At 64.9% G+C, this 114766-nt stretch carries 98 protein-coding genes and 3 pseudogenes (1 of these 101 cut by a window edge); 48 read left to right on the plus strand and 53 right to left on the minus strand.

Annotation, left to right across the window (positions count from 1 at the left end):
- The 3 genes from ABIG06_RS24400 to ABIG06_RS24410 all read right to left on the minus strand — a co-directional run.
- Positions 1–746, minus strand: the 5' portion of a protein-coding gene (locus tag ABIG06_RS24400; RefSeq protein ID WP_370138890.1) for a metallophosphoesterase family protein. It extends 199 nt beyond the left edge of the window; 746 of the gene's 945 nt are visible here — the first part of the coding sequence; its start codon is at positions 744–746; its stop codon lies beyond the left edge, outside the window.
- 167 nt (positions 747–913) lie between these two features.
- Positions 914–1798 (minus strand): alpha/beta fold hydrolase, encoded by an 885-nt coding sequence (locus ABIG06_RS24405; protein ID WP_124160779.1) that lies wholly within the window; start codon positions 1796–1798, stop codon positions 914–916.
- Between the two features lie 29 nt (positions 1799–1827).
- Positions 1828–3447, minus strand: coding sequence for a GMC family oxidoreductase (locus ABIG06_RS24410; RefSeq protein WP_124160780.1), 1620 nt, complete (start codon positions 3445–3447; stop codon positions 1828–1830).
- Between the two features lie 171 nt (positions 3448–3618).
- Here ABIG06_RS24410 and ABIG06_RS24415 point away from each other — a divergent pair, with 171 nt between their 5' ends.
- On the plus strand, positions 3619–4788 hold the full coding sequence (locus ABIG06_RS24415) for a M20 aminoacylase family protein (protein WP_124160781.1): 1170 nt from the start codon (positions 3619–3621) through the stop codon (positions 4786–4788).
- Between the two features lie 103 nt (positions 4789–4891).
- On the opposite strand, the gene ABIG06_RS24420 is transcribed toward ABIG06_RS24415, so the two are convergent.
- Both ABIG06_RS24420 and ABIG06_RS24425 read right to left on the minus strand, forming a co-directional pair.
- A complete protein-coding gene (locus tag ABIG06_RS24420) occupies positions 4892–6334 on the minus strand; it encodes a UdgX family uracil-DNA binding protein (RefSeq protein ID WP_370138891.1) in 1443 nt (480 codons plus the stop codon).
- Positions 6334–7566, minus strand: coding sequence for a putative DNA modification/repair radical SAM protein (locus ABIG06_RS24425; RefSeq protein ID WP_370138892.1), 1233 nt, complete (start codon positions 7564–7566; stop codon positions 6334–6336). Before ABIG06_RS24425 ends, ABIG06_RS24420 begins: the two co-directional genes overlap by 1 nt.
- 162 nt (positions 7567–7728) lie before the next feature.
- On the opposite strand from ABIG06_RS24425, the gene ABIG06_RS24430 reads away from it, so the two are divergent.
- The 3 genes from ABIG06_RS24430 to ABIG06_RS24440 are packed head-to-tail and all read left to right on the plus strand — an operon-like array spanning position 7729 to position 13560.
- Entirely contained in the window at positions 7729–8517 is a 789-nt protein-coding gene (locus tag ABIG06_RS24430; RefSeq protein ID WP_370138893.1) for an ImuA family protein, read from the plus strand.
- Entirely contained in the window at positions 8414–10009 is a 1596-nt protein-coding gene (locus tag ABIG06_RS24435) for a Y-family DNA polymerase (protein ID WP_370138894.1), read from the plus strand. The genes ABIG06_RS24430 and ABIG06_RS24435 overlap by 104 nt, the downstream gene beginning before the upstream one ends.
- Positions 10006–13560: an error-prone DNA polymerase gene (locus ABIG06_RS24440; RefSeq protein WP_370138895.1), complete on the plus strand. Its 3555-nt coding sequence runs from the start codon at positions 10006–10008 to the stop codon at positions 13558–13560. Before ABIG06_RS24435 ends, ABIG06_RS24440 begins: the two co-directional genes overlap by 4 nt.
- A gap of 174 nt (positions 13561–13734) precedes the next feature.
- Here the strand turns inward: ABIG06_RS24440 and ABIG06_RS24445 are convergent, their stop codons facing one another.
- On the minus strand, positions 13735–14505 hold the full coding sequence (locus ABIG06_RS24445; protein WP_370138896.1) for an SDR family NAD(P)-dependent oxidoreductase: 771 nt from the start codon (positions 14503–14505) through the stop codon (positions 13735–13737).
- 183 nt (positions 14506–14688) lie between these two features.
- Entirely contained in the window at positions 14689–14976 is a 288-nt protein-coding gene (locus tag ABIG06_RS24450) for a hypothetical protein (protein ID WP_124160822.1), read from the minus strand.
- Positions 14977–15032: 56 nt separating this feature from the next.
- Between ABIG06_RS24450 and ABIG06_RS24455 the strand changes: the two genes are divergently transcribed.
- The 3 genes from ABIG06_RS24455 to ABIG06_RS24465 all read left to right on the plus strand — a co-directional run bounded on the left by ABIG06_RS24455 (position 15033) and on the right by ABIG06_RS24465 (position 20968).
- Positions 15033–16433, plus strand: coding sequence for a CoA transferase (locus ABIG06_RS24455; RefSeq protein WP_424578397.1), 1401 nt, complete (start codon positions 15033–15035; stop codon positions 16431–16433).
- A gap of 144 nt (positions 16434–16577) precedes the next feature.
- Complete coding sequence (locus tag ABIG06_RS24460) at positions 16578–17822, plus strand: efflux RND transporter periplasmic adaptor subunit (protein ID WP_124160788.1); 1245 nt, start codon at positions 16578–16580, stop codon at positions 17820–17822.
- A 29-nt stretch (positions 17823–17851) separates the two neighbouring features.
- A complete protein-coding gene (locus ABIG06_RS24465; protein WP_370138897.1) occupies positions 17852–20968 on the plus strand; it encodes an efflux RND transporter permease subunit in 3117 nt (1038 codons plus the stop codon).
- A 3-nt stretch (positions 20969–20971) separates the two neighbouring features.
- Here ABIG06_RS24465 and ABIG06_RS24470 read toward each other — a convergent pair.
- The 4 genes and pseudogenes from ABIG06_RS24470 to ABIG06_RS24485 form a co-directional block, all read right to left on the minus strand.
- Positions 20972–21933 (minus strand): annotated as a pseudogene (locus ABIG06_RS24470) (amidohydrolase family protein).
- 191 nt (positions 21934–22124) lie between these two features.
- Positions 22125–23555 carry a TolC family outer membrane protein gene (locus ABIG06_RS24475; RefSeq protein ID WP_370138898.1) on the minus strand — a complete coding sequence of 477 codons (1431 nt, stop codon included), beginning with the start codon at positions 23553–23555 and terminating at the stop codon, positions 22125–22127.
- Positions 23556–23741: 186 nt separating this feature from the next.
- The gene (locus ABIG06_RS24480) at positions 23742–24521 is read right to left on the minus strand and encodes an enoyl-CoA hydratase (RefSeq protein ID WP_124160792.1); all 780 of its coding nucleotides are present in this window, start codon (positions 24519–24521) and stop codon (positions 23742–23744) included.
- Positions 24522–24666: 145 nt separating this feature from the next.
- Positions 24667–25341 carry a hypothetical protein gene (locus ABIG06_RS24485; RefSeq protein ID WP_124160793.1) on the minus strand — a complete coding sequence of 225 codons (675 nt, stop codon included), beginning with the start codon at positions 25339–25341 and terminating at the stop codon, positions 24667–24669.
- A 290-nt stretch (positions 25342–25631) separates the two neighbouring features.
- Here ABIG06_RS24485 and ABIG06_RS24490 point away from each other — a divergent pair, with 290 nt between their 5' ends.
- Positions 25632–26177: a sigma-70 family RNA polymerase sigma factor gene (locus tag ABIG06_RS24490; protein WP_199751542.1), complete on the plus strand. Its 546-nt coding sequence runs from the start codon at positions 25632–25634 to the stop codon at positions 26175–26177.
- A gap of 2 nt (positions 26178–26179) precedes the next feature.
- A complete protein-coding gene (locus tag ABIG06_RS24495) occupies positions 26180–26818 on the plus strand; it encodes an NrsF family protein (RefSeq protein ID WP_124160794.1) in 639 nt (212 codons plus the stop codon).
- Between the two features lie 111 nt (positions 26819–26929).
- On the opposite strand, the gene ABIG06_RS24500 is transcribed toward ABIG06_RS24495, so the two are convergent.
- Positions 26930–28033: a DUF2336 domain-containing protein gene (locus ABIG06_RS24500; RefSeq protein ID WP_370138899.1), complete on the minus strand. Its 1104-nt coding sequence runs from the start codon at positions 28031–28033 to the stop codon at positions 26930–26932.
- Between the two features lie 63 nt (positions 28034–28096).
- The gene (locus ABIG06_RS24505; protein WP_124160796.1) at positions 28097–29254 is read right to left on the minus strand and encodes a GGDEF domain-containing protein; all 1158 of its coding nucleotides are present in this window, start codon (positions 29252–29254) and stop codon (positions 28097–28099) included.
- A gap of 425 nt (positions 29255–29679) precedes the next feature.
- Between ABIG06_RS24505 and ABIG06_RS24510 the strand changes: the two genes are divergently transcribed.
- From ABIG06_RS24510 to ABIG06_RS24525, 4 genes are all read left to right on the plus strand, one after another.
- Positions 29680–30249 carry a sigma-70 family RNA polymerase sigma factor gene (locus tag ABIG06_RS24510; RefSeq protein ID WP_370138900.1) on the plus strand — a complete coding sequence of 190 codons (570 nt, stop codon included), beginning with the start codon at positions 29680–29682 and terminating at the stop codon, positions 30247–30249.
- Complete coding sequence (locus ABIG06_RS24515) at positions 30246–30941, plus strand: hypothetical protein (RefSeq protein ID WP_370138901.1); 696 nt, start codon at positions 30246–30248, stop codon at positions 30939–30941. The genes ABIG06_RS24510 and ABIG06_RS24515 overlap by 4 nt, the downstream gene beginning before the upstream one ends.
- Before the next feature lie 16 nt (positions 30942–30957).
- Positions 30958–32670, plus strand: coding sequence for a S8 family serine peptidase (locus ABIG06_RS24520; protein WP_370138902.1), 1713 nt, complete (start codon positions 30958–30960; stop codon positions 32668–32670).
- A gap of 514 nt (positions 32671–33184) precedes the next feature.
- On the plus strand, positions 33185–33946 hold the full coding sequence (locus ABIG06_RS24525; RefSeq protein WP_370140898.1) for a TIGR03809 family protein: 762 nt from the start codon (positions 33185–33187) through the stop codon (positions 33944–33946).
- Here the strand turns inward: ABIG06_RS24525 and ABIG06_RS24530 are convergent.
- The 6 genes from ABIG06_RS24530 to ABIG06_RS24555 all read right to left on the minus strand — a co-directional run bounded on the left by ABIG06_RS24530 (position 33943) and on the right by ABIG06_RS24555 (position 40185).
- Complete coding sequence (locus ABIG06_RS24530; protein ID WP_370138903.1) at positions 33943–35313, minus strand: TIGR03808 family TAT-translocated repetitive protein; 1371 nt, start codon at positions 35311–35313, stop codon at positions 33943–33945. The two genes, ABIG06_RS24525 and ABIG06_RS24530, sit on opposite strands and share 4 nt — an antisense overlap.
- A 93-nt stretch (positions 35314–35406) precedes the next feature.
- Entirely contained in the window at positions 35407–36069 is a 663-nt protein-coding gene (locus ABIG06_RS24535; protein ID WP_370138904.1) for a pyroglutamyl-peptidase I, read from the minus strand.
- The gene (meaB, locus tag ABIG06_RS24540; protein WP_370138905.1) at positions 36066–37052 is read right to left on the minus strand and encodes a methylmalonyl Co-A mutase-associated GTPase MeaB; all 987 of its coding nucleotides are present in this window, start codon (positions 37050–37052) and stop codon (positions 36066–36068) included. Before meaB ends, ABIG06_RS24535 begins: the two co-directional genes overlap by 4 nt.
- Before the next feature lie 64 nt (positions 37053–37116).
- Complete coding sequence (locus tag ABIG06_RS24545; RefSeq protein ID WP_370138906.1) at positions 37117–38625, minus strand: tripartite tricarboxylate transporter permease; 1509 nt, start codon at positions 38623–38625, stop codon at positions 37117–37119.
- A 7-nt stretch (positions 38626–38632) separates the two neighbouring features.
- On the minus strand, positions 38633–39106 hold the full coding sequence (locus ABIG06_RS24550) for a tripartite tricarboxylate transporter TctB family protein (RefSeq protein ID WP_370138907.1): 474 nt from the start codon (positions 39104–39106) through the stop codon (positions 38633–38635).
- A gap of 83 nt (positions 39107–39189) precedes the next feature.
- Positions 39190–40185, minus strand: a complete 996-nt coding sequence (locus ABIG06_RS24555; protein WP_370138908.1) for a tripartite tricarboxylate transporter substrate binding protein — start codon at positions 40183–40185, stop codon at positions 39190–39192.
- A 219-nt stretch (positions 40186–40404) separates the two neighbouring features.
- Between ABIG06_RS24555 and ABIG06_RS24560 the strand changes: the two genes are divergently transcribed.
- Positions 40405–40629 (plus strand): SRPBCC family protein, encoded by a 225-nt coding sequence (locus tag ABIG06_RS24560; RefSeq protein WP_370138909.1) that lies wholly within the window; start codon positions 40405–40407, stop codon positions 40627–40629.
- 261 nt (positions 40630–40890) lie between these two features.
- Here ABIG06_RS24560 and ABIG06_RS24565 read toward each other — a convergent pair whose 3' ends face one another.
- The 10 genes from ABIG06_RS24565 to ABIG06_RS24610 form a co-directional block, all read right to left on the minus strand.
- A complete protein-coding gene (locus ABIG06_RS24565; RefSeq protein ID WP_370138910.1) occupies positions 40891–41670 on the minus strand; it encodes an RsiV family protein in 780 nt (259 codons plus the stop codon).
- 22 nt (positions 41671–41692) lie between these two features.
- On the minus strand, positions 41693–41983 hold the full coding sequence (locus tag ABIG06_RS24570) for a nucleotidyltransferase family protein (protein ID WP_370138911.1): 291 nt from the start codon (positions 41981–41983) through the stop codon (positions 41693–41695).
- 34 nt (positions 41984–42017) lie between these two features.
- Positions 42018–44174 (minus strand): methylmalonyl-CoA mutase, encoded by a 2157-nt coding sequence (gene scpA / locus ABIG06_RS24575; protein ID WP_124160808.1) that lies wholly within the window; start codon positions 44172–44174, stop codon positions 42018–42020.
- A gap of 23 nt (positions 44175–44197) precedes the next feature.
- Positions 44198–44662 carry a GFA family protein gene (locus tag ABIG06_RS24580; RefSeq protein WP_124160809.1) on the minus strand — a complete coding sequence of 155 codons (465 nt, stop codon included), beginning with the start codon at positions 44660–44662 and terminating at the stop codon, positions 44198–44200.
- Complete coding sequence (locus ABIG06_RS24585; RefSeq protein ID WP_370138912.1) at positions 44659–46530, minus strand: methylmalonyl-CoA mutase family protein; 1872 nt, start codon at positions 46528–46530, stop codon at positions 44659–44661. The genes ABIG06_RS24580 and ABIG06_RS24585 overlap by 4 nt, the downstream gene beginning before the upstream one ends.
- A gap of 81 nt (positions 46531–46611) precedes the next feature.
- Positions 46612–47103, minus strand: coding sequence for a 2-amino-4-hydroxy-6-hydroxymethyldihydropteridine diphosphokinase (gene folK, locus ABIG06_RS24590; RefSeq protein WP_370138913.1), 492 nt, complete (start codon positions 47101–47103; stop codon positions 46612–46614).
- Position 47104: 1 nt separating this feature from the next.
- Entirely contained in the window at positions 47105–47473 is a 369-nt protein-coding gene (gene folB, locus ABIG06_RS24595; protein ID WP_370138914.1) for a dihydroneopterin aldolase, read from the minus strand.
- Entirely contained in the window at positions 47470–48330 is an 861-nt protein-coding gene (folP, locus tag ABIG06_RS24600) for a dihydropteroate synthase (RefSeq protein WP_370138915.1), read from the minus strand. Before folP ends, folB begins: the two co-directional genes overlap by 4 nt.
- Before the next feature lie 264 nt (positions 48331–48594).
- On the minus strand, positions 48595–49002 hold the full coding sequence (locus tag ABIG06_RS24605) for a DUF4332 domain-containing protein (RefSeq protein ID WP_124160814.1): 408 nt from the start codon (positions 49000–49002) through the stop codon (positions 48595–48597).
- A gap of 25 nt (positions 49003–49027) precedes the next feature.
- A complete protein-coding gene (locus ABIG06_RS24610; RefSeq protein ID WP_370138916.1) occupies positions 49028–49393 on the minus strand; it encodes a DUF2267 domain-containing protein in 366 nt (121 codons plus the stop codon).
- A gap of 346 nt (positions 49394–49739) precedes the next feature.
- On the opposite strand from ABIG06_RS24610, the pseudogene ABIG06_RS24615 reads away from it, so the two are divergent.
- The 3 genes and pseudogenes from ABIG06_RS24615 to ABIG06_RS24625 all read left to right on the plus strand — a co-directional run bounded on the left by ABIG06_RS24615 (position 49740) and on the right by ABIG06_RS24625 (position 54266).
- Positions 49740–51363: pseudogene (locus tag ABIG06_RS24615) on the plus strand (helicase HerA-like domain-containing protein).
- Positions 51364–51517: 154 nt separating this feature from the next.
- Complete coding sequence (locus ABIG06_RS24620) at positions 51518–52846, plus strand: glycosyltransferase family 87 protein (protein WP_370138917.1); 1329 nt, start codon at positions 51518–51520, stop codon at positions 52844–52846.
- A gap of 25 nt (positions 52847–52871) precedes the next feature.
- Positions 52872–54266, plus strand: coding sequence for a M20/M25/M40 family metallo-hydrolase (locus ABIG06_RS24625; RefSeq protein ID WP_370138918.1), 1395 nt, complete (start codon positions 52872–52874; stop codon positions 54264–54266).
- 209 nt (positions 54267–54475) lie between these two features.
- On the opposite strand, the gene ABIG06_RS24630 is transcribed toward ABIG06_RS24625, so the two are convergent.
- Together ABIG06_RS24630 and ABIG06_RS24635 are read right to left on the minus strand one after the other, a co-directional pair.
- Positions 54476–55255: a class II aldolase/adducin family protein gene (locus ABIG06_RS24630; protein WP_035671190.1), complete on the minus strand. Its 780-nt coding sequence runs from the start codon at positions 55253–55255 to the stop codon at positions 54476–54478.
- Positions 55256–55441: 186 nt separating this feature from the next.
- Positions 55442–57091: a glycosyltransferase family 39 protein gene (locus ABIG06_RS24635; protein ID WP_370138919.1), complete on the minus strand. Its 1650-nt coding sequence runs from the start codon at positions 57089–57091 to the stop codon at positions 55442–55444.
- Between the two features lie 313 nt (positions 57092–57404).
- Between ABIG06_RS24635 and ABIG06_RS24640 the strand changes: the two genes are divergently transcribed.
- Positions 57405–58229 (plus strand): DUF308 domain-containing protein, encoded by an 825-nt coding sequence (locus ABIG06_RS24640; RefSeq protein ID WP_199751740.1) that lies wholly within the window; start codon positions 57405–57407, stop codon positions 58227–58229.
- A gap of 145 nt (positions 58230–58374) precedes the next feature.
- A complete protein-coding gene (locus ABIG06_RS24645) occupies positions 58375–58791 on the plus strand; it encodes a MucR family transcriptional regulator (RefSeq protein ID WP_036005917.1) in 417 nt (138 codons plus the stop codon).
- A 4-nt stretch (positions 58792–58795) separates the two neighbouring features.
- Here the strand turns inward: ABIG06_RS24645 and ABIG06_RS24650 are convergent, their stop codons facing one another.
- Together ABIG06_RS24650 and ABIG06_RS24655 are read right to left on the minus strand one after the other, a co-directional pair.
- Positions 58796–59224 (minus strand): SufE family protein, encoded by a 429-nt coding sequence (locus ABIG06_RS24650; RefSeq protein ID WP_370138920.1) that lies wholly within the window; start codon positions 59222–59224, stop codon positions 58796–58798.
- Positions 59225–59291: 67 nt separating this feature from the next.
- Positions 59292–59735: a DUF5330 domain-containing protein gene (locus ABIG06_RS24655; protein WP_370138921.1), complete on the minus strand. Its 444-nt coding sequence runs from the start codon at positions 59733–59735 to the stop codon at positions 59292–59294.
- Between the two features lie 409 nt (positions 59736–60144).
- Between ABIG06_RS24655 and ABIG06_RS24660 the strand changes: the two genes are divergently transcribed.
- The 4 genes from ABIG06_RS24660 to ABIG06_RS24675 all read left to right on the plus strand — a co-directional run bounded on the left by ABIG06_RS24660 (position 60145) and on the right by ABIG06_RS24675 (position 63473).
- Positions 60145–62013, plus strand: a complete 1869-nt coding sequence (locus ABIG06_RS24660; RefSeq protein WP_370138922.1) for a PAS domain-containing sensor histidine kinase — start codon at positions 60145–60147, stop codon at positions 62011–62013.
- The gene (locus ABIG06_RS24665; protein WP_370138923.1) at positions 62006–62707 is read left to right on the plus strand and encodes a peptidoglycan-binding domain-containing protein; all 702 of its coding nucleotides are present in this window, start codon (positions 62006–62008) and stop codon (positions 62705–62707) included. Before ABIG06_RS24660 ends, ABIG06_RS24665 begins: the two co-directional genes overlap by 8 nt.
- Before the next feature lie 155 nt (positions 62708–62862).
- Positions 62863–63075, plus strand: coding sequence for a hypothetical protein (locus ABIG06_RS24670; protein WP_370138924.1), 213 nt, complete (start codon positions 62863–62865; stop codon positions 63073–63075).
- A gap of 53 nt (positions 63076–63128) precedes the next feature.
- Entirely contained in the window at positions 63129–63473 is a 345-nt protein-coding gene (locus tag ABIG06_RS24675) for a DUF1491 family protein (protein WP_124161554.1), read from the plus strand.
- A 183-nt stretch (positions 63474–63656) separates the two neighbouring features.
- Here ABIG06_RS24675 and ABIG06_RS24680 read toward each other — a convergent pair whose 3' ends face one another.
- The gene (locus ABIG06_RS24680) at positions 63657–64634 is read right to left on the minus strand and encodes a DUF2336 domain-containing protein (RefSeq protein ID WP_370138925.1); all 978 of its coding nucleotides are present in this window, start codon (positions 64632–64634) and stop codon (positions 63657–63659) included.
- Positions 64635–64888: 254 nt separating this feature from the next.
- On the opposite strand from ABIG06_RS24680, the gene ABIG06_RS24685 reads away from it, so the two are divergent.
- The 8 genes from ABIG06_RS24685 to ABIG06_RS24720 all read left to right on the plus strand — a co-directional run bounded on the left by ABIG06_RS24685 (position 64889) and on the right by ABIG06_RS24720 (position 73031).
- Positions 64889–65077, plus strand: coding sequence for a hypothetical protein (locus tag ABIG06_RS24685; RefSeq protein WP_035699736.1), 189 nt, complete (start codon positions 64889–64891; stop codon positions 65075–65077).
- Positions 65078–65093: 16 nt separating this feature from the next.
- A complete protein-coding gene (locus tag ABIG06_RS24690; RefSeq protein ID WP_370138926.1) occupies positions 65094–65855 on the plus strand; it encodes a hypothetical protein in 762 nt (253 codons plus the stop codon).
- A gap of 223 nt (positions 65856–66078) precedes the next feature.
- Positions 66079–69495 carry a CHAT domain-containing protein gene (locus ABIG06_RS24695; protein WP_424578398.1) on the plus strand — a complete coding sequence of 1139 codons (3417 nt, stop codon included), beginning with the start codon at positions 66079–66081 and terminating at the stop codon, positions 69493–69495.
- 25 nt (positions 69496–69520) lie between these two features.
- Positions 69521–69964: a hypothetical protein gene (locus ABIG06_RS24700; protein ID WP_124161550.1), complete on the plus strand. Its 444-nt coding sequence runs from the start codon at positions 69521–69523 to the stop codon at positions 69962–69964.
- Between the two features lie 38 nt (positions 69965–70002).
- On the plus strand, positions 70003–70158 hold the full coding sequence (locus tag ABIG06_RS24705; RefSeq protein WP_370138928.1) for a hypothetical protein: 156 nt from the start codon (positions 70003–70005) through the stop codon (positions 70156–70158).
- Positions 70159–70160: 2 nt separating this feature from the next.
- Positions 70161–70928 carry a hypothetical protein gene (locus tag ABIG06_RS24710; protein ID WP_370138929.1) on the plus strand — a complete coding sequence of 256 codons (768 nt, stop codon included), beginning with the start codon at positions 70161–70163 and terminating at the stop codon, positions 70926–70928.
- A gap of 947 nt (positions 70929–71875) precedes the next feature.
- The gene (locus tag ABIG06_RS24715) at positions 71876–72109 is read left to right on the plus strand and encodes a hypothetical protein (protein WP_370138930.1); all 234 of its coding nucleotides are present in this window, start codon (positions 71876–71878) and stop codon (positions 72107–72109) included.
- Between the two features lie 37 nt (positions 72110–72146).
- Positions 72147–73031, plus strand: a complete 885-nt coding sequence (locus ABIG06_RS24720; RefSeq protein WP_424578399.1) for a DUF1259 domain-containing protein — start codon at positions 72147–72149, stop codon at positions 73029–73031.
- Between the two features lie 68 nt (positions 73032–73099).
- Here ABIG06_RS24720 and arsC read toward each other — a convergent pair whose 3' ends face one another.
- The 4 genes and pseudogenes from arsC to ABIG06_RS24740 form a co-directional block, all read right to left on the minus strand.
- Positions 73100–73501 (minus strand): arsenate reductase (glutaredoxin), encoded by a 402-nt coding sequence (gene arsC / locus ABIG06_RS24725; RefSeq protein WP_370138932.1) that lies wholly within the window; start codon positions 73499–73501, stop codon positions 73100–73102.
- 67 nt (positions 73502–73568) lie between these two features.
- On the minus strand, positions 73569–74624 hold the full coding sequence (gene arsB, locus ABIG06_RS24730; RefSeq protein ID WP_370140899.1) for an ACR3 family arsenite efflux transporter: 1056 nt from the start codon (positions 74622–74624) through the stop codon (positions 73569–73571).
- Positions 74625–74626: 2 nt separating this feature from the next.
- Positions 74627–75156 (minus strand): annotated as a pseudogene (locus ABIG06_RS24735) (arsenate reductase ArsC).
- A complete protein-coding gene (locus tag ABIG06_RS24740) occupies positions 75149–75511 on the minus strand; it encodes an ArsR/SmtB family transcription factor (RefSeq protein ID WP_370138933.1) in 363 nt (120 codons plus the stop codon). Before ABIG06_RS24740 ends, ABIG06_RS24735 begins: the two are co-directional and overlap by 8 nt.
- A 124-nt stretch (positions 75512–75635) precedes the next feature.
- Here ABIG06_RS24740 and ABIG06_RS24745 point away from each other — a divergent pair, with 124 nt between their 5' ends.
- The 11 genes from ABIG06_RS24745 to ABIG06_RS24795 all read left to right on the plus strand — a co-directional run bounded on the left by ABIG06_RS24745 (position 75636) and on the right by ABIG06_RS24795 (position 87473).
- Positions 75636–75953, plus strand: a complete 318-nt coding sequence (locus ABIG06_RS24745; RefSeq protein ID WP_370138934.1) for an ArsR/SmtB family transcription factor — start codon at positions 75636–75638, stop codon at positions 75951–75953.
- A gap of 48 nt (positions 75954–76001) precedes the next feature.
- On the plus strand, positions 76002–77366 hold the full coding sequence (locus ABIG06_RS24750) for an NAD(P)-binding domain-containing protein (RefSeq protein ID WP_370138935.1): 1365 nt from the start codon (positions 76002–76004) through the stop codon (positions 77364–77366).
- Positions 77363–78571 (plus strand): MFS transporter, encoded by a 1209-nt coding sequence (locus ABIG06_RS24755; protein WP_370138936.1) that lies wholly within the window; start codon positions 77363–77365, stop codon positions 78569–78571. The genes ABIG06_RS24750 and ABIG06_RS24755 overlap by 4 nt, the downstream gene beginning before the upstream one ends.
- Positions 78572–78599: 28 nt before the next feature.
- Positions 78600–79787, plus strand: coding sequence for an MFS transporter (locus tag ABIG06_RS24760; RefSeq protein WP_370140900.1), 1188 nt, complete (start codon positions 78600–78602; stop codon positions 79785–79787).
- A 147-nt stretch (positions 79788–79934) separates the two neighbouring features.
- Positions 79935–80300 carry a hypothetical protein gene (locus tag ABIG06_RS24765; RefSeq protein ID WP_370138937.1) on the plus strand — a complete coding sequence of 122 codons (366 nt, stop codon included), beginning with the start codon at positions 79935–79937 and terminating at the stop codon, positions 80298–80300.
- Positions 80301–80402: 102 nt separating this feature from the next.
- Complete coding sequence (locus ABIG06_RS24770) at positions 80403–80795, plus strand: FixH family protein (RefSeq protein ID WP_124161539.1); 393 nt, start codon at positions 80403–80405, stop codon at positions 80793–80795.
- A gap of 79 nt (positions 80796–80874) precedes the next feature.
- Positions 80875–82293, plus strand: coding sequence for an efflux RND transporter periplasmic adaptor subunit (locus tag ABIG06_RS24775; protein WP_370138938.1), 1419 nt, complete (start codon positions 80875–80877; stop codon positions 82291–82293).
- Positions 82290–85481, plus strand: a complete 3192-nt coding sequence (locus tag ABIG06_RS24780; RefSeq protein WP_370138939.1) for an efflux RND transporter permease subunit — start codon at positions 82290–82292, stop codon at positions 85479–85481. Before ABIG06_RS24775 ends, ABIG06_RS24780 begins: the two co-directional genes overlap by 4 nt.
- Positions 85482–85593: 112 nt before the next feature.
- A complete protein-coding gene (locus tag ABIG06_RS24785; RefSeq protein WP_370138940.1) occupies positions 85594–86205 on the plus strand; it encodes a class I SAM-dependent methyltransferase in 612 nt (203 codons plus the stop codon).
- 54 nt (positions 86206–86259) lie between these two features.
- Positions 86260–86751: a DUF411 domain-containing protein gene (locus ABIG06_RS24790; protein WP_370138941.1), complete on the plus strand. Its 492-nt coding sequence runs from the start codon at positions 86260–86262 to the stop codon at positions 86749–86751.
- A gap of 122 nt (positions 86752–86873) precedes the next feature.
- Positions 86874–87473 (plus strand): Spy/CpxP family protein refolding chaperone, encoded by a 600-nt coding sequence (locus ABIG06_RS24795; protein ID WP_370138942.1) that lies wholly within the window; start codon positions 86874–86876, stop codon positions 87471–87473.
- 67 nt (positions 87474–87540) lie between these two features.
- Here the strand turns inward: ABIG06_RS24795 and ABIG06_RS24800 are convergent, their stop codons facing one another.
- The 7 genes from ABIG06_RS24800 to ABIG06_RS24830 form a co-directional block, all read right to left on the minus strand.
- A complete protein-coding gene (locus ABIG06_RS24800) occupies positions 87541–87948 on the minus strand; it encodes a GFA family protein (RefSeq protein ID WP_124161533.1) in 408 nt (135 codons plus the stop codon).
- Between the two features lie 374 nt (positions 87949–88322).
- Positions 88323–89111: a DUF4198 domain-containing protein gene (locus ABIG06_RS24805; protein ID WP_370138943.1), complete on the minus strand. Its 789-nt coding sequence runs from the start codon at positions 89109–89111 to the stop codon at positions 88323–88325.
- The gene (locus ABIG06_RS24810) at positions 89108–91093 is read right to left on the minus strand and encodes a TonB-dependent receptor (protein WP_370138944.1); all 1986 of its coding nucleotides are present in this window, start codon (positions 91091–91093) and stop codon (positions 89108–89110) included. Before ABIG06_RS24810 ends, ABIG06_RS24805 begins: the two co-directional genes overlap by 4 nt.
- A 460-nt stretch (positions 91094–91553) precedes the next feature.
- Positions 91554–91934: a hypothetical protein gene (locus tag ABIG06_RS24815; protein WP_370138945.1), complete on the minus strand. Its 381-nt coding sequence runs from the start codon at positions 91932–91934 to the stop codon at positions 91554–91556.
- 560 nt (positions 91935–92494) lie between these two features.
- Positions 92495–93079 (minus strand): DUF1254 domain-containing protein, encoded by a 585-nt coding sequence (locus ABIG06_RS24820; RefSeq protein ID WP_370138946.1) that lies wholly within the window; start codon positions 93077–93079, stop codon positions 92495–92497.
- A complete protein-coding gene (locus tag ABIG06_RS24825) occupies positions 93076–93654 on the minus strand; it encodes a DUF1214 domain-containing protein (RefSeq protein WP_370138947.1) in 579 nt (192 codons plus the stop codon). Before ABIG06_RS24825 ends, ABIG06_RS24820 begins: the two co-directional genes overlap by 4 nt.
- A gap of 10 nt (positions 93655–93664) precedes the next feature.
- Positions 93665–95953, minus strand: coding sequence for a transglycosylase domain-containing protein (locus tag ABIG06_RS24830; protein WP_124161527.1), 2289 nt, complete (start codon positions 95951–95953; stop codon positions 93665–93667).
- Positions 95954–96245: 292 nt separating this feature from the next.
- Between ABIG06_RS24830 and ABIG06_RS24835 the strand changes: the two genes are divergently transcribed.
- Together ABIG06_RS24835 and ABIG06_RS24840 are read left to right on the plus strand one after the other, a co-directional pair.
- Positions 96246–96761, plus strand: coding sequence for a YcgN family cysteine cluster protein (locus ABIG06_RS24835; protein ID WP_370138948.1), 516 nt, complete (start codon positions 96246–96248; stop codon positions 96759–96761).
- A gap of 156 nt (positions 96762–96917) precedes the next feature.
- A complete protein-coding gene (locus tag ABIG06_RS24840; RefSeq protein ID WP_124161525.1) occupies positions 96918–98498 on the plus strand; it encodes an MDR family MFS transporter in 1581 nt (526 codons plus the stop codon).
- A gap of 7 nt (positions 98499–98505) precedes the next feature.
- Here the strand turns inward: ABIG06_RS24840 and ABIG06_RS24845 are convergent, their stop codons facing one another.
- The 7 genes from ABIG06_RS24845 to ABIG06_RS24875 form a co-directional block, all read right to left on the minus strand.
- On the minus strand, positions 98506–101004 hold the full coding sequence (locus ABIG06_RS24845) for a GAF domain-containing sensor histidine kinase (RefSeq protein WP_370138949.1): 2499 nt from the start codon (positions 101002–101004) through the stop codon (positions 98506–98508).
- Positions 101005–101103: 99 nt separating this feature from the next.
- Complete coding sequence (locus ABIG06_RS24850) at positions 101104–102738, minus strand: thiamine pyrophosphate-requiring protein (protein WP_370138950.1); 1635 nt, start codon at positions 102736–102738, stop codon at positions 101104–101106.
- 110 nt (positions 102739–102848) lie between these two features.
- On the minus strand, positions 102849–105686 hold the full coding sequence (locus tag ABIG06_RS24855; RefSeq protein ID WP_370138951.1) for an ATP-binding protein: 2838 nt from the start codon (positions 105684–105686) through the stop codon (positions 102849–102851).
- Between the two features lie 275 nt (positions 105687–105961).
- A complete protein-coding gene (locus ABIG06_RS24860) occupies positions 105962–106333 on the minus strand; it encodes a putative quinol monooxygenase (RefSeq protein ID WP_370140901.1) in 372 nt (123 codons plus the stop codon).
- Between the two features lie 132 nt (positions 106334–106465).
- Positions 106466–107311: a VOC family protein gene (locus ABIG06_RS24865; protein ID WP_370138952.1), complete on the minus strand. Its 846-nt coding sequence runs from the start codon at positions 107309–107311 to the stop codon at positions 106466–106468.
- Positions 107312–107349: 38 nt separating this feature from the next.
- Positions 107350–108363, minus strand: coding sequence for an aldo/keto reductase (locus ABIG06_RS24870; RefSeq protein ID WP_370138953.1), 1014 nt, complete (start codon positions 108361–108363; stop codon positions 107350–107352).
- Positions 108364–108415: 52 nt separating this feature from the next.
- Positions 108416–109141 carry an alpha/beta fold hydrolase gene (locus ABIG06_RS24875; RefSeq protein ID WP_124161567.1) on the minus strand — a complete coding sequence of 242 codons (726 nt, stop codon included), beginning with the start codon at positions 109139–109141 and terminating at the stop codon, positions 108416–108418.
- 366 nt (positions 109142–109507) lie between these two features.
- Here ABIG06_RS24875 and ABIG06_RS24880 point away from each other — a divergent pair, with 366 nt between their 5' ends.
- From ABIG06_RS24880 to ABIG06_RS24895, 4 genes are all read left to right on the plus strand, one after another.
- The gene (locus ABIG06_RS24880; RefSeq protein WP_124161519.1) at positions 109508–110443 is read left to right on the plus strand and encodes a helix-turn-helix domain-containing protein; all 936 of its coding nucleotides are present in this window, start codon (positions 109508–109510) and stop codon (positions 110441–110443) included.
- A gap of 82 nt (positions 110444–110525) precedes the next feature.
- On the plus strand, positions 110526–110990 hold the full coding sequence (locus ABIG06_RS24885; RefSeq protein ID WP_370138954.1) for a (2Fe-2S)-binding protein: 465 nt from the start codon (positions 110526–110528) through the stop codon (positions 110988–110990).
- Position 110991: 1 nt separating this feature from the next.
- The gene (locus ABIG06_RS24890; RefSeq protein WP_370138955.1) at positions 110992–113244 is read left to right on the plus strand and encodes a xanthine dehydrogenase family protein molybdopterin-binding subunit; all 2253 of its coding nucleotides are present in this window, start codon (positions 110992–110994) and stop codon (positions 113242–113244) included.
- Between the two features lie 8 nt (positions 113245–113252).
- Positions 113253–113885, plus strand: coding sequence for a hypothetical protein (locus ABIG06_RS24895; RefSeq protein ID WP_124161516.1), 633 nt, complete (start codon positions 113253–113255; stop codon positions 113883–113885).
- Positions 113886–113919: 34 nt separating this feature from the next.
- On the opposite strand, the gene ABIG06_RS24900 is transcribed toward ABIG06_RS24895, so the two are convergent.
- Positions 113920–114159, minus strand: a complete 240-nt coding sequence (locus tag ABIG06_RS24900) for a hypothetical protein (RefSeq protein WP_349629075.1) — start codon at positions 114157–114159, stop codon at positions 113920–113922.
- Positions 114160–114766: the final 607 nt, after the last annotated feature.

Consider the following 114766-nt stretch of genomic DNA (forward strand, 5'->3'; position numbering starts at 1 on the left):
ATCACCTGGTGGATGTGGCCGTTCAGCACGGTGACCGAGCCAAAACCCTTGACGTATTCGAGCGCGCGGCCGCCGTCCTCGGTGCCCCAGCCCCATTCCGGATAGACGGTCCAGAGCGGGATATGAGCGAACAGCACGATCGGCGTCGATTTCGACTTGCCGCGCAGATCGTCCTCGAGCCAGGCGAGCTGCTCGGCGCCGAGATTGCCGAGGCCGCCGGCCTTGAGATCGACGACGTTGACGAGGCCGACGAAGTGCACGCCGCCGGCATCGAACGAATACCAGCCCTGGCCCCTGGTGCCGCGGCCGTAGCGCTCGCGATAAAGTTTCACGTCCTCGTCGAGGAAATCGTGCTCGCCCGGTACGTAGTGCACGTCGAGCTTGCTATGCGAGATGATGCGATCGGCATTATCGAACTCGGCGGCTTTCGATAGATGGGTGATGTCGCCGGTGTGAATCATGAAGGAAGGCTTGGTCGGCATCGCGTTGATCTTGCTGACGGCCTCCTCCAGCGTGCCGAGCGCGTTGGGATTGGCCGGCTTGTCGAAGCCGACATGGCTGTCGCTGATCTGGAGGAAGCTCATGCCGGGCGCCACCGCGTTCGCGGCTTGCGCGGAATCGATGATGCCGAGCGAGCGCGGCACGCCGCCCGTGACAGTCCAGAGCACCCCGGTGCCAGCCCAGGTCATGCATTCCAGCACCTTGCGGCGGCTGACGCCGTCATCCCCGTGATCTTGTCCGCTCATCGCGCATCTCCACGTCGCCCGGAATTGGGCTGCGGGGAGGTGATCGAGGCACGGGCGGGTTTATTCCATGGTGGGATGACGATTTCGTGAGGTGGGAGGATCTGTAGCCCGCATGGAGGGAAGCGAGGTACGGGAGGCGCCTGCCCCGGATTGCGCTCGCTCCAGGGCTACGAACCGGAGTTCGCCAGGATTGCCTCGACCACGCGCTCCGGCACTTCCTGCGCCACGCAGTGCCCGACTTCCTCGAAGGCCAGGGTGCTGACCCGCGGAATCAGTGTCGCGGCGCGTCGCGCCATCTCCTTGTAGATCGGCCCCGACTTCGCGGCGGTCGTGATGCGCACCGGGCAATTGATCTCGGTGAGCGCGGAAAACGGGTTGCCGCGGGCATCGCCAACATAGACCTGCTCCATGGCCTCATAGATCGGAAGCAGGATAGCGGATTCGATTTCGGGCATGCAGCAGAGCCGGACGCGGCCGTCGTCGAGCCGCGTGAAGCCGTGGTGTACATAGGCCCATAGCGACGTCTCGGTCCAATCCGCGAACGCCGGCGCTTCGCGGTAGCGCGCGAATACGGCATCTGCGCTGTCGAATTCAGCCCGCCGGCGCAGCGTGCCCTGCACGCGGGCGAGGGATTCCTCGCTCAAATCCCCGGAGCGCGCCGTGCGCGGATCCATGACCGTCGGCTCCATCACGAACAGGCGTGTGAAGCATCCCGGCCGCATTTTTGCTGCCAGCAGCAGGTCGGTCGCGCCCGCGCTGTGGCCAATGCCGTAGATGTCGCGGAGATCGAGCGCATCGATCACCCGGCAGACGTCGTCGGCGTAATCCAGGAAGTGATAAGCGCCGGGCTTGTGGCTGGCGCCGTGGCCGCGGCGGTCGAGCGCGTAGACGGTGTAGGTCAATGCAAGCTCTCGCGCGACCTCGTCCCAGACATCGGCCACGAAGCCGGTGCCATGCAGGAGCAACGCGGGCGGCCTGCCGCTCTCGCCCCATTGCAATATGGCGATCTGCGCGTTGGCCGGGCCGATGGAAAAACGGTGCGGATTGATCATGGGTGAAGTAGTGATGCGCTACGGGTTGACTACTTCGCGTCCTCCAGGATCATCGTGGCCCCTTTCTCCGCAATCATCGCCGTCGGCGTGTTGGTATTGCCCGAGGTGATGGTCGGCATGATCGAGGCATCGACGATGCGCAAGCTTCCGAGGCCGTAGAAGCGCAGGCGCTCGTCGACCACCGCCAAGGGATCGTTCGCCGCGCCCATCTTCGCCGTGCCGACGGGGTGAAAAATGGTGGTACCGATATCGCCGGCGGCCTTCGCCAACGAGGCGTCGTCATCGCCGACCGTCGGCCCCGGCAGATATTCGCTGGGCCGATATTTTGCCAGCGCCTTCTGCTGCATCAAGCGGCGCGTGGTGCGAATGGCGTCGGCGGCGACCTGGCGGTCGTCGTCGGTCGACAGGTAATTTGGCGCGATGATCGGCTTCTCATCAGGCGTTGTTGCGCGCAACCGCACGGTGCCGCGCGAGGTCGGCTGCAGATTGCAGGCGCTGACGGTGATGGCGGGAAAGCGGTGCAGGGGATCGCCGAACTTGTCGAGCGAGAGCGGCTGCACGTGAAACTGAATGTTGGCGCGGGCGCGCGTCGCATCCGAGCGTGTGAAGATGCCGAGCTGCGAAGGTGCCATGGTCAGAGGACCGCGGCGGCGGAAGGCGTAGTCGAGACCCATCAGGCCGCGGCGGAACAGGTTGTAATAGGTCTCGTTCAACGTACGGACGCCCTCGACCCTGTAGATCGCGCGCTGCTGGAGGTGATCCTGCAGATTGCGCCCCACACCCGGCTTGTCCATGACGATGTCGATGCCGAGCGGCGACAGCCAGTCGGCCGGTCCGATGCCGGAGCGATGCAGCACCTGCACCGAGCCGATCGCGCCGGCCGAGAGCACCACCTCGCGTTTCGCGCGCGCCTCGACGATCTCGCCGTTCTGGATGAAGCGGACGCCGACGGCGCGGCCCTGCTCGACGACGAGGCGGTCGACCAGCACATGCTTCTCGAGCCGCAGATTGGGGCGGTTCAGTGCGGGCTTGAGGAAGCCGCGCGCCGAAGACCAGCGCCGGCCGCGCTTCTGGTTGACGTGGAAATAGCTCGTGCCTTCGTTGTCGCCGGTGTTGAAATCCGGGATGCGCTTGATACCCATCTCCTCGGCGGCATCGCCGACGGCGTCGAGAATGGCCCAGGACAGCCGCGGCGCCTCGATGCGCCAGCCGCCGCCGGCGCCGTGATGCTCGCTGGCTCCGAGGAAGTGGTCTTCCAGACGCTTGAACAACGGCAGCACGTCGTCATAGCCCCAGCCGGTCAGCCCAAGCTGGCGCCAATGATCGTAATCGGCGGCCTGTCCGCGCATCGAGATCATGGCATTGATCGCCGAGCAGCCGCCGATCACCTTGCCGCGGGGATAGGCGAGCGCGCGGCCGTTCAGGCCGGGCTCCGCCTCGGTCTTGAACATCCAGTCGGAGCGGGGATTGCCGATCGCGAAGAGATAGCCGACCGGGATGTGGAACCAGATCCAATTGTCGTCGCCGCCGGCTTCCAGGATGAGCACGCGGTTGTTGCGATCGGCCGAGAGCCGGTTGGCGACGATGCAGCCGGCCGTGCCGGCCCCCACGACGATGTAGTCAAACTCACCTTCGAGCCGCCTTGGCATTCTGCTTCCACCCGGATGGTCACTGTGCGTTCCGTCTAATAGGCAGACGCAGCGGATCGGGACAAGCCCGGCCATGACGAGAGAACAGAGCTACCCCGGACCCTCCGCCGGTTGGGTGGACCGGCGCTTGCATGGTAGAGAGTCGTATTCCAACAAAGCTCGAGACCCTGCATGCCTATCGTGAACCGCGTCGCCGACCTTCAGCCCGACATCCAGGCCTGGCGGCGGGACATCCATGAGCACCCCGAGCTGCTGTACGACGTCCACCGCACCGCAGCATTCGTCGCGGATCGCCTGCGGGAGTTCGGCTGCGACGAGGTCGTGACCGGTCTCGGCCAGACCGGCGTGGTCGGAGTGATCAAGGGCAACAAGCCGGCTGGCGAGGGGCTCAAGGTGATCGGCATGCGTGCCGACATGGACGCGCTGCCGGTCGAGGAGCAGACCAATCTACCTTACGCCTCCAAGAGCCCCGGCAAGATGCACGCCTGCGGCCATGACGGCCATACTGCGATGCTGCTAGGGGCCGCCCGCTATCTCGCCGAAACCCGCAACTTCGCCGGCGATGCGGTGGTGATCTTCCAGCCCGCCGAGGAGGGCGGCGCCGGCGGTGCGGCCATGGTCAAGGACGGCCTGATGGAACGCTTCGGCATCGACCAGGTCTACGGCATGCACAACGGGCCGGGCATCCCGATCGGCTCGTTCGCGATCCGCCCGGGTCCGATCATGGCAGCGACCGACGAGGTCGACATCATGATCGAGGGCGTCGGCGGCCACGCCGCGCGTCCGCACAAATGCGTCGATTCCGTGCTGGTCGGTGCGCAGGTGATCACGGCACTGCAGTCGATCGTCGCGCGCAGCGTCGATCCGCTTGAATCGGCCGTGATCTCGATCTGCGAATTCCACGCCGGCAACGCCCGTAACGTCATTCCGCAGACCGCGACGCTGCGAGGCACGATCCGCACGCTGACGCCGGAGGTGCGCAAGCTGGTCGAGAAGCGCGTGCACGAAGTCGTGGCAGGCGTTGCGCAGATCACGGGCGCCAAGATCGACCTGCGCTACAAGCGCAATTATCCGGTCGTGAACAATCATGCGGCGGAGACCGAAGTGGCGCGGCGCGTCGCCGAGCAGGTCGCGGGCGAGGCCAATGTGCACGACATGGCGCCGCTGATGGGCGGCGAGGATTTCGCCTACATGCTCGAAGCGCGGCCCGGCGCCTTCATCTTCTGCGGCAACGGCGACAGCGCCGGCTTGCATCACCCCGCCTACAATTTCAATGACGAGGCGATCGTCTACGGCACGTCCTACTGGGTCAAGCTGATCGAGGAATCGCTCGCGGCCTGACCACCGACGTCATCCCGGGCGCCAGAGGCGAAGCCGGAATATCGAGATTCCGGGGTCGGCCCTGCGGCCGCCCCGGAATGACGACCTGAAAAGGGCCGGGACATCAGGCAGCCCGGGCGGCCTTCTTCTGCAAGGCAGCGGCGATCTTCAGATCCTCGACAAAGCGCCGATATTCCAGCGCCTTGGCTTCAGGATCGGGCAGCCGCAGCAGATAGGACGGATGCACCGTCACGAGTGCTTTGCGTCCGTCGGGAAGGTCTATCAGCCGGCCGCGGTTCTTGCCGATCGGGGTGATCTTGCCGAACACGCTTTGCGCGGCGGTTGCTCCCATCGCCACGATGAGATCGGGCTGGATCGCCGCAACTTCCCGTTCGTACCATTGCCGGCAGGCCCGGATCTCAGGTGTGTTCGGCTTCTGGTGCAGGCGAATTTTTCCACGTGGCACGAATTTGAAGTGCTTGACCGCGTTGGTGACGTAGACCTTCTTGCGGTCGACGCCGGCTTCCTCCAGCGCGCGGTCGAGCATCTGGCCGGCCGGGCCGACGAAGGGATGGCCGGCGAGGTCTTCCTTGTCGCCGGGCTGCTCGCCGACCAGCATGATGTTGGCATTCCTCGGCCCTTCGCCGAACACGGTCTGGGTTGCGTCCTTATAGAGATGGCAGGCGCGACAATGCGCGGCCTCCTCGCGGAGCGCTTCGAGATCGTCGACAGCTGGCTTGCGTTTCATCGGAGCCTCCGGCCGCTTCTGAGGCTTGCGCGGATCGGTTGCGGCATTGGCGATCATAGCACCGGTCATGCGTTCGGCGTCCTCGATCAAGGGCTTAATGATCGAAGCCTCGGGCAGGTTCCTCCAATATTTTTTTGGCATTTCGGCCTGCATCGCCTTCACCTTGAGACGGGCTGGATTGAAGATGCTGGCGTAATAGCGCCGCCAGGTTTCTTCCAGCCGGTCTTCGCGCGGTGCTTCGCTCCTGCTGACGCCGGATGTGAACGAAAGTGCGTGGCCATCCCAATGCGCGCAGAGGTCCGGTGTCAGGATCGACCACGGCATGTCGGAAAAGCGCTTGGCGAAGAACGGCGCGGCGAGCTCGACGATGTGATGCTCCGGCTCGAACCAAGCGACGTAGTGTGCCTGGCGTTCCCGGCCGATCTCGCGGAAACGGACGAAGGCGTGCATCTTGTGCTCGTCGCGATGGACCGCCTTTGCCATGGCCGTGACCTGCGCGACATCAGGATCGGTCGCAACCTCGATGAGGTCGTGATTGTCCTTCAATCGCCAGAGCAGGCGATAGAGGATCGCAAAACGCTTGATATCACGGTGCAGGATTGCGGCCTTGGCCAGCTCGATGAATTTTGCTGATACGTTGAAGGTGCCGTCATTCGCTTCGAGGATCGGAGACGGCGAGGGTGGCGCGAACAACTCCGCTTCGCCACCTCGCACGGTCCAGGTGACATCGCGCGGCTCCACATGATGTAGAACGAGCGTGCGGGCGGCTTTGCGCCAGCCGTCGAAATCGGTTTCGGTGTCGAGTGTGATGTACTGCATCAGAAGCCAAATCCGAGTTGCATTGCTTTCGGCTTGAACCGTTCGATCAGCCGCGCCTCTTCGAGCCGATGTGGCGAGGGGCGGTGATCGCTGAGGACGATGAACGGCAGCGCCTTGTTGCGGGGCACGTGCAGCCGCGCGAGATCGGCAAGGCGGATCGTGGTGGTGCGCCGCGTCGCGATGATGCGTTCGACCGCCTTGGTGCCGAAGCCCGGCACCCGCAGCAGCTCCTCGCGGCTGGCGCGGTTGACGTCGAGCGGGAAGCGGTCGCGATGGCGCAGTGCCCAGGCGAGCTTGGGATCGATGTCGAGCGGCAGCATCGCGCTGTCGTCGACGATCTCGCCGACATCGAAGCCGTAGAACCGCATCAGCCAGTCGGCCTGGTAGAGCCGGTGCTCGCGCAGCAAGGGCGGCGCCCGCAGGGGCAGGGCGCGGCTGGCATCGGGGATCGGGCTGAAGGCGGAGTAATAGACGCGCCGCAGGCGGTAGGCGCCGTAGAGATTGGCGCTGGTGTGGAGAATGGTGTGATCGGAGGCCGCGTCGGCGCCGACGATCATCTGCGTGCTCTGGCCGGCCGGCGCGAAGCGCTGCGGCTTGGCCTTCTTCGTGCTGCGGCTGTCCTCGGCCTCGTCCAGCTTCAGCCGCAGCCGGCCCATGGTGCGGCGGATCGCGCGGACGTCCTTCTCCGGCGCGAATTGCTGCAGGCTGGTCTCCTGCGGCATCTCGATATTGATGGAGAGGCGGTCGGCATATTTGCCGGCCTCCGCGATCAGCGCGTCGTCGGCTTCGGGAATGGTCTTCAGGTGAATGTAGCCGCGGAAGTGATGCTCCTCGCGCAGTTTGCGCGCGACGCTCACCACCTGCTCCATGGTGTAATCGGGACTGCGGATGATGCCGGAGGAGAGGAAGAGGCCCTCGATGTAGTTGCGCCGGTAGAAGTCGAGCGTCAGCTTGACGACCTCGTCGATGGTGAAGCGGGCGCGCGCTACGTTCGAGGAGGCGCGGTTGACGCAATAGAGACAATCGTAATTGCAGGCATTGGTCAGCAGCACCTTGAGCAGGGAGATGCAGCGTCCGTCCGGCGCATAGGAGTGGCAGATGCCCATGCCGGGCGCGGTCGAGCCCATGCCCTTGCCGTCGCTGGAATCCCGCTTCTCGGTGCCGCTGGAGGCACAGGATGCGTCGTATTTGGCGGCGTCCGCCAGAATCTCCAGCTTGCGTTGTACGTCCATCCTGGAATCCCTTTGATTCAGCTCATGAATCCGATTGAGCGCCAATTCGATTGACTCTTCTGGTCTCGTTAGCTTTATATTAGAACATATCATGAACAAATGAGCCAGCCGTTGGTTCTTCTTTTGAGGACCACGGCATCAATCTCTGAAGGAGCGGCGAGCATGAGCGGCGCACGTGGAAGCGCGCTTGCGATCTTGCGCGGCCAGATCGAGCGCATCGAGACCGCGGAGGTCGTGCATCCGCGCGATCGCGTCGCGCTTGGCCACAACGCGGCCGACAGCGCGCTGAAGGGCGGGCTCGCGCGTGCGGCGATCCACGAGGTGTTTTGCGAAGGGCGTCAGGGCGCTGCCGCGACCGGCTTCGTCATGGGGCTTGCGGGACGCGTGAGCGCGCGTCGGCCGCTGCTGTGGGTGCGGCAGGATTTTTCGGAGATCGAGACGGGTGCGCTGTCGATGAGCGGGCTATCCGAGCTCGGCTTCGATCCGCGCCGGGTGGTGATGGTGCGCGCCGCCGATGTCGAGAGCGCGCTACGCACCTCGGCCGATGCGCTCGCCTGCGATGCGCTGGGCGCCGTCGTGCTCGAGCTCTGGGGCGAGATCAGACAGTTCGATCTCGTGGCGAGCCGCAAGCTGACGCTCGCCGCGCAATCTTCCGGCGTCGCCGGGTTGCTCCTGCGCATGGCCGCACAACCTTTACCCTCGACTGCGGAGACGCGATGGATGCTGCGCGCGGCACATTCACCGCCGGGGCAGGCATGGAGCACATGGGGCGCGCCGCGCTTCGATGCCGAGCTCTTGCGCAATCGTCATGGCCCGTGCGGCCGGTGGATCATGGAATGGAATTGTGATGAGTGCCAGTTCAGTGAACCGTCGACGTATCCTCAGCCTGTGGCTGCCGCGCCTGCCCATCGACCGGCTCCAGCGGTTTTTCGGCAGCGCCGGGCTGGGTAAAGCCAATCATGAGCCCAGCATCGTCGTCATCAAGGACAACAATGCGCTGGTGATCCATGCGCTGGACGAGGCCGCCGAGCGCCTCGGCCTGTACATCGGCCAACCCCTGGCCAATGCGCGGGCGATGTGTCCTGACCTGAAGGTGTTCGATGCCGATGTCGTGGCCGATGCGAAGACGCTCGGCGATATCGCCGACTGGTGCGACCGCTTCACGCCGCTGGTGGCGCTCGATCCGCCGCACGGGCTGTTCCTCGATATCACCGGCTGCGCGCATCTGTTCGGCGGCGAGGCCGCGCTGCTCACGACGCTGGTCCGCGCGCTGGCCCGCCAGGGCTTTGCCGTCAGCGCCGCGATCGCCGGGACCTCGGTCTGTGCGCGCACGCTGACGCGGCAGGCCTCAGGCACCATCGTCGCGGATGGCGAAGAGGCGGCGGCGATCAGCGCATTTCCGGTGTCCGCGCTTGGTGCGGGCGAGGTCATCACCACCGGCCTGCGCCGCGCCGGCCTGAAGACCATCGGCGATGTCGCCGCGCGCGCGCCGGGCGAGATCACCGCGCGGTTCGGCGCGCGCTTCTCCACGCTGCTCGCGCATGCGCTGGGACAGGGCGATGCGCCGATCAACCCGCGCAAGCCGCTGCCCGATTACATCGTGGAGAAGCGCTTCGCCGAGCCGATCGCGACCGACACCATGATTGCGATGACGCTGTCGCGGCTCGCCGACACGTTGATCGCCTCCATGGAGAAACAGGGCAAGGGCGCGCGCCGTCTCGAAGCGGCGTTCTTCCGCACCGACGGCGTGGTGCGCGCGATCATGGTCGAGACCGGACGTCCGGTAACGCGAAGCGACGTGATCGACCGGCTGTTCCGCGAACGGCTCGATGCGCTCGCCGATCCGCTCGATCCCGGCTTCGGCTTCGACATGGTGCGGCTGTCGGCGAGCCGCACCGAGATCGTGGTGCAGGAGCAGCGCGATCTCGATGCGCATGTCCATGACAATGACGAGATTGCTGCGCTGATCGACCGCATCGCCGCGCGCATCGGCGGAAAGCGCGTCGTCGTGCACCTGCCGCAGGACACCCATATCCCTGAAAGCGCGGTGCTGGCCGCGCCGGCGCAGCATCATCTCACGGCTGCCATGCAAGCCGAATGGCCGGCGCGTGCCGAGAGCGAGCCGCCGCTGCGCCCCTTGCGGCTGTTCGACAAGCCGGAGCCGATCAAGGTGCCGTTCGCGACCGTGCCTGATGGTCCGCCGCATCAATTCACCTGGCGCCGCGCGCTGCATGCGGTGGTGCGGGTGGAAGGGCCCGAGCGTGTCGCGATGGAATGGTGGCGGCAGAACGGCAAGCAGCTGACGCGGGACTATTTCCGCATCGAGGACTCCGACGGCCTGCGCTTCTGGATCTTTCGCGACGGACTTTATGAGGGAGAGTGCTTCGATGCCGACGGCAAGCCCGTTCCTCCCGGCTGGTATGTGCACGGTCTCTTCGCATGAATACGCTTAGCTATGCCGAGATCGGCATCACCACCAATTTCTCCTTCCTGCGCGGCGGCTCGGATCCGCGCGCCTATGTGCATCAGGCCAGCATCCTCGGCATCCCCGCGATCGGTATCGCTGATCACAATACGCTCGCCGGCGTGGTGCGGGCCTACAAGGAGCTCGACAATGACAAGGTGCTGCACAAGCCGAAGCTTTTGATCGGCGCCCGCATCGTCTTCGTCGACGGCACTCCCGACATCCTGGTCTATCCGCGCGATCGCGCGGCCTATGGCCGGCTGTGCCAGCTTCTCACCCGGGGCAAGCGCGGCGACGACATCACGCGGATCGAGAAGGGCGAGTGCCGTCTCACTTTTGCCGATCTCCTGGAATTTTCGGAAGGCCAATTGCTCATCCTGACGCTGCCGCATCGCTTTGACCCGGCGCAGGCGCTGGATGTTCTTGCGCGGCTGAAGGCGGGGGACGCCGAAGGCGTGTGGCTGGCCGCGAGCCTAATCTATCGCGGCGACGACCGGCGCCGCCTGGCGCGGCTCGATGATCTCGCCGCCAAGGCAAAGGTGCCGCTGCTCGCGACCAACGAGGTGCTGTATCACGATCCCGGCCGCCGTCCGCTGCAGGACGTGCTGACCTGCATCCGGGAAAAGACCACGATCGCCGCGATCGGGAGGAAGCTGGAAGCCAATGCCGAACGTTTTCTGAAGACTCCACGCGAAATGGCGCGGCTGTTCCGCGATTTTCCTGAAGCGATCGCGGAGACCATGCGCTTTGCGGACAGGATCGACTTCTCGCTCGACCAGCTCAAATACCAATATCCGGACGAGCCGGTGCCGCCGGGCAAGACCGCGCAGGGGCATCTGGAGGACCTGACCTGGGCGGGGGTCGACAAATATTTCGGCGGCGAGATCGACGACAAGCTGCGCGCGACGCTGAAGAAGGAACTCGCGCTGATCGCCGAGCTGAAATACGCGCATTACTTTCTCACCGTGCACGACATCGTCCACTACGCGCGCAGCCAGAACATTTTGTGCCAGGGCCGCGGCTCGGCGGCGAACTCGGCCGTGTGCTATGTGCTCGGCATCACCTCGGTCGATCCGACCAAGGTCGATCTGTTGTTCGAGCGCTTCATCTCCAAGGAGCGGCTGGAGCCGCCCGACATCGACGTCGATTTCGAGCATTCGCGGCGCGAGGAGGTGATGCAGTATGTCTATCGGCGCTACGGCCGCCACCGTGCCGCGATCATCGCCACCGTCATCCATTATCGCCCGCGCAGCGCCATCCGCGACGTCGGCAAGGCGCTGGGCCTGACCGAGGACGTCACCGCCGCGCTCGCCGACACCGTCTGGGGCAGCTGGGGCAAGGGCCTCAACGACATGCAGGTCAGGCAGGCCGGGCTCGATCCCAACAATCCCATGATCAACCTCGCGGTCGAGCTTGCGACCGAGCTGATCGAATTCCCGCGCCATCTCTCCCAGCATGTCGGCGGCTATGTACTGACGCAGGACCGGCTCGACACCTATGTGCCGATCGGCAATGCCGCGATGGACGATCGCACCTTCATCGAATGGGACAAGGACGACGTCGACGCGCTCAGCATGATGAAAGTCGACGTGCTGGCGCTGGGCATGCTGACCTGCATCCGGAAATGTTTCGATCTGATCGACCAGCACAAGGGCGAGCGTTTTGTGCTGGCGAGCATCCCGCAGGACGATCCCAGGGTTTACGACATGCTGTGTGCCGGGGAATCGCTCGGCGTGTTCCAGGTCGAGAGCCGCGCGCAGATGAACATGCTGCCGCGCCTCAAGCCGCGGACCTTCTACGATCTCGTCATCGAAGTCGCGATCGTGCGCCCCGGGCCGATCCAGGGCGACATGGTACATCCGTATTTGCGGCGGCGGAACGGACTTGAGAAGGTGAGCTATCCCTCGCCGTCGCCGGAGCATGGTGACAAGGACGAGCTCTACAAGGTGCTGCACAAGACGCTCGGCGTCCCGCTGTTCCAGGAGCAGGCGATGCGCATTGCGATCGAGGCTGCACATTTTACGTCCGAGGAAGCCAACGGCCTGCGCCGCTCGATGGCGACCTTCCGCAATGTCGGCACCATCGGCCAGTACGAGGAGAAGCTGATCGGCAACATGGTGGCGCGCGGCTATGACCCCAATTTCGCCAGAAGCTGCTTCGACCAGATCAAGGGATTTGGCTCCTACGGTTTTCCTGAGAGCCATGCCGCGAGCTTTGCGCAACTGGTCTACATTTCGTCGTGGCTGAAGCACTACCATCCCGACGCATTCTGCTGCGGCTTGTTGAACTCGCAACCGATGGGGTTTTATGCGCCTGCGCAGATCGTCGGCGATGCCCGCAAGAACGGCGTCGAGGTTCGCGACATCGACGTGTCCTACAGCTTTGCGCAGAACACGCTGGAGGAGGGGAGCGGCAAATTCTGCGCCGTGCGCCTGGGCTTTCGCCAGATCGACGGATTCCACTGGCTGGACGAGGATGAGGAGCGCTTGAAGCGGGCCAAGGCGCTGCGCAAGCGAAGCGTTGATGAACACGAGTCAGGGACGCACGAACGGTTGGGCTCTCTCCCCCCTTGCGGGGGAGAGTTGGAGAGAGGGGTAAGCCACGACCAGCGTCCGCGCGGCTCACCCCTCTCCCTAACCCTCCCCCGCAAGGGGGGAGGGAACCTATCCATCTCCCGTGCGGCCCTGGACCAGATGCGCGTTGAAAAAGCTGAACTCGACTGGGCCGACCGCATTGTCGCCGCCCGCAACCGCCGTCCCTTCACCTCGCTCGAAGACTTCGCCCGCGACACCGGCCTGCCCAAGCGCGCGCTGATCCTGCTCGCGGATGCCGACGCGTTCCGATCGCTCGGGCTCGATCGCCGCGAGGCGCTGTGGCAGGTGCGGCGGTTGCCCGACGACGTGCCGCTGCCGCTGTTCGAGGCGGCGACCGCGCGCGAACAGCCGGATGAGCACGCCAAGCCGCTGCCGGTGATGCCGCGCGCCGAGCAGGTGGTCGCGGACTACCAGACTATCCGCCTGTCGCTGAAGGGCCACCCGATGGAATCTTTGCGCGAGATGTTTACGCGCGAGCGCATCGTCGCCTGCAAGGACATCAGCCACGAGAACGAGCGACGCCGCGTCCGCTGTGCCGGCGTGGTCTTGGTCCGGCAGCGGCCGGGCAGCGCCAGCGGCGTCGTGTTCATGACGCTTGAGGACGAAACCGGTATCGCCAATGTCGTGGTGTGGCCCAAGATCATGGAACAGTACCGCAAGGAGGTGATGGGTGCGCGCCTCATCCTGGTCGAAGGTTATATCCAGAGCAGCCCTGAAAAGGTGACGCATCTCATCGCCCAGCGCATGGTCGACCGCTCTCATGATCTGGTCGGATTGGCCAACGATGCCTTAAGCCGCAAGCATCCGGTACCGGCAGGCGCCACCGTGGTCGAACCGCTCAACGACGACCCTCGCGCTCATCCCGACGCCCCGGCGCAAAAAATCCGCCACCCTCGCAACGTCCGCATCCTGCCGCCGTCGCGGGATTTCCATTGAGGCTGCGGCGCGGGATGCCGCCCACGAGATCGTTGAAGCGATCGCACGCGACGCCCACAGCCTATCACGCCCTGGCTTGAGCCCGGCATCCACGCCTCTCGGTGTGTGCGGTGCGGCGTCGATGGTCGGGACAAGCCCGGCCACGACGGCGGAGGGAGCGCCGGAACGAACGTTCTAGAAATTCACGCGGTTCGAGATCGCGCCGTCCACGACGAGATTGGATCCCGTCGTGAATCCCGACACCGGGCTTGCCAGAAACACCGCCGCGCTCGCGATCTCCTGGGGCGTTGCCATGCGTCCCGTCGGGTTGCGGCTCATCGCATCCTTGTAGCGCTCGGGCATGTTCTGCTCGATCATCTCCCAGACGCCGCCCTTGAAATAGACCGTGCCGGGCGAGACCACGTTGACCCGGATGTTCTTTTTTGCATATTGCCGGGCCAGTCCCTTGGCCATGTGGATCAGCGCGGCCTTGATCGGGCCGTAGGAGCTGGCTGCGTCCGCCTGCGCCGCGGCGATCGACGAGATGATCACGAAGGCCGCGTCGCCGCGGCTCGCGCCGCTGGCTTCGAGGAACGGCCGCGCGGCATCGAACGCATGCACGGCGCCGAGCACGTCGAGCCGGAAATTCTGCTCCCAGGACGCGGGATCGCCGCCTTGCGCCATCGCGCCGGCGTTGGAGAACAGCAAGTCGACGCCGCCGAGCTCCTTTGCAGCATTCTCGATCCAGGATTTCAGTGCTGCGCCGTCGGTGACGTCGACCGGGCTGCCGGTGGCCTTGATACCGCTCGCCTTCAACTCGCCCACGGTGGCCGCAACCTGATCGGCGTTGCGCGCGCACACCGCGACATTGGCGCCTTCACCGGCCAGCGTCGCCGCAATCGCCCGCCCGATGCCGCGCGTGCCGCCGAGGACGATGGCGTTCTTGCCTTTGAGACCGAGATCCATTGTTTGGCTCCTTCTTGTTGATGAGAGAGTGTAGCTGTTTCGAGGGACGCCCAGAAGCCTCCACCAACGGGTCCGCGCAAAGCCAGGCCCAATGACGGCTCCGCGAAGCAATCCAGACTGCATCCGCAGCAACAGTCTGGATTGCTTCGTCGCAAGGGCCTCTCGCAATGACGCGGAGAGACCTCACTCCGGCGCGGCCCCCACCGGCGGTCCGCCGGGCGGGCGGTGCAGGAAGGTCAGCGACGCATAGGCGCCGGCCCAGGAGCCGATCGCCGCGAACGCGACATAGAACGCGTTATCGGTGTAGCTGATCACGGCGTAGGAGGAGAGCAGGTACCAGACCGCGCTCCAGTTCGCCGCCGGCACGCGCTTGCGCGCGATCACCGCCGAGGTGAACATCACATAGACCGCGTCGGTGGCCGCCGTCGCGACGAACACGGCGCCTGCGGTGAGAGGATCGATGGCGGCCATTGCAGTCCTTTCCATGCTAATGGGATGGTTGCGAAGCTAAAGCGAGAGAAGCGGTCATGCAAAGCCCCGCCGACATTCTGAAGGGTATCTGGACCTCCGCCGGCGGTGATGCGGCCGCGCTCGATCGCGTGCGGCTGACCGGCACCGAGCCACAAATCCCATCCTCGTTTCGTGTCGCCGTCGCCGGCCAGACGACGATAGCTGCCGCGGGGCTCGCCGCCGCCGAAATCCGGCGACTGCGCGGCGGCGAGACGCAGGACGTCTCCGTCGACATGCGCCACGCCGTCGCCGAATGTCGTTCCGAGCGCTATCTGCGCGTCGACGACAAGCCGCCGCCGCCGGCCTGGGACGCGATTGCCGGCGTTTACAGGACCGGCGATGGCCGTTTCGTTCGCTGCCACACCAATTTCCCGCATCACCGCGACGCCGTCTGCGAGGTGCTCGGCTGCGAGGCGGAGCGCGAGAAGGTGCAGGCGGCATTGATGCAATGGAGGGGGGAGGATTTCGAAACCGCGGCTTACGCAGCAGGCGGCGTTGTCGCGCTGATGCGGTCCTACGACGAATGGTCCGCCTTGCCGCAGGCGCGTGCGCTCGCGCAATTGCCGCTGGTCTCGATCGAGAGAATCGGCGAGGCGCCGCCGAAGCCGTGGCCAACAGGCGATCGCCCGCTCTCAGGTCTTCGTGTGCTCGATCTCTCCCGCGTCATCGCGGGCCCCGTCGCCGGCCGCACGCTCGCCGCGCACGGCGCGGACGTGCTGCTGGTGTCAGGGCCGGAGCTGCCCGCGATTCCCTGGCTCAACATCGATACCGGCCGCGGCAAGCTTACCACCTTCATCGAGCTGAAGAGCGAAGCCGGGCGGAAGCAGCTGCGCGAGCTGTTGAAGGACGCCGACATCTTCTCGCAAGGCTATCGTCCGCGTGCGCTCGCCGCCCTCGGCTTCGCACCGGAGGACGCCGCGCAAATCAATCCCGGCATCGTCTATGTCACGTTGTCGGCGTATGGCCACGCCGGCCCCTGGGCCGAGCGTCGCGGCTTCGACTCGCTGGTGCAGACCACGACCGGCTTCAATCACGCCGAGGGGCAGGCTTCCGGCATCGACACTCCCAAGGAATTGCCGGCGCAGATCCTCGACCACGCCACCGGCTATCTGATGGCGTTCGGCGCGATGATGGCCAGGGCACGCCAGGCCCGCGAAGGCGGCAGCTGGCACGTGCGCGTCTCGCTGGCGCAGACCGGGCGATGGTTGTGGAATCTCGGCCGGCTGGACGGTGGGCTGAACACCCCGGATCTTACGGGCGAGGCCGTACATGCTGCGTTCATCGAAAGCATGCCATCTGCGTTCGGGACGTTGAAGGCGGTGCGTCATTCAGCAGTGCTGTCGAAGACGCCGGCACAATGGAGCCGTCCTGCGATGCCACTCGGCAGTCATCCTGCGCAATGGCCTGCGCGAAGCTGACATGAAGCTGACATGTCGCAAAACTTTAACGCAAACCGCAAGAGACCCAGCGTTTTTAAGGTTGTTTGAAATCCCAATTCGGCACTATTAGCGCGACCGATGAGGCAGCATTTGCCGAGATCGTCGCAGACACGACCGGGACCCATGGTAGTTGAGAATACCAAGCGATTGCACGTGATTACAAAACAACGGGTGATCACATCCGTAGTTTTACTAGCTCTTGCAGGCGCCGGTGCCTACGGCTTCCATTCTTCGGGGCCAAAGCAAAAAAAGCACTCCGAGATTTCCAGCCAGTCGCGCAGAAATGCGCAGACCTTCACGCCCACGCCGTCCGAATGGGCGACGCTGACGATCGAGCCGGTCAAGGCCAAGAGCTTCCGAGCCGAGTATGTCACCGAGGGCAAGGTCGCGGTCGACGAGGACCGCTCGACGCCGGTATTCTCGCCCTATGCCGGCCGGGTCACCAAGCTGCTGGCCAAGCCGGGCGAGATGCTGAAACAAGGTCAACCGCTGTTTACGATCGAGGCCGCCGACACCGTGCAGGCCCAGAACGATTTCATCGCGGCGATGACCTCGCAGAACAAGGCGAAGTCTGCGCTCGAGCTTTCCGACATCCAGTTCAAGCGCGCCAAGGACCTCTATGAGGGCCATGCCATTCCGCTGAAGGACTATCAGCAGGCGGAAGCAACCCAGGTCCAGGCGCAGAACGACATGCGCTCCTCGGTGACGGCGCTGGAAGCTGCGCGCAACAAGCTTCGCATCCTCGGCTTCACGGACGAGACCATCAAGGCGTTCCAGGACAAGGGCACGATCAATCGGGAGGTCACGATCTATTCGCCGATCTCCGGCACGGTCGTGCAGCGCAAGATCGGGCCCGGGCAGTACGTCAATTCCGGCGCCAGCGATCCGGTCTTCGTGATCGGCGATCTCTCCACGGTCTGGCTCACCGCCTTCGTGCGCGAGAGCGACGCAGCCGCGGTGTGCATCGGCCAGGACATCGCCGTCAACGTGATGGCGCTCCCAGGCCATCCGTTCACCGCCAGGATCAACTACGTCGCCGCTGCGATCGACCCCGGCACCCGCCGCCTTCTGGTTCGCGCGACCATCGACAACAAGGACGGCCTGCTGAAGCCGGAGATGTTCGCCAACGTCACGATCTATTCGGCCGGCGACCGCGCCGCGCCGGCAGTGCCGAAGCAGGCGTTGATCTATGAAGCCGACAACGTCCGTATCTGGGTCGCGCGCGAGGACAAGTCGGTCGAGCTGCGTCAGATCAAGATCGGTCTCATCAACGGCAACCTCGTCGAGGTCACCAGCAATCTCAAGCCCGGCGAGCAGATTATCACCAAGGGCAGCCTGTTCATCGACCGTGCGGCCTCCGGCAGCTGATCGACGACCCCAAGAAGTTGAAGACCTGAATGGATCGTCTCGTTGCCCTTGCCGTCGACCGGCGCTTCCTGATGGTCGGAATGTTTGCGGCCGTTCTGATCGGCGGCCTGATCGCGTTCAACCAGCTCAACATCGAGGCTTATCCCGATCCGACGCCGCCGATGGTCGACATCGTGACGCAGAGCCCGGGGCTGTCGGCGGAGGAGATCGAGCGCTACATCACGATCCCGATCGAGACCCAGGTCGCGGGCCTGAAGAACATCACGACCATCCGCACCATCTCGCTCTACGGTCTGTCCGACGTCAAAATCCAGTTCTCCTTCGCCTACACCTATGACGAGGCGTTGCAGCAGGTCTTGAACCGCCTGGCTCAGCTCGCTCCGCTGCCCGGCAACGTGCAGCCGCAGATCTCGCCGCTTAGTCCGATCGGAGAAATCTTCCGCTATCGCCTGGTCGGCCCACCCAATTACAGCGTGCTCGACCTCAAGACCATCCAGGACTGGATTCTCCAGCGCCGTTTCCGCGCTGTGCCCGGCGTCATCGACGTCACCGGCTGGGGCGGCAAGAGCAAGACCTACGAGATTCAGGTCGATTTCAACAAGCTGGTCGCCAACGGGCTGACGCTGCCGCAACTGCTCCAGGCGGTCGGCAATTCCAATGTCAATGTCGGCGGCAACACCGTCGATATCGGCCAGCAATCGGCCGTGGTGCGCGGCGTCGGCCTGATCCGCTCGATCGACGACCTCGCCAATACCATGGTGGCGCAGACCGGCGGCAACCCGGTGCTGGTCAAGGACGTCGCATCCGTCACCGTCGGTCAGAAGCCGCGTCTCGGTATCGCCGGCCTCGACGACGACGACGATATCGTGCAAGGCATCGTCCTGATGCGCCGCGGCGAGCAGAGCACGCCGACCATCAAACGGGTCGAGCAGCTCGTTCAGCAAATCAACAACTCCACCATTCTGCCGCCGGGAGTGCGCATCGAGCGCATCTACGACCGCAAGGACCTGATCGATCTCACCACCCACACCGTGCTGCACAATATGGTGGTCGGCATCCTGCTGATCGTGCTGTTGCAGTGGATCTTCCTCGGCGATCTTCGCAGCGCGCTGATCGTCGGCGCGACCATTCCGTTCGCGTTGTTCTTCGCCGTCATCATCCTGGTGCTGCGTGGGGAATCGGCAAACCTGTTGTCGGTCGGCGCGATCGATTTCGGCCTGATCGTCGACGCCACCGTCATCATGGTGGAGGCGATCTTCCGCCGCTTGACGCAGACGACGCCGATCTCGGAATCCGAGCACATATCGCCCGAGACGCTGTTCGGCATGAAGAGCCATGCCATCCTCAGCGCGGCTGCCGACGTCTCGCGTTCGATCTTCTTCGCCGCGGCGATCATCATCGCGGCCTTCCTGCCGCTGTTCACCCTGTCCGGGGTCGAGGGCAACATCTTCGGGCCGATGGCCCGCACCTATGCCTATGCGCTCGCCGGCGGCTTGCTCGCCACCTTCACGGTGACGCCCGCACTGTCCGCGATCATCCTGCCCGCGCATGTCGAGGAAACCGAGACGAAGGTGATGCTGATCCTGCACCGGTTGTACTCGCCGTTGCTGTATTGGGCGGTCGCCAATCGCAACATCGTCCTCGGCGGTGCGGTCGGCCTCGTGCTGATGACGGTGGCGCTCAGCCGGCTGCTCGGCCTCGAATTCCTGCCGAAGCTGGAGGAGGGCAATCTCTGGATTCGTGCCACGCTGCCGCCGACCATTTCGCTCCAGGAAGGCAACAGCTACGTCAACGAGATGCGCAAGGTGATTCGTGCCCGGCCCGAGGTCGAGTCCGTCGTATCGCAGCACGGCCGTCCCGATGACGGCACCGACGCTGCCGGCTTCTTCAATGCCGAGTTCTTCGCGCCGCTCAAGCCCGTGAGCCAGTGGCCCGGCACGCGCGACAAGGAAGAGCTGACCGCGCAACTGCTCAAGCAGCTCGACGACCGCTTTCCCGGCGTCGAGTTCAACTTCTCGCAATATCTCCAGGACAACGTCTCCGAAGCCGTTTCCGGCGTGAAGGGCGAGAACTCGATCAAGCTGTTCGGCAGCGACCTCCAGGCGCTGACCGACACCGCCAACAAGATCAAGTCGGTGCTGGCCACCGTACAGGGCGTCACCGACCTTGCCGTGTTCACCTCGCTCGGGCAGCCGACCATCCAGATCGACATCGATCGCGCCAAGGCCGCGCGCTACGGCCTCGCGCCCGGCGACATCAACGCCACCATCAAGGTCGCGATTGGCGGCGACACGGCGGGGGATCTCTACGAGCCGGGCAGCGATCGTCACTTCCCGATCATCGTCCGTCTTGCGCCGGAATATCGCAGGAGCGCGGAGGCGATCCAGAATTTGCGGATCGGCGCGCCCGGTCCGAACGGCACCGTCACGCAAATCCCTCTGAGCGAGGTCGCCAACATCAGCCTCGTCTCCGGCGCCGCCTACATCTATCGCGAGCAGCAGGAGCGCTATCTACCGATCAAGTTCTCGGTGCGCGAGCGCGATCTCGGCAGCGCCATCCGCGAGGCGCAGGACAAGATCGCCGAGCAGGTGCAGCTGCCTCCGGGCTCGCACATGGAATGGGTCGGCGAGTTCGGCAATCTCCAGGACGCGATCCGGCGGCTGTCGATCGTGGTGCCGATCTCTCTGGCGCTGATCGGCGTGCTGCTCTGGTTCAATTTCGGCTCGATGACCGACACGCTGCTCGCGATGAGCGTGATTCCGATGGCGATCTTCGGCGGCGTGCTCGGCCTGCTGATAACAGGCACGGCGTTCAGCGTTTCCGCGGCGATCGGCTTCATCGCGCTGTTCGGCATCGCCGTGATGGACGGCATCATCATCCTGTCGCAGTTCAACCAGCTTATCGAAGAGGGTATGGACCGCATGAGCGCGGTGGTGCGCACCGGCGAGCTTCAGCTCCGCCCCGTGCTGATGACCTGCGTCGTCGCAGGCGTCGGCCTGTTGCCGGCGGCACTATCGGAAGGCATCGGCTCGCAGGTGCAGAAGCCGCTCGCGGTCGTCGTCGTCACCGGCATGATGCTGGCGCCGGTCGTGATCCTGGTGACCTTGCCGGTCTTGATCTCGTTCTTCTCCCGAAGCGGGCGCTGACCGTCAGAACCCGTAGAGCCGCGCCGGATTGTCGACCAGGATCTTCTTGCGCACATCCGCCTCCGGCGCCCACACCGGAAGCTGGTTGAGCAGGCGGCCATCGTCGATCTGATAGAGAGGCGCGATGTCGGTGGGCTTGCGTCCCTCGACGCGGCTGGAATCCGGATGCGGCCAGTCGGTGCCCCAGACGATGCGGTCCGCATTGGCCGCGATCAGCGCGCGGGCATAGGGCACCATATCCTGATAGTCGGGTGCGAGCTTCGACGAGCGATAGGCGCCGGAGATCTTCACATAGGCCTTGCCGGACTTGACGAGGGCCATCAGGTCGGAAAATCCCGGTTGCTCCAGCCCAAGTGGGGCCTCGAGCCCGCCGAAATGGTCGAACACGGCGGGCACGGGCGATGCCAGCACGAGATCCTTGATCGCAGAGATCATCACCGGCGTGGTGTAGAGCTGCACATGCCAGCCGCGCGCCTTCACGCGCTCGACGGCTGTGGTGAAGCGGGCGCGGCCGATATTGGTGTCGTTGATGCCCCCAGTCGCCAGATTGATGCGGATGCCGCGGAAGCCTTCCGCCTGCATCGCATCGAGCTGCGCCTCGGTGGTCCTGTCGTCGATCACGGCGACCCCGCGCGCGGTCGCACCACGCGCCTTCATGCCGAACAAGGTGGAGGAATTGTCGGTGCCGTAGACGCTCGGCGTCACGATCACCACGCGCTCGATATGCAGCGCCTTGTGCAGCGCCGCCATTTCTTCGGGGCTCGCCGGCTCCGGCGTATAGACGCGCCCCGCGAAGAACGGAAACCTCTGGGGATCGCCGTGAATGTGGGTGTGGCAGTCGCAGGCATGCGCCGGGACGTCGAAATTGATCGGCGTTGCGGGCTGCGCCGCACGGGCGCGGGCTTTGCTGGTCATGCTACTCCGGCGGCAAGGGAGGCGAGCAGGATGCTGCGTCGGCTGTGCATGGCTTCTCTCCCTGTTTCGTTCTTTGGAAATGCGGCTGGGACGGTATCAGATCAGCCGGGTCAGGTGCTGCGCTTGGCTGCATAGCTGCTCAACAAGGTTCGCAAGCGGACGCGAGTCGTCAACGTGCACGACCGGGCACCGTCAAAGACGGCGAGGGAGGCAGAGCGCTGGAGATGCCGCGCGCCGGCTGCTAATGTCCCGACGGCGTGCGCAGGCCGTGCCAGGCGTCGCGGACCTGGTGGTAATGAACCTCGGGCAGGTAGTCCGGCGTGTTCAGGTTCAGCGTCTTGACGTCGAGATGGCCGATGGCGCTGAGCAGCGTGTAGGAGGCGATCACGCGGTCGCGTTGCGCGCCGATGAGGCGGGCCTTGGCCTGGATCAGATCGGCTTGCGAGTTCAAGACGTCCACGGTCGTGCGCTGTCCGCCGGCCGCCTCGCGCTGCACGCCCTGCAGCGCGACGGTCGCCGCCTTCACCTCGGACTCCGAGGCCGAGACCGTGACCTTGGCACCTTCATTGGCAACCCATGCGCTGACCGCCGCCGTGCGCGCCTGGTTGCGAACCTGATCGAGCACGAGCCGGCTCTGTGCCGTGATCTCCTTGGCCTGCCGGGTCTGCGCCGCGGCCTGACCGCCGTCGTAGATCGGCGCGGTGACGTTGGCGACAATCGAGGCCTGGTCTTCGGCGAAGGTGCCTAGCGTCGGGTCGTTGTTGCGGCTCTTGCTTGCGCTGCCCTGGATGGTGGCGCTCGGCAGCAGCGTGCCCTCGGCGATGCGGATATTGGTGGAGGCGACATCGACGTCGAAACTTGCGGCCATCACCGCCGGATGCTGGCGGATCGCCATCGACATGGCGTCCTCGCGGCTCTTCGGCAGATAGCGGTCGACGGCCTCGGCCGGCCGAAGCTGCGACGGCGCATTGCCGACCACCTGCGCATAAATCGCCTGGCTGACGGCGAGCGCGATCTCGGCCGCGTTGAGATCGGCAAGGCCGCGGTTGAGGCGGGCCTCGGCCTGCGCGGTGTCGGTCGGCGTGACGTCGCCGGCGTTGAGGCGGCGCTGGGTGACCGACAATGTTTCGCGCAGGAAGGCGACGTTGGAGCGCTGTGCTTCCACCAACGACTGGTTGGCGAGCACGTTGGTGTAGGCGGTGACCGCATCGAGCAGGACGCCCTGGCCGACATTGCGCAGCGCCTCGCGACCCGACTGCACCTGAAGTTCCGCGGCCCGCACGCTGTTGGCGGTGCGGAAACCGTTGAACAGGGTCTGCGTCACGGTGACGCCGATGATCCAGGGTTTCAGGTTGGCGGTCTGGATGGTGTTGTCGGGCAACAGATTGCGCACCGATTGAAGGCCGGCGCTGAGGCTGGCCAGGATCTGCGGCCGATAGCCGGCAAGCGCCTGCGGCACGTTCTCGTCGGTCGCGCGCTGGCGCGCGCGCTCGGCATTGAGCTGCGGGTTGGTCTGGTAGGCCTTGGACAGGGCTTCCGGCAGGGCTTCGGCCCAGGCGGCGGAGGGCAGGGCGCACGAGAGCGCCAGCGTGGCCCATGTTGCAAACGCGGGACCCACGCCCGATCGATGCCGCGTCACCCCGCGACCAGCTCTGGCGATACGCCCAATCATATGTTCCCGCGAAATTCCCGGCTGTCCGCCCCCGCCGACGGCGGTCGTCTTAACTGTTAAACCAGCCCAGGTCCCGCAGGCAAACTGCCGCGGGAAAAACCCCCATGAAATCCGTGCTTGTTGCAGCTCCGTCACAGGGGGCCGCGGGAACGCGGCAGGGCCTTACACCTGCCTGACCGGTTTGCCTTACCGGTTTTTGTTCACCGGCTTGCGCTTCTCGATGAACGCAGCCATGCCCTCAGAGCGATCCTCGAGCGCAAAGGTCGAGTGGAACAGGTTACGCTCGACGCTCATGCCCTCGGCCAGCGTGGTCTCGAAGGCGCGGTTCACCGCTTCCTTGGCCATCGCGGCCGCAGGGCGCGACATCGCGGCGATCTTCTCGGCTGCCGCCATCACTTCGTCCATCAGCTTGTCAGCGGGTACGATGCGGCTGACGAGGCCCGAGCGTTCGGCTTCCTCCGCATCCATCATCCGGCCGGTGAGGCAGAGATCCATTGCCTTGGACTTGCCGATCGCGCGCGTCAGGCGCTGGGTGCCGCCGATGCCGGGAATGGTGCCCAGCGTGATCTCGGGCTGGCCGAACTTTGCGGTGTCGGCGGCGATGATGAAATCGCACATCATGGCGAGCTCGCAGCCGCCGCCGAGCGCGTAGCCGGCGACCGCGGCGATGGTCGGCTTGCGACAGCGCGCGATGCGGTCGCCGCCGATCGCGGCGAAATCCTCGGAGAACATGTCAATGAAGCCCTTGGGCTGCATCTCCTTGATGTCGGCGCCGGCGGCAAAGGCCTTCTCGTTACCGGTCACGACGATGCAGCCGACGGCGTCATCGGCCTCGAGATCGTCGACCGCCGCGGCAATCTCGCGGAAGACGCCGAAAGAGAGCGCGTTGAGCATCTTCGGCCGGTTCAGCTTGACGATGCCGACCGCGCCTTTGCTCTCGACGATGATGTGTTCGAACGTGCTCATGCTCCACCCACGCTTTTGATTGGGCAGGCAATGTGCCCGCTGGCGCGGTGGGCTTCAAGAGGCTACCGGCCGCCGGAACGCGACGAGAGGCGCGTTCCGGACGGGGTCCATCAGCCGGTTACCCAGGCCGGAAATCGGCCGGCAATCACGCCATGAACATCCGGGCGGCGGACGCCAGCGTCAGCAGCGTGCCGACGCCGATGAAGATCTTGCCGATCAGCGAGCTCTGGTCCCAGGCCGAGCTCTGCTGGCTGCTTGCCATCACCGGCGCGGGCCGCGGCTGCGCCTCGGTTGCGGCAATCACCGCCTTCTGCGCCGGCGGGCTCTCCTGTTGCACGGCGCGATCGATATCGTTGAGCTGATCGGGCGCGACGACCTGGCTTTCGGGGGGCGCGACGTTGGTATTGTCGGCTGCAGCGTGAACATTATCGTTGGCGCGGTTCGTCATCGCGGAGGCGGCAGCCGCAGTTGGCGTATCGGTGGCGAGCTGCGCGTTGGCATTGGCGACCTCCGGCGGCATCTGGCTCGACGTCGGAACCTCACTGCCTGTCTTGTTGTCGTTCCTGTTCTCGTTCCTGGCCTCGTCCGTCCTTGTCGCGGCGCCCTTCCCGGCGGACTTGTCGTCGGATTTCTGCGCCGTCTTGCTGCTGCCGGTGCGGCGCGAGTCATGGCGCCGGTGCTTGGCCGTGTCGGCCTGCTTCTCCGCGCTGTCCGATTTATTGCCTGCGGCCGAACTCGGCTCCGCCTGTGCAAAGCCCCCGAACAGCAGGAAAAGCCCGGCCGAGACAATCAGGGCCGCGCGTGCGCTGGCTTTCATCATGTTGACGATCTCCCCAATTCCGCCCGTCCCGGCAACGAACAGAGACCCTGGGGCGTGACGACAGCGGGGCAGAAAATGGGAATCTTCGGGTTAGACCCGGCAAAAACGGGGCAAACCGCCCCTCGCGGCCGGGCGCACGATGCGGAACGCGCCGATCGGTGTTATGAGCCGCCCCAGAGATGTTAATGGCCGCATCGGTCGCGAGGCCCCGGCTAGATCACGAATTCGTGATCTATTCGACGCCCCGTAACAAATTGAAAGAGCGGCCGAATTGCTTGGTGAGGGCGCGCGTGCGCGGACGTGAGGACGAATGGACCGGCCTGATGCGGTCGGCCATGGCTGGCGATGACGCAGCGTATCATCGCTTGTTGAAGGCAATCACGCCGGTGCTGCGCGCTGCCGCGAGGCGCGGGTTGGCGCGGGCAGGTCAGCCTCCCGACCAGGCCGAGGATATCGTGCAGGAGATTCTGTTGGCGGTGCATCTGAAGCGGCACACCTGGGACAGCGAAGCCCCCTTCGCGCCCTGGCTGTTTGCGATCGGCCGCAACAAGCTGATCGACACGCTCCGCCGGCGCGGCAAGCGCGTGTTCGTCAACATCGACGACTTCGCCGAGGCGCTGCCGGGCGAGGTGCCGCAGGAGACCGCGTCAGCCGGCGAGGTCGCCGCCCAACTGGGCACGCTGCCGCAGCGTCAGCGCGACGTGCTGCAATCGATCGCGGTCGAGGCGGCCTCGATCAAGGATACGGCGGCAAAGTTATCGATGAGCGAGGGTGCGGTGCGGGTCGCGCTGCATCGCGGACTTGCCGCGCTGACGGCCAAACTGCGGGACCATTAGTCATGGACACCGATCAACTCATTCGCTCGCTCGCAGCCGACAACGCGAACCGCGCTCCACGCGTCGGCGCCGTGCTGACCATGGCGCTGCTGGTGGCCGCGCCGTTTTCGATCCTGTTTTTTGCGACATTCCTCGGCGTGCGCGCCGACGTGATGAGCGCGATGCACAACCCGTTCTTCGACATGAAGTTCGCGGTGACGCTGTCGCTCGCAATTCCCGCGATCATCATCAGCCTGCATTTGTCGCGTCCCGAAGCCCTGCTGCGCGGCTGGGCCTGGCTGCTGCTGCTGCCGGTCGGGCTGCTGGCGGTTGCGATCGGCAGCGAGGCGATGATGGCCCCGGCCATGCCGATGACGATGCGCTTGATGGGCAGGAACTCCAGGGTGTGCCTGGTCGCGATCCCTGCGATGTCGCTGCCGCTGCTTGCGGGGGCGCTGTTCGGCCTGCGCCACGGCGCGCCGTCAAGCCCCGCGCTCGCCGGCGCGCTCGCCGGGCTGGTGTCGGCGGGCCTCGCCGCGACCCTCTATGCCTCGCACTGCACCGACGACTCGCCCCTGTTCGTCGCGACCTGGTACACGCTCGCGACCGCGCTGGTGACTGCGATCGGCGCGCTGGTGGGATCGAAGGTCCTGCGCTATTAGAGAATGATCCGGAAAAGTGTGCAGCGGTTTTCCGAAAAGATCATGCTCAAACGACAACCTGAAGCGCGATGACGATTCATCCTGGTCTCATCGCATTTTAGCGTGCCGGCTTCACGCCGCCGGCGTCGCGCCCAGCTGCATGCGGTGGAAGCGCAGCACCTGCTGCGCAGTCGATGGACGCAGCGCCTCATAGGTGTCGCGCAGCGTCAGAATGTCGGTCTGCGACCCGCCGGATAGCTTCTCGCGCATGGCGATGATGGCCCGCACGCTCGACCATTGCATGCCGGCGACCTTGGCGAGGATCATCACGCCCTCGGTGCGGCTCTCGATCATCATGGTTTCGGCGGTCTCGACCGCGACGCTCGCGAGTGCAGCCAGCCCCGCATTGGTTTCGTCGAACTTGCCCTGCTCGGCGAAGGTGGTGACCTGGAGCTCGTTGAGGCGGCCGTCGTCGTGCAGCGATTTCACCAGCGCGCGGGCCATCTCGGTCTGCTTCGTCATGGCGGCAGCGCGAGCCCGTTGGGCCGCTTGCTGGACTACGCTCGACACTTCGTCCGCAAGCTCGGGATGCGCGGCCGCAAGCTTCCTGCGCACGCTCAAGGATGCCTTGGCGACCAGCCTCAAATAGTGATGGCGCGGCAGGTCGGACCGCAGGCCGATGCAGCTGGCGAGGTCGTCGTCGCGTTCGGCGCGGATGACGAGCTCGGTAAGACTTCCCTCGGAAAGCCGCGCGCCCGGATTGCTGACGGTCGATTGCACCACGTCCTCATTGCCCCGCATCACCAGCACGTCGGTCAGCGCTTCCGACAGTATCCGCCGTAGCGAGATCGCCTTGAGATGCGCCTGGCCCCTGGTGTGCGCGATCTCGATCAGCGTCGCCTCGTCCAGCCGTTCCGATTTCGACAGCACCGGGCCGGAGACCTCGATGGCCTCGTCGAGTGCGAGCGTGCGGATGATTTTCGGCGGCGCAGCCGCGATCGGTGCGAGGCGTTCGGCGAGCAGCGCCCTGGCTGACGTCTCGATCTGCCCGATCAGGCACTGGAACACGTCGTCGAACACGCGGATGTGGTCGTCGGAATAGTCCATTGCGTTGCCCGCGAAGAGATCGGTGACACGGCGCAGCGTCTCGACCCGGCGCGCAACGGTGCCGTGCGAGAGGGCGGCCTGCAATTCCTCGAGCAGGTTTTCGGATGGTCTTGCGGATTTGGATCTCATTGCCCTGTCCTGGAGCGTTCGGCCCGGCTACGGCTTCTGTCGCAGCGGGAGAAAATGGATTGGTCAGCTCGTTACAATAGAATTGCGCCCTTGCGCCTTGGCGGAATAAAGCGCGCGATCGGCACGCGCGAGAAAGGTGTCTGCAGTATCAATGTCGCGCAGCGTCGCGACGCCCGCGGAAATGGTCACCCGCATGCCCGGAGAGAATGCACTCCAGTCGAGATCGGCAACGATGCCGCGCAAGCGCTCGAGCATACGGTGCGCGACGTCGCCCGACGTGTCCGGCAGCAGCAGCAGGAATTCCTCACCGCCGTAGCGGCCGAAACTGTCGGCCGGGCGGAGGTTGGCGAAAATAGTGATCGCGAAGGTCCGCAGCACCTCGTCGCCGATGGGATGGCCGTGGGCGTCGTTGATGCGCTTGAACCAGTCGATATCGATCAGCGCGATCGCGCAAGGCGTGGATGCCTGACGCGACTTCTCGATCTCGGCATCTAGAAGCCGCATGATGCAGCCGCGGTTATAGGCGCCGGTGAGTTCGTCGAGCTCGGCCAGTTCCTCGATACGCCGATACGCGGCCTTCAGTTCGATGCTGCGCCGGTACAGGATCTTGCGCAAGGTGGCGCCGAACAGGCCGAGGAAGGCGCACTGGCCGATCACCAGCACGAAGCAGAGCATCGAGGCGGCTCGCTGCAGCCGGGTCGTGACCGGCAGTCCGATCGGCAGATCCGAGCCCAGGAAAACCGTGGCGAGCCCGCAGGTGGCAAGGCCCCAGGTGAGCATCGCCTGGCTCGACGTCATACGCAGCGTGCCGAAGGCGAAGATCAGGAACAACACTGCGAGAAACGCGACCCCGACCGTGGGCACCGCGAGCAGGAACACCAGCTGCAGCGCCATGTGGGCCGAGATCTGATAGACGGTGAGGTAATGATCCTCGAACCGGTCGCCGAAACCGGCTTCGGACAGCACCGTGAACGTCCCGATGATCAGGAGGCCGCCGACCCAGAACAGCGACGGAACTCCCATGGAGATCGTGCCGTCATAAGCGTAGAGCAGCAGGACCGAGGCTCCCAGCGAGTAGCTCGCGACCTGGCCGACATACATCTGGCGGCGCTGCCGGGTTCGGCGTGCCCTGACTTCTGAAGCGGCCGTCTCGGGCGCGAGGACGAGCTCCGCGACCTCTGCGGCATTCCTCTCGGGAAAGGACGTCGCGGCCGTGCTCATGGTCCCGCCAATGGTGGATGTCAGCGCAAAAATCTACGTGGCAAGCCTTTAGGTTTGGTATCCTTGGAGCCGAATCCGAACCGTGCAGCACGGAACAAGATGATCAGCGATCGTGCGATTCTTGCCGGCGATCATGCATCGTGTGCGACGCGATCGAGCCAAAACAGGGCTTGGTGCGACAAACCTGGACAGGGCTGCTATGGAACCGAACCAGGCCGGCGCCTGTGCCTTCCGCAGGGAAAGTGTCTCAGTATTATGTTACCGATTTGGATTGACGCCGCTGATCGCCGCGGATGGGACCATAAAAATGGGCCTGTGTGGGGTAGCTCACACTGGCCCCCGCATGATTGCGGTAATCTGAACAATTTTGCACCCCCCGTCGAACCGCCCGCCGCATCGACCCGACCAACTTTGCGAGACGGCCATTGAGCGCGACACAGGCGGCTTCCGACGAGGTTCTGATCGCCAGGATCGCCCAAGGTGACCGGCTCGCCATGCAGGTGCTGTACGGGCGGCACCATGTCAGGGTCTACAGGTTCGGACTGCGGCTCGTGCGCGACGAGCAGGCGGCGGAAGACCTCATCAGCGAGGTGTTTCTCGACGTCTGGCGTCAAGCCGGCAAGTTCGAAGGCCGATCCGCCGTTTCCACCTGGCTGCTGGCAATCACCCGATTCAAGGCCCTGTCTGCGCTTCGGCGCAGGAAGGATTTTGAGTTGGACGAAGAAGCCGCCAACGCGATCGAGGACACGTCCGATGATCCGGAAACGGTGGCGCAGAAGAATGATACCAGTGAGGCATTGCGGGAGTGTCTGACGGGCCTCTCGCCGGAACACCGGGAAATCGTCGATCTCGTCTACTACCACGAGAAGTCCGTGGAAGAGGTGGCCGAAATCGTCGGAATTCCGGAGAACACTGTGAAGACGCGCTTGTTCTATGCGCGCAAGAAACTGGCCGAACTGCTGAAGGCAGCCGGCGTTGAGCGAGGCTGGCCATGATGGCATTGAGCAAGAAGATGCTGGAGCAAGAGCCCAGTGAAATTGAACTGCTGCTGCCCTGGCACGCCGCCGGCACGCTGAGCGCGCGCGATGCGCGCCGCGTCGAGGAAGCCCTGGCGCGCGATCCCGAGCTTGCCAGGCAATATGCCGCGGTCCGCGGCGAGTACGCAGAGACCATCCATCTGAACGAGAGCCTGGGTGCTCCGTCGGCGCGCGCGATGCAGAAGCTGTTCGCCGCGATCGACGCTGAGCCGGCGCGGGCGAGCGGCTCGCTGCCGCTGTCGGCGCGCATCTCGACCTTCTTCGCGAACCTGTCGCCGCGCACGCTGGCATGGTCGGCGAGCCTCGGCGCCATCGCACTCGTGCTGCAAGCCGGAATCATCGGTGCCGTGCTGATGAAGAACCAGCCGGCGACCTTCCAGACGGCTTCGCTCTCGACCAGCGCGCCGATCACGCGCGAGCTCGGCAGCACGGCTGCGCCGGCGCGCGCGCTGGTGCGATTCACGCCCGAGGCACGCGTCGCCGACATCACCGCGCTGCTCGACAGCTACCAGGCTTCGATCATCGGCGACGCCAAGGGCGGCATGTTCCGCCTCCAGTTCGACAAGGCGATGAGCCAGGACGAGCTCGCCTCGCTGCTCGGCAGAATGCAGCGCGAGAAGTTCGTCAACCTCGCCGTCGCGGTGCCCTAGGCGCGCCGCTGAGCCGATGACGGGCAAGTCCGAGAGCTGGGTGCGTGCCGGGGCCTACGCTTCATCGGTCGGGGCCGCCCTTCTGGTCGCCTCCTGTCTCGGCGTCGAGGTTGCGCAGGCGCAGGCGATCATGCGAACGCCGACGATCAGCGTTCCCTCGCGCACGCCGACCATCTCTCCGAGCATTGCCCCGCGGGTCAGCCCGACCCTATCCGCCAGGGCGGTGTCGGTCGATCGCGCTCCGCGTCCGATCACGACCGCCCGGATTCCTTCGGCGCGGGTGGGACCGATGCCGGTGCTGCCTTATGCGCGCTACTCCCCCAACCTCTACCCGGCCTGCTCGGCGCCCTACCGGGCTGCCGACGGCGAATGCCTGGCACAGCCGAACGCGGGCGGCGAGGGCAGTGGAAAATCGGGCAACAAGAAGAGCGCCCGCAAGGGGCGCGGCAACAACACGCCGGTCGCGGTGAACCAGCGCAGCTTCGCAGGCGAATTCGTCGCCGAGATCGACGGCGCTCTGTCGGTGACGGAGGCCGACGAGCTTGCGCGTCGCCACGGCCTCGCGCGCGTCGCCTCCGAGAATTTTCCGCTGATCGGGGCGACGTTCGGCCTGTTCCGCATCACCGACGGCCGACCTGCCGAGACGGTGCGGCGTGAGTTCGCGGCCGACGGCAGCGTGCGCTCGGTCCAGCCGAACTTCCGCTACGTGCTCCAGGACCAGAAATCGTCCGTGCCGGTCGAGGGCGATCCCGCGCAATATGCGCTGGCAAAACTCCGCCTGCCGCAGGCGCATGCGCTGGCGCACGGAGCCAATGTCACGGTTGCCGTGATCGACTCCGGCATCGATGCCAAGCATCCCGAACTCGCCAATTCCGTCGCCGACAATTTCGACGCGCTCGGCAGTCCCGAGGGGCCGCACGTCCACGGCACCGGCATCGCCGGCGCCATCGTGGCGCATGCCCGGCTGATGGGCAGCGCGCCCGAGGCGCGCATCATCGCCATCCGGGCCTTCGGTGGCGCCAATGGCGGTGCCGAGAGCTCCTCCTACATCATCCTGCGCTCACTGAACTACGCCGCCGAGCACGGCGCGCAGATCGTCAATATGAGCTTTGCCGGCCCGAAGGACGCGATCATCGAGCGCGCGATCGCGGCGACGGCCGCACGCGGCCTCGTGCTGATCGCGGCCGCCGGCAATGCCGGCGCGAAATCGCCGCCGCTCTATCCGGCTGCCAATCCCAATGTGATCGCGGTCAGCGCGACGGATCAGCAGGACAGGCTGTTCTCCGCCTCGAACCGCGGCAACTACATCGCGGTCGCAGCCCCCGGCGTCGACATCTTCCTGCCGGCACCCGCCGGTAAATACCAGATGACCTCGGGAACCTCGTTCTCGGCCGCTTATGTCTCCGGCGTGGCGGCGCTGCTCCTAGAGCGCAATCACGCCTTGAAGCCGGAGGCGCTACGCATGACGCTGGCAAGGACCGCGCGCGACCTCGGCTCACCCGGACGTGACGACCTTTTCGGAGACGGGCAGACCGACGCCTTTGCCGCCGTCATGGCCGTTTCCGCCGACAGCGCCTCGCCGGTTGCGGCTGCGTCCGGTACAACAAAACGTGAAGATGCGGAGAAGCGTCAGGGCGAGCCCGGCAGCCGTGCGATCGAGCAACCATCGCTGTCCAGCGGAGACGATAAATCCGCGGTTTCTCAGGCAGATAGACCGGCTGCGCGATAGCCGCCGCGACAAAGATGCGCGCGGGCCGAAGGTCAAAAAAGCGAACCCTCGCATTGAACGTTCAGCCAGCTGCCACGACCAACTGATGTGGGAGCGGTCATCCCTCCCCATCAGTCATATCAGGCGCGAGCGCCCATCCACCCCAAGCGCCCATATGGCTTGACCCGTCCGGTTGTCCCCCCGGACGGGTCTTTTCTTTTGGGGGCCGATTCTTTGAAGCGTCGTGTGCGTTCAGCTTTCGGTTGAAAGGCCGCGTCCGCAGCGATCGCCACGGCTCGGGCAACACGCCGCAAGCCCGCTATGCTTGTGCGAAGCTTGACTCGAAAACACGACAAATCTCCGCACGACTACGGTATTTGACGAAGAGCGTTGTGTCGTTGCTGGACAAGTCGAAACTTTTCCACAAAATATTCATGTCGCGTCTAAATTGATTCGTGTGCGTTGCGTCCCCCCGCGTCCGTGTTTTCTCCTGACGGGCTGGTTCATGACACATCGCCAACAGTCAATTCATGCCGTGGCCGTCGGCCGCGACATCGCAGCGCGCTGGTGCGCCCTTGCCGAGCAGCGACTGCAACATCTCTCCGAGATGTTCGAGACCGGCCGCTGGCGCCGTTATCACTCCGAGATCGCATTCCTCGAAAACATCCAGGAAGCCAAGCTCGCAGTCCAGACCTGGCGCGCGCTCGCGACCGGCGGGGACGTCGCCGAGGCGGCCGCGAGCGTGACGCCCGCGTTCGGCTGGTCGCCGGCGACGATGCCGCGCGTGTTTCCGCGCGAGCAGCAGGCGCAGACCGTACAGCCCAAGGCCGTGCATATCGCCCCCGAGACCGCCGTGCCGGTCAGGCTCGATCCGAAGAGGGATGTGCTCGCGGAGATCACCGAAGCCGCGATTGCGCCGCCCTCCGTGCCGTCGGCGCTGGCGCCGCTCACGGCGCCCGATGTGTCGGCGCCGCCCAAGATGCCATCTTTTACTGCGCCTGCCGAGATGCCGCCGCTGAGAGCTCCAGCTGCGAGGGCTCCGCTCACCGCACCCATCGTGCGGTCACCGCTTGCACCTGCCGCCATGGCACCGTTCTCGGCGCCCGAAGTGAGATCGCCGCTCGCGACGCCCGCCGCGAAGCCGCCGAAGACCGCGCCTGCAGCGATGGCGGCGCTTCTGCCGCAGTTCGCCCCGCCGGCCGAGGAGATCGTCGCAGCGCCCGAGCGCGTCGTCGAATTCACCTTCAGCCTCGACGGTCTGGAAGCAAAGTACCCGCTGCTGCGGAACGCGTTCTAACGTCGCACTGCGTTGCCGCCGACCATTACCTGCGCGAAGCGTTGCGCCCCGTCGGCCGACAGATCCGAGGTCACGGCGCGGGCGTGGTCGAGGCCGACCACGGCGCCGCGCGGGGTCTCGGAGATCATGTTGTTGTTGACGAGCGCGGTGCCGGCGCCCGGCACGACCGAGACGCCGACGCCGGCAAGCGCTTTTCGGATCACGTTGCCCGTGATCGCGACGTCGCGCAGATATTTGCCCCAGCCGGCGACGATGCCGTAGGACGGCGCATTCTCGATCACGTTGCCGGTGACCGATGTGTCAGCCTCGATGTAGATGCCGACGCCGGCATCGTCGTCCGGCGCGGTGCCGATCGGCCGTTTCGGGATCAGGTTGCGGATGATGTTGCCCTGGACCACGGCGATACGGCCGCCTTCGTTGAAATTGCAGACGGAGACGCCGACGGCGGCGCCGTCGACGGTGTTGTTGGCGATCACGGCCGCCTCGAACGCGAACTCTGAGTAGAGCGCGACCTCGCGCACGTCGCTGACGCTGTTGCCGGTGATGTGAATGTTCGAGGCCGAGTTGCCGCGCACCGCCGAGTAGTCGCAGTTCCTGATGCGGTTGCCGCGCACGATCACGTTGCCGGCGCGAAACGCGTTGATGGCATTGCCGTACTGGCCCGAGCCGCCGGGTCCGGCCTTGATGTCCTCGATGCGGTTGTCGGCGACCAGCGTGCCGTCGTCGCCGATCGCGGTGCGCAGGATCTCGATGCCATTGTCGTTGGTGCCGATGATGGTGTTGCGGGAAACGCTGAGGCCCCTGGCGTCGAACGAGACCACCGCAGTCGACGCGATGTTGGTGAAGATGTTGGCGGAGACGTCGCCCGCGACCTGCTCGAGCCAGATGCCGCTGCCCCCGGATCCGGTAACCGCAGAATCGGCGACTCGAATGTCCCGACCGCCGAGCACATGAATCAGCCCCCGCCGGGTCGGCAGCGGAATGTTGCCGCCGTCGAAGGTGATGCCGGTGAGGCCGATCGCATCGGAGCCGTCGCTCTGGATCATCGAGGCTCCGCCCGTGAAAACCAGCCTGGTCGCACCGCGCACGCCGATCAGCTGCGCGCCATTCGGCAGCCGCAACAGTCCGGTCCGGTAGACGCCCGGCGGCAGCGCCAGCGGCATTTGCGCCCGCGCGGCTTCGTCGATCGCGCGCTGCAGCGCGCGCGCCTGATCCTCGCTGCTTCCGGGTCGCACGCCATATTGTGTGGCATCGCGCCCGAGCAGGGACGTCAGCGGTGCCGCGCGCGCAGCGTCAGCCGGCATGGCGAGCGCGCCGGCAATGCCCGCGGTCGAGGCTCCGATGAGATAGCGGCGATTGAGGTCCATGGCGCGTCCTCGGGCGGACGCGGGGGTCCGCGCGGGATTACGTAGCGCAGGGCGGAGGGACCGGTGAGGATTGTTCGCGGTAGGGTTAAATGTTTATCCCCGCGGAGGTCCTGCCAAGGGCCGCTTGCGCGCCAATTGCACCATTTCCATCAGCATGGCTTCCCCCGCATCCACCAGTTCCTCCAATGTGATCCGGGCTGCGCCCTTGGGCCGCGCAGCGCCGTTGCGTGCCAGCAGGGGGATGTGGATGAACGCCGCAAGCCGCGGACCGCCGGCCTTCACGTTCTCGATCGCGCGCCAGCTCAGGTAATTGCAGAGATAAGCGCCGGCATCGCGCGAGGGACGCGCATCGATGCCGGTGAGGCGCGCGGCGCGCAGCAGCCTTGCGGTGTGCGGGCCGAACGTCATCGCATCGGCATGGCCGGCGATGCCGCGCTTGCTCGAGCGGGTGTTGGCGGCATCCGGCCACAGCATGGTGACGGCGTTGCGGGCGCGGGTCTCGACGCGCAAATAGGGCGTGCGCGCCGCGAGGCCGAACATCAAGAGCGCATCGGGCTTCTGCGCGGCGAGCACCTCAGGCAATTGCCGGTCGACCGCGGCGTAGGTGACCGGAAAGATGTGGCTCGCGATTGCGACATTGTCGAGCGCCGGGCGGCGCAGTCGCGTCAGCCGCGCGACCAGCGGCTGAGTCGGATTATGGGGCGCGCCCGGAAACGGCCCGAAGCCGGTGAGGAGGATGCGGAGCTTGTCGCTCATTGCAGCAACTCCAGGATCTGCTCGGCGGCGAGCGCAGGGGTGAGATGGCCGTCGGCGACTTCCGCCTCGATCTTCCGGACCTTGGTCCGCACCGAAGCCTCGCTGCGCAATCTTGCCAGCATGCGCTGCTCCAGCATCGACCACATCCATTTCACCTGCTGCTCGCGCCGCCGTGCGGCGAAGTCACCGGACGCATTCATCGCCTTGCGGTGGTCCAAAACCTTCTGCCAGAGCTCGGCGATGCCGGTGCCGGCCAGCGCCGAATAGGTGATAACGGGCGGATGCCAATGCTCGGACCGGGGGCTGAGAATATGCAGCGCACCGCGATAGTCGGCGGCGGTCACGTTGGCGCGCTTGAGATTGTCGCCGTCGGCCTTGTTGATGGCGATCATGTCGGCGAGCTCGACCAGGCCCTTCTTGATGCCTTGCAGTTCGTCGCCGCCGCCCGGCAGCATCAGCGCCAGGAAGAAATCCGTCATGTCGCAGACCGCGGTTTCGGACTGGCCGATGCCGACGGTCTCGACCAGCACGACGTCGAATCCGGCCGCCTCGCACAGCAGCATCGCCTCGCGCGTCTTCGCCGCGACGCCGCCGAGCGTGCCCGAGGACGGCGAGGGGCGGATGAAGGCCTCGCTCGAGGCCGACAGCCGCGCCATCCGCGTCTTGTCGCCGAGGATCGAGCCCCCGCTGCGTGCCGAGGACGGATCCACCGCGAGCACCGCGACCTTGTGGCTCTGCTCGATCAGGTACGTCCCAAGCACATCGATGGTGGTGGATTTGCCGACGCCGGGCGAGCCGGTGATGCCGACGCGAAACGCCTTGCCGGTGTCGGGCAGGAGCATCTGCACCAGCTCGCGCGCCAGCGCCTGATGGTCGCCGCGCCGGCTCTCGACCAGCGTGATGGCGCGGGCAAGCGCCGCGCGACTGCCCGCGCGGAGCTCCTTGGCGAGCGTCTTTATATCGAGATTGGCCTTCTGAATCATGCCTTGATGTACAACGGCCGGTCGACGCAGGCGAGAGGTTCGCGCCCGCGCTCCGCTTGCCCCATCAGGGTGCCGGGGCGACCTCGGTCAGAGTTGCAGGCTTTCCCTTGATCCCGCGCCACAGCATGGTGGCCCAGATCAGCAGCGTCACGACCCCTAGCGTTGCGGCGATCGGCCGCTCGAAGAACATAACGAACGCCCCGTCTGCCTTGATCATGGAGGTCATGAAGTTCTGTTCCAGCATCTCCCCGAGCACAAGCCCCAGGATTGCCGGCGCGATCGGGAAGCCGTGCTCTTCCATCAGCCAGCCGATCAGGCCCATCACTACCATCATGATGACGCCATAGACCGAGTTGGTCATGGCGTAGGAGCCGACCAAGCAGAACATCAGGATCACCGGCAGAAGCACGTTGCGCGGCACCCGCAAGAGCTGCTTGCCGCCCTTGATCGCGATCCAACCCAGCGGCAGCATCAGGATGTTGGCTAAAATGAAGATGATGAACACGGCGTAGATGAACTGCGGGTTTTGCAGGAATACGGTCGGTCCGGGATTCATCCCTTTCATGTAGAGGACGCCGATCACGATCGCCGTGATGGAATCGCCGGGAATGCCGAAAACCAGCGCCGGGATCCAGGCCCCGCCGAGCGCAGAATTATTGGCCGACGTCGCATCGACGATACCTTCGATATGGCCGGTACCGAACTTTTCCGGCTCCTTCGAAAATCGCTTCGAGACTGCGAAGGAAATCCAGGCCGCGATGTCGGCGCCGGCCCCGGGCAGTGCGCCGATCAAGACGCCGATGGTCGACCCGCGCAGGAAGTTGAACCAGTAGCGCTTGAAGACGCCGAACACGCCGCTGAAGATATTGCCAATCCTTTGCGCGATCACGGCTCCCGTCGCATCGGCGTGGACCATGCCGCGAAGCAGTTCGGACAGTGCGAACATGCCGATCATCGCGGGAATGAAGCTGATACCTTGCAGAAGTTCGACGCTGCCGAAGGTGAAGCGGGGATAGCCTGCTGCGGGATCGATGCCGATGCAATTGACGGCGAGCCCGAACAACAGGGAGGTTATTCCTTTCAGCGGCGCGTCGCTGGTCATGAAGACGGCGCAGGTCAGGCCGAGCAGGGCCAGCCAGAAATATTCGAACGAGGAGAAATTGATCGCGACCTCGGCCAGCGCCGGGGCGCAGACGATCAGGATGGCGACGCCGACGAAACCGCCCAGAACGGAGAAGACCAGATTGACCCCGAGATTGAGATCGAGCTGTCCGTTCCGGGACATCGCATAGCTTTCGTCCGTGTAGGCGGCCGACGCCGGCGTACCTGGAATGCGGAGCAGCGCCGCCGGAATGTCGCCGGCGAAGATGGCCATGGCGGTTGCCGTGACGATCGCGCCGAGCGCCGGCACCGGGTCCATGAAGAACGTCACCGGTACGAGCAGCGCCGTCGCCATCGTGGCGGTGAGACCCGGCATCGCGCCGACGAACATGCCGAACGCCGCTGATGCGGCGATGACCCAGAGCACGTAGGGATCGAAGATCAGGCGGCTCGCGTCGAGCAGGGTGTGCATGTCAGCCTCAGAGAATCGAATTCAGCCAGCCGCGCGGCAGCGGCACGCGAAGCAGCGTGGCGAAGAACCAATAGATCGTGAAGGTGCCGACCAGCGCAGTAACCACGGCGATCCACGGCCGCACGCCGAGCCAGAGGAACAGGGTCCCGAGAAACAGCAGGGCAAGCGGAATGAAGCCAACGGTTTCGGCCGCGAAGATGTAGAGTAGCAACAGAATGAGAACGAGAAGGAATGTGGCGAGACGACGTGGCTCCCTGACCCATGGCGCAAACTCGACCCAGGGAGCGCCCCTGCGCCGCGCCGTCAATCCATTCCATATCAGGATCCCGCCGCACACGATCAATCCGGCGCCTAGCATGCGCGGAAACAACGATGGGCCGTACTTCTGTCCGGGAAAGTCGGGGAAGCTCGCGGTCAGCGCAATCATCACGATGGAGAGAACGATCAGCACAAGCCCGGCGATGGCATCATTGGCGCGCAATGGCGGCTCCCTGGGATCGAAGCGAGACGCGCCGCGGACGGCGCTGCCTCCAGGTCTGGGCGGTAGCGTGTTTCAGCCGCGCTTCAGGTCTTTGCGATACCGGCTGCCTTCATGGCTTCGCCCATCTGCGCGTCCGCCTTGTCCATGAAAGCGGCGTAGCCGGCGGCATCGTTCCATACGACGCCGAAGCCGCGCGACGACATGAAGTCGTTGTATTCCTTGGACTCGAATATCTTCTTCAGCGAAGCCGTCAGCTTGGTTGCGATCGGCTGAGGAAGGCCCTTCGGGCCGGCGAAGCCACGCCAGGCCCCGGTCGTATAGTCGACGCCCATCGCTTCCTTGAGGGTGGGCACGTCGGGGAACGTCGCTGCGCGCTTCGGCGCCATGATGGCAAGGCTGCGTGCCTTGCCGGCGTCGATCATCGCGCGCGCCTCCGGAATGGAGCAGGTGGTGAAGTCGATGCCGCCTGCCGCAAGATCTTGCATCGCCGGCGCGGCGCCATTTGAGGGCACCCATGCTACCTGGTTCGGCGGCAGTCCCATGGCCTGCAGCCAGCCCACCAGAGCGAGATGCCAGATGCCGCCTTGACCGGTGCCGGAGGCCTTGAACTTGCCGGGCGTGGAGGCCTTGATCGCGTCGGCCAGATCCTTCACCGTCTTGTACTGTGAATCCGCCTTGACCTGGATCCCCGGAGGATCCTCATTCATCAGAGCCAACGGCGTGAAATCTTTGGGCGTGAGCTGGGTCAGGCCGGCCCAGTGCATCATCGCAATTTCCACGGTGATGATGCCGAGTGTGTAGCCGTCTGGTGCGGCGGTCGAGATCGCGGAATGGCCGACCACGCCGGAGCCGCCGGTGCGGTTGACCACGTTCACCGGCTGACCGAATTCCTTTTCAAGGAGCACGCCGACAATGCGTGCAGTGGCATCGGTTCCTCCGCCGGCACCCCACGGGCAGATCAGCTGGATTGGCCGGGTGGGATAGGCGTCATCGGCAGACGCGGGCTTCAAGCCGAAAGCGGCGGATGCAGCGACTGCGGCGGTCGAGGCCGCAAAGGTGCGGCGCGAAATCTTGGACATTGAATGCCTCCCAGCGGCGCCCGTGATGCCAGGCGCTCTTGTCAATGGCGGCATTCTAGTCGGCTTTGCAGAGCCGCCGCAAGATAGCGCTACCAACGAGATTGCCGGGTTGTGCGTGAAGGTTGGATGGCCATCGGATGGGCAGTCGGAAACCGGGTGGGTTTTGCCCGCGCGAGCAGCCAACCTCAGCGCGTAGCGAAAACCAAGGGGAAGCCACCGATGACCCAAGCCAATTACAGCGCCGTGCTGGACCACCCGCTGGACGAAGTCTGGTCGCTGATCCGCGATTTCAACAACTATCCCGCCTATATCGACGGGGTGAGCGAGAGCGTGATCGAAGACGACAAGCGCGGCGATGAAGTCGGCGCCATCAGACGCTTCTGCTATCTCGGAAACTGGATCCGTCAGCGCCTGGTGATCACTCGGACCGGCAGCACACCCTGAGTTACGCCGGCCTCGAACCGCTGCCCTATCCGCAAGACGACGGCGGCCGGAGCCCGACGCCGGCGCGCTACCAAGGCACCATGCATCTGCGCCCGATCATCGCGGACGATCGCACCCTCATTGAATGGTCGGTGGACCTCGAGACGGAGCCTGCTGACGCCGATCGCTGGCAGGCTTTGTTCGCGTGCTGGATTCCTGATTGGACGGATTCGCTGGCGCGGACACTGGCGCGAGCCCATCCGCGATCCAGCTAGCGATCGTTCACTGCTCCTCCGCGTCGCCCTTCGGCCGCGCGCCGCCGAAGATTCGTGTGCCTTCTGCGCTGAGATACGGCTTCAGCGCCTCCCACGGCACGAATGCAACATACTCGCCCTCGGCGTAGGGACCGACGGCGTAGGGCGGGTAGTGAAAGGTGAGGCCGGAGCTCTTGCCTGCTTCAGTTGACGGCGCAAGCGTCACCGCGCCGATCTTGAGCAGGCTTGGCTCCACGCTCTTGAACCATTCGTCGGTCGCGGTCTCGCCGGCATCGCGCTTCTTCTTCTCGGCCTTGAGCGAGGTGATGATGGCCTTCACCATCGCCTTCATGGCCGGACCCTTGTCGGCGGTCTCGGCAAAGAACGGGCGGATCGAGATGCGCTTGTTCGCCGCCTTGTCCCACAGGATCGTGTTCACATCCGAATTGGGATGGGCACCGCGTGTGTTCATGTAGTCGTTGCGCAGGACACTGACATAGCGGTCGGCAACCACGGAGCGGATTTCATATTTGCGCTCGAACTCCCAGCCGCCCTCCTTGAAGAACTGCGGGTCCGCTTTGCGAGCGGCGGCAGCTTCCGCGGCATTCTTATCGAGCCATTTCCTGCCTTCGGCGAGGCAATCCGCCGCCAGCGCCGCATCCGCCTTGATCCTGTCGTCGAGGAAAACGCGCGCCTCGATGCTCTCGGTCTTGATGACGGCGTCGGGCTTGGGGTCGGCGGCGAGGGCAGAAAACGCGCACGTTGCGCTCAGCGCCAGGGCGACGCTCAAACCCGCGATGAATTTCAAGGCTAGTGCTCCTGCGTGAGCGTCAGAATATTTCGACAATGTCGTCTGCGCTGTGCGGCGCAAAGCGGGGAGACGTCGAGCGGCGAACGGTTGCCTGCGTCTGCAACCCGGTCGCATCTTCGATGATATTTTCGACATCGATCAGCTTGAGCAGTGAAAAAGACGTATCCGGTTCGATCTCGAGCAGAATGTCGATGTCGCTGCCGTAATCTTCGCCGGCCCGCGAGCCGACAATGGCAAGCTTCGAGACGCCCTTGCCTTTGATGGCGTCCGCATTTTCGCGTATCGCAGCGATGATCTCGTCACGCGTCATGGACACAGCTGGCCGGTTGCGGCCAGTCTATCATCTACTCGGCCGCCTCGCTATGGCCGAGCCGCGCATTCAGCTTGCGGATCAGCTCCTCGGCCGCCTCCGCAATCACGGTGCCCGGCGGGAAGATGGCCTCGGCGCCGGCGGCATAGAGCGCGTCGTAATCCTGCGGCGGCACCACGCCGCCGACGATGATCATGATGTCGTCACGGCCCTGCTTCTTCAGCGCGGCCTTCAGCTCCGGCACGGCGGTGAGGTGGGCGGCAGCGAGCGAGGAGACGCCGAGGATGTGGACGTCGTTCTCGACCGCCTGCCGCGCGGCTTCATCCGCCGTGGCGAACAGCGGCCCGATGTCGACGTCGAAGCCGATATCGGCAAAGGCAGACGCAATCACCTTCTGGCCGCGGTCGTGGCCGTCCTGGCCGATCTTGGCGACAAGAATGCGCGGGCGGCGGCCTTCCGCCTCCTCGAACGCGTCGATCAGCGCCTGAACCTTCTCGACCTGGTTGCCCATGCTGGACGCCTCCCGCTTGTAGACGCCGGTGATGGACTTGATCTCGGCGCGGTGCCGGCCGAACACCTTTTCCATCGCGTCCGAGATTTCGCCGACGGTCGCCTTCGCCCGCGCCGCGTCGATGGCGAGCGCGAGCAGATTGCCGTTGCCTTCGCCGGCCGAGCGCGTCAGCGCGGCAAGCGCGGCATCGACGTCCTTCTGGTTGCGCTCGGCTTTCAGCCGCTTGAGCTTGTCGATCTGCAAGCGCCGGACGTTGGTATTGTCGACCTTCAGGATCTCGATCCTGTCCTCGTCGGTCGGCTTGTACTTGTTGACGCCGATCACCGCCTGCTTGCCGGCGTCGATGCGCGCCTGGGTCTTGGCCGAGGCTTCCTCGATGCGCAGCTTGGGCACGCCGGCCTCGATCGCCTTCGCCATGCCGCCGAGCTCCTCGACCTCCTGAATGTGGCTCCACGCCTTCGCCGCGAGGTCGCGCGTCAGCCGCTCGACGTAGTACGAGCCGCCCCAGGGATCGATGATGCGGGTGGTGCCGCTCTCCTGCTGCAGGAAGAGCTGGGTGTTGCGGGCGATGCGCGCCGAGAAATCCGTCGGCAGCGCCAGCGCTTCGTCGAGCGCATTGGTGTGCAGCGATTGCGTGTGGCCCTGCGTCGCCGCCATCGCCTCCACGGTCGTGCGCATCACGTTGTTGAAGACGTCCTGCGCGGTCAGCGACCAGCCCGAGGTCTGGCTGTGCGTGCGCAGCGACAGCGAGCGCGGGTCCTTCGGGTTGAAGGGCTTGAGCAGCTTCGCCCAGAGCAGGCGCGCGGCGCGCAGCTTGGCGACTTCCATGAAGAAGTTCATGCCGATCGCCCAGAAGAACGACAGGCGGGGCGCGAAACGATCGACGTCGAGCCCGGCCGCAAGGCCGGCGCGCAGATATTCGACGCCGTCGGCGAGCGTGTAGGCGAGCTCGAGGTCCTGCGTCGCGCCGGCCTCCTGCATGTGATAGCCGGAGATCGAGATCGAATTGTACTTCGGCATTTTTTGCGAGGTGTACGCAAAGATGTCGGAGATGATCCGCATCGAGGGCGCCGGCGGATAGATATAGGTGTTGCGCACCATGAACTCTTTCAGAATGTCGTTCTGAATCGTTCCTGAGAGCTTCTCCGGCGGCACGCCCTGTTCCTCGGCGGCGGCGACGTAGAGCGCGAGGATCGGCAGCACCGCGCCGTTCATGGTCATGGACACGCTCATCTGGTCGAGCGGGATGCCTGCAAACAGCGTGCGCATGTCGTAGATGGAATCGATGGCCACGCCGGCCATGCCGACGTCGCCGCCGACGCGCGGATGATCGCTGTCATAGCCGCGGTGGGTGGCGAGATCGAACGCGACCGAGAGGCCCTTCTGTCCGGCCGCGAGGTTGCGGCGGTAGAACGCGTTGGAATCCTCCGCCGTGGAGAAGCCGGCATATTGCCTGACCGTCCAGGGCTGGTTGACATACATGGTCGGATAGGGACCGCGCAGATAGGGCGCGATGCCGGGATAGGTCTCGAGGAAATCGAGCCCGGCGAGATCAGCCTCGCCATAGGCGGGCTTCACCAGGATGCCCTCGGGCGTGAGCCACGGCTCGGCGCTGCCGGCGGGGGCGGCTGTGGCGGCTCGCTCGAAAGCGACATCGGCGAAATTGGGAATGCGGCTCATGGTGTCAACCATATCATAGACGCTCAATCGTGATCCGGATGCTGATGGCTGACGATGGTCGCCATCTTCTCCGGTCCGTAATTCTGCTGCGTGGTCTGGCTCGGCAAGTTGGCGATGCCGACCACCCAGCCGAGGCGGGATTCGGTGCCGAACTGGCGCGTCGGGATCACCCAGTCGGGGTGGTCGAAGGTGCCGGTCATGATCTCGATCCGGTCGCCGTCAATGCGGCCGAAGCTCAGCGGCGTGCCACAGGCGGAGCAAAAGCCGCGCTCAGCGATGGTGGAGGAGCGGAAGAACGAGGGCTGACCCTTGGTCCAGGCGAAGTCCGTCTTGTTGATATCGGCAAAGGAGGCGAATGGCGCACCGGCTGCCTTCTGGCACATACGGCAGTGGCAGATCGAGACCCTGGTCGGCGCCGTCATGACGGCGAAGCGCACGGCACCGCATTGGCAGCCGCCGGTGAGAACGGGTTTGCTGGTGCCGGTCATGGCTGCTCCATCCGTCGATAGGCGTCTTGCAGTGTCGCAAGCGCATCGCCTCCGGCGAAGACAAAAGCCGTGACGCCGGCGGCGCGCAGCGCCGCCTCGGCATCAGTCGGGCGGCCTGCCAGATAGATAAGTCTGCTGCCTGCCGATTGCAGGGCCCGGGCGGCGGGTTCCGCCTGACCGGCATAGACCTTGTCGCTGGAACAGAGGCACGCAAGCTCCGCACCTGAAGCGTCGAACGCGGCTGCCAATTTGGCCGGATCGGCAAAGCCCTCGCTGTCCAGGGCCTCGATGCCGCCGGCTTCGAAGAAGCTCTTCGCGAAGGTGGCGCGCGCCGTGAAATCGGCGGGCGTGCCGAGATTGGCCAGGAACACCTTCGGCCGGGCGCCACGTGCCTTCAACGCCGCGTCGGATTTGTCGCGCAGCGCCTCGAACGGTTCCGCCAGCCGGATCGGCGGAAGCGCATCGAACTGGTATTTCTGTTCGCCGTAGGGAGCGAGTGCGACCGGTGTCGCCTTCAGTACGGTGGCTTCGCTCTCATGCAGGTTCGGAAACTCGCTGGCGCCGGTCAGCACGTCGCGGCGCTTTGCGATGCTAGCCTCGCGCGCCTTTCGCGCGGCCGTCACCTTGCTCTGGAACACGCCCTGCTGAAGCGCGGCAAAGGCGCCGCCGGCTTTCTCGCTTTCCTGGAACAGCATCCAGGCGGCGTCGCAAAGCTGCGCCGTCAGCGTCTCGATGCCGCCTGCGCCTGCGGCGGGATCGCTGACCTTGGCGAGGTTGCTTTCTTCCAGCAGCAAAAGCTGCGTGTTGCGCGCCACGCGCCGCGCGAACGGATCGGGCAGGCCGAGCGCCAGCGTATGCGGCAGCACGGTGATCGCGTCGGCGCCGGCAAGGCCCGCCGCGAATGTCGCGATGGTCGCGCGCAGCATGTTCACGTAAGGGTCGCGCTGCGTCAGCATGCGCCAGGCCGTATCGGCGGCGATGAACAGCGGCTTCGGCGTCAGCCCGCAGGTCGTTTCAATGCGCGCCCACAGCAGCCGCAGCGCGCGGAACTTGGCCATGGTCAGGAACTGGTCGGCATCAGCGGCAAGCCGCGCATAGACCATGCCCTGCGCCTTCTCGAGGGGAATGCCGGCGCCTTCGATCGCACGCAGATAAGCGACGCCGCAGGCGAGCACGAAGGCAAGCTCCTGCACCTCCGAGCCACCGGCATCATGGATCACGCGCCCGTCGGCGGACGCAAACGGTCCCTTGAAGCCGAGCGCGGCAAGGCCCTTGATGGCATCGGCAATGGCAGGAACGATCTCGTCCCATGTGTAGGGGCTGTGGCCCCACATTGCGGCGGCCGCGAGCGGATCGAGGCCGAAGCGGATGTTGCAGGCTGCGGGATCGAATCCCTTGCTCTTGACATATTCCGCGACATGGATCGCGGCCATCCGCGATTGCGGGCCGATCTGGAGTTCGAGGCCGATGCCTGCGTCGAGATGAATATCCTTCAAGACCTTTGCGACCGCATCCGCCGAAGGTTCCAGGCCGAAACCATGGGCCCCGCTGCCGCCGGCGAACACCAGCGCGAGCCCCGTCGCGCCGTTCTCGAGGTCGGTCAGCGCCTGCGCATTTGCGAGCGCCGCGTCGGGATGGTCGATCCGCTGCACGATCTGCCATGGCGCAGCCAGCGGCCGTCCCACCACGGGTGCAACGCCCTTGGCGCGCGGATAGAGCGGATCGATCTTGATGCCGTCATAGGTCTTGCCGACCAGCTTCTCGAACGGCGCGCCCTTCAGCACGCCGTCGACCAGCTTGCGCCAGTCCTCGACGGTGGCCTTGGGAAAATCCGCCGCCAGCGGCAGGTCGTCAGTCACGGAGGTCATGCGGCGAAGGGCTCCCGAACACCTTGTTATTCGCAGGCGAAATTGCCACGGCAGACCGTCCCTGCAAACGGTTGTTTTTGGTTAACCGGTATCCGGAAGCCGCTCAATGCCTTGCGTGGAGACGCTGGCGAGCCCGTCACGCACACGAATACCCGAGATCACGCGCTCGGGCGCGATTTCGGCCAGCGGCACCAGCACGAAAGCGCGCTCGAACAGGCGGGGATGCGGCAGCGTCAGGTCGGGCTTCTGCAAGGAGACATCGTCGTAGGCAATCATGTCGAGATCGAGAGTGCGCGGGCCCCAGCGCCGCTCCTTGGTTCGCGTGCGGCCGAACTTCTGCTCGACTTTCTGCAGCACGAACAATAGCGCGTGTGGATCGAGACCGGTCTCGATCTCGATGCAGGCATTGATGAAGGAATCCTGGTCCTCGTCGCCCCAGGGCGGGGTGGCATAATCCGAGGAGCGCGCGATCAGCGCGGCCTGCGCCATGCCGCAGACATGGGCGATTGCCTTTTTGAACGTCGCGCGGACATCGCCGACATTGCCGCCCAGTGCGATCAGCACGCTCGCCACGCTACGGATGCCGCGAGCGTGTCAGCATGATGCCGACATCGTCGAAGATCGCGGCGATCGGCGCATGCGGCTTGTGCACCGTGATCTTGACGGAGCGGACGCGCGGGAAGTTCGACAGGATGGCGTCGGCCACCGCGCCGGCCGCGCGCTCCAGCAGCTTGTAACTGGTGTTCTTGAACGCCGCCGTCGTCGTCGCCACGACGTCGGCGTAGGACACCGTGTCCGCGAGCCGGTCGCTGCGCGAGGGCTCAGAGAGATCGGTGTAGAGTTCGAGATCGATGACGAAACGCTGGCCGACTTCGGTTTCGTGATCCATCACGCCGTGGCGGGCATGGATCGACAGGCCGGTGACGAAGATCGTATCGGTCATTGCTTGCTCTCGATTGCATGCGCCACCCGCAGGGCCTGCAGGGTTTCGCCGACATCATGGGTCCGGATGATCTTCGCGCCGCGCTGCGCGGCGATCAGATGGGCCGCGATCGAGCCGGCGAGCCGCGCCGATGGTTCCGACGGCGACACCGCGGCGATGAAGCGCTTGCGCGAGGCGCCGACCAGGATCGGCAGGCCGAACACGTCCAGTTCGCGCAGCCTCGCCAGCGCGGTCATGCTCTGCTCTGCCGTCTTGCCGAAGCCGATGCCGGGATCGAGCACGATCTTGTCGCGCACGATGCCGGCTTGTGCGGCGATATCGAGCGAGTGCCGAAAGAACGTCTTCATGTCCGCAATGATATCGATCGCGGGATCGACGCTGTCGCGGTTGTGCATGACGATGACGGGGACACCTCTTGCGGCGATCAGCGGCGCCATGTCGCCATCGCGTTGCAGGCCCCAGACGTCGTTGGCGATCGCCGCGCCATGGTCGAGCGCGAAGGCCACCACCTGCGCCTTCATGCTGTCGATCGAGACGGGCACGCCGAGCGCCACCACGTCGGCCAGCACCGGCTTTAGTCGCGCCAATTCGTCTTCCGCGGCGATCGGGCGGGCGCCCTTGTAGGGCCGGGTGGATTCGGCGCCGATATCGATGATGTCGACGCCATCGGCGATCATCGCCCGCGCCCGCTCCAGCGCCTGCGCGGGCGCGATGAACGCGCCGCCATCGGAAAAGGAATCCGGGGTGACGTTGAGCACGCCCATCACCGCAGGAAGAGGCCGCTCCAGCAGCGTCCGAAGCGCGTCGATCCCGGCCGAGCCGGCCGGCGGGACGGAAGGGGAGAGCGAGGCGTTCATGCGGCCCGCTTTGCGCGGTCGGGCAGGGGGAGTCAAGACGGGAAGGGGGCGCCGATGGCTACGGGCGTCGCTTTCTCGCCGTCACCCTGAGGTGGCCCCTTCTTCAGCGGCCCTCGAAGGGCGACGGCCCGGCTCTTTCCGTGGAGATGCAGCCTGCCCGTGCATCCTTCGAGGCTCTCCATGGGACGTCGTGCGTCCCATGCCTCGCACCACCAGCGACAACCGCTTCGCGGTTGCGCGGGGATGACGGGGACAGAGTCTAAGCTAATACGTGATCTTCGGCGGCAGCTTCTTGGCCTTGGCGATGATGTCGCCGACCGATTTCTCGGATGGCAGGATGCGGACGAGCTTCTTCTTCTCGTTGGCTTCGCGCATGCTCTGGGCGAGCCTCGCCGGATTTCGATAGGCGAGCTCGCGCACGGTGGTGACGCCGGCGGCGCGGATCAGGCCGACCTTGGCCCTGCCCATACCGGGAATGCGCATGTAGTCGGAGACGTTGGCCCATTCCAGCAGCGACTGCTCGCTGATGCCGGTCTTGGCGGACAGAGCCTTGCGGCCCTTCACGGTCGAGGCCGCCTCGAGCAGCGCGTCAGTGGTGCGGATTCCATGCGCCTTCAACTTGTTGGCTGCAAAGGCCGACAGGCCCTCAATCTCGGAGATTGGATATGTCATGATACTCGGTATGAAATGCGTGGCTTCAGGCGAATTGGCTGAGGCCCGGAGTCCCAGCGATGATCTTGCCCATCTGATCCGCTCCGATTTTGTCTCGCCCGTAGCGGAAAAGTTCACGGGCGACCTTTTGAATATCGGACATGCCAAGTCCCAGGCCCATCAGGCGCGTGCCGACCGCCATCAAGCCGCCGCCCATCAGCCGCGACAGGCCGCCGCCGCTCCGGGCCGCCTCAATCGCAGCTTCTGCTCCGGGGATCTGGTCGATCAGGGCCTGCACGCTATCGGAAGGACCCTCGCTGCGGAGGAAGCCCAGGATAATGCCGACGGTCTTTTCAGCGACAGCACCATCTATGCTGGCGTTTGCCGCCAGCCGTCCGATCAGCTCGTCCATAAGGCCCCTCAGCCGGTTTGCGTGCCGGAGTATTGCTTTCGAAAATGATCTTGAGCCGGTGTGATGTGAAATTCAAGCGATGAACGCATGCGCCGTCGCGATTCATCCTCGAAGGCGCGAAAAGTGTTGCAGCCGTGCAAGAGCCGAGATCGAATCGGCAAAAAAATTGCCGCGCTGCGAATAACTCGTTCCTACTTTCGGCTGATCTCGTCCATTCGTGTCCGACAATCTCGCATGGTCGGGGCGCGTTGAACGGTTTTAATCGGTGTGCGACATGCGTTAAACTACGGAACTGGCGCAATCGGGTTTCAATACGCGAAACTCGGCATAGAGATCAGAGAGAATAATGACCGCACAGGACAGCAAGCTCGGCGATACCGACGACAAGATTTTCGTCGGCAAGGGAAACGAGCAGGCATGGCTGACGTTGGCGCTCGCCAATCGCCACGGCCTCGTCACGGGCGCGACCGGAACCGGCAAGACCGTGTCGCTGCAGGTGCTGGCGGAAGGATTTGCGCGCGCCGGTGTTCCCGTATTCGCGGCCGACATCAAAGGTGACCTCTCCGGAATCTCGGAAGTCGGCGAGGCCAAAGACTTCATTCTCAAGCGCGCCGGCGACATGGGTCTCAAGTTTCAGCCGGACCAGTTCTCGACCGTGTTCTGGGACGTGTTCGGCGAGCAGGGACATCCGGTCCGCGCCACCGTCACCGAAATGGGGCCGCTCCTGCTGGCGCGGATGCTCGATCTGAACGAGGTGCAGGAAGGGGTTCTCAACGTCGCCTTCCGCGTCGCGGACGAGAATGGCCTGCCATTGTTGGATATGAAGGATCTGCGATCGCTGTTGGATGCGATCGTTCCCGCCAGTGGCAAGAAGGGACCGGATGCTGAGGAAGATCCGCTAGCCGAGGTCCGCAAGGCCGCGCAGAGCTTCGGCAACGTCAGCAAGGCGACGGTTGGAACGATTCAACGCCAGCTGCTGGTGCTGGAAAACCAGGGCGGAGCGAAATTCTTCGGTGAGCCGGCACTGGAGCTGAAGGACTTCATGAAGACCGATAGCGACGGTCGAGGCATGGTCAACATTCTGGTTGCCGACAAGCTGATGGAGAGCCCCAGGCTCTACGCGACATTCCTGTTGTGGTTGCTGTCGGAGTTGTTTGAGGAATTGCCGGAGGCCGGCGATCTGCCGAAGCCAAAAACTTGTGTTCTTTTTCGACGAGGCGCATCTGCTGTTCAACGATGCGCCGAAGGCGTTGATGGACAAGATCGAGCAGGTGGTTCGTCTGATCCGTTCCAAGGGCGTCGGCGTCTATTTCGTCACCCAGAATCCGATCGACGTGCCGGACAAGGTGTTGGCCCAGTTGGGCGGTCGCGTGCAGCACGCGCTGCGCGCCTTCACTCCGCGCGACCAGAAGGCCGTCGCTGCTGCAGCCCAGACCTTCCGGCCCAATCCGAAGCTCGACACCGTCAAGGTGATCACGGAGCTCGGCAAGGGTGAGGCGCTGGTGTCCTTCCTCGAGGGCAACGGCACGCCGTCGATGGTGGAGCGGGTGATGATCCGGCCACCGTCGGCCCGCATCGGACCAATCACGCCGGACGAGCGCAAGGCAATCATGGCTGCAAGCCCGGTGAAGGGCAAATATGACACCGCCGTCGATTCCGAATCCGCCTACGAGATGCTCCAGAAGCGCATCGCCGACACCGCGGCCACGGCGGACAGTCCAGCGGGTGGAAGCGGCGGCGGCATCCTGGGCCAGATCGGCTCGATCGTCGGCACCATCTTCGGCACCAACGTCAAGCGAGGCCGTCTGTCGACCGGCCAGGTCATTGCGCGGGACGTGACGCGATCGGTCACCAATCAAGTGATCGGCGGGATGGCCGCCAATATCGGCAAGTCGGTCGGCGGCCAGCTCGGCGGCTCGATCGGCCGCACGCTTGTCCGCGGCGCGCTCGGTGGATTGCTGCGGCGGTAGGCAGGACGCCCGACGGGAAGGCAATTCGTCCGCCGAGCTCATCGACCTGTCCCGATCGAGGGGCCGAACGTCGCACACATTCAGGTGAGGGGGCTCTCCAAGCCCCCGCGGGTCTGCTACGTCCTGTTTCGTCGCCGCACCGGACCCCCGCCCCGTGACCCCGCCCGCCCCCTTAGCCAAGCCTGATGCGCCGAGACGTCTGTCGCTGCGTGCGCCGCTGGATCTGCTTTTTCTGTTCTGCTGCGTGGTGCTGACGGCCGACGTGCTGGTCCCCGAGATTTTCGGCCACGGCAAGACCAAGGACTACTTGCTCTGGTACTGGGCCGGACAGCAGGTCTTGCAAGGTGGGCCGCTCTATCCTGCCACGGCCCGCGACTATTTCGACTTCATCTATCCGCCGCTGCCGGCGATCCTGCTGGCGATTCCGACCTGGTTCGGCAAGATTCCGCTCTATGTCGTCCTGTCGATCTTGAATGCTGTGGCGTGGTGGTACACCGGGACGTTCTCCCAAGTCATGACAGGCTCGGACCGCAAGCCTGGCCGCTGGCTGGAGGCGCTGCCGGTCCTGGTCACGGTGGCCTTCGTGTTCGACATGTTCGATCTGGGCCAGCCGAATCTCGTCCTGCTCGCGATGATGCTCTATGGCTTCTGGAGTCTGCGGCACCAGCGGGCGTGGCTCGCCGGCTTCTTGTTCGCGCTCGCCGCCGCCATCAAGGTGTTTCCGATCGCTGTGCTGCCCTATCTGCTCTGGCGGCGGAAGTGGGCCGCCCTTGTCAGCACCATCGCCTTCACCGGCATTCTTCTCTATCTCGTGCCGGCGCCGATCCGTGGCTTCGCGCGCAACGCGGCCGAACTTGCGACCTGGTACCAGGGCATGGTCGGGACGAACTCGGAGAAAGGCTTTGGCCAGCGTGACGAACAGAACTGGTCGTGGGTCAACCAGTCCCTCATCGCCGTCACGCATCGCCTGGTCCGGCCGATCAACTACAATCAGGACGATCCCAGCAAACCGCCGCGCACGATCAATGTGGTCGAGGTCGACTACAGGACGGCGAACTGGATCGTGCTTGCGGTTTCGGCGTTGCTCGGGCTCGCCTTCATCGCGATCATGCCAGGGCAGGCGCGGCGAACGGCGCGCTCGGATGCCGAGGAACTCGGCATTCTGTTCTGCCTGATCACGGTGGCCTCGCCTCTGGCCCGGCAATACTACTTCATGTGGCTGTTCTTCCCGATCACGGTATTGATCCATCGCGCCGCATTCGACGCGCGGGCGCATGTGCGCGTGGGAACCTGGCTTGCCTTGGGGGCCGCCGGCGTCCTCATGCTGCTGTCGCTGCCGTGGTTTCCCAAGGTCATCCAGGCCTGTGGCAACAACCTCGCTGCGACGGCCGTCCTCGCAGGGTGTCTCGCCTGGCACATCCGGCATCCGCCGGTTGCGGCTGGCCCCAAGGCCGCGCCGGCGTTAAAAGCGCAGACACCTTGAGACCCCCGCAATCAGGAACACGACAATGTCAAACACGCAGCTTCAATCCGTGCTCGACCACATCGACAGGGATTTCGACAACAGCCTGGAGCGCCTGTTCTCGTTGTTGCGGATCAAGTCGATCTCGGCCGATCCGGCTTTTGCGGATGATTGCAAGGCCGCGGCCGAGCATCTCGCCAGGGACATCGCCAGCTTCGGTGTCGCGACCGAGGTGAGGCCGACCGCGGGCCATCCCGCCGTCGTCGGCAGGACCGGAGCGGGCGGACGGCCGCACGTGCTGTTCTACGGCCATTACGACGTGCAGCCGGTCGACCCGCTGGATCTCTGGCACCGTCCGCCGTTCGAGCCCGTTGTGGCGGATCATGCCGACGGCCGCAAGATCATCGTTGCGCGCGGCGCCGAGGACGACAAGGGGCAGGTGATGACCTTCATCGAGGCCTGCCGCGCCTGGAAGAAGGTGACGGGCTCGCTGCCGGTCGACGTCACCTTCCTGATCGAGGGCGAGGAGGAGGTCGGCTCGAAGAATTTCGTGCCCTTCATCGAGGCGAACAAGCACGAGTTCAAGGCAGACTACGTGCTGGTCTGCGACACCAGCATGTGGGACAGCAACACGCCGGCGATCACGACCTCGCTGCGTGGCCTGCTCTATGAAGAGCTGAAGATCACTGCGGCCAATCGCGATTTGCATTCCGGCGTGTTCGGCGGCACCGCGATGAACCCGATCCGGGTGCTCACGAAAATTCTGGGCGGCCTGTTCGACGACGACAACCGCATCACCATCCCCGGCTTCTATGATGGCGTGAAGGATACGCCGTCCGACATCCTGGAGCAGTGGAAGAAGCTCGAATTCACGCCCGAGACCTTCCTCAAGCCGGTCGGGCTGTCGCTCCCGGCTGGCGAGAAGGGCAGGCTGCTGGTCGAGCAGGCCTCGACGCGCCCGACCTGCGACGTCAACGGCATCTGGGGCGGCTATATCGGCGAAGGCTCCAAGACCGTGATCCCCTCACATGCTTCGGCCAAGGTGTCGTTCCGCCTTGTGCAGGGCCAGGATCCCGCCAGAATCCGCAAGGCCTTCCGCGACTACGTATCGGCGCGCATTCCCGGCGACTGCAAGGTGGAGTTCGGGGACCATTCCGCTGCGCCCGCGGTCGCGCTCGACTGGACCATGAAGCCGCTCGCCGCCGCCAGCAAGGCGCTGGCCGCGGAGTGGGGCAAGGAGACTGTGCTGATGGGCTCGGGCGCCTCGATTCCGATCGTCGCCGACTTCAAACGCACGTTGGGCCTCGACTCGCTGCTGGTGGGTTTTGGCCTCGACGACGACAACATCCACTCACCGAACGAGAAATACGACCTGCGGAGCTTCCAGAAGGGCATCCGCTCCTGGGCAAGGATCCTCGCCGCGCTGGCCGAGGTGAAGTAGGGCGCGCTATCCCGTCATTGCGAACCTAGCGAAGCAATCCAGAATCTCTTCGCGGAAGCAGTCTGGATTGGTTCGTCGCAAGGGCTCCTCGCAATGTCGAGCGGAGAGGCCGACGGCCCAACAAAAACGCCGCCCGGGATTGGGCGGCGTTTCATTCCAAAAGGCGTAGAGGTTCGTTGGGCGCTACTCTACACCAGATCGAAAATATCTCAAGACCTGTAGCCGGGATTGACGCGGTCGAGCTTGCGCAGCAAGGGCGGCCACACGAGATTGGTCGCGCGCAACTCGGCGCGGTCGCGGTTCGACAGCAGCTCGGTGTTCTTGTCGATCGCGATATCGTCGACCGGATAGACCGGCGTGCCCAGCGCGCGCGTGCGCACCTGCATCGAGCAGGCGCGCTCGAGGTGATACATGCGCTCGAAGGCGGAGGCGACCGAGCGGCCAACCGTGAGCGTGCCGTGGTTGCGCAGGAGCATGTGGTTGTGGTCGCCGAGATCCTTCTGCAGCCGCGGCCGTTCGTCGTGATCGAGCGCAATGCCTTCATAATCGTGATAGGCGAGGTCGTGGGTGACGAGCTGGGCAGTCTGGTTCAGCGGCAGCAGGCCTTCGGCGCTGCTTGACACCGCAGTGCCGTCGAGCGTGTGGAGATGCAGCACGCAGATCGCGTCCTCGCGCACCTCGTGGATCGCCGAATGGATGGTGAAGCCGGCCGGGTTGATGCTGTATTCGCTCTCGGAGAGCTGGTTGCCGTGCAGGTCGACCTTGACGAGGCTCGAGGCCGTGATTTCCTCGAACATCAGCCCGTAGGGGTTGATGAGGAAGTGATGGTCGGGACCGGGCACGCGCGCGGAGATGTGGGTGTCGACCAGATCGTCCCAGCCGTACAGCGCGACGAGGCGATAGCAGGCGGCCAGATTGACCCGTTGCTGCCACTCCGCCTCCGTCATGTTCGACGGCACTTCCCTAAGGCGCGCTTCCGCTGGCGACATGGCTGATCTCTCCGAAACATCGTTGTTGCGGGGAGGGAGCGTAGTCTTGGCGGCGATCGGCAGCAAGGCGATCAAAGCGCGGCAGTCAAGCGTAGCCCGCATGGAGCGCAGGCGGAATGCTGGGAGCCCAGCCAAAGACTCCGCGATTGCGCCGCGAGGTCCGGGGCTACGCCCAAGAGGAAATCGCTACGGCGCCGGGATCGACAGCAGGGTGGAAATGCCGCGACCGCGGATGTCGTAGACGCGGGCGAACACCACGTCGTCGCGCTTGATCTCGACCATGACGGGCGCGGTGAGGCCCTTGCAGTAGAACTCGCCGAGCGTCATGGCGAAGTCGGCCGCATTGGAATCCCAGCCGATGGTGAAGTCGGGCCCGAGCGCGACCTGGGCCGGGCGCTGCGGACCGCAGACCGCAACCTTCCATTTGCGGTTGCTGGGCGGCACTTCCTGGCGCTCGACGAGCTGCTCGCGCAGTTCGTCGGAGGCCTGCTTCAAGGCGAGGCCCCAATAGTCCAGCATGAAGCGGTCGTCGGCGCCGCGAACGGTCCCGGCGATGTGGTTGAAATGCGTGTATTGGTAGGGGTGCAGCCGGATCATCTCGGCGAGCGACAGCGCAAGGCCGAAGCAGAAGGTGGCGAGCACGACCGGTTGCCAGGTGCGGTGATTGGCGCGCAGGCGCTCCATGGCCCAGGCGAACGCGACGCCGCCGAGCACCGCCATCGGCGGGATCACGAAGACGAAATGACGGATGCCGTTGTACAACGCCGGGCGCTTCACCATCGCGATCGCGAGCGGCAGGGTTGCGGCCAGCGTCAGCATCAAGAGGATGGTCTTGCGGCGCGCCGGAACCCCGCGCCGCGGCAGCATGGCGAAGGTGCCGAACACGGCGCCGGCCGTCAGCACCAGCATGACCTCGGGCAGCTGCAGCGCGAACAGCGTCGGCAGATAGGACCAGGGCATGTCGGGCACCGACACGATCGCGCCGTCGAACATCTCCTTCCACGGCTTCTCGAAGAAATGCGAGAAGTAGGTCAGCGCCTCGAAGGGATTGCCGGGCTCCATGATCGACCACGGCCAGATCAGGCCCATCACGAGGTAGCCGAGCACGAGGCCGGGCAGCAGCACATAGACGACATGGGCGAAGCGGCGGACCGATTCGCGCAAGCCTTCAGTGCGCAATTCCTCCAGGAGCAGCGGCATGAAGCCGAGCACGGCGTAGACCAGTGCGAGCCCGCCGAGAATGCGGCATCCCAGCGAAAGGCCGGCACCCAGGCCGACGATGAGGACCGTGCGTGGCGACGGCTGCGGATATTCCTCGGCGAGACGGACAAGGCCGAGCATCAGGATGATCATGGCCACCGCGAAGGGCGCATCCTTCGGGTTCATGAACATGTGGCCGTAGAAGATCGGGCAGAGCGCGAGCAGCAGGAGCGAGGCAAGACCCGCAAGAGGTCCGCCGATGCGGCGGCCGAGCCGCCACGTCACGGCAAGGCCGATCACGCCGACGATGGCGCCGACCAGGCGGCGCGTCTCGAACAACTCGAGCGGAATGACCTTGTGCAGGAGGGCCGCGACCATGTCGAAGCCGCCGCCATACATGTAGAGATTGGCGAAGGAGAGCGCCGCGGTGTCCTTGAAGCCGGAACCGAACATCCGCAGCAGCAGGTCGGCGTATTCGGCGTGGGTGTAGTCGTCCCAGCCGAGCCCGTAGTCGCGGAAGGTCAAGCCTGCGATGACGGCGACCGCAGCCAGCACCAGCATGGCGAGATCATCGCAGGTCCGTTCGACCGAGCGCCGAAGAGGCGTGTCGATCGCCGAAGTCGTGATGGAAGTCATGGCTATCGGTGCCCCGGAATCCCCTCTCGGCCCTGCTGGTGCGCGCGGACCTGCTCCCTAGACTCCGTATATCGCAGTTCCATTACCAAGTAATTGGGCATTATGGCTAAATTCCTGATGCGACGCAGCAATTCCGTTTATTGAGAGCAGCCTTATGCTGTACCGAGCGGGAGCTGAAGGGAATGTGAATAAGTCCCTGATTTCCTTCCCTTTAGGAACACCGCCTACAATTGGTGGTTGGCGTGGAACATCGTATGACGGTATCGTGGCATAGCGGTTGTCGCGTGTGGATGCGCGGCCGGGGGTGAGTTCGATGAACTTGGCATTGTTGATCGTGGGGATTTGCGCCTTCCTGGCGGGTCTCCTTGCGATCATTTTCGGCCTGACGATCAGGGAATTCAGCCTCGGAGGAACTCTCATAATCTCCGGCGCCATTGGCGTCTGCTCCGGAATGTTACTGGTCGGCCTGCATCTCGTGGTGCTCGAGCTCAAGGGCATCGCTCGCCGGCTGGCCGCTGCGATCGCGCCGTCCGAGGTTCGGGTCAGGCCCGTGCTGCCGGGCCTCGCCGTATCAGGCACCACCGCGCCCGAGCCCGCGCCACCGTCCGCTGGTCCGCCGCCGTGGCAGAGCGAAGCTGCCGCGCGCGAGCGTCCGCGCGTCGAGGGCGCGCAGGAGGCCGAAGCCCCTGCGCCGCCTCCTGCCCCGGAAGCGCCGCGCCGGCGCAACCTGCTGTTCACCTCGATCTCGCGCAAGGAACGCGAGCGCGCGGAGGCGAAGGCCACTGAAGGTGCGCCGCAGCCGCCTGCGGAGCCCAGTGAGGCCCCTGACCATCCGCCTGCGAGCTTTGACGTTGCCTGGCCGAAGCCGGACCGTATGCGGCCGCAGGAGCCGCCGGCGGCCCCGCGCCGTCCGCCGCCGCGCTCCCCGTCGACCTTTGCGGAGGCCGCCCCGCCGCCTGCACCCGAACCGCCGCCAGCTGTCGAGCCGGCACCCGTGACCGTGCTCAAATCCGGCGTCGTCGACGGCATGGCCTATTCGCTCTATTCCGACGGCTCGATCGAGGCGCAGATGCCGGAAGGCATGATGCGCTTTGGCTCGATCGACGAGCTCCGCGCCCATCTTGACCAGCGCGCTTGAGGCCGCTGCGCATAAGCCAAGCGGCGCTGTCCACCAGTCATCAGCGCCTCGTCGTCAGTTGTCCTGTTTCAGCCGAACGTGTTGTTGACATGGAATACTCTGGCGTCGTCAATCCCGTGAGACGCAAGGCGAGGGAGGGCGGCCGATGTCGGACGCGGGGGCCAAGAATTTCATCGAGCTGACGGCGAGCATCGTGTCGGCCTATCTCAGCAACAATCCGACGCCGGCAGCGGAGATTCCGAACCTGATCAGCCAAGTGCATGGCGCCCTGGTGCGGGTGTCGTCGGGCCGCACCGAGACGGCGCCGCTCGAGCCCGCAAAGCCGGCCGTGTCGCTGAAGAAGTCGATCGCGCCCGATTATCTGGTCTGTCTGGAAGACGGCAAGCGTTTCAAATCGCTGAAGCGCCATCTGCGCACGCAGTACAACATGACGCCGGAGCAATACCGCGAGAAGTGGGGCTTGCCGGCCGACTATCCCATGGTCGCCCCGAACTATGCGGTGGCACGCTCGCAGCTGGCCAAGCAGATGGGCCTCGGACAGCAACAGCGGAAGCGAAAGTAATTTCCTACGACGCCTCCGCGAGCGCCTCCTTTGCGTCGGTCTTGATGCGCTCGACCATCGAGCGCAGGCCATTGGAGCGCTGTGGCGTCAGATGATCGCGAAAGCCGAACTCGTTGAACACGGCGATCGCGTCGGTATCGAGGATCTCCCGCGGCGTGCGGCCCGAATAGAGCGCAAGCACGATTGCGACCAGCCCGCGTACGATATGCGCGTCGCTGTCGCCGCGATATCTCAGGATCGGCTCGCCATTGCCGCGGTCGACCAGCTTCTGGAGCCAGACCTGGCTCACGCAGCCCTGCACCTTGTTGGCGGGGGAGTGTTCCGCCTCCGGCATCGGTTCCAGGGTACGGCCGAGCTCGATGACATACCGGTAGCGGTCGTCCCACTCGTCCAGAAGCTCGAAATTGTCCCTGATTTCGTCGATCGTCGTCATGCTGGCCCATGTTCGCGTTCAGGCCAATATAGGGTCGCGAAGCCGTGAAATCGATAGGGCTTGGGGGCTAATTCGAGACCTCAGGGCCGCGCCATTCCAGCGCGAGGTCGTCCTGGGTCAGGGTGTCGCGCGGCGCCTCGCTCGTGGCAATGTCGCCTTCGCCGGCCATGGCGATCGAGCCGGTATGGTCGGGCGCCTTCTTGTTGTCGGTCTTGTTGCCGTCGTTCTTCTCGTTGGTGATCTGCTCTTTCTTGTCGTTGATGATCTGGTAGAGCTTCTTCGCGCCGTCCTGGGCCCGCTGGCCGATGATGGTCGCGGCCTGTCCGCCGACCTCGCAGGCGGCCGGCTGGCGCTTGCAGAAATGGGTCATGTCGGAGACAGCCGCGGTCGCAGCCTGCACCGCGTCGGCGGCGCCGATCTGCGGCAGCTTCTCCGATTCGGGCGTCTTGTCCCGCGGCAGGAGCACCAGTACCAGCCCGAGCCAGAATGTGATGCGAAGCAGAAAGCGCATCTTGCGACCTGTCCGTTAGATTCCGCCCGCGGCGATCTCCGCGGAAGTCGGACCTAGCAACTCTCGATAAATCGCAAGTGATTGCCTTGAGCTTAATTCGCGGAAAATTTACGCAAGATTCTTCGAAGGCTACGGTGTCGTAAATTTTCGATTGACGCCCGCGCCGCGGTTCTGCTGTCCGCCCGCATCCACCAATTCGAAACCATGCGGCGGAAGGTGAAACCCTGTGTTCACCATCCCGATCGAAGACGTCGCCAAATCGTCTAAAAAGCTTCGCGATCGCGCGGTGTCGGGCCGCACACGGCGTCGCCTTAGCACTCGTTTAAGGTCGCTCTGACACGGTGGCTCAACGACAAGGAGGCGTTCCGGCGCGTCTTCCAAGAGACGATTGAGCCGAAGCGCGAGACCCGTGACAGTTTTGAGTATCATCCGCGATTGTCTCGATGCGCTGCTGCATCCCTCCGCGCGCTACGATGCGCTGATGCGGACGCGCCATCGTGCCTTCATGGCGCCGCGCCTGCTCGGCAGCCTGGCCGCCTTTGCCGCATTCCCGGTTTATCTCGCCATGCGTGGCGCCCCGAGCGCAGTCGAGGTCGCGGCCTTTGCCTGGCTGATCGCGCCCATCATGCTGTCCTGGTTCCTTTCGCGCACCGGACGCTACGAAGGCGCGCACGTGCTGTCGTCGCTGGCGCTCGTCGGCCTGATCATGGCGGTCGCGGTCACGACGGGCGGCATCCAGTCATTCGCCGCGGTCTGGCTGGTCGTGGTTCCCCTCGAAGCCGCGCTGTCGGCCTCGCGCCGCGTCGCGGCTTTCGCTTCGCTGCTCGCGCTGTCCTGTGCCGGGATGCTGATCCTGATCGGCCAGCTCGGCTGGCTGCCGCTGGAGGAGCCGAGCGCGGCCGAGCGCGGCGTGCTGATGGCCCTCGGCGTTGCGTCTGCGACTCTCTATGCCGCAGGCCTCGCCTTCGGTGCGGAATCGCTCGCGCGCACCAGCGTCGCGCTCCTGTCGCGCGAGGAGGAGCGTTACCGCCTGCTCGCGCGCAACATGAGCGACGTCATTTCGCGACATCAGCCCAACGGTGCCGTGCAGTTCATCTCGCCGGCGGTGGAGGCCATGCTCGGCGTGCAAGTGGAGCAACTGCTCGGCCACGGCCTGTTCGACCGCGTCCATGTCGCCGACCGGCCGGCCTATCTCACCGCTCTGTCGGATGCGGCGCGCGGTGACGTCGCAAGCGTCGAGTTCCGGCTGCGGCGGGAGCCCGTTGGTTCCGAGCGCGGTGAGGTCGATTTCATCTGGGTCGAGATGCGCTGCCGCCCGCTCGACCCGGATCTCGGCCGCCGGCATACGGATCGTGATTCCGCCCGTGAGGTCGAAGTCGTCGCGGTCATGCGCGACGTCACCGACCGCAAGCTTTTCGAGCAGGCGCTGGATCAGGCGCGCAGCGCCGCCGAGGCGGCCGATGCCGCCAAGACCGGCTTTCTCGCCACCATGAGCCACGAACTGCGCACGCCGCTCAACGCCATCATCGGCTTCTCCGAGATGATCGCGCAGGAGCAGAGCCTGATGCTGGGGGCCGCCCAACGCAAGGAATACGCCCAGCTCATCAACGATTCCGGCCAGCATCTGCTGTCGGTCGTCAACGGCATCCTGGACATGTCGAAGATGGAGTCGGGCAATTTCGAGATTGCGTCCGAGCCGTTCGCGCCGCGCGCATCGCTGCTGCATTGCTGCAATCTGCTGGCGCTGAAGGCGCGGGAGAACGGCATCGACCTGATCACCGACGCGCCGCAGGACCTGCCCGTCATGACCGGCGATCCCAGGGCGTTCAAGCAGATCGTGCTCAACCTCGTCGCCAATGCCATCAAGTTCACCGAGCGCGGCGGCCAGGTCTCCGTATCAGCCGCGGTGTCGGGTTCGCAGTTGACGCTGCGCATCAGCGACACCGGCGTCGGCATCGCAGCCGACGACCTCAAGCGCATCGGCGCGCCGTTCTTCCAGGCCGGCAGGACCTATCAGCGCCGTCACGAAGGCACCGGTCTCGGACTTTCGATCGTGAAGAGTCTCGTGGCGTTGCATCTCGGCGAATTGACGGTACAAAGCAGGTTAGGAGAGGGCACCGCCGTCACCGTCAAGCTGCCGCTCCTCTACACGCCGCCCCAGGTCAGGCCGGCCGAGAGCAAGATCGCGACGCTGACGCCGGTGCTGCGCCAGGACCTTCAAGACCAAACTCACGACCAGTCTCAGGACCAACCCGCTCTGGTGAAGAAAAGTGCCTAGGAAGTCTGCCAAGGATGAAGCCGCTCCGCGCCGCCGTGGCGCGAAGGTCGCGGTCGTCGATGTCGAGACCGAGCGCAACCTCGTGATGCGCGTGCTGCTGCACAGCCCCAAGGATACGCTGGCCGGCCTCGTCGCCGCCGCAGCGATCAGTGCGATCGTTGCCAATGCGCTGTTCCTGCAGACCGGCCGGCACCCCGCGCCGATGTTCGGCACGGTGATCAATCTTCCCGCGCCGTCGTCCGTGCCGCTGTCGAACCCGATGCCGCGTCCGCGCCCCGTCGGCGCCGATACATCGCCGCTCGAGCCGCGAGCGACGGAGTTTCGCGTCGAGCCCAAACCTGCCGAGCGTGCCGTCGAAAAGGCGCCCGAAAAGCCCGTCGAGGCGACCGCCTCGGCGCGCTCGAACGATCCCATGACCAGCCTGGTCAAGGCGACGACCTCGACGCCGCCCGCGGCCCTGCGTCCGCCGGCGCCGATTCCGGCGCAAAGCCCGGCCGCGCGGCGTATCGCCGGCGTGCAGCGCGCGCTGTCCGAATATGGCTACGGCAATCTGAAGATCACCGGCACGATGGGCGGCGAGACCCAGTCCGCGATCCAGAAGTTCGAGCGCGAGCACAAGATGCCCGTCACCGGCCAGGTGTCCGATCGGCTGCTGCGCGAACTCGCTGCTGCGATCGGACATCCCGTTGAATAGCCGCACGTCGAACCGGCATTGACGTAAATAAATTCCGACGTCCGACGCCCGCACAACAGGCCAGATCCGCAAGAGCGCGATTTGCGTGGGATCAATGACGGCGGGCGGCTTCGGGGAACATGATCACTCATCCTCATCAAGGTAGAGAGGTCGTCATGTTCAAGGTTTCGATTCTCGTCTGGATCATGCTCGGCACGACGCTGGCGGGCATCAGCCTGATCGTGGTGCTGATGGTGCCGAGCTTCGCCGCCGACGCGATCAGGAACATCCCCTATGCCGTGGCCGTGGGATTTGCGCTCGCGATGCCGCTGTCATATTTCGTCGCGACCCAGATTCGCGGCGGCCAGGGCGGCGCGCGCAAGGCGTGAGTGTCACGACGTGAGGCTGGCGTGAGACCTCGTGCTGGCCTATCGTCGAATTCATGCGTTTGAAATCCAACATTTGGGTGGCGGCTTACTTGCGCCGCTGCCAGACCGAGGGCGTGTTCGGCGCCGTGCGCCGCCGCGGCGCCGAGGAGGCGGGCGCGGTGTTCGTCAAGGTGTCGCTGCTCGACGGCAATGCGATGCTGTATGCGCCGGCGCCGCAGACCGTCTATGACGACGGCCGGCCCATCGATCGCTTCTTCGTGCCCGTGTCGCCGCAGCCTCTGCCGGAGCACACGATCGAGGAGCGGCTGATCAAGGAAATCCGCTTCGATCCCGACGCGTGGATCGTCGAGACCGAGGATCGCGCGGGCCGGCATTTTCTGGAATTGGCGAAGACGTAGCCGCTGCCCCAGCGTCCTTGCGAGCCAACGGGTCCGCGCGAAGCGCGGCCCGATGACAGGCTCCGCGAGGCAATCCAGAATCTTTCCGCGGAGGGACTCTGGATTGCTTCGCTGCGTTCGCAATGACGAGCTTGTGGAAGCGTTGCGCACCCCACATCCAGTGTCGCTGCCTCATGGCCGGCTTTAGCGGTCCGACGACCCGCCGGTGCCCTTCCGCACCCCCGGCGCGGAGCCCGGCTGCGCGCCAGGCCGCGTCTGGCTCGCGCCGCTACGTGCGCGCTGGCGTTCGCCGTCATGCAGCGCTGCCTGGTACTTTGCGCGCGTGACAGCGAGCGTCGAGCCGCGCCAGGCCGCCAGCATCACCAGCGCCGAGCGCTCGGCGAGACGGTCGTAAAGCCGCGACAGCCGGTACACGGCGTTCACGGAGGTGCCGATCTCCGGCTTGAAGAACAGCAGGATGCGCTGGAAGACCGGGCTCGGCATATCGAGAGCGCGCGCGGCGACCGCGAGCGCCTCGCCGCCGGCATCGTCGACGATCTGGGCTGCGACGCGCGAGGGCAGGATCAGGCTGTCGCCGAGCTCGAAGGTGAAGTTCTCGACGTCGCCCGCGATCGCCGCCATCTCCAGGATCTGGATCGCGCGCTTGGCGCGCACGGTCGGGATGTGAGGGGCGGCCTTCAGCGGGGTCTGCGCCAGATTGTGCAGGATCAGCGCGCGCTGGGAGGGGCCGGCGCGGAAGAACATGTCGTGGATCTCGGCCGCCTCCTTCGGCTGCATCGCCATGTCTGCGGCCATGCGCTGCTCGGCCTCGGTCGGCGCGTGCGCCGGAGAGGGGCCGGACGGCGGGGCGGGGAGCCCCCGGGCCAGTGGAACCCTGCGCCCTTCCTGTGTCGCGACCAGCCCGAGCTTCTGCAGGACCGGGACGGGCGTCTGCGGATAGACCGCGAGCCGCGCCTTCACGGCGGCGCGCGTCGCATCGTCGACCTGGTCGATCAGCCGCGTGGCGAGCTCGACGAACTGCCGCTGCTCATCGTCGCTGTGGGTGCCGGTCTGGACATACAGGTCGGTCAGCACGCGCAGCAGCGTCGGACGGACATCGACACCTTCGCGACGGGACAGGGTCATCAGCCCGTCGAATCCGGGAAACAGCGACTTGCTCATGGAGGCGTACGCAACTCGGAAAAAGATACTCGCCAGCGAGTCTAGCGCAGGTTCTTTTAAAGCCTCGTTAAGGAAAACGAGGCGTGAAGCCGACCGTGGAATTCGAGGCGTTGTCGTGCCGCAACGGGACGCCGCGCCTGACCCGTGTGGTTACGGTCCGAAGGCCGCGTTTACACCCCGTTAACCATGAGCTGATCTTAATGAACGAATATTGCTGGGGCGCGTTCGCTCGCGCGGCAATTGAGAGAGCTGACATGGGGACCATCATCGAATTTCCGGCCGGTCGCCGGGTGGGCTCGTCGGGGGATGTCGCTCCGCGCGCGGACATGGGAACGGTGCTGATCCTTCCCGTGATCCGGATCGAGCGTGAGGCGGACGAAACCAGCGGCGATCGCGGGCCGGAGCAGGGCGCAGCGCCGGGGCGCCGTCGTCGCCGTCGCTGACATCCGGCCTCATGCAATGCCGGAATCCATCCGCCAGATCCGGCCTGTCCTATCGGCCGTCCTGCTCGCCCTGCTAGGCGCGGGGCTCTGCGCCTGCAGCGGCGGCGATTTCGGCCGCACCCGCGCCGACATGCGCAGCGACGACATGCATCGCTGGCTGGGCGCCGAGGTCACCTCGAGCGTCGGCCTGAGGCCCTCGCAGTTCCAGCTCACCGACGAGGAGCGTCAGCTTCGCGACCTCGCCTATCCCATGATCGAGCCGCCGCTGTCGCGGCCGGCCTGGAAGAGCGTGTTCGGCGACTACAAGGCGCTGCCATCGCCCTGGCGGCAGAAGATCGTGTTCGACCGCACCATGTACGGCCGCACGCTGATCGACGAGCCGCACCGCTCGCATTCCTCGCGCTATGCGCAGCTGATCGAGGACGTCCGCAACGACATCACCCGGTTCGAGCCGTTCTTCGCCAGCGCGATCCGCGTCATCGATCTCGACAGGAAGCGCGATGCCAGCATGGCGCGCGTCTCCGCGCTCTCGCCGAGGGAAAGGGAGGACGCGGTCGCGCGCATGCAGGAGAACTCGCTGATCGTGCAGTGGGTGCAGCAATGCCTGGAGCAGCGCGTCTCATCGTACCGCTGGGCGCTGGAGCGCCTGGTGATCCAGGCTCCCGACGGCATGGCCGCCGACGCCGATCGCCTGATCGGCGAACTGGCCGCCCAGACCGCCAATCCGCCGGTCGCGGCACAGCCGCCCTATGGCCGGGCGGTCATCTCGAAGGGCTGATCATACAACGCCGCCGCCGGCCGAGCGCAGCCATCTCGCCCTCGCGGCAAAATCAGCAAGTTGACCCGAGGCGCCCACCCATCCCCGGACCTCGCCGGCCGTAGCCGCCTGGCCCCGTTGAGGCATCTGGGAACCGCCTTGATGGCCCTTGTCCTTCCGTGCGGTCCGGATAGGATCATCTCGTTTATTGTTTATTCAAGTCATTTTCCAAAGGTTGTTCGAGATGAGCTTAGACGCCATTGGTCCGTTTAAGAGCCGTCTGAACGTTACCCCACGCCAATTGTTGGCACTCGCCCTTCTGCTCGGATCGACCGGCTCCGCAGCCGCGCTGACCAAGGAGGCGGCGATCGAGAACTGCCGGATGACCGTCGGCAGGCCGATCGTGCAGGCCTGCATGCGTGCAGGTGGCGGGCCGGCTGGCGGTGCCAATCTCGAAGCTTGCCGCGCCAAGGCCTCACCCCAGGTTAGGGCCTGCGTGATGGCGGCGCTGAACGCCGCCAATGGCCGTGCCAATGTCGCAGTCGAGCTTCCCAAGGAAATGGCACCCAAGCTCGAGGCGGGCACCGTGCTCCCGAAGGACTTCGTTGCGCCGCCGCGCAGCATCGCCGACATCACGGCGATCCTCGACGGCGACAAGCCCGACGAGAAGACGATCGCGGAATTGAAGTCGGACGCCGAAGCCGTGCCGACCGGCAAGGAATCCCGTCACGATCTCGCCCAGCTCTATTTCGATCGCGCCAATGCGCGCGCGCAACTCGGCCGGCTCGCCGAAGCGATGTCCGACGCCGACAAGGCCGTGGAAGTCGGGCGCGGCGCCGTCAGTCCGAGCTTGCTGGCGCGGATGTTTCAGCTTCAGGCCCTGCAGCACGCTCTTGCGGGGGACCCGAAGCGCGCGCTCGAGATCATGCAAAGGCTTTTGCGCGAAGCGGCCAGCATGCCGGGCGCCAAGGGATGGCAGTTCAACACTAACCGCGCGGTCGCCGCCGTTCTCATCCAGATGGGCGACGTCGCGCAGGCTGAGGCCTATCTGCGCCGCAGCCAGACCGCGATCCAGGAGGCCCGGACCAGCGGCCATCCCAATTGGCGATCGGCTTATTCCAGGTTCGGCCAGAGCTGGGAAGGCGAGCTGGAGCTGGCTCGCGCCCTGATTTTCGAGGCGCGCGGACAGTTTGCCGACGCCGAGACCGCCTATCGCAATGCGGAGGTGCGCAAGCGCGCAAGCACGAAGGCGATCATGGAGTCGGACAACGCGCCGGCGGAAACACTCCTGCGGCAGGCGATCGACGGCACCGTGTTGAACCAGGCGCGGATGAAGGCGAAGCAGGGCAGGCTCGCTGAAGCCGAGTCGGACGCGCGCCGCGCGCTGCTGTCGCGCCTGAAGGACACCGGCAAGTACAATCCCGTCACGCCGCGTTTCGTGATGGGGCTGGCGGGCATTCTGGTCGATCAGGGCCGTTACGAGGAGGCCGAGAAGCTCGGACGTGTGGCGCTCGAGATCAACAAGAGCGTGGGTGTGCCGGAGGACTCGCAAGCGACGGTGCAATTGTTGTCGCAGCTCGCCGGCATTCTGACGCTTCGGCGCCAGAACGCCGAGGCGAACGCGATGTTTGCGAGGATCGACAAGGCCGTGGCCAGCTGGGATCCGCAGCGCCGTCAGGTTTTCGAACTCAATCCGTCCCGGATCCTATCGCTTTATGGCTCCGGTCAGTTGGACGCAGGCATCGCCGCGGCCGAGCAGCTCGTGAAGAAGCAGATCGCTCGGGTCGGCGAGAATCATTTCGACTCCGCCTCGGCGCGCGGCACGCTGGCGGTCGGACTGATGCGCGCACGGCGCGATGCTGAAGCCATCCGGGAGTTCAAGGCTGCGATCCCGGTCATGGTGGCGAGCGCCGGAGAAAACGCCGACGACGAGAACACGACGGTGGTGGCCGCGCGCAGCCAGCGGCTGCAGACCATCGTGGAGAGCTATCTGCTGCTGCTTGCCAGGGCCGTCGGAACCGGCAAGGAGGTCGGCGAAGAGACGTTCGGCCTCGCGGATGCTGTCCGCGGCCGTTCGGTGCAGCAGGCGCTGGCGGCTTCGAGCGCGCGTGCGGCGGCAAAGGACCCTGCACTTGCCGAACTCGTACGCAAGGAGCAGGACCTCACCAAGCAGGTCAACGCCCAACTCGGCACGCTCAACAACGTGCTCGCGCTTCCGGCGGCGGAACGGGACGAGAAGGGCGTCGCGCAAATCCAGGCTTCGATCAGCGCCTTGCGCGCGCAGCGCGACAAGGCGCGCCAGGAGATCAAGCAGAAGTTCCCGATCTACGCCGATCTCGTCGCGCCCAGGCCGCCGAGCGTCGCCGAGATCCGCGCCACGCTGGCCGACGATGAGGCCATGCTGTCGTTCTATTTCGGCCAGAATGGCAGTTTCGTCTGGGCCGTGCCGAAGTCGGGGCCGGTGGCGTTCGCCGCCGTCCAGGCCAGGATCGGTGACATCGAGACGAAGATCCGCAAGCTGCGCGAAGCGCTCGAGCCGCAAGCTGCGATGATCTCTGACATTCCGCCGTTCGACCTCAAGCTCGGCTACGAGCTCTACGAACTGCTCCTCAAGCCGGTCGAGAGCGGCTGGAAGCCGGCGAGGAACGTGATCGTGGTGACCAACGGCGCGCTGGGATTGTTGCCGCTGTCCTTGTTGCCGACGGCGCCGACGGAAATTGCCGCCGACGAGGACCCGCTGTTCATCGGCTATCGCAAGGTCCCGTGGCTCGCGCGGACGCATGCCGTGTCGACGGTGCCTTCGGCGGCGGCGTTGCGCACGCTGCGGCAATTGCCGCCGGGCAGGCCCGGCCGCGGCGACCTCGTGGCCTTTGGCGATCCCTATTTCAACAGCGAGCAGCAGGCCGAGGCGGAAGGCGAAGGGGAGAAGGTTCAGGTCGCCGACGCCGGTGGCAATATCACACGCGGAGGCCCGCTGAAGCGGCGCAACAGTCCAAGGCTCGAAGGCGTCGACAGCGCCGAGCTCGGCCTCCTGCCCCGTCTGCCCGATACCGCCGACGAGTTGAAATCGATCGCGCTGGCCTTGCAGGCGGATCCCTCCAAGGTGCTGTTTCTCGGCAAGAGCGCGACCGAGAGCGCGGTGAAGACCATGAATCTGTCCGGCTTCAGGATCCTGGCCTTTGCCACCCATGGACTGGTCCCGGGCGAGCTGAACGGGCTGACGCAGCCGGCACTCGCTTTGTCGTCGCCGGCGGTGACCGGGGAGGGCGGCGACGGCCTCCTGACCATGGAGGAGATCCTCGGCCTCAAGCTGGACGCGGACTGGGTCATTCTCTCGGCCTGCAACACCGGCGCCGGCGCCGGAGCAGGGGCCGAGGCCGCATCCGGGCTTGGGCGCGCGTTTTTCTACGCCGGAACGCGCGCGCTGCTGGTGACGAACTGGTCGGTCCATTCGCAGTCGGCGCGGCAATTGGTGACCGACCTGTTCAAGCGGCAGGCCGACGATCCCAAGCTGTCGCGCAGCGAAGCGCTGCGCCAGGCGGCGATGGCCCTCGTCGATGGTCCGGGCTATCTCAACAGCGAAGGCAAGACCGAGTTTGCCTATGCGCATCCGCTGTTCTGGGCACCGTACACCATCATCGGCGATGGCGGCTTTCGTTGACGAACAGGGAAGAGGGGCAGGGAAAATGAAGCGGAAAGTCTTGTTGGGCCTTGTGGCTGCAGGTTTGTCGTTCTCGGCACCGTCGCGCGCCACGCTGTTGATCTCGGAGGAGGAAGCGAAATTGCCGCCGCCGAAGGGAGCGGTTGCCGTCGATCAGCGCGGCATCCTGCGCGGTCCCAAGGTCGAGTTCGTCTCGCCGGGCGCCTCGGCAAGCTCACCTCTCCGGCTGGTGTTGAAATTTCAATCCTATGGCGGGGCAAAGATCGACCCGGAGTCGGTCAAGGTGATCTTCCTCCGGACGCCGAACGTCGACCTGACCCCCAGGGTCAAGCCCTTCGTGCAGGCCGACGGCATCAACATGCAGGATGCGGAGCTGCCGCCCGGCGAATACACGGTGCGCGTCGATATCAAGGACAGCGATGGCCGGCCGGGCACGACCGTCTTCACCTTGAAGGTCGCACCCAAGTGACGTGTCCTTACTGCCGGTCCGAGAGTGCAGAGGGAGCGTTGGTTTGCGCCTCGTGCGGGCGCGACATCGCCGTTCCCGCCACGCTGCTGGCGGAGCGCGACGATCTCCTGCGCAAGCGCGAGGAGCTGCGCGATGAACTGCGGCGGGCCAGGGACGAGGTCGAAGCCATCATGAGGCGGAGAAAGTCGCGCTAGCGATGGAATGTCCGTTTTGCGCCGAGACGATCAAGGACGAAGCCATCGCGTGCAAGCATTGTTCGCGAGACTTGCGCGTCGTACGGCCGACGCTTATCGAGATCGAGGAGATCGTCGCCGAGTTGGACAAGCTCAGGCGCGATCTCGATCGCGTCAATGTCCGCCTCGAACGCTACAACAATCCGCTGCGCTATTACGGAACGCATGCGGTGCTCTATATCTTGATTCCGTCCCTGCTGCTGGTGATCGCGCATGTGCTCGTGACCATCACCTTCAACGTGTCGCCGATCCCGCTTCGGATTGCATCGATCGTCATCCCGCTCCTGTTCGGATTCGTGGCCTATCCGCTGCACCGGGTCTCCGCCCTGATGGCATTCGTGCTGGCGTTCCTGGTCGCAGGCGTCAGCATCCTCGCGATGCTGACGGTCACCGGCCTGCACGATGATGTCCCGATCCTGCCGACCGTCTGGATCGAGTGGCAGGAGGTCTTCGAATATGGCGCCAGCATCCTGCTCGCTTTCGTCTCCGGAAACATTCTCAGCGTCGTGATCTTCCAGATCCTGCCGCGTGTGCTGACCCAGGGCGGTAAGCCGAATGCGTTCGCCTTCCGCGTGGCGCGCCTGCTGGGGCAGCACGTCGGCGAGGAGCAGCTGCGCCGCCGCGCCCGCCTGATCCAGGACCTCATGCAGACCGCGGGGCCGCTTGCCGGCGTCGCTGCGACCGGCGTCGGCTCGATCTACGCGGGGTTGAAGGGCTTCTTGCTCGGATAGCGGAAAAAGAGGCCCCAGCTCGCGGCGGTATTGGGGGGCATTGAGCTGGGGCCATCGGGGTCGCCCTTGGGGAAGGGCAGCGGGAAAACTCGGCAATTGCAGAAATGTTCCTGTCCTACGTCCAGGCCGCGAGGGGTCCAAGCCAGCGCATCCGCTCCGATGCATCAGGGGGTCGCTATCCCCAGCGCCGGTCCGCAGCGTGTATTTGCGGGCTTCCGTTCCGCCATTGGAACAAACGAGGCTGTGTGCGCTGCCCGACAAGGCAGGGCAGCAGACGGGCAGGTTGTGGCGGCGCGACGCCTGACGTCGTTGCGCCTGTTTCGCCGCTTGGACAGTGGCTCGCAGCATCCGTGGCGACAGCATCGAACCGACCGCTTCAGCAGTTGCTCGAGCCTGGCCTCGCTTGTTAGCGAGTGGATACGGATCGTCGGGAGTGCCGGATGCATTCGGGCACTCCAGTGGCAAGCAAGCCTGCTGGCTCGTGGAGCTGCAAGCGGCCGTCGAGCAAGCACAGTCGCAACTGGCGGCAACAGAACCCGGAACTGACTCGTTAGATTATAGCTCTAGATTATAGCTCTTCCTCCTGCATCGATGAGCCCCGCGTCGGCCCACCCTGGAGGTTTGCGGTTCGGTTCGGCCTGTGAACTCTTCGTGACGCGCCGCGGTCATGCGCCGGTTGACAGCCCGGTTTCCCAGGTTTTTATTCGAGCCATCGGGGATATGCGATCTCCCCGCGAGGCGACATGCCGAAGAATCGCGTCCTGATCACCAAGGGCGCAGCATGTCATCCCGCATCTCCGTTCATCTCACAAATTGTCTCATCGGCATGACGACGGACCAACGCGTGCACGTCCGTGCCGCGACTCTGTTGCGCTTCTTGGGCTTCATCCGGAGCCGCACTTCGAAACAACTTCACCCGGGGCAGGGACACGACCAGGAGAACGACCATGCAAGCACGGACGATCCTTCCCACGCTCCTCATTTTCGCAATCGCGAGCGGCGTGTCGACCGCACGCGCGCTGACTCAAGAGGAGCTCGCCGCCAAGCTCCAGGCGGCCGGTTACACGCAGGTCAGCGACATCAAGTCGACCGCGGAAGGGGTGACCGCCAAGGCGGTGAAGAACGGCAAGCACGTGCGGCTCGTCATCGACAGCAGCGGCCAGATCAAGGAGCAGAGGTGAGTGACTGGCTGAATTCCAAGCTTGAGGGAGCAGATCAATGAAGACAATCTCGGCGCTGATCGGCATCGGCGCCTGCTTCATCGCAAGCGCTCATGCGCAGGACGTCGACTGGCAGAAAGTCGACGACACGCTGGCGCGAAAGCCGGCCGTGACCGGCGACGTGCATCGCTACGGCTTTCCGCGCACCGATCTCACGGTGACGCTCGACGGCGTGACCATCAAGCCCGCGCTGGCGCTCGGCGGCTGGGTCGCGTTCAAGCCCGCGCATGGCGGCGTCATGGCGATGGGGGATCTGGTGCTGCTCGAATCCGAGATCAGCCCGGTCATGGCGAAGATGATCGCGAGCGGGCTGGAGATCACCGCCGTGCACAATCATCTGCTCGGCGCGAGCCCGGCGACGTTTTACATGCACGTGGCCGGCCACGGTGACCCCGTCAGGATCGCAGCGGCCCTCAAGGAGGCGCTCGCCGAAAGCAAGACGCCGCTATCGGTGCCGGCTTCGACGGCCGCTCCGCCGGCCATCGAACTCGACACTGCGCGGCTCGACAACATCATCGGCGTCAAGGGCCAGGCGAACGGCGGCGTCTACCAGTTCAATGTCCCCCGCCGCGATCCCGTCACCGAACACGGCATGCAGTTGAGCCCGGTCGGGCCGCTGGGCGTTGCAACCGCCGTTAACTTCCAGCCGACCGGCGGCGGCAAGGCCGCGATTACCGGCGACTTCGTGCTGACGGGCGACGAGGTGAACCCGGTGATCAAGGTATTGCGGTCGCACGGCATCGCCGTGACGGCCCTTCACAGCCATATGCTGGACGAACAGCCGCGCCTGTTCTTCATGCATTTCTGGGCCAACGATGATGCGATCAAGCTCGCGAGCGGCGTGCGTGCCGCGCTCGACAAGACCGCGAGCACGAAGAGCTGATCTTCGCAGGAGGTCGCGCGAGCCTCTGCGCGCCGGGCAATCGGCCGGCGCGAGGAGGCGCTGCAAGCCTATCGAGCTTCGACCACTTCGCCGTCTTCTTTCACGAAGCGGCCGACGGGATTGTCCAGGAGATCGATCACGGCTTCAGACGGCCGGCACAAGCGCGCGCCCTTTGGCGTCACCACGATCGGGCGGTTGATCAGGATGGGATGGGCGAGCATGAAGTCGAGGAGCTGGTCGTCTGTCCATTTGGGATCGTCGAGGCCGAGCTCCTTGTACGGTGTTCCCTTCTCGCGCAGCAGCGCGCGGACCGGAACGTCCATCGCCGCGATCAGTTCCTTGAGCTTGTCCCGCGACGGCGGCGTCTTGAGATATTCGATGACGACAGGCTCGGTGCCGCTCTGCCGGATCATCGCCAGGGTGTTGCGTGAGGTGCCGCAAGCCGGGTTGTGATAGATCGTGACGCTCATCGACGTGTCTCCGTGACTGGCCGACCGGCATCTATCGTTGCCGCACCGCCGCCGGCAAATGATGAATTCATTGGTGGGCCTCGGCAGCCGTCGCGACTTTACCGGTCCCCGCTTCGTACCAGCCCCGCGTGGCCTTGACGATGCGGACGACGGACAGCATCACTGGGACCTCGACGAGGACGCCGACCACGGTCGCCAGCGCCGCGCCGGAGTCCAGGCCGAACAGGCTGATCGCGGCGGCGACCGCCAGTTCGAAGAAGTTGCTCGCGCCGATGAGCGCCGCTGGAGCCGCGACGCACCAGGCCACGCCGAACCGCCGGCTCAGCCAATAGGCCAGGCCCGCATTGAGATAGACTTGCACAAGAATAGGGACGGCTAGGATCGCAATGACGACGGGCTGTTTGACGATCTGCTCTCCCTGGAAGCCGAAGAGCAGCACCAGCGTCGCGAGGAGCGCGACTAGCGAGAGAGGCTGCAGCATCCGCATGACGCGGTTGAAGCTGTCGTCGCCTCCTCGCAGCAGCACCTTGCGCCACAGCTGAGCGACAATCACGGGAACCACGATGTAAAGCACGACGGACAACAGCAATGTGTCCCAGGGGACGCTGATCGAGGCCACTCCGAGCAGCAATCCCACCAGCGGCGCGAACAGGAAAACCATGATCACGTCGTTGAGTGCGACCTGGCTCAGAGTGTAGTGGGGTTCCCCCTCGCACAAATTGGACCAAACGAACACCATCGCAGTGCAGGGTGCAGCCGCAAGCAGGATCAAGCCGGCGATGTAGGACGGGATCTGGCCGGACGGTAGCCACGGTGCGAAGAGGTGACCGATGAAGAAGGAGCCCAGCAGCGCCATCGAGAACGGCTTCACGGCCCAATTGATGAAGAGGGTGACGCCGACGCCGCGCCAATGCTCCCGGACCTGGCCCAGTGAGCCGAAGTCGATCTTCAACAACATCGGCACGATCATGAGCCAGATCAGGATCGCGACCGGCAGGTTGACCTTGGCGACTTCGGCGGCTGCAACCGCGCCGAAGAAGCCGGGCATGACGTGTCCCAGTGCCACGCCGACCACGATGCAAAGCGCGACCCACAAAGTGAGGTATCGTTCGAAGATGCCCATCGTCACGCCACGTCGCTTTTGCCGGACGTTGCCCCCTCGGAGCGGTCGATTTCCCGAAACTTGGTGCCGAGCGAAAGCCGGTCGATGCCGCTGAGGGGCAGGTTCACGAGAGCGCGCCGATACGGTTCTTCAGGTAGCGGAAGGCCCGCGAGAAGGCCGCAAGTCTTTCGATCTCGGTGCCTTCGACGGCCGCAGGATCTTCGATGCCCCAATGCGCGGTCGTCGGCCGGCCCGGCCAGACCGGACAGGATTCGCCGGCTGCGTTGTCGCAGACGGTGAAGACGAAATCCATCACCGGCGCATCGGGCGCGGCGAACTCGAGCCAGCTCTTCGAGCGCATCCCGTCGACCGGATAGTCCATGCTCTGCAGCGTGCGCAGCGCCAGCGGATGCACGGCGCCTTTCGGCGTGCTCCCTGCGGAGAAGGAGCGGAAGCGCCCGGCACCGTCCTTGCGAAGGATCGATTCCGCGACCACGGACCGGGCCGAATTGCCGGTACAGAGGAACAGCACATTGTAGACGCGATCAGGCACGGGCCTTCTCCTTTCGCTTGGGAGCGCAGCACGATTTCAAAGTCTCGACGACGGGCTCGCAGACTTCCGGCCGTCCGCCGCAGCAATCGCGCAGCAGGAAGACGGCCATGTCGCGAAATTCGCCGAGGTTGGCGCGGTAGATGATCGAGCGGCTGTGCCGCTCGGAAGACACCAGCCGCGCGCGGCTCAGGATCGACAGATGCGCCGAGAGCGTATTTTGGGGGACTTCCAGCAGGCGCGCGAGGTCGCCAGCCGCAAGACCGTCAGGCTCGTGTCTGACCAGCGTCCGGAACGCCTCAAGGCGGGTCGGTTGAGACAGCGCGGCGAGCGCCAGGACGGCTTCTTCTGTTTCCATATATCCAGATTTATGGAATTGTTATCGTCGCGTCAACCTGAAATCCGTCACCCGTGAGCAGATATTTCGAATATTCTAGAAATAGCGTTTGACAGGTGATGTGCACGTGTGCATCGTGGCGCCCATGAAGGTCGATGACGCAGCAGCACGTTTGGAAGCCTTGGGGAATCGGACCCGGCTTCAGATCTACCGCGCATTGGTCCGGGCCGGGCACGCGGGCATGCCGGTTGGCCGCCTGCAGGACAAGCTGAAGATCCCGGCGTCAACGCTGTCGCACCACATCAAGACCTTAGTCTCGGTTGGACTGGTCAGCCAGGTCAGGGAATCGACGACCCTGATCTGCCACGCCAACTTCGATGCCATGCGAAGCCTGGTCGACTTCCTGGTCGCGGAGTGCTGTGCGGACGAAGCCGGATGTAAGGACGCTCAGACCGCAGCCTGACTCATTTGGCCATTTTTTCCATAATTCTAGAAGGATGGAGAGTTCGCAATGGAGAAGAAGACGGTAGCGATCATCGGGGCGGGGCCGGTCGGTCTCGCGGCCGCCGCGCATGTGCTCGAACGCGGCATGTCCCCCGTCGTGCTCGAAGCCGGACCCGAGGCCGGACATGCGGTGCGTCAATGGCAGCATGTCCAGCTCTTCTCGCCGTGGGAATACAACGTCGACAAGGCGTCGGCGCGCCTGCTTGCGCCGACCGGCTGGAATTCGCCGAACCCGAGCTCCTATCCGACCGGCGGCGAGCTGATCGAGCGCTACCTCGCGCCGCTCGCAACGCGAACACCACTGCGCGACACCATCCGGACCTCGAGCCGCGTCACGGCCATCAGCCGCGTCGGCTTCGACAAGGCCAAGACGAAGGGGCGGGAGCAGGCGCCTTTCGAACTCCGCTATCAGAACGGCAGGGGTCCCGAGGTGCTGCGCGCCGACGCCGTCATCGACGTGTCAGGCACGTGGTTCTCGCCCAATCCGGCCGGCAGCAACGGTCTGCCTGCGATCGGCGAACGCGAGCGCACGGATCGCATCGCCTATGGCATGCCGGATGTGCGGGGCACGGACCGCGGCAGATATGCCGGCAAGACCGTGGCCGTGCTCGGTGCCGGCCATTCCGCGCTGGGCACGCTGATCGATCTTTCGCGGCTCGCCGAGGAGGTGCCCGGCACGCAGCCCGTCTGGCTGCTGCGCGGCGGCGATCCTGCAAAGGCCTTTGGCGGCGGCAGCAACGACAAGCTTGCCGCGCGCGGCGAACTGGGATCCACCTTCGCCGCGCTCGTGGCTGCCGGAAAGATTCGAGTCGAGACCGACTTCGGTGTCACCCATCTTTCGGAGTTCGAAGGACGTCTCAGGATTTCGGCAGGCGCCTGCTGCGGTGCGCGGAGCGTGGTTGCGGATGAGCTGGTGGTATCGACCGGCTTCCGTCCCGATCTCTCGTTCCTGTCCGAGCTGCGGCTTCGGCTCGAACCGGCAATCGAGGCGCCCGTCGCGCTCGCGCCGCTGATCGATCCCAACGAGCATAGCTGCGGAACGGTGCGGCCTCACGGCGCTCGCGAGCTCGCGCATGACGAGCCGGGCTTCTATCTCGCCGGCATGAAATCCTACGGCCGGGCGCCGACCTTCCTGATGACCACCGGATACGAGCAGGTCCGCTCGATCGTCGCCGACATCGCGGGCGACAAGGAGGCTGCCGCACGGGTCGAGCTCGTGCTGCCCGAGACCGGCGTTTGCACACGTGGCAGCGTCGAGTCCGCCGGCGCAGCGGGATGCTGCGGCGGTCCGGCCAAGGCCGAACCCTCAGCCTGCTGTGCGGCGGACGAATCGGCCAGGAAGGCAGGCGGCGCGGGATGCGGCTGCTCATGAGGCGAGACACTGCGAGGCCGCTCGCTGTCGTCGTCGCGCTCGGCAGCGCCCAGACCGTCGCCTGGGCGTCGAGTTACTATCTCCCGGCGATCCTGGCTGCGCCGATTGCGCACGATCTCGGTCTTGCACCGACTTACGTGTTCGGCGCGCTGTCGGGAGCGCTGGTCATCTCCGGCCTGCTCGGTCCGAGAGTTGGTCATGCCATCGATACGTTCGGAGGGCGCACCCTGCTTGCCGTCTCGAATCTCGTCTTCGTGGCGGGCCTGTTCCTGCTGTCCGTGTCCCATGGCGCGGCAGCGCTGATCGCAGCCTGGATCCTGCTCGGGATCGGCATGGGCATGGGCCTCTATGAAGCGGCGTTCGCGACGCTTGCGCGCATCTACGGCGCCAATGCGCGAGGAACGATCACCGGCATCACCCTGATCGCCGGCTTCGCCAGCACCCTGGGCTGGCCCCTCACGACGTGGCTCGCTTCGGAATACGGCTGGCGCACGGCTTGCCAGCTATGGGCGGTGATCCATATCGGCCTTGCATTGCCGCTCAATCTTTCTCTGCCTCGTGCCGCCCCATTGGAGCAGGACTCCCGACCGGGCACGAATGCGAGCCAACAAGCCGGCGGCCAGAGCGAAACCTTCGCAATGATGCTGCTGGCGTACATGTTTGCGGCCGCAAGCTTCGTCAGCTCCGGGGTCTCGGCCATTCTACCGGCCATGCTGGTTGGGTTCGGCGCCACGCCGTCACAGGCGTTGTTCGCAGGAGCATTGGTCGGACCTGCGCAGGTCGGCGCCCGCCTTCTGGAAGCAGGATGGCTCAGCCGGTTTCATCCGCTGCTGTCGGCAAGGCTCGCCATGCTCATGAATCCGATCGGCGTGCTTGCACTGGTCGCGGGCGGCCCCTGGCTCGCTCCGGCCTTCACGGTGCTCTATGGCGCGGGCAACGGCATCATCACCATTGCCCGTGGTACGCTGCCATTGGCGCTGTTCGGGCCGGTGGGATTCGGCAGGCGTGTCGGTGTGATCTCGCTGCCTTCGAGGGCAACAGGCGCCTTCGCGCCGCTTGCGCTGGGACTGATGGTGGAGCATTTCGGCAGCAGCGCACTCTGGATCAGCGCGCTGGCCTCGGTCTCCGCCTTCTTCGCGCTTCTGCTGCTTCGTGCAGATCGGACGACATGGGGCCCAGATCCGATAGGAGGAGAGCATTCGTAGCTTGCACGGCTGGCCGCTGATTGCGGCGATGTGCATCGGTCAGCTCGGCAATCTGTTGCCGCATGTGACGTTGTCCGCGAATCTGGCGCAGCACCTCATGCCGGCGTGGGGGCTATCCGCCGCGGAAGGCGGGCTGATGGCGAGCGGTTACGCCTTTGGTTACATGCTGGCAGTGCCTGTACTCACGACGCTGACCGATCGCATCGATGCGCGGCTCGTACTCCTGGGCGGCTCTGTCGTGAGCGGACTCGCGACTGTCGCGTTTGGCATCTTCGCGCAAGGGTTCTGGTCAGGGACGATCATCTGGTCACTTGCGGGATTGGGTTTTGCCGGTGCCTACATGCCGGGGCTCAAGGCACTGACAGACCGGTTGCCCGCCGGCGACACCTCGCGGGCAGTGACGCTGTACACCTCGAGCTTCTCGGTGGGCGTCGGCCTGTCGTTCCTGGTTGCGCAAGTCCTCGCCGATCGCTGGGGGTGGCGGACAGCCTTTGATGTGACCGGCATCGGTCCGGTTGCGATGGTGGTCGCGTGTCTTGCGATCGAGCGCCGCAGCCCCGCGCCGAGAGCGGGACGTCTGTTGAACTTTGCGCCGGTCTTCGCCAACCGCGAGGCGCTCGGCTACATCTTCGGTTACGGCGCTCACTGCTTCGAGCTCTATGGGATTCGCACCTGGCTGGTCGGATTCTGGACCTTCGTCGTCGCGCATCAAGGCGCGCCGTCATGGCTGACGCCCGTTCTGATGAGCTTCTGCTTCGCGGTGATCTCGATGCCGGCCAGTATCCTCGGCAACGAGGCTGCGCTGAAGTTCGGGCGGCATCGGGCGATAACGGTGGTGATGATCGGTTCGGCCTGTGTTGCGCTGGCCATCGGTCTCAACGCGACGGCTCCGGCATGGGTGCTCGCGCTGCTGCTCATGATTTATGGCCTGACGGTGCCGGCGGACTCAGGCGCGCTGACGGCCGGCATGTCGGCCGCGGCTGACTCCGAGCATCGCGGGGCGACGCTGGCCCTCCATTCAACGGTTGGCTTCGGCCTGTCGGCGATTGGAGCGTGGGGAACCGGGGTTGCGCTCGATGCTGCTGGCGGTCCGCAGAGTGCAAGGGCCTGGTTGCTCGTGTTCATCGTGCTCGCTGCCGGGATCGCGTTGGGCCCGCTCGCGTTGCTATGGGCGCGGATGACTACGTCCGAGACGCACCTATCGAGGTCAAGATAGCCAACCCGAGCGTTCGCAGCGTGATCGCGGTGAGGCGCCGGAGTCCCGGTCACGAATGCTTGACCCGGATCAAAGAATGCATTCGGCCGCGGGATATGTTACAAACGCTGCGGTTCCAGAAGTGTCCAAACGGTAAAAGCAGATTTGATGCGGATCGTCCGTACCATCCTGGCAGTCGTCATCGCCATATCCCTGGCGATGCTGCCGGCTGGCGCGTCCGCGTCCAGCCTCGCCGTGTCGTCGGGCGACATGCACGCGACCATGGTCATGAGCGGTGAGGGCGACATGCCGATGGACGATTGTTGTCCCGACATGAAGGGAACGGGCTCCGACACCGCCGGCTACAAGTGCGGGATGGGCTTCTGCTGTGTCGGGAGCACCACCGCGCTCGCAGACGTCCGTCCCCTCGCTTTCGAATTCATTGCCGTGGGGGCGGGGAAGACCGCCATTCCCGCCGACCAGGTCGTCTCCTTCCTCGGCGGCAGCCCTCCCTTCCGGCCTCCTCGAGCCTGATCTCGCAAAGCCAGCGACGCGTGCGGCACGTCTGCGCGCGACGATGACTGACGTGCGCGCTCCATGCGTCACGGCGGAAGATCAATCCATGAGGACAGGACAATGCTTTCCAAATTCAGCACCGCGGCTGTTGCCGCCACCCTTTCACTCGCCGCAACGGCCGCGATGGCGGGTGCCGGCGATTACGCGTTCGAGCCGGTCAATCCCGAGATGAAGAAGGGCGACGATGTCACGCTCGCCGTTCGCTTGACCAACAAGCAGACCGGCAAGCCGGTCGCGGATGCCGTCATCTTCAAGACGCGCGTCGACATGGCGCCGGACGGCATGGCCGAGATGGAGTCGGCCGTCGCGCCGCTGCCGTCCAGGGAGCCAGGCGTCTACGCCTTCAAGACGGACCTGCCGATGGCCGGCCGCTACCAGGTCACGCTCTCGGCGAAGGTGCAGGGCGAGCCTGACACGGTCACCGGCAAGGTCATCGTCAAGGCGACGAAGTGAGCCTTCGGGCGCCCGATGGCGCCCGAACTTCTCTCTCCCATTCACATGGACGCGCGCCCGAGGCGCGCGGAATCTGGCGATGAACACGCTCCGTCTTCTCACCGCACTCGCGCTCACCGGCGGCCTGGCCCTGGGCGCTGCCTGGTCCATGAACGGACGCTGGTCCGTTCATGCCGAGGTCGCCCCGGGCACGGCCAACGCTGCCCGGGCGCCGCTTTATTTCCGCGATCCGGGCGGCGCGCCGCTTTGGTCGGCCGGTCCAAAGAAGGATGACCGCGGGCGGGACTATCTGCCGGTCTACGATGACGACGAGGTAACTGCAGCGGCAACGAAGCCACCGCAGGCGGCTTCATCGCGAAAAATCCTCTACTACCGCAATCCCATGGGGTTGCCCGACACCTCGCCGGTGCCGAAGAAGGATCCGATGGGGATGAACTATGTCCCCGTTTACGAAGGCGAAGACGTCGACGATGGAACGGTGAAGCTGTCGCCCGGCAAGATCCAGCGCACCGGCGTGAAGTCCGAGCCGGCTGAGCGGCGGTCCATCCGGGTGCTGGTGAAGGCACCCGGCACGATCCAGTTGGACGAGCGCCGCGTGTCGGTGATCGCGATGCGCGCCGAAAGCTTCGTGCAGAGGGTCGCGGACGTCACCACGGGCACGCGCGTGAAGGCGGGCCAGCCGTTGATGGAGATCTATAGTTCTGCCGTCGCGTCCGCGGCGGCTGAATATCTTGCGACGATCACCTCGAAGACAGTGGGTGGTGTCGAGACGTACGGCCGCGGCTCGCGGCAACGGCTGGTCAATCTCGACGTTCCCGAGCAGGCCATCGCCGAGATGGAGAAGACGCGCGTCGCGCCCGTCACCATCCACTGGGCGGCGCCGCGCGACGGGATCGTGCTCGAGCGCAATGCGATCGAAGGCATGCGCGCCAATCCCGGCGACGTGTTGTTTCGCATCGCGGACATCTCGCTGGTGTGGGCGCTGGTCGACGTCGCCGAGCGCGATCTCGGCAATATCACGGTGGGGCAATCCGTTGCGGTGCGCGCGCGCAGCTTCCCTGGCCGAAGCTTCACCGGAAAGATCGCCGTGATCTATCCGCAGGTGAACCGTGAAACCCGGACGGTCCGCGTCCGCATCGAGCTTGCCAATCCCGACGCGATGATGCTGCCGGACATGTATGTCGATGCCGACATCGACACGGCAGACGGCGCGCCCGTCCTGGCGATCCAGGATAGCTCGGTGCTCGACACCGGCACGCGCCAGGCCGTGCTCGTCGACAAGGGGGACGGGCGTTTCGAGCCGCGCGAGGTGAAGCTCGGCCGGCGCGGAGGCGGCTACATCGAGGTGCGGGACGGCCTTGCCGACGGCGAGGCCGTGGTCACATCCGCGAACTTCCTGATCGATGCGGAGAGCAATCTGAAGGCCGCGCTCAAGGGCTTCGCCGAGGCCGCTCCTCAAGCGTCCGACGCGGGCGATGCGACGGGAGAGCACAAATGATCGCGCGCATCATCGCCTGGTCGGCGCGCAACCTGCTGCTGGTGCTGTTCGGCACCGGCTTTGCGGCCGCCGCCGGCCTCTACGCGCTGCTTCACCTGCCGCTGGATGCGATCCCCGATCTCTCCGACACGCAGGTCATCGTCTACACCGAATATCCCGGCCAGGCGCCGCAGGTGATCGAGGACCAGGTCACCTATCCCTTGACCACGGCGATGCTGACCGTGCCGAAATCGAAGGTGGTGCGCGGCTTCTCCTTCTTCGGCGTGTCGTTCGTCTATGTGATCTTCGAGGACGGCACCGACATCTATTGGGCGCGTTCGCGCGTCATGGAATTCCTGAACGGCGCGGCATCGCGGCTTCCTGCCGGCGTCACCCCGACCATCGGGCCCGACGCGACCGGCGTCGGCTGGGTCTACCAGTACGCCGTGATGTCGAGGGAATTGAACCTCGCGGACACGCGCACGATCCAGGACTGGAATCTGAAGTTCGCGCTGGCCAAAGCTGAAGGCGTCGCCGAGGTCGCCAGCATCGGCGGCTTCGTCAAGCAATACAACGTGGTGCTCGATCCGCAGCGGATGCGCGATCGCGGCATCAGCATACAGAAGATCCGGGAGGCGATCCGCGCCAGCAACGCCGACGTCGGCGGGCGCACGGTCGAGCTGTCGGAGTTCGAATACGTCATTCGCGGCAAGGGCTACATCAAGAGCATCAACGATCTCGGCAACATCGTCCTGAAGACGAGCAACGGCACGCCGGTGCTGCTGCGGGACGTCGCCAATGTCGAGCTCGGACCCGACGAGCGGCGCGGCATCGCCGAGCTGAACGGCGAGGGTGAGGTCGCAAGCGGCATCGTGCTGCAGCGTTTTGGCGTCAACGCCCTCGACGTCATCGAAAACGTCAAGAAGCGCTTGAAGGAGATCGCGAGCAGCTTGCCAAAGTCGGTCGAGATCGTCCCGGTCTATGATCGCTCCAATCTGATCTACGCGGCCATCGACACGCTCAAGCACACGCTGCTCGAGGAGAGCATCGTCGTCGCGCTCGTCTGCATCGTGTTCCTGCTCCACGTCCGCAGCGCGCTGGTCGCGATCCTGATGCTGCCGGTCGGCGTGCTGATGGCGTTCGGCGCCATGAAGCTGCTCGGCCTCGGATCCAACATCATGAGCCTCGGCGGCATCGCGATTGCGATCGGCGCCATGGTGGATGCCGCGATCGTCATGATCGAGAACGCCCACAAGCACCTCGAACGCGCCGAGCCCGGTCAGTCGCGCGTCCAGATCCTGATCGATGCGGCGTCCGAGGTCGGGCCGGCGCTGTTCTTCAGCCTGCTGATCATCACCGTGTCGTTCATGCCGATCTTCACGCTGGAATCGCAGGAGGGGCGGCTGTTTAGCCCGCTGGCCTTCACGAAAACCTTCGCGATGGCCGCGGCGGCCTTGTTGTCCGTCACTCTGGTGCCGGCGCTGATGGTCATCTTCGTCCGCGGCAGGATCGTGCCGGAGCACAGGAATGTCATCAACCGCTTCCTGATTCTTATCTACCGGCCGGTCATCAAGGGCGTGCTGCGCGCCAAGACGCTGGTGATCCTGGCCTCGCTGGTCGTGCTCGCCGTCACGATTTGGCCGGCGCGGCAGCTCGGCACCGAGTTCATGCCGACACTGAACGAGGGCACGCTGCTGTACATGCCGACGACGCTGCCCGGCATCTCGGTCACCAAGGCGGCCGAACTGATGCAGACGCAGGACCGCATCATCAAGTCGTTCCCGGAGGTCGCGTCCGTCTACGGCAAGGCGGGACGGGCGGCGACCGCAACCGATCCGGCCCCGACCGAGATGTTCGAGACCGTCGTCAGCCTGAAGCCGAAGGAGCAGTGGCGTCCCGGCGTCACCGTCGACAGCCTGATCGCGGAAATGGACAAGGCGCTGCAGTTTCCGGGCGTCTCCAACGCCTGGACCATGCCGATCAAGGCGCGCATCGACATGCTGTCCACCGGCATCCGCACGCCTGTTGGCGTCAAGGTGATGGGCACCGACCCCGTCGAGATCGACCGGCTGGCGAGGCAGGTCGAGCGGGTGATCAAGACCGTCCCGGGCACGTCCTCGGCCTATGCCGAGCGCGGCATCGGCGGGTACTATCTCGAGATCGTCCCGGACCGCGAGGCGCTCGCCCGCTATGGCATCCTGATCCAGGACGTTCAGGACACCATCGCGGCCGCTCTCGGCGGCCAGACAGTCACGACGACCGTGGAGGGACGGCAGCGGTTCACGGTGAACATGCGCTATCCGCGCGATCTGCGCGACAATCCAAAGGCCATCGCCAGCGATATCCTGGTGCCGATGCCGGCGGGCGGCGCGGTGCCGCTCGGCGAGGTCGCGAAAGTCGAGCCGGCGCGGGGGCCGACCTCGATCCGGACCGAGAACGGCCAGCTCGCGACCTACGTCTATGTCGACATCCGCGATCGCGACATCGGCAGCTACGTCGCCGAGGCGCAACGCGCGGTGACTGACAGCATCCAGTTCCCGCCCGGTTATTACGTGGTCTGGAGCGGCCAGTACGAGTATCTCCAGCGCGCCGCGGCGCGCCTGAAGATCGTGGTCCCCGTGACGCTGACGATCATCTTCCTGCTGCTGTACCTGAACTTCAGGGCCATGACCGAGACCCTCATCGTCATGCTGTCGCTGCCCTTCGCGCTGGTCGGCGGCATCTGGATGATGTCGTGGCTCGGCTTCAACCTGTCGGTCGCCGTCGCGGTCGGGTTCATTGCGCTGGCCGGTGTGGCCGCCGAGACCGGCGTCGTGATGCTGATCTATCTCGAGCACGCGCTGGCCGAGCTGAGGGCGAAGCGCAGCGCCGAGAGCAGGGTCTTCACCCGCCAGGATCTGCACGAGGCCATCATGGAAGGCGCGGTCGAGCGCGTCCGTCCCAAGATGATGACGGTGGTTGCCATCATGGCGGGCCTGCTGCCGATCATGTGGAGCACTGGCGCCGGGTCGGAGATCATGCAGCGCATCGCGGTGCCGATGATCGGCGGCATGATCTCTTCGACGCTGCTGACGTTGATCGTGATCCCGGCGATCTTCGGGCTGGTGAAAGGCTTCCGCTTGCCTCCCAAAGGCGAGGATAAAGGACAACCGACCGAAATGCCAAAGCCGATCAGTGCGAGATTGCGGGTGGTGGAGCCTGCCGAATGAGGCGAGCCATGATGAATGACATCGTGTCGGGGACGTTGGGGACGATGAATTGATCACCGCATCGATCATCATCGTTCTAGTATTGGGCGCGACGATGCCAGGAGATGCGCGCATGGGCTTCTACAACGACATCATTCTTCCGCGGCTTTGCGACCTTGCGATGCGCAACAAGGAACTTGCGTCCTACCGTCAACGCGCGACCCGTGCGGCTCAGGGCCGGGTCCTCGAGATCGGCATCGGCTCCGGCCGCAACCTGCCGTTCTACGGACCTACGGTGACGCGGCTTGTGGGGCTTGAACCCGCTCCAAAGCTTCTCGAGATGGCGCGAACCGCGCCACATCCGGAAACTCCGGTCGATCTCGTTGAAGCTTCGGCCGAGGCAATTCCGATCGAGGACCGCAGCATCAACACGGTCGTGACGACCTGGACCATGTGCAGCATTCCGGACGTCGATCGCGCGATGACAGAGGCGCGGCGTGTGCTGAAACCGGGAGGGAAGCTGGTCTTCGTCGAGCATGGCCGCGCGCCCGAACCGGGCGTGCGCTGGTGGCAGGATCGCCTGACCCCCGCGTGGATGCGCATCTCGGGCGGTTGTCATCTCAATCGGGACATTGCCGACGTCCTGACCCGGAATGGCTTTCGCATCGACGAGATGCGCACCGGATACATGAATTGGCTGAAGCCCATGACGTTCATGTACGAGGGCCAGGCGAGTCCTCGTTGATGGCCGCGACGCTCCGGCCTTGAGATCCAACGATGAAGCGAAAGGAAGCCGAAGATGAAGGAACGCGCACATGTGATGACCCGTCGATCGCTTGTGGGGCTGATGGCGGCAGCAGCGGCGGCAGGCCTGGCCAGGCCTGCTGTTGCGGCGCAGGCCGAAGAAACCACCGTCACGGTGCACAGGGATCCGAGCTGCGGCTGTTGCGCCGGCTGGGTGCAGCATCTCCGGGACGCAGGATTTGTCGTCCAGGTGGAGGAGACCGCCGATCTCGACGCGGTTCGGAATCGGCTCGGCATCCCGCCGGACCTGGTCGCGTGTCACACGGCAGAGGTCGCGGGTTATCTCGTCGAGGGGCACGTGCCGGCTGCGGCCGTACGGCGCCTGCTCTCGGAGCGTCCCATCGCGAAAGGGCTTGCCGTGCCGGGCATGCCGGTCGGATCGCCCGGGATGGAAGGCGGCGCGCCGCAGCCTTACACTGTCGTGCTGTTCGGTGCCGGTGGTCACAGGCCATTCATGCGCTTTATCGGCTCGCAGGCGATCGGTTGAGAGCCTTTGATGAACGAGCGCTCCCGGCCTCCGGCGTCATGGAAACCGAGATCGCAGCCTGCCGAAGGTCCCGCGTAGATCACCGGCCGGGCTTCGATGCCCACGGCGGTGGGAGTTCATGGATGATGCGGCTGTTTACGCCATCGCCGAGTCATGATTGGTTGATGCCCTGCAACAGGGGGTGGAGAGTCATGAAGATTGTCGTTTTGATCGTCGCCTTGCTCGCGCCGGCTGCCGCTTGGGCGCAGACACCGTATGCCGGTATGCAGTCCCGCCACATCAAGGCGCTCTCGGAGCAGCAAATTGGCGATCTGCGGGCGGGGCGGGGCATGGGGCTCGCACTCGCGGCCGAGCTCAATGGATATCCAGGGCCCTCCCACGTGCTCGAACTCGCGGACCAACTGGGGTTGAATCCGGAGCAGCGGAGCAGGTTCGAGGAGATGTTCTCCGAGATGAAGGCGGAGACCGCGCCCATCGGCGGCAGATTGATCGAGAAGGAGGCGGATCTGGATCGGCAGTTCGCCAGCCGTACGATCACCGTCGAGAATCTGGAATCTGCCACCGCGGCGATCGCCAGGACGCAGGGCGAGCTGCGGCAGGCCCATCTCAAATATCACCTGCGCGCCGCGGCGGTTCTCGACCAGGCACAATTGGCAAGATACGCCGAGCTGCGCGGGTACACGTCCGATGGCGCTACGCAGCGCCACCGCCACCATCAATAAGCTGGCGCACGAGCCGAGCGTCGCCAATCCCTGGATGATGCCAAAAGAGCCGGTCTCACGTCCGTCGCTACGGCTGCGGAGGAAAGCGGTCGAACGCCGGCAGTTCGTGCGCGTGCTCCATCCAGCGCAGCCGCTCGGCGACCTGGATCTGCATCGTTGCCGGCACGGCCTCGGGATCGTCGTAGGTCGCGCTCTGGATGTCGATGATGCCGGGCATCATGCCGGCATTGAAATAGAACAGTCCGGTGCCGCAGTCGCCGCAAAAGTGCCGTCGGACATGTTCCGAGGAGTGATACACCTTCGGCTCGCCCTTGGTCACCTTGACGGCATCCTCCGCGTACATCGTCCAGCCGACGACCGGGGCGCCGGCGTGGAGCCGGCAATCGCGGCAGTGGCACAGCGCGTGGACGATCGCCTCGCCCTGGATCTCATAACGGATCGCGCCGCAGTGACAGCCGCCGGTGATGGTGCTCATGCGTTCCTCCGATCGAGTTCTTTGTATCGATAGCCATCGCGCCGGGCGGCTTCAACAGCGCAAGCGACCTGAAGTTGCGTCCTACTGTCGCGTGACAGCTGCTGCCATCGTGTGCTGATGCGAGGTCGGTTCCGGAGAATGGGCGCGGCCGGTTCCGCGCGAGAGCGCCGACGCCGCGCTTCCGAGGATCGTCCACAGTCACGTCGGGGTCGAGGACGAGAACCGCGGTTGCAGAGGCTATTGAGCGCGGCAGCCACGCACTCAAGTGACAGCACTAAGCATGATCCGGAAAACTGCGCAGCGGTTTTCCGAAGCGATCATGCTCAAACAATAAGCTAAAGCGCGATGACGACTCGTCCTGATCTCATTGCGCTTTAGCGGTGCTTGGCCACCACGTTGAACCACAGCGTCGCATTGTAGAGGTCGGCCGTCGCCTGATCCGGCGTGACGGACGGCGCCGCGCGATGATCGATCACCAGCAGATGGGGACCCGGCTTGGCGATGGGAACGGTCGCCACGCCTTCGGCGTCCGTCCTGAATTTTGGAATGTCCTTCTCCGCAACGACCGTCTTGCCGTCGCCACGTTCGACCTCCGCTTCAGCGAGAGGCTTGCCGCGAAACAGCACCTTGACCTTGAGCATCTCACCTGGCCTCGCCTTGGCTGGATCGGTGAGCGGCACAAGCTCGAGATCGTGTCCGAGCACCTCCTGCCACGGCGCGTCAGCCCCTGTGATCGCCTTTGCGAACTTTCCGGACCAGAAGCTCTCGGCAGCGTCAGGCACCAGCCGCCGGGTGGCGTTGCGATAGAGGCCGTCTGTCGTCTTGACCCAGAATCCGTTGTCGTAACGCGCCGCGAGCAGCGTATGTCCGGCATCGTCGAACGGTCTTGTTCGTGCGATCTGGATGCCGTTGTCGGATGCGCCCGCAAGTCCGTCGAGGAGCGAGGTGCGGCCTTTCGGCGTCACCATCAGGAGGTCCACGACCTTGTCTGCGAAAGCCGGCGGCCGGTCGTCCGGATGACCGTAATTGACGATGGCGCGGCGTGCGGTGGCCGGCCCCGAGAAGGTGAGCCAGGCATCATGCGCCGAAGCGGAGGCTATCGACCCGAGAACGAGTCCGGTCGCGAGCAGCGTGTGGGCGAGACGAGAGAAGATACGGTTCATTTGGTCACCAGCTTTGGATTTGTCGCGGCCATGACTGTCGGGAAACGATACGAAACGCCCGCGAGCACGGCGATTGTCGGCTGCGCGCTGACGAAAATGTCTGACGTGTTTGCGCCGACGGGATCGCCGAAATTGATGGCGATTTCGCTGAGGCGATCACCGGGATACCAGGTCGCCTGCGTGAACGCGGTCCATCCCTCGGGCCAGGAATAGGCGAGCTTGCCGGTCACGCGGGAGTAGGGTGAGGTCGTGATGAGGCCGTCCTGCGTCAGGTTCTTCCTGCCGACGAAGGTCACATAGGCCGAACCGGACAGGACTTGCGCATTGACTGTCGCGACGTTGAAGTCGACGCCGACATTGGCGACGTAGCTCGGCACGTTCGGAACGAAGTAGGAGGGCGCCGCGTCGATGAGGCGAGCCGAGACGCCGCCATAGTTGGCGAATAGCGAGACGTTGTTGACGGGATCCTTGATCACGAACCAGCGGGCATCGACGTCGTATCCGTTGCGCTGGGCTTTACCCAGGAACGTCACCGGCAGACCGGGCGCCGCCTGAAACGCTTCGTTGGCCGAGTCCGTCGTCCAATAGCTCGCGAGCAGTCTGAAGCGATCGAACGCCAACTGGACGCCGCCTTCGCGGCTGATGATCTTGAATGGCTGAATGCCGGGATTGCCGATCAGCTCCGCGGGCACGTCGATGCTGCGGAAACCCTCGCCGTAATTGGCGAACAGCTCCAGCCATTCGAATGGCGCGATGGCGACGCCGGCCTTTGGGCTTGCGATCCCGTTCGACATGTTCGGCGTGCCGCCGGGCGTGATGCGGTCGTCGATGTCGTAGTAGAACTGGTCGTAACGGCCGCCGGCCGTGAACTTGAGCCATGGCAGCGGCTTGACCTGGACCTGACCGAAGCCGGCGATGTTCGTCTCGGTCAATCCGACATTGACTGCGGCCGGGCCGGACACCGCGCGTGCGGTGGTCGGCGCCTGGAACGCCTCGATGAAATCGGTGCGCCAGTTGCTGCCGAGCAGGACCTGCACGGGGATGTCGTCGCCGATGGCTCCGCTCCAGACCTTGCTGACGCGGCCGCCGACCATCGTGCGGTCCTCGTGCTGAAGGCGCTGGCCGCTGCCGAAATCCGCGAACCGGTTCGAGAACTGGTGGCTGACGAACAGCGAGCCTTTCAGCTCCTGGTCCTGTGCGCCGGAGCTGTAATTGGTGACGAGGTTTTCGAGCTGCTTGTTGCCGCCGTCGGTCGGATTGGTCGCCGAGCGTTCGGAGATCGTTCCGGCGGCAATGGCGTCGCGACTGGCAAAGCCGGGCGAGCCGTATTCGGTGCCGTAGGCCTGTGCACGGAACGACACGGTGGCGCCGTCCGGAAGCGTCGTCGTGACCTTGTTGAACGAGTTGTAGCGATTGATGAAGCTGTTATCGCGATAGCCGTCGGTGTGATACCCTTCGAATGCCAGATAGGGCAGCCATGCGCCCTGGGTCGTGCTGTAGGTCGCAACGCCCCGCGCCGTGCCTTGCGTGCCTCCGGAGACGCCGACGCTGGCAAAGGGTTCGGCCTGCTTGGTCGTGATGTTGACCGAGCCGCCCATATTGGAGTCGCCGTACTCGACGGAAAACGGCCCGCGCACGATCTCGATGCTCTTGACCGTTTCCGGAAACAGCACGTTGAGGTCGGCATAGCTCGGCGTGTGCAGCGAGGAGACCTCGTTGAGCGGAACGCCGTCGATGTAATAGGCGATGTCGCGGCCGTGCTCGGATTCGGTATAGCCTCGCAGCGAAAGCCCGTAGCCGATCCCGCCCTGGCCATAGTTGGACACATTGAAGCCGGGGAGCGAGCGGAACAGGTCGCCATAGGTTGCGACCGCCAGCCGGCTGATTGCCGGTGCGTTCATCACCGTCACCGCCGCCGGCAGTGCGGTCACCGCGCTCGACACGTCGGCCCGTCCCGGCGTCGCGCCAGCGGAGAGGCCCACGCTCGATTGCCGTTGCGATGAAGGCTGCGCTTGCTGCGCCCGGCGCGGGGCGCTTGTCCTTGCCGGAGGCTCTGTGCGTCGTACGCGTCTCGGGGCCGCCTCGGGCGCCGCGACCGTAACCGGCGGCAAGGACCCGGCCGCGGATCCCGCCGGTGCCGCCTGGGCGTGAACTGAGTCTTCGGCCGAAGCGCCTGATAACGCGATGCCGGCCAGAACCAGGCGCCAGGAAATTCTACGCAACTTAGCCCCCGCGATCACATCGACGGCCGCGCGACGGTCTCCGGCAGGCGATGTGATGTTTCGTGTAGGTGATCATACATCAGTATGACTTCTTTGGTCGATCGTCATACTTGCATGAGCAGGTTGCGGGCCAATCACAGCGGGCTTGGATGCGTGCGGTGGGAAAGCTGACAGGATTCAGGGTGTTGCGTGTTTGGACGTCGGGTCTTTGTACCGGTGTCTATGGAAAGACGCTGTCCACCACGTGGAAACCGCCATTGAAATCTTGTTGAGAGCGCGCCACCGGCAACCGACCGTACCGATGAATAGGTGAGTCGAATGCGCGCTCGACAAGACTGCCCAGCAAGAACAGCTGACGCGAGCCGAAGCAGCTGCCCGCGGTAAGAGTATCGTCGCCGCCATTGGCGCAGTCGAACATAGACTTCGCGTCACCGAACAGAATGTTGCTCGTCGGGCCAGGGCCGAAGCTGCTGCCGCCCGTGAAGGTATCGTTGCCGCCCCGAGCATGACCGGACACGTCGCCGCCCGCGTCACCGTAGGCAGTGTTGCTCGGGGAAACGAACGTGAAGGTATCGTCGCCGCCACGAGCAAAATCGAACATGTCGTCGGCCGCGTCACCGTAGAAAGTGTAGTGGATGGGGGCGCCGCCCGCAAACGAGGCCCCGTGAAGGTGTTGACGAAGGTCAACTCGTGAGGGCGCCAAATCCGGTCGGCCGCCCAGCGAACACCGCAGGACTGATTGGATTCGGGACTCTGTCCAGCACTCTCCGAGATAGCGAAGTGGGTGACATCCCACGAATATTCATGGATGATTCCGGCGGGGAGGCGATAGTCTACGGAATCCGAAGACGTCAGATCGCAGAGCCTGACTCATCGTCCAGGCCAACGCCGCTGCGACAGCCAACCAACTGCCAGTGATCTCTCGGTCATCCCAATCTCTGCTCCGAAATAAAAAACCCGCGGCGGATTGCTCCGCGCGGGTGTGACGAACTTTCGATGATGCCAGTATGCCGGTGTTTTGCCCGACGAGTCAAAGGGGCGTACGCGTCGACCGGTAGCTTCGTCGTCGCCGACCGAAGAGCATAATGATTTCAATGCTCCGGCTACTGTGCATGGGGTTGTTTTCGCAGTCTTCGTTTTGCGTTGCCGCTATCGCCGCGTTCACCGCCGACGGCGCGACGCCTCGGCCTTGGCTGGCGGCTCGGTCTGCGGCGCACAAGTGGCGGCCACGAGCGAGCCTTGCGCCTGCGGCATCAGCCCGGGCTCGGGCGCGAGCGCCTTCATCAGGATCAGGCCGGTCGTGCTGGGGGAATCGATGATCAGCCGATCGGCCGCGGTGACCTCTTCGTCCTCGGGCAGCTCGCTGTGCTGCGCTTCCGTCATCAGGTCGAGCTCGATCACCTTCTTGCCGGCCGAGCGGTCGTTGATGGCGTAATAGGCGATCTCGTTGCGGGTGTAGAACGACACCGAGGTGTAGGCCTGGCTGACGGGCACCGTCAGCTTGATAGGTCCGCCCGACAGATCGTAGCGGCAGATCGCCAGCGCAAAGGCCGGATCCATGAACGGCATCGGCGAAGTGTTGGGGTCGGCGAGCGGAAGCTGGGTGACCGCGTTGACCTTCGTCACCGGCGTCAGCCGCGAATAGGCATCCTGCGTCGCGATCCGCGGCAGCGCCAGCACGCTGACGAGATGGACCACGAGGCCCAGCACCACGCCGGCAACGATCGTGAACATGAGCCGGATCATGAGCAGCCCACCGTGGTGATGCTCGGCATCGGCGCATCGCGCTGGGTGCGCGTTGCGACCCCGACCGGGGTGTCGTAGAGGCGCAGCATCAAGGCGTAGCGCTCGATGCCGCCGGTCGGCAGCCAGTTGCCGGCACGGGAGCGCGAGGCGATGCGGATCTCGAACGAGCCGTCGGACTGCCGCACGATCTCCTGGCTGGTGAAGCCGTAGCGCTGCAACGAATTGGCGACGAGATGGCCTTTGCGATCGTACAGCGTCAGCGTCCAGAATCGCGCTGGTGGCGTCACGCCGGAGACGACGACATCGCAGCGGCCGTCGAGCGCCTTCTTCTTGTCGTCGGTGGTGGCCGTGAAAGCGACGCCGTCGCCGGTGCCGATCGGCAGCTCGCCGTTGCGCACGATGGTGGCGCGCGAATAGGGATCGACGTCGGCGGTGCCGGTGCGCGGCCGCGCGGTCCAGGCGCCGATGGTCAGCGCACCGATCTCGGTGCCGCGCGTCGTCGTCATCCAGGTCGCGCCGATGCCGACCACCGTCGCGAGAAGCAGCGCCGTCAATGTGATCAGGATCAGCCGCACTTGCTTTCGATCAGTTCTTGCGTGGCGCGGACGCGTTGACGTTCTCTTCCGCATAGTTCTGCGGGAAGGCGAGCGCGCTCGTCGCCGAGGACGGCCTGGCCGACTTGCTGTCGTCGGCCGCGGATTTATTCGCGGTCTTGGCCGCATCATCGAGAAGCTTCTCGACGCGCACCAGGACGTCGGCGCCGCGCTTGGTCAGCACCGGCGGCGGCCCCGGCTTGGTCTCCAGCACTTTCGGTGCCGCATTGGCCTGCGCGTTGCTCACGTGCTGCGGCGGCAGCTTCTGGCCCATGCCGATGCCGGGGATCTCCCGGACCTCGACGCCCTGATGCGCCGCGAGCATGATGTCGTGCCAGGTCTGCGCCGGCAGCGAGCCGCCGGTCATGCGATTGGTCGGCGAGTAGTCGTCGTTGCCGTACCAGACCGCGCAGGTGAAGTTGCCGGTGTAGCCGACGAACCAGGCGTCGCGATACGCATTGGTCGTGCCGGTCTTGCCGGCGGTCGGAATGCCGTCGAGCGCGGCGCGGCGGGCGGTGCCTTCGCTGACGACGTGGCTCATCATGCCGGCCATGTCGGCGGCAACGGAGGCGGGAATCGCCTGCCGCGGCTTCGGGCCGTCGCGGTCCCAGCGCCAGACGAGGTCGCCGGCGCCGGTGCGCACCTCCAGCACCGAATGCGGCGTCACCGCCTTGCCGCGGTTGGGGAAGGTCGCGTAGGCGACGGCATGCTCGAGCACGGTGACTTCGTCCGAACCGATCGGCAGCGACGGCGTGTCGGGCAGCGGCGCCTTGAGACCGAAGCGGCGCGCGACCTCGACGATCTTGGCGCGGCCGATCTTGGCGGGGTTCGGCGCCTTCGGCTGATCCCGCCGGCCGATCTCGATCGACAGCTTCACCGGTACGACGTTGATCGAGCGCGTGATCGCCTGCGTCAGCGTCACCGAGCCGGAATAGGAATGGCCATAATTCTGCGGGCACCAATTGCCGATGCAGACGGGGCCGTCGACCACGATCGAGTTCGGCGTGTAACCGTTCAGCAGCGCCGTGGTGTAGACGTAAGGCTTGAACGAGGAGCCGGGCTGCCGATAGGCGTCGGTGGCGCGGTTGAACTGGCTGGCGCCATAGTCGCGGCCGCCGACCATGGCGCGGATGCCGCCGTCGAGATCGGCGACGACGGTCGCCGCCTGCGTTGCGTGATAGTCGCGGCCGAACTGGCGCAGCTGGTTCTCGACGGCGTCTTCCGCCGCCTTCTGCACGTTGGTGTCGATGGCGGTGCGGACCACGAAGACGCGCTCGGTGTAGGACTTCGGGAAGGTGTCGACCAGCTTGCGCATCTCGTCGAAGGCGTAGTCGAGATAATAGTTCGGCGACGCCTCGTCGCGGCGGTCGACCGCGAACGCCGGATTGCGGCGGGCGCCGAACACCTGGCCCTCGGTCATGAAGCCGGCATCGACGAGGTTGTCGAGCACGACGTTGGCGCGGGCGCGCGCGGCGGGCAGGTTGATGTGGGGGGCGTATTTCGTCGGTGCCTTGAACAGGCCGGCGAGCATCGCAGCTTCCGCCAGGGTCACGTCGCGCGCGGACTTGTTGAAGTAGAAATGTGCGGCGCCGTCGACGCCGAACGTGCCGCCGCCCATATAGGCGCGGTCGAGATACAGCTTGAGGATCTCGTTCTTGGTCAGGCGCCATTCCAGCCAGATCGCGAGGAAGGCCTCGTTGACCTTGCGCTCGATGGTGCGCTCGTTGCTCAAAAACAGATTCTTGGCGAGCTGCTGGGTGATCGAGGAGCCGCCCTGGCGGACGCCGCCGGCCTGGGCGTTGGTGACGAGCGCGCGCGCGGTGCCGGCGATGTCGATGCCGAAATGTTCGTAGAAGCGGCGGTCCTCGGTCGCCAGCGTCGCCTTGATCAGGACATCCGGAAAATCTTCCAGCGGGATCGAGTCGTTGTGCTTGATGCCGCGGCTGCCGATCGGATTGCCGTAGCGGTCGAGGAAGGTCACCGCGAGATCGGATTTCTTCAGCCAGTCCTCGTCCGCGGTCTCGCGGAAGGCGGGAATGGCGAGGGTGAGCATCACGACGAGGCCGCCGAGCCCGAGCGTCGCGGCCTCCGACAACGGCTCGATGAACACCCAGCGCTTCCAGCGCCCGACATAGAACCGGTCCATGAAGGTCGAGTAGCGCTCGTAGAGCTCGCGGATGCCTTTGGCCGAGGAGAACAGCGAGGAGTCGATGCGCGCATCGAGGTCGAGGAAGAAATTCCGGACCCTCTGCTTCCAATGCGGTGGTATGATCTGGCGCACCTAGAACCCTTGAGGCTTGCTTCGAAAGCGTTCAAGCACCCGGCCGGGGCGGCATCGAGACGTCTTGAGGGAATGTTGCGGCAAACCCAAGGCGCCCGGCCAGCATCCGAGGGACTTGCTGTTCCTTCTAGCCGAGCGGGGCCCATAAACCAATGGTCACGCTCGCGATTTTGAACAATAGGCCTAATTGACCCCGGTTCATTACGGGCTTCAAAGCGGCCTCGCTTGCACCCTTGCGGCCGTGCCCCCTAGATGGCGTTGCCGTAGCTCTTTTCGAATTTTGTTGAGGCGCATGACCGCAGCTCCCAAACGACCGTCAGGCCAGGAAGAATTCTTTTGGAAAACCAAGACGTTGGAAGAGATGTCGGGGGCCGAATGGGAAAGCCTGTGCGACGGCTGCGGCCGCTGCTGTCTGAACAAGCTCGAAGACGAGGACACCGGCCGGATCTACTTCACCCATGTCGGCTGCAAGCTGCTCGACGGGGCGAGCTGCGCCTGCAAGGACTATCCGAATCGTTCCGACAAGGTTCCGGATTGCGTCCGCCTGACCCCGGCCAATGTCCGCACCCTAAACTGGCTGCCACCGAGCTGCGGCTACAAGCTCGTCGCCGAGGGGCGCGACCTCTATTGGTGGCATCCGCTGGTTTCGGGCGACCCCAACACCGTCCATGAAGCCGGCGTTTCCGTCCGCGGCCGCGTGGAGGGTAGCGAGGAGGAGATCCCGGATGAGGATCTCGAGAACCACATCGTGCAATGGCCGGCCGTACTGCCGAAACGGGCCCGTTTGAAGCGACGTCCGAGGGACTGATCCGCCGCCCTTTTGAGATCACGTGTTCGGGATGGCCCCACGGCGGGATGCACCCATGCGCCATGGTGCCTGCCTGGGAAGAACTTTGCTGTCTACATTGGATTGCATAGAACGAATCCTTCGCGGCGTTGCGCCGCCACATGACGTCCGATCGAGATGAACAAGTTCGAACGGCAGAGCGCTGCCGACGTCAAGACATTGCCTGACGACATTGCCGAAGAGCTGTCCCGCCTTCCCGGCGAGGTGTTGAGCGTCGATGACGCGCCGCCCATCGCACCGCCGGTACCGCTGACCTCCGACGAGGTCCGCACTATCGTCATCAGCCTGATGCTGACGATGTTCCTGGCAGCGCTCGACCAGACCATCGTGGCAACCGCGCTGCCGACCATCGGGCGACAGTTCCAGGACGTCTCCAATCTCTCCTGGGTGATCACAGCCTATCTGCTCGCCTCGACCGCGGTCGCGCCGGTGTTCGGCACGCTCAGCGACATCTACGGTCGTCGCGTCATGATCATCATCTCGCTCAGCCTGTTCGTCGCGGGCTCGATTCTGTGCGCGATTGCCCCGAACATGCCGATGCTGATCTTGGCGCGCGGCCTTCAGGGCCTCGGTGGCGGCGGCATCATGCCCGTGGTGCAGACCGTAATCTCCGACGTGGTGAGCCCACGCGAGCGCGGGCAATACCAGGCCTATTTCTCCAGCGTCTGGATGGTCGGCGGCATTCTTGGCCCGGTCATCGGCGGCGTGTTCGCCGAGCATCTGCACTGGTCGATGATCTTCTGGATCAACCTGCCGCTCTCGGCCGCCGCGATCGCGCTCTTGCTGCCGAAGATGAAGAAGATCCCGGTGTTCCACCGCAAGCGCAAGGTCGACTGGCTCGGCGGCGTGTTGCTGATGGCCTCCGCCGTCGTCTTCATGCTGGTGTTGACCTGGGGCGGCACGCGCTATCCGTGGCTGTCGCCGACCGTGCTCGCGATGGTGGGTGGTGCGGTTGCGCTCGTCGTCACCTTCGTCTGGCATGCGCGGCGGGCGGACGAGCCGTTTCTGCCTCTGCCGCTGCTCGGCGGAAGTGTCGTACCGTTCGGGCTGATGGCGGGCGGCTGTGCGCTTGGCGCGATCACGGGCCTCACGGTCCAGCTTCCGCTCTATTACGAGTCCGTCTATCACCTCAGCGCGAGCGAGGCGGGCCTTGCGCTGATTCCGCTGGCGGCCGTCTCGACCCTCGGCGCGGCCATCGCCGGGCGCACGATGGCTCGGGCCAAGCACTACAAGCGCGTCGCCATCATCGGCACGTCCTGGGCCGCGCTGTGCGGCCTTGGTCTCACGCTGACGACGCTGCCGTTATGGGGCCTTTTGACGCTGATGGCCGCGTTCGCGCTCGGCCTCGGCACCACCTTTCCGGTCTGCGTGGTCTCGGTGCAGAATTCGGTCGCGCGGCCGCAGGTCGGCACCATCACCGGCGCCTTGAACTTCTTCCGCTCGCTGATGTCCTCGTTCACGGTCGCGGCTTTCGCAGCCATCCTGCTGATCGCGCTCGGCACCGACATCCCGCTCGCCGGCGAACATCACGCCGCCGGCGCCGTGGCGATACCCGCCGACGACATGCGGCACGCGTTCCGCTACGTGTTCGGCGCCGCTACCGCGCTGATGACCGCAGCTGCGCTGTGTCTGATCATGATGGAAGAGCGGCCGCTGGCCGGGCCCGCCGTTACCAAGCACGTCGAGATGGCGGAGTAGAGACGGCTCAGCCGCCGTTTCCATCCGGGAACCTGCTCTTCCGCGGCAGCAGGATCGTAAATTCGGTGAACACGCCAGGTTCCGTCGCGACGTCGATCGTGCCGCCGTGTTGCTTCACCACGATGTCGTGGCTCATCGACAGCCCGAGGCCGGTGCCTTCGCCGGCCGGCTTGGTGGTGAAGAACGGATTGAACATCTTCTCCTTCACCTCGCCCGGAATGCCGGTGCCGTTGTCGCGGATGCGGATCTCGACGCTGTCGCCGCGGTCGCGCGTTGCGGCAAGCACTGCGGGCGCGTAGTCGGCGGCGCTGTCCGCCCTGCGTTTTGCGACTGCATGCAAGCCGTTCGAGATCAGGTTCAGCAGCACCCGGGTGATCTCCTGCGGAAACACTTCGGCTTGCCCGGTCGCGGGATCGAGCTCGCGCTCCAGCGTCACGTTGAACCCCGGCTTCTCGGCGCGCGCGCCGTGATAGGCGAGGTTGAGGCTTTCCTCGACCAGCGCGTTGATGTCGCTCAGCCCATGCTCGCCACCGCCCTCGCGCGAATGCAGCAGCATGTTCTTGACGATGGAATCGGCGCGGCGGCCGTGCTGCACGATCTTTGCCAGATTGTCCTTCAGGAGGCCCGTCAGCTCCTCAACGTCCGCGCGCACTTCCTCGGCGAGCGACACCGGCGCAAGCACATCGTTCAGCTCCTCGGTCAGCTCGGCAGACAGCGAGGCAAAATTGTTGACGAAGTTGAGCGGGTTCTTGATCTCGTGCGCGATGCCCGCGGTGAGCTGGCCGAGGGATGCCAGCTTCTCGGTCTGGATCAGACGGTCCTGCGCGGCGCGCAAATCGTCCAGCGATTTGGCGAGCTCGCTTGTGCGGTCCTGCACCTCGTTGAACAGGCGCGTGTTCTCGACTGCGATCACGGCCTGGTCAGCGAAGGTCTTGAGCAGATTGACCGCCTTCTCCGGAAATTGACCGGGCTCGCGCCGCGTGACGGCGATGGTGCCGATCGCAATGCCGTCGCGCAGCATCGGCACCACGAGGATGCTGCGATAGCCTCGGGTCCGCGCCAGTTCCTTCATGGCCTCGGTGAGGCCGGGCTCGTTCTGCATGTCGCTGCGGAATGCATACTCTCCACTCCTTGCCACCCGGCTGTGAATGCCTGATGCCGACAGCGGAGCCGGGAAGGAGCTGAGCAGGTCGGCGTTGCCGGCCTCGACATCGGTGGTGAAGGCGGCCAGATGCAGCATGCCGTCGATCACGCGGGTGACGGTGGAGGAGTGCCCGCCGATCAGCGCCTTGGCGCTGTCGGAGATGGCCTGGAACACCGGCGTGACGTCTGATGGTGATGCCGCGATCACCTTGAGGATATCGGCGGTCGCGGTTTGACGTTCCAGCGCTTCCCCGATCGCGTTGAACAAACTGACATTCTTGATCGCGATCACCGCCTGGTCGGCGAAGGTCTGAAGCAGCCGCACATGATGCTCGGCGAAGCTGCCTGTCGCACGGCGCGTAGCGATGATGATGCCGATGGCTTCGCCCTCGCTCATCAGCGGGGTGAACAGCATGCTGCGATAGCCCCGCGCACGCGCGATGTCGCGTGCGGCCGGCTCGAGCTCGGTGTCCGGCAGTTGCGCGGCGACACCATTGGCAACGAGCTGATAGGGCGGGAATTGTGCGAACGGCACGGGGAACGAGGCCTGGAGCACGCGGTCGCCGGCCGGATCGGTCGGCGTGAATGCCGCAAGGTGGGCGGCGCCGTCGATGTAACGCAGCACCGCGGTGGAGAAGCCTCCGATCAGCCGGTTGGCATTGATGGCGATCGCCTCGAACACCGGCTGCACGTCGGACGGCGAGGCCGCCATCACCTTCAGGATGTCCGCGGTGGCGGTCTGGCGTTCGAGTGTCTCTTTCGTCTCATTGAACAGTCGCGCATTCTCGATCGCGATCACCGCCTGGTCTGCAAAGGTCTGGAGCAGCTGCACGAGGTCGGGCGCGAATGCACCGGGCTCAGCGCGCGTGACGCTGATCATGCCGACCGGCGCACCCCGGTTCATCAGCGGCATGAACAGCACGCTGCGAAAGCCGCGCAGCCGCGCCAACTCCCGGTTCAGCTCCGGAACGTCGGCGGCCTCGCTGTCCGGAAACTGGATCGTCTCGCCGTCGCGCACCAGGGCAAAGGTCGGGAAGTCCGCGATCTTGCGCGGGAACGCGGCCCTCAGCCCTTCGTCCGCCTCCGGGCTGGTCGGTGTGAACGCCACGAGGTGCAGCTCATCGCCGATGAACTGGAGCACGGTGGCGGAGAAGCCACCGAGCAGGCGCTTCGAGCTGGACGCGATCGCCGCGAAGACTGGTCGCGCGTCGGAGGGCGAGGCCGCGATGGTGCGCAGGATCTCGGCGCTGGCGCCCTGGCGATCCCGAGCAATCGCAAGCTCGACGCGCAGCTGCGCGTTCTCGGCTGCCACCGACTGCAATCGGCGTTCGAGTTCCTCGATTTCATCGGAAGGGGTGGTCATTTCTAATCCGGCTCGATGCCACGACAGGCGTGACACCTCGCCGGATTATCACATCTTCCGCGGCCGGTGCCAGCGCCTGCGGTTCAAGCCCGGCCCGTTTCACATGCCTGGCCGCGACACCTCCGTCTCCTTGCTGGTAATGAACTCCAGCAGCACTGGGATGCCTTCCCCTGTCTTCTGGATGCCGCGCCTGATCGCGGGGATGATGTCCTCCGGTCGCGTCACTCGTTCGCCATAGCCGCCGAAGGCGCGCGCCATCGCGGCGTAGTCGCCGGAAATGTCGGTCGAGCGATACTTTTCGGTCGAGACCGGCATCACCTTCAGTTCGATCGCCATCGAGAAATTGTTGAGCAGGATCGACATGATCGGGATGCGCTCGCGCACCGCCGTCTCGAAATCCATGCCCGTGAAGCCGATGGCCGCATCGCCCCAGACGTTGATGCTGAGCTTGTCGGGCCTTGCGAGCTTGGCGCCCATCGCCAGCCCAAGGCCGTAGCCAAGTTGCGTCGTCTTGCCCCAGCCGAGATAGGTGAGGGGCTCGACCGCTTTCCAGAACGGAGAAAGCTGGTCGCGCGGACTGCCGGCATCGTGGGTGATGATGGTGTTCTCGATGTCGACGGTGTGCTGGAGGTCCCACAACACGCGGTACGGGCTCAAGGGTGCGTCGTTGCTGGTCAGCTTCGGCATCCATTTCGCCAGCCACTCCTCGTGCGAGGCCGCGATCTCGGCCGCGACCGCCGAGGCGTCGCGATCCACCGTGACGGTCTTGCCGATCTCCTCCAGCAGCGCGTCGAGCACGAGGGCGGCGTCGCCGACCAGGCCGATCTTCGCTTCCACGTCCTTGTTGAGATGATTGGGATCGAGCGTGGAGTGAATGATGGCCTTGCCCTTCGGCATCGCGATGCCGAAATTGGTCTCGGTGAAGGAGCAGCCGATGCCGAAGATGACGTCGGCCTCGCTCAGAAACTTCGGAACCGCGCGCGGCACCGCAAGGCCGCCGGAGCCGAGCGAGAGCGGATGCGTTTCCGGAAACGACGACTTGCCACCGAGGCTGGTGGTGACGGGGATCGCCAGGCGCTCGGCGAGCCGTTTCAGTTGCGGCCAGGCCTGCGCGTAATGCACGCCTTGGCCGGCATAGATGACCGGCCGCTTCGCGTTAATCAGAAGGCTGGCCGCTTCCTTCACATGCACGGGGTCGGCGCCGTAACGGGTGCGCAGCACTGGCGTGTAGTCGAGCGGCTCCGGCACCTCCTCGTTCCACATGTCCGAGGGGATCTCGACGATCACAGGCCCGCCGCGGCCGTTCTTCAGCTTGGTGAAGGCGCGGCGGAAGATGTTGGCGACTTCGGTCGCGAGGATGATCGGCTCGGACGATTTCGCGAACGGCTTCATCGCCTCGCTGGAATTGAAGTTCGGCTCGATATGCGCAAGCCGGCGCTGATAGCCCATCGGCAGCACCAGCACGGGAACGGATTCGCCGAAGCACTGCGCGACGCCGCCCATCGCGTTCTCGGCGCCCGGCCCATGCTGCATGCAGAACGCGCCGATCGAGCGCCCCGACGTCACGCGCGAGATCGCATCCGCCATGTGGATGCCGACGCGCTCCTGCCGCACCATCACGGGGCGGATCTCGGCTTTGGCCGCATGCTCGATCAGATGGTTGACCGGATAGCCGCAGAGGATCTCGATGCCCTCGCGCCTCATGATTTCCGCAATGGCGGTGCCGAGCTTCATGGCGTCTCTCTCCCCTTAAGGTTTGACCGGTTGATCCGGCCGGTTGGGCAGAGAGGATCAGGAATCCCGCGAACCGTAAAGCGCGCGAGGCGAGTGCCGCGGTAGCCCAGCTATGCACCGCGAGCGTGCGACGGCTCCGGCTGGCGAGAGTGGCCGCGGCCGAACGTTGCCCGCCCCACGGGCTGCAGCAGGCGCCTGGCAGCAACCAGATCCGGCGTCTCGAGGCCCTCTGCGAAGCCTTCATAGATCGGAGCAAGCAGTCGGACAGCCTTGATCCTGCGGCCGGTCCCGATCCAGTGTGCAGCGAGATCGGTGGCGATGCGCAATTCGAATGTAACAGCTCCTATGGCGCGCGCTTCGGCGAGTGCCTGTAGTAGCCGCTTTTCAGCGCGCCGCGGCTCGCCGGCGTGGAGAAGAACCGCTGCGTCGACCCGCTGAAGTTCTGAGCGGCACCAGCGCTCGCCCTGACGTTCCTGATGGCCGATCGCGCGCGTGATGGCCTCGCGCGCTTCGGCGATCCGCCCTTGTCGCAAATAGGCGCGGGCGAGGACCGCGAGATAGCTGCCGATCCGCATTAAGAAGCGACATTCGATCAACTCTTCGATCGCGGCCCGAATATCCTCCACCGCGCGCGGATCGCCACGCTGGTCGCGAAGGCAAGCGGAGAAATAGCGTTCGACCGGAACCCAGCGCGAGATGCGCTCACGTTCCAGGTTGCGACGCAGACGCTCCGTGAAGCTCGCGAGCGCGTTCAGATTACCGGTTTCGAGCGCGACAGGAAGCGCGGCGAGCCCGAGTGCATTCGACTGCGACACCCAATGGCCACTGCGATCCGCGGCCTCGACGGCGTCGCGGGCCAGCCTCGCAGCATAGTCGGCCTGCCCCTGCATCCACGCCACGAACGGCAGGTTGAAGCGGGCTGTAATGAATCGGTAGACTTCGTTCGCATCCTTGCGCGAACGGCCCTCGGCCAGCGAATAGGTTGCTGCGAGACGATCCAGAACCAGGCGGCTCTTATTCAATTCGCCGGCAAAGGCGCGGGCCCAGGCCAGGGCCCGATCCGCTTCCGACGTTGCCGTCGAGTCGCGATCCCTGGCAGCCAGCTGCGTGGCCTCCTCGAGATAGGTTATGGCGCGCGGGACCTGGCCAATTTGCAGCAGGTAAAAGGCAAAACCCACCAGCGCGCGCTGCTGATACTCGATCGTGCCGGCGTTCCTCGCAAAGGCGATCGCATCGAGCCAGGCGACCTCGTTCTCATTCGACATCTTGCGGGCATAGAACAGGCTCCATCCAAGTGCGCAGGCGAGCTTTGCCTTCCACAGATCGTCGCACGCGACGGTCTCGGCCAGGGCGAGCGCGTCTTTCAACCACGCCTGTGCTTCCGACAGGATGGAGGTTTCCGACCACAAGGTGATCGCTGCAACCGTGAGCCTAATTCCCAGGACAGGATCGCCTTGCTCGCCGAATGCCCATGAAAGAGCGGCGCGCAAATCGGCGATGCGACCAAGGTAGCGCTGTGTCCAATCGGCCGGCTCGCGCCAGTTCCATTCCTCCTCGGATTGTTCGAACAGCGCGAGGACGCGTTGCGCATGGCGGCGTAGCGTCTGGCCGCAGGCGGGATCGGCCCGGCGCCGCTCGGCGGCATAGCGCCGCGTGCTGTCGAGCAGCCGGTAGCGCAGGCTTGCGCCCTGGGCCTGCGCGCCCAGAAGCGATTTGGCGACGAGACTGCCGAGGCCGGTGACGACGTCGACTGGCGTGAGCCCTGCCGCCTCGGCGACGAAGATCGCGTCCTCAACCTCGAAGGAGTCGCTGAAAAGCGACAGCAGGCCGAACAGTCTGGCTTCCCTCTGCGACAGCAGCTTGAAGCTCCAGTCGATCGTCGCCATCAGGGTTTCCTGGCGCGGCGGCGCGCCATCGGCGGCGGGGGCGCGAAAACCCAGATTGTGGTCGAGGAGTGCCACCAGTTCGCGAGGATTGAACCTGCCGATCTGGGCTGCCGCCAATTCGATGGCCAGTGGAAGGCCGTCGAGCGAGTGGCAGACCCGGGTGACGGCCTCGCAATCGCTATCGCCGAACTGGTAGTCCGACCATTCGGCGGCGCGGCGAACGAACAACTGCACCGCCGGAAACCTGAGGGCCTGATCGACGGTCAGGGCGTAGCCTGATCTCGGCGAGGCCAGCGAGCCAAGCCGGACGACATGCTCGGTGGCGGTGCCGAGCGGTTCGCGGCTCGTGGCAAGCAACCTGGAAGACGATGTGTCCGCCATGAACCGGCCGGCGAAGATCGTCGCGGCGGGCAGCACATGCTCGCAATTGTCCAGGACGAGCAGCATTTGCCGCGGTCTCAAATAGTCGAGCGCCGCAGCCAGACTGTTGTCCGGATTGCCTCTGATGCCCAGTGCCGTCACCAGTGCCGCGCCGAAGAGCGTCGGGTCGGAGATCGTGGCGAGATCGACGAAGCAGACGCCGTCGCGACACCGTGGTGCAAACGCCTGGGCGGCCGCCACGGCAACTGTCGTCTTGCCGATTCCTCCGGCGCCAGCCAGGGTCACGTGCCTGTTGTCGGCCAGCAGACCGGCGATTTCAATGATTTCCGCTTCACGACCAACGATGCCGCGCGGCAATGGCGGAGTGGACAACGGAAGCGGTTCGGAGAACGCCAGATCATCCTCGATCTCACCGATGCTGATTTGCACCTCGGCGATGAACTTGTAACCGCGGCGCGCCACGGTCGCGATGTAGACGGGCTCGATCTGGGTATCTCCCAGCGAACGCCGCAAGCTCCACATGTTGACCTTGAGATTGCTGTCGTGGAGGAAGGTGCCCGGCCAGGCCGCGGCCATCAACTCATTCTTGCTGACGAGTTCGCCGCAACGCTGCACCAGTACTTGCAAGAGTTCGAATGCGCGCCCGCCCAATTTGACCGGGCGTCCGTCGAGAAGGAGCAACTGGCGGCGCGGAACCAGCCGAAATGGGCCGAAGCAGTATGTGAGTTCCTGTCGGAGTGTGGCCCGTTGCCGTGTCTCCGTGGCAGCCCGCATTGATCCATGCCAATCGATCGAAGAGATCGTCTGCCATTATCACGCACTGCAAGCTGGTTGAAGAGAGTCATTCTGAATTCGCACGATTGCCGGCGGTCTCTGCCGCAGGATTGCTGCGACAAAACCGCTCGCGTGCCGACCGGCAAGTGCCGGCCCGCGGGACGGCTTCTTGACCGCTTCGGCTATTTTTGGGGCTTGCCTAGAACCGCCATGCGCATGACTTCGACGCCACCGTCGGCAAGTTCCGGAAGCTTGGCGAACCAGTCCTTCACATACGCCATCGCGTTGTGCGCGTCGAAATCGGCTTGGCTGGCGAAGACCTCGTAGAAGATGAAATGACCGGGCCTGGCGCGGTCTTCCTGAAGGAAATAAACCAGGTTGTGGGGATCGCCGCGAACCAGCGCGATCAGCGGCAGTGTGGCGGCGCGCAGTGCGTCTTCTTTCCCGGGCTTGGCTCTCACCTGCGCCACCACCGAATACGCGCCATCCGGAATCTCCTGATAGCGCACGCGCGGTGCTTCCTCGGCGACCGCGGACGGCGCCGTCATGGCCATCGAGGCGGCCAACAGCAGCGCGCAAAGCGAATTGCGGACGAGACTTTGCATGATGAGCTCCTTCACATGTGATCGTGAGTGCGAGGCGGCAAGGTCACCGGCACTGACCGGTCGCGCGCCACGGTTGAGGCGTCAGCGCACGACTTTTTGCTGCCGCTTTGCCAAGGCCTCGCTGAAGCGCTTTTTGACCGGGTCGAGCGCTTTGACGAATTCGAGTTGCTCGCCCTCGGGGCCTTTGCAATAGATCAGCTCCCAACCGTTCGAAGGCTCCGCCGTCACGCGGTTCGTGTTGGCGCTGCGTGGAGCCGCCTTGCGATCCGCTTCCGTCATGACGCGGATGGTGCGGTTCGCTCTCACCTGCGTCATGCCGCGACGCGCCGATTCGGCTTCGAGATCGGCGATGAACTTGTTGAAGTCGACGTCGTCGCGAACGTAGAAGCAGATGTGCATCATGCGCGGAAACGCCGGGCTCATGTGCTCCAGCGGCTCGGCAAAGCTCTTCGTGCTGCCCATAGGCTGATCGGCCTCACGATATTGCAGCAGTTCGAGCACCATGTTGTCGAACTGGATGAAACGGACATCGAGCCGCTGCGCTCCGCTTCTCAGGTCGGGAACGCCGATCGTCCGCGGATTGACCCCGCGTGCGTTCGCCTCGATCTCCTGATCGGCCAGCAGCGTGTTCTGGACCCCGTCGCCCTGGAAGTCGCCATGACGAAAGACCTCGGTGCCGCCGAGCACCTCCGTATAGAACTCGTAAGCCCGCTCCATGTTCTGGACCGTCAACCCGAAATGCTGGACACCCTGGAGCCGCGCGCCGAGCGGCGCCTCGTTGCGCTCGGCTGGGGACATGCTGTCCGGCGCCGCGGACGCGGCTGACGGCATGCTGGCGACCGCAAGACCGGTGATTATCGCGGCGCCTGCCGTGCGAAGCAGGTTGCGGCGTTCGATTTCGGCAATGTTGCACGTTTCGTCGGTCATTCTCGTCTCCTTGGTCCGTGAGTTATGTCATGTGCCGGTCAGCCGGCGTCCGGAAGCGGAGCAGCTGGATTGACGAGACCGGCCGATCGAAGTTCGCGCCAGAAATCGCCGGGTATTGATTGGTCAAGGGCCGCGCGGTCCCCGGCGATGCGGGCGGGCCGGCTCGCCCCGGGGATCACGGCGGCGACCACCGGGTTCGCCAGCGCGAACTGCAGGCCTGCGGCCTTCATGCTGATGCCGTAGCGATCGGCGATCGTCTTGATCCGAGCCACCTTGTCGAGGATTTCCGGAGGCGCTGGCGCATACTCGAAGTTCGGACCGCCGACGAGCGCGCCCGAACTGTAGGGGCCGCCGACGACGATCGCGAGCTCATGCTCCGCGACCATCGGCATCACCCGCTGAAGCGCACGGGCGTGGTCCAGCAGCGTGTAGCGGCCCGCGAGCAGGAATCCGTCGGGGCGCGGCTCGTCGAGCGCGAGCAGCAGCTCGATCGGTTCCACCCGGTTGACCCCCAGCCCCCATGCCTTGATCACGCCCTCGTCGCGCAGCCGGTCGAGCGTCTTGAACGCGCCCTTGCGGGCGCTTTCGAAGACCGAAAGCCACTCGTCTCCGTAGAAATCCTGCGCGACGTCATGCACGAAGGCGATATCGACATGGTCCGTGCCCAGCCGCTTCAGGCTGTCGTCGATCGAGCGCAACGTCCCGTCCCGGGAATAGTCGTTCACGATCCTGTTCGGGCGCCCATGTTTGAAGACGCCGCCTTTCTCGCCGAGATCGCGGCCCCCGACATCCTCGATCTCGTCCAGGATCAGGCGGCCGACCTTGGTGCTGACCACGTAGTCGCTCCGCTTCCGGCCGACGAGCGCCGCGCCCATGCGGATCTCGGCAAGCCCCGCGCCGTAGAACGGCGCGGTGTCGAAATAGCGTATGCCGTCCTCCCAGGCTGCGTTGACCGTCGCGAGGGCTTCCTGCTCCGGGATGTCGCGGAACATGTTGCCGAGCGGCGCTGCACCGAAACCTAATTGTCCCGGCAGAACATCCTTGAGGGCCATGTTGCGAGTCCTTGGGTGACAGCCACGACCATCCGTGTGGATTGCGCCGATCTCAGTCGGTTGCGGAGGTGTCTGCACTTCTGATGAAGGCCGCGACCTCGTGCGGATGCGACAGCATCACCGCGTGGCTGCTTTTGATCTCCGTCACCTTGGCGCCCGAGCGCTTGGCCATGGTGCGCAGCAAGCTCGGGGGGATAATGTGATCCTCCATCGTTACCATGTAATAGGTCGGCTTCGTCTTCCAGGCCACGCGCTCGACCTTGGTCTGCACCGCCTGCAATCCAAACGGCAGTTGCGCCGCAGCCATGAAGCGGGCTGTTGCGGCATCGACGCCGGCGGCGAACGCGGTCGGGAATTTATCGCGTTCGACGAAGAGATAATTGCCCTCAGTGACCAGCGGACCCTTGTGCTCGCCGGGCGGCACGGGTGCTTCCGAAAGCGTGGCGACCGACTCCCCGACATCGGGAGCATATGCCGCGAGATAGACCAGGCTGCGAACCTTCGGATTGTCGCCGGCTTCGGTGATGACCATTCCACCATAGGAATGCCCGACGAGAATGACCGGATGCCGCGCCTTGGCAATCACGCGCTCGGTCTCCGCGACATCGTCACGAAGCGAGATCGTTGGCTGCTGGACGACAAGCACTTCATAGCCCGCCTTCGAGAGAAGGTCGTAGGTGTTCTTCCAGCCCGATCCGTCGACGAAGGCGCCGTGGACAAGGACGATGGATACGGTCCTCTCGGCCGCGACCGCGGCGGAGGCTGTTGCGATCGACATTGCGGCAAGCGCAAACATAATCATCTTCATAATAGGCTCCGGTCTCGATACGGCGGCATTGCCGTTGATGCGCCTCTCACTAGTGCACGCTCGCATTGCGGTATTTCCGATTCCTGCGCGATGACGCACGCATCTTGCTCAAGTGCGACGAGACCAGCTTTCGAAGCCGAACGCGCCTGGCTCCAAGTCGTTGGTTTGCCTGGCTTTTACCTCTTTTAACCGTGCCGGCTCTGGACTTCGCTCCTGCGCCTTGTGAGAAATCCGCATCGGCGTGGCAGCAGCCGGGCTGCAACTCACCACCGGATGGAATGATCGCTCGCTCGCGATACGGGGCCGGGATTCGCCGCAACTGAAGCGGAGGACATGATGGCGCTCGTGACGCATGCAGATCAGAAATATCAGAACAGCGAGAAGCTCGCGGCGGCCAGCGATTGGCCGGGGCTGAGCATCGAGCACCGCAAGTTCGAGGCGGGATGTCAGGCAACGCCCGTTCCCATCTGCACCGAGCTCGTCATGCTGCTCTCAGGCGGTGGGATGGTGTGCCGCGCCGGCAACGGTGAGGTCCAGAAGAGTCTCGCGCGGCCGGGGATGAGCTACCTCGTGCCTGTGGGGACGCAGGAGAGCCATCTCGAGCTTTCCGATCGGATGGAATGCCTTCATCTCTATCTGCCGCCGGCGCTGCTGGACCGGAGCGCCCTTGCGGATTTCGACATCGATCCCGCAAAGGTCGAGATCGCCTACGCCCACGGCTTGGCAGACCAGGTGCTATTCCACCTCTGTTCGCCGCTTCGCGACCTGCTCCATCGTCCCCGCCAGCCGACCGATGCGCTGTTCGTGGAGGGTATCCAGGTTGCGCTCGCGGCGCATCTTCTGGGAAACTATACGACCGACCGCTGGCACGCACCCGACAGGTCGCCGTCGCTCGATCTGCGGCGCCTTCAGCGCGTGCTGGACTATATCGAGGCATCTCTACGCGGCGACATCCGGCTCGAGGATCTGGCAGCCCAGGCCTGCCTCAGCCCCTATCATTTCTCCCGGCTGTTTCGCGAGGCGACCGGATTGTCGCCGCACCGCTACGTCACCGATCGCCGCGTCCAGGCTGCGCGGCACGAGCTCGCACGCGATCGCCTGTCCCTGGTCGAAATTGCCCTGGAGTTCGGCTTCGGCTCGCAGGCCAATTTCACGCGCGTGTTCCGCAAGGCCGCAAGTCTCACGCCGGGGCAGTATCGCGAATTGTGCTGCGGCCAGGCGGACGCGAAAGCCGATCGGCACGAGATGGCATTCCGCAGGGATTGCGCATGATCCCGCAGGATTCGGGAATACGGTTCAGCTTGCATCGTGCAGTGCTGTTACGACGATCAGATAGGCGAGGGGATTTACCGACATGATCGAGCTTACGGTGAACGGGATCAAGCGCCAGGTCGACGTCGTTCCCGAGATGCCCTTGCTGTGGGTCTTGCGAGACGAGCTCGGCATCACCAGCGCAAAATATGGCTGCGGGGTCGCGCAATGCGGCGCCTGCACCGTTCACATCGACGGCAAGGCGGTGCGGTCCTGCCAGTCGCATATCGGCGAGGTCGCGGGCAAATCGGTCATCACGCTCGAAGGCCTGGACAACAAGGAGCACCACCCGGTCTTGCAGGCATGGATCGAGCATCAGGTGCCGCAATGCGGCTACTGCCAGACCGGACAGATCATGCAGGCGATCTCGCTGCTCACAAAGATTCCCAAACCAACGGACGAGCAGATCAATCAGGTGATGTCCGGCAATCTCTGCCGTTGCGGCACCTATCCGCGCATTCGTGCCGCGATCCATGCGGCCGCGGCCAAGAAGATGGCGGAGAAGTGAGATGGGCCACATGCAGACACTTTCCCGCCGCGCGTTTGTCTTCGGCTCCGCCGCGATGGCCGGCGGAATCGCCTTCGGCGCCTACGCCAGTGCCGAAGCGGCCACCAGCGCAAGCGACAATCCGTTGGCCGCCGGTCTTGGCCCGAACTCGGTGACCTTCAACCCCTGGGTCGAGATCAGCCCGGACAAGATCACGCTGATCGCGCAACACGCCGACATCGGCCAGGGCGTCGGCTCGGTGCAGCCGATCATGATCGCCGAAGAGATGGACCTCGATCCCGGGCAGTTCGAGATCCGCTTTGCAGAGCCCAGCCCCGCCTATTTCAACACGGGCTTCGCCGACGAGTTCGCGCCGTTCGTCGCCGCGGACCAAAGCCCGGCCGCAGAGGAGGCGCGCGCTGCCACACTCGAATGGTTGCGAAAGTCGGGCCTGCAAATGACGGGCGGATCGAGCACGATTCCGGACACCTACCAAAAGCTGCGTCTTGCCGGTGCGGTCGCGCGCGAGACGCTCAAGGCCGCTGCGGCCAAACGGTCGGGCGTCGCAGCGGCCGACCTTCGCACTCAATCGGGCCATGTGATCCTGCCCAATGGAACCAAGATCGCCTATGTCGCCCTCGCGGCGGAGGCGTCGAAAATTCCGCCGGTGCTCGATGCTCAGCCGCGCGACCCGTCCAAATGGCGCATGCTCGGCAAGCCGATGATGCGGCTCGACGTCCGCTCGAAAGTGATGGGCGAGCTGAAGTTCGGCATCGACCAGAAAGCGGAGGGCATGCTGTATGCCTCCGTCAAGCTGAACCCCAGCAAGGGGCAGCCGCTGAAATCATACGACGCCGGCAAGGCGCGATCGATGCCGGGCGTCAGGGAGATCCTCGAAATCAACAATGGCGTGGCAGTGATCGCCACGAACAGCTGGTACGCGATGAAGGCGGTCGACGCCATCGCTTGCGAGTGGGCGCCCTCGGCCTATCCCGCCGAGCAGGCCGACCATTGGAAAGTGCTGGAATCCTCTTTCAAGCCGGAATTTCTGGGCAAGGAGTGGAAGAAGATCGGCGACATCGAAGCCGGCCTGAAGACGGGCAAGCTCGTCGAAGCCGAATATCGCGCTCCTTACGTGGCGCATCAGCCGCTCGAGCCGCTCAACGGTATCGGCCTCGTTACCGACAACGGCATGGAGATCTGGGTCGGCCATCAGAGCCCACGCTTCGTGCAATGGGTCGCGGCGACCGCGATCGGCCTCAAACCGGAACAGATCACCTTCCACAACCAATGGACCGGCGGAAGTTTTGGCCATCGTCTCGAGTACGAGAACGTCCGCGTTCTCGCCGAGATCGCCAACCAGATGAAGGGCACGCCGATCAAGCTCGTGTTCTCGCGCGAAGAGGATTTCCTCCAGGACATTCCGCGGCAGATTGCGATCGCGCGGCACCGCGGCAGCGTCGACAAGAGCAAGATCGTCGCCGCCGATCTGCAACTGGCCTCGACGACGCCGCTCAAGGGACTGCTCGAGCGTTCGGGCACGCCCTCGAAGGATCCCGACGGGCAATTGGCCGCCGGCCTGTGGAACGTCTACTACGACATCCCCAATTTCCGGGCCACCAGCTACGAGGCGCAGGGACTGTCGCCGAGCACCACATGGCGGTCGGTCGGCGCCTCGACATCGGGCTTCTTCACCGAAAGCTTCGTCGACGAATTGATCCATGCGGCCGGTCTCGATCCCATGACGGCGCGCATCGCGATGTGCACCGTGCCGCACTATCGCAAGGTGCTGGAGACTGTCGCGGAGATGTCGGACTGGAAGGGGCCGCTCGGCAACGGTCGAGGACGGGGCGTTGCCTTCGTGGAATCGTTCGGCACACCGACCGCTGAAGTCGTCGAGGTGACGGCCACGGATCGGGGCATCAGGATCGACAAGGTCTGGGTCGCGGCTGATGTCGGCAAGGTCGTCGACCCCGTCAATTTCGAGAGCCAGGTGCAGGGTGGCGTCGTCTGGGGGCTCGGCCATGCGATCAATTGCGAGCTCACTTACGCAAAGGGCGCGGTGCAGCAGACCAATTACAACCACCATGAAGCCATGCGGATTTATCAATGTCCGGTCATCGAAGTTCGCGGGCTGGAGAACGATCCGAAGGTGAGGGGCATCGGAGAGCCGCCGGTTCCGCCGGCCGCGCCTGCGCTCGCCAATGCGATCTTCGCGGCCACCGGAAAGCGGATTCGCGAAATGCCCTTCAACAAGTTCATCGATTTCGTGTGAGGCGAGCCATGAGGAGATCTCTGATTGCGGTCGTCTTCGCAGCTTCTGCCATCGCGGCGCTCACCGGGATTGTTGCAGCCAAGGACGAGGCGGGCAAGGACGTGCTGCCGTCCGGCAGCGTCAGCCGCGCCGAGGGACTGGAGGCCTGGAAGCGGATCGAGGCCGTCGTGACCCATCCCCGGTGTGCCAACTGCCATGTCGATGCCAAGGCGATACCGATCTGGACGCCGGCCGGCGAAACCAGGCCCCGCCCGCATGGCATGAACATCCATGGCGGCGAGAGCCGCATCGGCGCGGAGGCGATCCCGTGCGCGACCTGTCACATGACCTCGACCCAGGCGAACGAGCCGGCACCGTCGCCGCCGCGCGCGGGTATCGACTGGCAACTCGCGCCGGTGGCTTTCATCTGGTTCGGCAAAAGTGGTGCCGAGATTTGCGCGCAGATGAAGGATCCAAAGCGCAATGGCGGCCGGGACGCCGCTGGCCTCGTCGAGCACTTGCGGCACGATGCGTCACTGAGCGGCTTCATTCCGCGGGGCTGGGCGCCGGGCGCAGGCCGTTCGACGCCACCGGGCACCTTCGAGGATCACGTCAAGGACATGGCGATGTGGGGAGCGGCCGGACAGCCCTGTCCGAACTGATGCGTTCGCTGTCTCACTCGGGCTGACCAGTCTCCTATTTGCAGTTCTTGCAAATCGTCAGCTTTCGCCTCAGCGCCTCATCGTCCTGATCGAGCGATTCCTGCCCTGCGGAACCGTTCTTCGCTGCGCGTGACCTCGCGGGCGGCGCGACCAGATTCGAGGCGTCGCGGTCTTCGCTGCCGACGGTGAAGCCGTCGTAATCGGCAGCGGGATTCGGCGAGAGCGGTAGCGCGCCGATCACAGGCGTCGAAGTATCTGTGCCGGGCGTCGCCAAGGCTGGATCGCGCTTCGGCCGCGAATTCTTGGCGTTCGAAGGTGGGGGCGATGCAATCGGAGCAAGCGAAACGGGCGGTGCCACCGGAGCCTGCCCCCTCGCGCTATCCTGTGCCCAGAGGCCGACACACACAAGGCCGAGGCCCAAGAACGTCGCGCGTCTCATCGGCATCCTCAAATGGCTTTGTTCAATGATCGATCGCATGGTCATTCGAGCCAGGCCATGTGGACGAATATCAGGGCTCAAATGACCATCAAAGTTGACGGAAATGGGGAGCTGGCTCGACCCGGGCCACGATCCCTTGTGTGGCCCGACGGACAAAACACGCTATAGCTGGGTCAATCGCGGTCCGCAAGATATTCGTATTGACCGAAATTCGGATTTGACGTAAAGACCGATACATCCCGCCCGCCACAAGGGGCGTTTCGCGATCGTCACGGGACGCGGGCAGGGATGCGGTGGCCGCGACGGCGTCGGCGCGCAAGATTGGCTGCAGGGCGGTGATCCCGTGAGCAGCAGCGGGCGCGATACGACACGGCGCTGACAGCGTCTTCGTATGGTCTCGACGGTGAGCGCACGCCAGCCGGTGAGAGCCCAGCGAAGATGT

The organism is Bradyrhizobium sp. USDA 326, assembly GCF_049739485.1.
Lineage (GTDB): Bacteria > Pseudomonadota > Alphaproteobacteria > Rhizobiales > Xanthobacteraceae > Bradyrhizobium.

Excerpts from the sequence above, each read along its gene's own strand:
- ABIG06_RS24670 (WP_370138924.1), top strand. The coding sequence starts at position 62,863 with ATGTTCAAGGTTTCGATTCTCGTCTGGATCATGCTCGGCACGACGCTG.
- ABIG06_RS24440 (WP_370138895.1), top strand. The coding sequence starts at position 10,006 with ATGAATACGCTTAGCTATGCCGAGATCGGCATCACCACCAATTTCTCC.
- ABIG06_RS24515 (WP_370138901.1), top strand. The coding sequence starts at position 30,246 with ATGATGGCATTGAGCAAGAAGATGCTGGAGCAAGAGCCCAGTGAAATT.
- ABIG06_RS24465 (WP_370138897.1), top strand. The coding sequence starts at position 17,852 with ATGGATCGTCTCGTTGCCCTTGCCGTCGACCGGCGCTTCCTGATGGTC.
- ABIG06_RS24445 (WP_370138896.1), bottom strand. The coding sequence starts at position 14,505 with ATGGATCTCGGTCTCAAAGGCAAGAACGCCATCGTCCTCGGCGGCACG.
- ABIG06_RS24630 (WP_035671190.1), bottom strand. The coding sequence starts at position 55,255 with ATGTCGCCAGCGGAAGCGCGCCTTAGGGAAGTGCCGTCGAACATGACG.
- ABIG06_RS24895 (WP_124161516.1), top strand. The coding sequence starts at position 113,253 with ATGAGGAGATCTCTGATTGCGGTCGTCTTCGCAGCTTCTGCCATCGCG.
- ABIG06_RS24720 (WP_424578399.1), top strand. The coding sequence starts at position 72,147 with ATGAAGACAATCTCGGCGCTGATCGGCATCGGCGCCTGCTTCATCGCA.
- ABIG06_RS24785 (WP_370138940.1), top strand. The coding sequence starts at position 85,594 with ATGGGCTTCTACAACGACATCATTCTTCCGCGGCTTTGCGACCTTGCG.
- ABIG06_RS24625 (WP_370138918.1), top strand. The coding sequence starts at position 52,872 with ATGTCAAACACGCAGCTTCAATCCGTGCTCGACCACATCGACAGGGAT.
- ABIG06_RS24505 (WP_124160796.1), bottom strand. The coding sequence starts at position 29,254 with ATGAGCACGGCCGCGACGTCCTTTCCCGAGAGGAATGCCGCAGAGGTC.
- ABIG06_RS24435 (WP_370138894.1), top strand. The coding sequence starts at position 8,414 with ATGAGTGCCAGTTCAGTGAACCGTCGACGTATCCTCAGCCTGTGGCTG.
- ABIG06_RS24795 (WP_370138942.1), top strand. The coding sequence starts at position 86,874 with ATGATGCGGCTGTTTACGCCATCGCCGAGTCATGATTGGTTGATGCCC.
- ABIG06_RS24865 (WP_370138952.1), bottom strand. The coding sequence starts at position 107,311 with ATGACCGACGAAACGTGCAACATTGCCGAAATCGAACGCCGCAACCTG.
- ABIG06_RS24610 (WP_370138916.1), bottom strand. The coding sequence starts at position 49,393 with ATGGACGAGCTGATCGGACGGCTGGCGGCAAACGCCAGCATAGATGGT.
- ABIG06_RS24695 (WP_424578398.1), top strand. The coding sequence starts at position 66,079 with ATGAGCTTAGACGCCATTGGTCCGTTTAAGAGCCGTCTGAACGTTACC.
- ABIG06_RS24485 (WP_124160793.1), bottom strand. The coding sequence starts at position 25,341 with ATGATGAAAGCCAGCGCACGCGCGGCCCTGATTGTCTCGGCCGGGCTT.
- ABIG06_RS24430 (WP_370138893.1), top strand. The coding sequence starts at position 7,729 with ATGAGCGGCGCACGTGGAAGCGCGCTTGCGATCTTGCGCGGCCAGATC.
- scpA (WP_124160808.1), bottom strand. The coding sequence starts at position 44,174 with ATGAGCCGCATTCCCAATTTCGCCGATGTCGCTTTCGAGCGAGCCGCC.
- ABIG06_RS24860 (WP_370140901.1), bottom strand. The coding sequence starts at position 106,333 with ATGGCCATGACGGCGCCGTCCGCGGTCGCCGAGGAAGCACCGCGCGTG.
- ABIG06_RS24800 (WP_124161533.1), bottom strand. The coding sequence starts at position 87,948 with ATGAGCACCATCACCGGCGGCTGTCACTGCGGCGCGATCCGTTATGAG.
- ABIG06_RS24690 (WP_370138926.1), top strand. The coding sequence starts at position 65,094 with ATGCCGGAATCCATCCGCCAGATCCGGCCTGTCCTATCGGCCGTCCTG.
- ABIG06_RS24790 (WP_370138941.1), top strand. The coding sequence starts at position 86,260 with ATGAAGGAACGCGCACATGTGATGACCCGTCGATCGCTTGTGGGGCTG.
- ABIG06_RS24535 (WP_370138904.1), bottom strand. The coding sequence starts at position 36,069 with ATGAGCGACAAGCTCCGCATCCTCCTCACCGGCTTCGGGCCGTTTCCG.
- ABIG06_RS24680 (WP_370138925.1), bottom strand. The coding sequence starts at position 64,634 with ATGAGCAAGTCGCTGTTTCCCGGATTCGACGGGCTGATGACCCTGTCC.
- folB (WP_370138914.1), bottom strand. The coding sequence starts at position 47,473 with ATGACCGATACGATCTTCGTCACCGGCCTGTCGATCCATGCCCGCCAC.
- ABIG06_RS24495 (WP_124160794.1), top strand. The coding sequence starts at position 26,180 with ATGGACACCGATCAACTCATTCGCTCGCTCGCAGCCGACAACGCGAAC.
- ABIG06_RS24750 (WP_370138935.1), top strand. The coding sequence starts at position 76,002 with ATGGAGAAGAAGACGGTAGCGATCATCGGGGCGGGGCCGGTCGGTCTC.
- ABIG06_RS24585 (WP_370138912.1), bottom strand. The coding sequence starts at position 46,530 with ATGACCTCCGTGACTGACGACCTGCCGCTGGCGGCGGATTTTCCCAAG.
- ABIG06_RS24560 (WP_370138909.1), top strand. The coding sequence starts at position 40,405 with ATGACCCAAGCCAATTACAGCGCCGTGCTGGACCACCCGCTGGACGAA.
- arsC (WP_370138932.1), bottom strand. The coding sequence starts at position 73,501 with ATGAGCGTCACGATCTATCACAACCCGGCTTGCGGCACCTCACGCAAC.
- ABIG06_RS24700 (WP_124161550.1), top strand. The coding sequence starts at position 69,521 with ATGAAGCGGAAAGTCTTGTTGGGCCTTGTGGCTGCAGGTTTGTCGTTC.
- ABIG06_RS24835 (WP_370138948.1), top strand. The coding sequence starts at position 96,246 with ATGACCGCAGCTCCCAAACGACCGTCAGGCCAGGAAGAATTCTTTTGG.
- ABIG06_RS24450 (WP_124160822.1), bottom strand. The coding sequence starts at position 14,976 with ATGGCCGCCATCGATCCTCTCACCGCAGGCGCCGTGTTCGTCGCGACG.
- ABIG06_RS24650 (WP_370138920.1), bottom strand. The coding sequence starts at position 59,224 with ATGACGACGATCGACGAAATCAGGGACAATTTCGAGCTTCTGGACGAG.
- ABIG06_RS24805 (WP_370138943.1), bottom strand. The coding sequence starts at position 89,111 with ATGAACCGTATCTTCTCTCGTCTCGCCCACACGCTGCTCGCGACCGGA.
- ABIG06_RS24655 (WP_370138921.1), bottom strand. The coding sequence starts at position 59,735 with ATGCGCTTTCTGCTTCGCATCACATTCTGGCTCGGGCTGGTACTGGTG.
- ABIG06_RS24605 (WP_124160814.1), bottom strand. The coding sequence starts at position 49,002 with ATGACATATCCAATCTCCGAGATTGAGGGCCTGTCGGCCTTTGCAGCC.
- ABIG06_RS24520 (WP_370138902.1), top strand. The coding sequence starts at position 30,958 with ATGACGGGCAAGTCCGAGAGCTGGGTGCGTGCCGGGGCCTACGCTTCA.
- ABIG06_RS24875 (WP_124161567.1), bottom strand. The coding sequence starts at position 109,141 with ATGTCGATCGCAACAGCCTCCGCCGCGGTCGCGGCCGAGAGGACCGTA.
- ABIG06_RS24755 (WP_370138936.1), top strand. The coding sequence starts at position 77,363 with ATGAGGCGAGACACTGCGAGGCCGCTCGCTGTCGTCGTCGCGCTCGGC.
- ABIG06_RS24405 (WP_124160779.1), bottom strand. The coding sequence starts at position 1,798 with ATGATCAATCCGCACCGTTTTTCCATCGGCCCGGCCAACGCGCAGATC.
- ABIG06_RS24420 (WP_370138891.1), bottom strand. The coding sequence starts at position 6,334 with ATGCAGTACATCACACTCGACACCGAAACCGATTTCGACGGCTGGCGC.
- ABIG06_RS24890 (WP_370138955.1), top strand. The coding sequence starts at position 110,992 with ATGGGCCACATGCAGACACTTTCCCGCCGCGCGTTTGTCTTCGGCTCC.
- folP (WP_370138915.1), bottom strand. The coding sequence starts at position 48,330 with ATGAACGCCTCGCTCTCCCCTTCCGTCCCGCCGGCCGGCTCGGCCGGG.
- ABIG06_RS24555 (WP_370138908.1), bottom strand. The coding sequence starts at position 40,185 with ATGTCCAAGATTTCGCGCCGCACCTTTGCGGCCTCGACCGCCGCAGTC.
- ABIG06_RS24840 (WP_124161525.1), top strand. The coding sequence starts at position 96,918 with ATGAACAAGTTCGAACGGCAGAGCGCTGCCGACGTCAAGACATTGCCT.
- ABIG06_RS24455 (WP_424578397.1), top strand. The coding sequence starts at position 15,033 with ATGCAAAGCCCCGCCGACATTCTGAAGGGTATCTGGACCTCCGCCGGC.
- ABIG06_RS24685 (WP_035699736.1), top strand. The coding sequence starts at position 64,889 with ATGGGGACCATCATCGAATTTCCGGCCGGTCGCCGGGTGGGCTCGTCG.
- ABIG06_RS24710 (WP_370138929.1), top strand. The coding sequence starts at position 70,161 with ATGGAATGTCCGTTTTGCGCCGAGACGATCAAGGACGAAGCCATCGCG.
- ABIG06_RS24425 (WP_370138892.1), bottom strand. The coding sequence starts at position 7,566 with ATGGACGTACAACGCAAGCTGGAGATTCTGGCGGACGCCGCCAAATAC.
- ABIG06_RS24580 (WP_124160809.1), bottom strand. The coding sequence starts at position 44,662 with ATGACCGGCACCAGCAAACCCGTTCTCACCGGCGGCTGCCAATGCGGT.
- meaB (WP_370138905.1), bottom strand. The coding sequence starts at position 37,052 with ATGATTCAGAAGGCCAATCTCGATATAAAGACGCTCGCCAAGGAGCTC.
- ABIG06_RS24760 (WP_370140900.1), top strand. The coding sequence starts at position 78,600 with ATGTGCATCGGTCAGCTCGGCAATCTGTTGCCGCATGTGACGTTGTCC.
- ABIG06_RS24570 (WP_370138911.1), bottom strand. The coding sequence starts at position 41,983 with ATGACGCGTGACGAGATCATCGCTGCGATACGCGAAAATGCGGACGCC.
- ABIG06_RS24500 (WP_370138899.1), bottom strand. The coding sequence starts at position 28,033 with ATGAGATCCAAATCCGCAAGACCATCCGAAAACCTGCTCGAGGAATTG.
- arsB (WP_370140899.1), bottom strand. The coding sequence starts at position 74,624 with ATGGGCATCTTCGAACGATACCTCACTTTGTGGGTCGCGCTTTGCATC.
- ABIG06_RS24715 (WP_370138930.1), top strand. The coding sequence starts at position 71,876 with ATGCAAGCACGGACGATCCTTCCCACGCTCCTCATTTTCGCAATCGCG.
- ABIG06_RS24635 (WP_370138919.1), bottom strand. The coding sequence starts at position 57,091 with ATGACTTCCATCACGACTTCGGCGATCGACACGCCTCTTCGGCGCTCG.
- ABIG06_RS24745 (WP_370138934.1), top strand. The coding sequence starts at position 75,636 with ATGAAGGTCGATGACGCAGCAGCACGTTTGGAAGCCTTGGGGAATCGG.
- ABIG06_RS24870 (WP_370138953.1), bottom strand. The coding sequence starts at position 108,363 with ATGGCCCTCAAGGATGTTCTGCCGGGACAATTAGGTTTCGGTGCAGCG.
- ABIG06_RS24820 (WP_370138946.1), bottom strand. The coding sequence starts at position 93,079 with ATGATCCGGCTCATGTTCACGATCGTTGCCGGCGTGGTGCTGGGCCTC.
- ABIG06_RS24765 (WP_370138937.1), top strand. The coding sequence starts at position 79,935 with ATGCGGATCGTCCGTACCATCCTGGCAGTCGTCATCGCCATATCCCTG.
- ABIG06_RS24880 (WP_124161519.1), top strand. The coding sequence starts at position 109,508 with ATGGCGCTCGTGACGCATGCAGATCAGAAATATCAGAACAGCGAGAAG.
- ABIG06_RS24675 (WP_124161554.1), top strand. The coding sequence starts at position 63,129 with ATGCGTTTGAAATCCAACATTTGGGTGGCGGCTTACTTGCGCCGCTGC.
- ABIG06_RS24780 (WP_370138939.1), top strand. The coding sequence starts at position 82,290 with ATGATCGCGCGCATCATCGCCTGGTCGGCGCGCAACCTGCTGCTGGTG.
- ABIG06_RS24770 (WP_124161539.1), top strand. The coding sequence starts at position 80,403 with ATGCTTTCCAAATTCAGCACCGCGGCTGTTGCCGCCACCCTTTCACTC.
- ABIG06_RS24775 (WP_370138938.1), top strand. The coding sequence starts at position 80,875 with ATGAACACGCTCCGTCTTCTCACCGCACTCGCGCTCACCGGCGGCCTG.
- ABIG06_RS24740 (WP_370138933.1), bottom strand. The coding sequence starts at position 75,511 with ATGGAAACAGAAGAAGCCGTCCTGGCGCTCGCCGCGCTGTCTCAACCG.
- ABIG06_RS24645 (WP_036005917.1), top strand. The coding sequence starts at position 58,375 with ATGTCGGACGCGGGGGCCAAGAATTTCATCGAGCTGACGGCGAGCATC.
- ABIG06_RS24885 (WP_370138954.1), top strand. The coding sequence starts at position 110,526 with ATGATCGAGCTTACGGTGAACGGGATCAAGCGCCAGGTCGACGTCGTT.
- ABIG06_RS24480 (WP_124160792.1), bottom strand. The coding sequence starts at position 24,521 with ATGAGCACGTTCGAACACATCATCGTCGAGAGCAAAGGCGCGGTCGGC.
- ABIG06_RS24410 (WP_124160780.1), bottom strand. The coding sequence starts at position 3,447 with ATGCCAAGGCGGCTCGAAGGTGAGTTTGACTACATCGTCGTGGGGGCC.
- ABIG06_RS24545 (WP_370138906.1), bottom strand. The coding sequence starts at position 38,625 with ATGCACACCCTGCTCGACGCGAGCCGCCTGATCTTCGATCCCTACGTG.
- ABIG06_RS24850 (WP_370138950.1), bottom strand. The coding sequence starts at position 102,738 with ATGAAGCTCGGCACCGCCATTGCGGAAATCATGAGGCGCGAGGGCATC.
- ABIG06_RS24815 (WP_370138945.1), bottom strand. The coding sequence starts at position 91,934 with ATGTTCGATTTTGCTCGTGGCGGCGACGATACCTTCACGTTCGTTTCC.
- ABIG06_RS24530 (WP_370138903.1), bottom strand. The coding sequence starts at position 35,313 with ATGGACCTCAATCGCCGCTATCTCATCGGAGCCTCGACCGCGGGCATT.
- ABIG06_RS24460 (WP_124160788.1), top strand. The coding sequence starts at position 16,578 with ATGGTAGTTGAGAATACCAAGCGATTGCACGTGATTACAAAACAACGG.
- ABIG06_RS24845 (WP_370138949.1), bottom strand. The coding sequence starts at position 101,004 with ATGACCACCCCTTCCGATGAAATCGAGGAACTCGAACGCCGATTGCAG.
- ABIG06_RS24640 (WP_199751740.1), top strand. The coding sequence starts at position 57,405 with ATGAACTTGGCATTGTTGATCGTGGGGATTTGCGCCTTCCTGGCGGGT.
- ABIG06_RS24415 (WP_124160781.1), top strand. The coding sequence starts at position 3,619 with ATGCCTATCGTGAACCGCGTCGCCGACCTTCAGCCCGACATCCAGGCC.
- ABIG06_RS24475 (WP_370138898.1), bottom strand. The coding sequence starts at position 23,555 with ATGATTGGGCGTATCGCCAGAGCTGGTCGCGGGGTGACGCGGCATCGA.